The sequence below is a fragment of the Tateyamaria sp. 7Alg 36 genome (assembly GCF_059882455.1).
In genome coordinates this window covers 1,527,017-1,638,155 of record NZ_CM187613.1, presented here as the reverse complement: position 1 = coordinate 1,638,155, position 111,139 = coordinate 1,527,017, and the positions used below count along the sequence as shown (strand labels likewise).

At 59.6% G+C, this 111,139-nt stretch carries 116 protein-coding genes and 2 tRNA genes (2 of these 118 cut by a window edge); 82 read left to right on the top strand and 36 right to left on the bottom strand.

What is annotated here, in order from left to right:
• The 6 genes from AC6GQJ_RS07985 to AC6GQJ_RS07960 all read left to right on the top strand — a co-directional run.
• Nucleotides 1–556 carry the final stretch of a sensor N-terminal transmembrane domain-containing protein gene (locus tag AC6GQJ_RS07985; protein ID WP_500773498.1) on the top strand. The gene continues 1,142 nt to the left of window position 1, outside the view, so the window shows 556 of its 1,698 coding nt (coding positions 1,143–1,698); the start codon falls outside the window, past its left edge; it ends in the stop codon at nt 554–556.
• 5 nt (nt 557–561) lie between these two features.
• Nucleotides 562–987: an HPr kinase/phosphorylase gene (locus tag AC6GQJ_RS07980; protein ID WP_500773496.1), complete on the top strand. Its 426-nt coding sequence runs from the start codon at nt 562–564 to the stop codon at nt 985–987.
• Between the two features lie 10 nt (nt 988–997).
• Entirely contained in the window at nt 998–1,891 is an 894-nt protein-coding gene (gene rapZ, locus AC6GQJ_RS07975) for an RNase adapter RapZ (RefSeq protein ID WP_500773494.1), read from the top strand.
• A 2-nt stretch (nt 1,892–1,893) separates the two neighbouring features.
• On the top strand, nt 1,894–2,289 hold the full coding sequence (locus AC6GQJ_RS07970; RefSeq protein WP_500773492.1) for a PTS sugar transporter subunit IIA: 396 nt from the start codon (nt 1,894–1,896) through the stop codon (nt 2,287–2,289).
• A gap of 2 nt (nt 2,290–2,291) precedes the next feature.
• Nucleotides 2,292–2,561 carry an HPr family phosphocarrier protein gene (locus tag AC6GQJ_RS07965; protein WP_500773490.1) on the top strand — a complete coding sequence of 90 codons (270 nt, stop codon included), beginning with the start codon at nt 2,292–2,294 and terminating at the stop codon, nt 2,559–2,561.
• Between the two features lie 64 nt (nt 2,562–2,625).
• Nucleotides 2,626–3,483 (top strand): lysophospholipid acyltransferase family protein, encoded by an 858-nt coding sequence (locus tag AC6GQJ_RS07960; protein WP_500773489.1) that lies wholly within the window; start codon nt 2,626–2,628, stop codon nt 3,481–3,483.
• Between the two features lie 17 nt (nt 3,484–3,500).
• Here the strand turns inward: AC6GQJ_RS07960 and AC6GQJ_RS07955 are convergent, their stop codons facing one another.
• The gene (locus AC6GQJ_RS07955) at nt 3,501–4,376 is read right to left on the bottom strand and encodes a 3-hydroxybutyryl-CoA dehydrogenase (protein ID WP_500773488.1); all 876 of its coding nucleotides are present in this window, start codon (nt 4,374–4,376) and stop codon (nt 3,501–3,503) included.
• A gap of 171 nt (nt 4,377–4,547) precedes the next feature.
• Between AC6GQJ_RS07955 and AC6GQJ_RS07950 the strand changes: the two genes are divergently transcribed.
• Complete coding sequence (locus AC6GQJ_RS07950) at nt 4,548–5,369, top strand: DUF6473 family protein (protein ID WP_500773486.1); 822 nt, start codon at nt 4,548–4,550, stop codon at nt 5,367–5,369.
• Between the two features lie 55 nt (nt 5,370–5,424).
• Here AC6GQJ_RS07950 and AC6GQJ_RS07945 read toward each other — a convergent pair whose 3' ends face one another.
• From AC6GQJ_RS07945 to AC6GQJ_RS07920, 6 genes are all read right to left on the bottom strand, one after another.
• Nucleotides 5,425–6,351 carry an electron transfer flavoprotein subunit alpha/FixB family protein gene (locus AC6GQJ_RS07945; RefSeq protein WP_500773483.1) on the bottom strand — a complete coding sequence of 309 codons (927 nt, stop codon included), beginning with the start codon at nt 6,349–6,351 and terminating at the stop codon, nt 5,425–5,427.
• Nucleotides 6,351–7,109, bottom strand: coding sequence for an electron transfer flavoprotein subunit beta/FixA family protein (locus AC6GQJ_RS07940; protein ID WP_500773481.1), 759 nt, complete (start codon nt 7,107–7,109; stop codon nt 6,351–6,353). Before AC6GQJ_RS07940 ends, AC6GQJ_RS07945 begins: the two co-directional genes overlap by 1 nt.
• Before the next feature lie 163 nt (nt 7,110–7,272).
• On the bottom strand, nt 7,273–7,848 hold the full coding sequence (locus tag AC6GQJ_RS07935) for a cob(I)yrinic acid a,c-diamide adenosyltransferase (RefSeq protein WP_500773479.1): 576 nt from the start codon (nt 7,846–7,848) through the stop codon (nt 7,273–7,275).
• Between the two features lie 3 nt (nt 7,849–7,851).
• Nucleotides 7,852–8,061 carry a twin transmembrane helix small protein gene (locus AC6GQJ_RS07930; protein ID WP_500773478.1) on the bottom strand — a complete coding sequence of 70 codons (210 nt, stop codon included), beginning with the start codon at nt 8,059–8,061 and terminating at the stop codon, nt 7,852–7,854.
• A gap of 69 nt (nt 8,062–8,130) precedes the next feature.
• The gene (locus AC6GQJ_RS07925; RefSeq protein ID WP_500773476.1) at nt 8,131–8,961 is read right to left on the bottom strand and encodes an SDR family NAD(P)-dependent oxidoreductase; all 831 of its coding nucleotides are present in this window, start codon (nt 8,959–8,961) and stop codon (nt 8,131–8,133) included.
• A gap of 68 nt (nt 8,962–9,029) precedes the next feature.
• Nucleotides 9,030–9,647: an SH3 domain-containing protein gene (locus AC6GQJ_RS07920; RefSeq protein ID WP_500773474.1), complete on the bottom strand. Its 618-nt coding sequence runs from the start codon at nt 9,645–9,647 to the stop codon at nt 9,030–9,032.
• A gap of 234 nt (nt 9,648–9,881) precedes the next feature.
• Between AC6GQJ_RS07920 and AC6GQJ_RS07915 the strand changes: the two genes are divergently transcribed.
• The 3 genes from AC6GQJ_RS07915 to AC6GQJ_RS07905 are packed head-to-tail and all read left to right on the top strand — an operon-like array spanning nt 9,882 to nt 14,586.
• A complete protein-coding gene (locus tag AC6GQJ_RS07915) occupies nt 9,882–12,176 on the top strand; it encodes a DNA topoisomerase IV subunit A (RefSeq protein WP_500773472.1) in 2,295 nt (764 codons plus the stop codon).
• A gap of 56 nt (nt 12,177–12,232) precedes the next feature.
• Complete coding sequence (locus tag AC6GQJ_RS07910; RefSeq protein ID WP_500773470.1) at nt 12,233–13,426, top strand: DUF898 family protein; 1,194 nt, start codon at nt 12,233–12,235, stop codon at nt 13,424–13,426.
• On the top strand, nt 13,426–14,586 hold the full coding sequence (locus AC6GQJ_RS07905) for a M48 family metallopeptidase (protein ID WP_500773468.1): 1,161 nt from the start codon (nt 13,426–13,428) through the stop codon (nt 14,584–14,586). Before AC6GQJ_RS07910 ends, AC6GQJ_RS07905 begins: the two co-directional genes overlap by 1 nt.
• On the opposite strand, the gene AC6GQJ_RS07900 is transcribed toward AC6GQJ_RS07905, so the two are convergent.
• Nucleotides 14,583–15,947 (bottom strand): cytochrome P450, encoded by a 1,365-nt coding sequence (locus tag AC6GQJ_RS07900; RefSeq protein WP_500773466.1) that lies wholly within the window; start codon nt 15,945–15,947, stop codon nt 14,583–14,585. The two genes, AC6GQJ_RS07905 and AC6GQJ_RS07900, sit on opposite strands and share 4 nt — an antisense overlap.
• A 110-nt stretch (nt 15,948–16,057) precedes the next feature.
• Between AC6GQJ_RS07900 and AC6GQJ_RS07895 the strand changes: the two genes are divergently transcribed.
• From AC6GQJ_RS07895 to AC6GQJ_RS07880, 4 genes are all read left to right on the top strand, one after another.
• Nucleotides 16,058–16,633, top strand: coding sequence for a hypothetical protein (locus tag AC6GQJ_RS07895; protein ID WP_500773464.1), 576 nt, complete (start codon nt 16,058–16,060; stop codon nt 16,631–16,633).
• A 219-nt stretch (nt 16,634–16,852) separates the two neighbouring features.
• Nucleotides 16,853–18,028: an elongation factor Tu gene (tuf, locus tag AC6GQJ_RS07890; RefSeq protein ID WP_500773422.1), complete on the top strand. Its 1,176-nt coding sequence runs from the start codon at nt 16,853–16,855 to the stop codon at nt 18,026–18,028.
• 152 nt (nt 18,029–18,180) lie between these two features.
• Entirely contained in the window at nt 18,181–19,242 is a 1,062-nt protein-coding gene (locus tag AC6GQJ_RS07885) for a GSCFA domain-containing protein (RefSeq protein ID WP_500773462.1), read from the top strand.
• Entirely contained in the window at nt 19,226–19,999 is a 774-nt protein-coding gene (locus tag AC6GQJ_RS07880; protein ID WP_500773460.1) for a hypothetical protein, read from the top strand. Before AC6GQJ_RS07885 ends, AC6GQJ_RS07880 begins: the two co-directional genes overlap by 17 nt.
• 66 nt (nt 20,000–20,065) lie before the next feature.
• Here the strand turns inward: AC6GQJ_RS07880 and AC6GQJ_RS07875 are convergent, their stop codons facing one another.
• On the bottom strand, nt 20,066–20,563 hold the full coding sequence (locus AC6GQJ_RS07875; RefSeq protein WP_500773458.1) for a DUF892 family protein: 498 nt from the start codon (nt 20,561–20,563) through the stop codon (nt 20,066–20,068).
• 159 nt (nt 20,564–20,722) lie between these two features.
• On the opposite strand from AC6GQJ_RS07875, the gene AC6GQJ_RS07870 reads away from it, so the two are divergent.
• The 13 genes from AC6GQJ_RS07870 to AC6GQJ_RS07810 all read left to right on the top strand — a co-directional run bounded on the left by AC6GQJ_RS07870 (nt 20,723) and on the right by AC6GQJ_RS07810 (nt 39,173).
• Nucleotides 20,723–20,798: transfer RNA gene (locus AC6GQJ_RS07870), tRNA-Trp, on the top strand.
• Nucleotides 20,799–21,123: 325 nt separating this feature from the next.
• Nucleotides 21,124–21,825: a hypothetical protein gene (locus AC6GQJ_RS07865; protein WP_500773456.1), complete on the top strand. Its 702-nt coding sequence runs from the start codon at nt 21,124–21,126 to the stop codon at nt 21,823–21,825.
• Nucleotides 21,826–21,919: 94 nt separating this feature from the next.
• On the top strand, nt 21,920–22,117 hold the full coding sequence (gene secE / locus AC6GQJ_RS07860; RefSeq protein WP_500773454.1) for a preprotein translocase subunit SecE: 198 nt from the start codon (nt 21,920–21,922) through the stop codon (nt 22,115–22,117).
• A gap of 170 nt (nt 22,118–22,287) precedes the next feature.
• On the top strand, nt 22,288–22,821 hold the full coding sequence (gene nusG, locus AC6GQJ_RS07855) for a transcription termination/antitermination protein NusG (RefSeq protein WP_500773452.1): 534 nt from the start codon (nt 22,288–22,290) through the stop codon (nt 22,819–22,821).
• A 293-nt stretch (nt 22,822–23,114) separates the two neighbouring features.
• The gene (locus tag AC6GQJ_RS07850; protein WP_500773450.1) at nt 23,115–24,317 is read left to right on the top strand and encodes an OmpA family protein; all 1,203 of its coding nucleotides are present in this window, start codon (nt 23,115–23,117) and stop codon (nt 24,315–24,317) included.
• 211 nt (nt 24,318–24,528) lie between these two features.
• Complete coding sequence (gene rplK, locus AC6GQJ_RS07845) at nt 24,529–24,954, top strand: 50S ribosomal protein L11 (protein ID WP_500773448.1); 426 nt, start codon at nt 24,529–24,531, stop codon at nt 24,952–24,954.
• 1 nt (nt 24,955) lies between these two features.
• Complete coding sequence (gene rplA, locus AC6GQJ_RS07840; protein WP_500773446.1) at nt 24,956–25,654, top strand: 50S ribosomal protein L1; 699 nt, start codon at nt 24,956–24,958, stop codon at nt 25,652–25,654.
• A gap of 139 nt (nt 25,655–25,793) precedes the next feature.
• Nucleotides 25,794–27,497 (top strand): AMP-binding protein, encoded by a 1,704-nt coding sequence (locus tag AC6GQJ_RS07835; protein ID WP_500773444.1) that lies wholly within the window; start codon nt 25,794–25,796, stop codon nt 27,495–27,497.
• A gap of 311 nt (nt 27,498–27,808) precedes the next feature.
• Nucleotides 27,809–28,324: a 50S ribosomal protein L10 gene (gene rplJ, locus AC6GQJ_RS07830; protein ID WP_500773442.1), complete on the top strand. Its 516-nt coding sequence runs from the start codon at nt 27,809–27,811 to the stop codon at nt 28,322–28,324.
• A gap of 72 nt (nt 28,325–28,396) precedes the next feature.
• Entirely contained in the window at nt 28,397–28,771 is a 375-nt protein-coding gene (gene rplL, locus AC6GQJ_RS07825) for a 50S ribosomal protein L7/L12 (RefSeq protein ID WP_500773440.1), read from the top strand.
• Nucleotides 28,772–29,066: 295 nt separating this feature from the next.
• Nucleotides 29,067–33,203, top strand: a complete 4,137-nt coding sequence (gene rpoB, locus AC6GQJ_RS07820) for a DNA-directed RNA polymerase subunit beta (protein WP_500773438.1) — start codon at nt 29,067–29,069, stop codon at nt 33,201–33,203.
• A gap of 72 nt (nt 33,204–33,275) precedes the next feature.
• Nucleotides 33,276–37,520, top strand: a complete 4,245-nt coding sequence (rpoC, locus tag AC6GQJ_RS07815) for a DNA-directed RNA polymerase subunit beta' (protein WP_500773436.1) — start codon at nt 33,276–33,278, stop codon at nt 37,518–37,520.
• Between the two features lie 309 nt (nt 37,521–37,829).
• On the top strand, nt 37,830–39,173 hold the full coding sequence (locus AC6GQJ_RS07810) for an autotransporter outer membrane beta-barrel domain-containing protein (protein WP_500773434.1): 1,344 nt from the start codon (nt 37,830–37,832) through the stop codon (nt 39,171–39,173).
• A gap of 7 nt (nt 39,174–39,180) precedes the next feature.
• Here AC6GQJ_RS07810 and AC6GQJ_RS07805 read toward each other — a convergent pair whose 3' ends face one another.
• Nucleotides 39,181–40,743 carry a peroxidase family protein gene (locus tag AC6GQJ_RS07805; protein ID WP_500773432.1) on the bottom strand — a complete coding sequence of 521 codons (1,563 nt, stop codon included), beginning with the start codon at nt 40,741–40,743 and terminating at the stop codon, nt 39,181–39,183.
• 172 nt (nt 40,744–40,915) lie between these two features.
• On the opposite strand from AC6GQJ_RS07805, the gene AC6GQJ_RS07800 reads away from it, so the two are divergent.
• The gene (locus tag AC6GQJ_RS07800; protein WP_500773430.1) at nt 40,916–41,803 is read left to right on the top strand and encodes a DMT family transporter; all 888 of its coding nucleotides are present in this window, start codon (nt 40,916–40,918) and stop codon (nt 41,801–41,803) included.
• Here the strand turns inward: AC6GQJ_RS07800 and AC6GQJ_RS07795 are convergent.
• Nucleotides 41,769–42,575 (bottom strand): putative rhamnosyl transferase, encoded by an 807-nt coding sequence (locus tag AC6GQJ_RS07795; RefSeq protein WP_500773428.1) that lies wholly within the window; start codon nt 42,573–42,575, stop codon nt 41,769–41,771. The two genes, AC6GQJ_RS07800 and AC6GQJ_RS07795, sit on opposite strands and share 35 nt — an antisense overlap.
• Nucleotides 42,576–42,908: 333 nt before the next feature.
• Here AC6GQJ_RS07795 and rpsL point away from each other — a divergent pair, with 333 nt between their 5' ends.
• The 15 genes from rpsL to AC6GQJ_RS07720 all read left to right on the top strand — a co-directional run bounded on the left by rpsL (nt 42,909) and on the right by AC6GQJ_RS07720 (nt 53,903).
• Nucleotides 42,909–43,280: a 30S ribosomal protein S12 gene (gene rpsL / locus AC6GQJ_RS07790; RefSeq protein WP_024809820.1), complete on the top strand. Its 372-nt coding sequence runs from the start codon at nt 42,909–42,911 to the stop codon at nt 43,278–43,280.
• Nucleotides 43,281–43,295: 15 nt separating this feature from the next.
• Nucleotides 43,296–43,766, top strand: a complete 471-nt coding sequence (rpsG, locus tag AC6GQJ_RS07785; RefSeq protein ID WP_500773426.1) for a 30S ribosomal protein S7 — start codon at nt 43,296–43,298, stop codon at nt 43,764–43,766.
• Between the two features lie 26 nt (nt 43,767–43,792).
• On the top strand, nt 43,793–45,919 hold the full coding sequence (gene fusA / locus AC6GQJ_RS07780; protein ID WP_500773424.1) for an elongation factor G: 2,127 nt from the start codon (nt 43,793–43,795) through the stop codon (nt 45,917–45,919).
• 89 nt (nt 45,920–46,008) lie between these two features.
• Nucleotides 46,009–47,184 (top strand): elongation factor Tu, encoded by a 1,176-nt coding sequence (tuf, locus tag AC6GQJ_RS07775; RefSeq protein ID WP_500773422.1) that lies wholly within the window; start codon nt 46,009–46,011, stop codon nt 47,182–47,184.
• A gap of 159 nt (nt 47,185–47,343) precedes the next feature.
• A complete protein-coding gene (gene rpsJ / locus AC6GQJ_RS07770) occupies nt 47,344–47,658 on the top strand; it encodes a 30S ribosomal protein S10 (RefSeq protein ID WP_108838874.1) in 315 nt (104 codons plus the stop codon).
• Nucleotides 47,659–47,671: 13 nt separating this feature from the next.
• The gene (rplC, locus tag AC6GQJ_RS07765) at nt 47,672–48,502 is read left to right on the top strand and encodes a 50S ribosomal protein L3 (protein ID WP_500773420.1); all 831 of its coding nucleotides are present in this window, start codon (nt 47,672–47,674) and stop codon (nt 48,500–48,502) included.
• Entirely contained in the window at nt 48,499–49,116 is a 618-nt protein-coding gene (gene rplD / locus AC6GQJ_RS07760) for a 50S ribosomal protein L4 (RefSeq protein ID WP_500773418.1), read from the top strand. The genes rplC and rplD overlap by 4 nt, the downstream gene beginning before the upstream one ends.
• Nucleotides 49,113–49,409: a 50S ribosomal protein L23 gene (locus tag AC6GQJ_RS07755; RefSeq protein ID WP_500773416.1), complete on the top strand. Its 297-nt coding sequence runs from the start codon at nt 49,113–49,115 to the stop codon at nt 49,407–49,409. The genes rplD and AC6GQJ_RS07755 overlap by 4 nt, the downstream gene beginning before the upstream one ends.
• Nucleotides 49,410–49,539: 130 nt before the next feature.
• Nucleotides 49,540–50,136 carry a hypothetical protein gene (locus tag AC6GQJ_RS07750; RefSeq protein WP_500773414.1) on the top strand — a complete coding sequence of 199 codons (597 nt, stop codon included), beginning with the start codon at nt 49,540–49,542 and terminating at the stop codon, nt 50,134–50,136.
• Nucleotides 50,137–50,759: 623 nt separating this feature from the next.
• Nucleotides 50,760–51,602 (top strand): 50S ribosomal protein L2, encoded by an 843-nt coding sequence (gene rplB / locus AC6GQJ_RS07745; protein ID WP_500773412.1) that lies wholly within the window; start codon nt 50,760–50,762, stop codon nt 51,600–51,602.
• Nucleotides 51,603–51,605: 3 nt separating this feature from the next.
• Nucleotides 51,606–51,884: a 30S ribosomal protein S19 gene (rpsS, locus tag AC6GQJ_RS07740; protein ID WP_076628866.1), complete on the top strand. Its 279-nt coding sequence runs from the start codon at nt 51,606–51,608 to the stop codon at nt 51,882–51,884.
• On the top strand, nt 51,881–52,273 hold the full coding sequence (gene rplV, locus AC6GQJ_RS07735; RefSeq protein ID WP_500773409.1) for a 50S ribosomal protein L22: 393 nt from the start codon (nt 51,881–51,883) through the stop codon (nt 52,271–52,273). Before rpsS ends, rplV begins: the two co-directional genes overlap by 4 nt.
• A complete protein-coding gene (rpsC, locus tag AC6GQJ_RS07730; RefSeq protein ID WP_500773407.1) occupies nt 52,273–52,980 on the top strand; it encodes a 30S ribosomal protein S3 in 708 nt (235 codons plus the stop codon). The genes rplV and rpsC overlap by 1 nt, the downstream gene beginning before the upstream one ends.
• Nucleotides 52,981–52,995: 15 nt before the next feature.
• Nucleotides 52,996–53,409: a 50S ribosomal protein L16 gene (gene rplP / locus AC6GQJ_RS07725; RefSeq protein WP_108838854.1), complete on the top strand. Its 414-nt coding sequence runs from the start codon at nt 52,996–52,998 to the stop codon at nt 53,407–53,409.
• A 281-nt stretch (nt 53,410–53,690) separates the two neighbouring features.
• Nucleotides 53,691–53,903 (top strand): hypothetical protein, encoded by a 213-nt coding sequence (locus AC6GQJ_RS07720; RefSeq protein WP_500773404.1) that lies wholly within the window; start codon nt 53,691–53,693, stop codon nt 53,901–53,903.
• Nucleotides 53,904–53,922: 19 nt separating this feature from the next.
• On the opposite strand, the gene AC6GQJ_RS07715 is transcribed toward AC6GQJ_RS07720, so the two are convergent.
• Genes AC6GQJ_RS07715 through AC6GQJ_RS07705 form a run of 3 tightly spaced genes read right to left on the bottom strand, consistent with a single transcriptional unit; the run spans nt 53,923 to nt 55,728 of the window.
• Complete coding sequence (locus AC6GQJ_RS07715) at nt 53,923–54,501, bottom strand: hemerythrin domain-containing protein (RefSeq protein WP_500773403.1); 579 nt, start codon at nt 54,499–54,501, stop codon at nt 53,923–53,925.
• Between the two features lie 2 nt (nt 54,502–54,503).
• Nucleotides 54,504–55,124, bottom strand: coding sequence for a TIGR02466 family protein (locus AC6GQJ_RS07710; RefSeq protein ID WP_500773401.1), 621 nt, complete (start codon nt 55,122–55,124; stop codon nt 54,504–54,506).
• 49 nt (nt 55,125–55,173) lie between these two features.
• Complete coding sequence (locus AC6GQJ_RS07705) at nt 55,174–55,728, bottom strand: hypothetical protein (RefSeq protein WP_500773399.1); 555 nt, start codon at nt 55,726–55,728, stop codon at nt 55,174–55,176.
• Nucleotides 55,729–56,085: 357 nt separating this feature from the next.
• Between AC6GQJ_RS07705 and rpmC the strand changes: the two genes are divergently transcribed.
• From rpmC to AC6GQJ_RS07565, 28 genes are all read left to right on the top strand, one after another.
• A complete protein-coding gene (gene rpmC, locus AC6GQJ_RS07700; protein ID WP_500773397.1) occupies nt 56,086–56,286 on the top strand; it encodes a 50S ribosomal protein L29 in 201 nt (66 codons plus the stop codon).
• A gap of 11 nt (nt 56,287–56,297) precedes the next feature.
• Nucleotides 56,298–56,528: a 30S ribosomal protein S17 gene (gene rpsQ, locus AC6GQJ_RS07695; RefSeq protein WP_024088546.1), complete on the top strand. Its 231-nt coding sequence runs from the start codon at nt 56,298–56,300 to the stop codon at nt 56,526–56,528.
• A gap of 76 nt (nt 56,529–56,604) precedes the next feature.
• The gene (gene rplN / locus AC6GQJ_RS07690) at nt 56,605–56,973 is read left to right on the top strand and encodes a 50S ribosomal protein L14 (protein WP_093731777.1); all 369 of its coding nucleotides are present in this window, start codon (nt 56,605–56,607) and stop codon (nt 56,971–56,973) included.
• A complete protein-coding gene (rplX, locus tag AC6GQJ_RS07685; RefSeq protein WP_500773394.1) occupies nt 56,973–57,278 on the top strand; it encodes a 50S ribosomal protein L24 in 306 nt (101 codons plus the stop codon). The genes rplN and rplX overlap by 1 nt, the downstream gene beginning before the upstream one ends.
• Nucleotides 57,278–57,841 (top strand): 50S ribosomal protein L5, encoded by a 564-nt coding sequence (gene rplE / locus AC6GQJ_RS07680; protein WP_500773392.1) that lies wholly within the window; start codon nt 57,278–57,280, stop codon nt 57,839–57,841. Before rplX ends, rplE begins: the two co-directional genes overlap by 1 nt.
• 18 nt (nt 57,842–57,859) lie before the next feature.
• Complete coding sequence (gene rpsN / locus AC6GQJ_RS07675) at nt 57,860–58,165, top strand: 30S ribosomal protein S14 (protein ID WP_500773390.1); 306 nt, start codon at nt 57,860–57,862, stop codon at nt 58,163–58,165.
• Between the two features lie 13 nt (nt 58,166–58,178).
• Complete coding sequence (rpsH, locus tag AC6GQJ_RS07670) at nt 58,179–58,571, top strand: 30S ribosomal protein S8 (protein WP_500773388.1); 393 nt, start codon at nt 58,179–58,181, stop codon at nt 58,569–58,571.
• Between the two features lie 10 nt (nt 58,572–58,581).
• The gene (rplF, locus tag AC6GQJ_RS07665) at nt 58,582–59,115 is read left to right on the top strand and encodes a 50S ribosomal protein L6 (RefSeq protein WP_500773386.1); all 534 of its coding nucleotides are present in this window, start codon (nt 58,582–58,584) and stop codon (nt 59,113–59,115) included.
• A gap of 11 nt (nt 59,116–59,126) precedes the next feature.
• Nucleotides 59,127–59,486, top strand: coding sequence for a 50S ribosomal protein L18 (rplR, locus tag AC6GQJ_RS07660; RefSeq protein ID WP_500773384.1), 360 nt, complete (start codon nt 59,127–59,129; stop codon nt 59,484–59,486).
• 170 nt (nt 59,487–59,656) lie between these two features.
• A complete protein-coding gene (rpsE, locus tag AC6GQJ_RS07655; protein WP_299146833.1) occupies nt 59,657–60,235 on the top strand; it encodes a 30S ribosomal protein S5 in 579 nt (192 codons plus the stop codon).
• 5 nt (nt 60,236–60,240) lie between these two features.
• Complete coding sequence (rpmD, locus tag AC6GQJ_RS07650; RefSeq protein WP_500773382.1) at nt 60,241–60,429, top strand: 50S ribosomal protein L30; 189 nt, start codon at nt 60,241–60,243, stop codon at nt 60,427–60,429.
• A gap of 295 nt (nt 60,430–60,724) precedes the next feature.
• Complete coding sequence (gene rplO / locus AC6GQJ_RS07645; RefSeq protein ID WP_500773380.1) at nt 60,725–61,195, top strand: 50S ribosomal protein L15; 471 nt, start codon at nt 60,725–60,727, stop codon at nt 61,193–61,195.
• Between the two features lie 131 nt (nt 61,196–61,326).
• The gene (secY, locus tag AC6GQJ_RS07640) at nt 61,327–62,691 is read left to right on the top strand and encodes a preprotein translocase subunit SecY (RefSeq protein WP_500773378.1); all 1,365 of its coding nucleotides are present in this window, start codon (nt 61,327–61,329) and stop codon (nt 62,689–62,691) included.
• A 22-nt stretch (nt 62,692–62,713) separates the two neighbouring features.
• On the top strand, nt 62,714–63,361 hold the full coding sequence (locus AC6GQJ_RS07635; RefSeq protein WP_500773376.1) for an adenylate kinase: 648 nt from the start codon (nt 62,714–62,716) through the stop codon (nt 63,359–63,361).
• Nucleotides 63,362–63,545: 184 nt separating this feature from the next.
• On the top strand, nt 63,546–63,914 hold the full coding sequence (gene rpsM, locus AC6GQJ_RS07630) for a 30S ribosomal protein S13 (RefSeq protein WP_500773374.1): 369 nt from the start codon (nt 63,546–63,548) through the stop codon (nt 63,912–63,914).
• A 15-nt stretch (nt 63,915–63,929) separates the two neighbouring features.
• A complete protein-coding gene (gene rpsK / locus AC6GQJ_RS07625; protein ID WP_500773372.1) occupies nt 63,930–64,319 on the top strand; it encodes a 30S ribosomal protein S11 in 390 nt (129 codons plus the stop codon).
• 116 nt (nt 64,320–64,435) lie between these two features.
• Nucleotides 64,436–65,452 carry a DNA-directed RNA polymerase subunit alpha gene (locus AC6GQJ_RS07620; protein ID WP_500773370.1) on the top strand — a complete coding sequence of 339 codons (1,017 nt, stop codon included), beginning with the start codon at nt 64,436–64,438 and terminating at the stop codon, nt 65,450–65,452.
• Between the two features lie 134 nt (nt 65,453–65,586).
• Nucleotides 65,587–66,006: a 50S ribosomal protein L17 gene (gene rplQ / locus AC6GQJ_RS07615; protein ID WP_500773368.1), complete on the top strand. Its 420-nt coding sequence runs from the start codon at nt 65,587–65,589 to the stop codon at nt 66,004–66,006.
• A 124-nt stretch (nt 66,007–66,130) separates the two neighbouring features.
• Entirely contained in the window at nt 66,131–67,507 is a 1,377-nt protein-coding gene (locus AC6GQJ_RS07610; RefSeq protein ID WP_500773366.1) for a trypsin-like peptidase domain-containing protein, read from the top strand.
• The gene (locus AC6GQJ_RS07605) at nt 67,508–68,812 is read left to right on the top strand and encodes a replication-associated recombination protein A (RefSeq protein ID WP_500773364.1); all 1,305 of its coding nucleotides are present in this window, start codon (nt 67,508–67,510) and stop codon (nt 68,810–68,812) included.
• A 90-nt stretch (nt 68,813–68,902) separates the two neighbouring features.
• Complete coding sequence (gene crcB / locus AC6GQJ_RS07600) at nt 68,903–69,283, top strand: fluoride efflux transporter CrcB (RefSeq protein ID WP_500773362.1); 381 nt, start codon at nt 68,903–68,905, stop codon at nt 69,281–69,283.
• A complete protein-coding gene (locus tag AC6GQJ_RS07595) occupies nt 69,280–70,317 on the top strand; it encodes an RluA family pseudouridine synthase (protein ID WP_500773360.1) in 1,038 nt (345 codons plus the stop codon). The genes crcB and AC6GQJ_RS07595 overlap by 4 nt, the downstream gene beginning before the upstream one ends.
• The gene (locus AC6GQJ_RS07590; protein ID WP_500773358.1) at nt 70,317–70,988 is read left to right on the top strand and encodes an HAD-IA family hydrolase; all 672 of its coding nucleotides are present in this window, start codon (nt 70,317–70,319) and stop codon (nt 70,986–70,988) included. The genes AC6GQJ_RS07595 and AC6GQJ_RS07590 overlap by 1 nt, the downstream gene beginning before the upstream one ends.
• Nucleotides 70,985–71,698 carry an ATP12 family chaperone protein gene (locus tag AC6GQJ_RS07585; RefSeq protein ID WP_500773356.1) on the top strand — a complete coding sequence of 238 codons (714 nt, stop codon included), beginning with the start codon at nt 70,985–70,987 and terminating at the stop codon, nt 71,696–71,698. The genes AC6GQJ_RS07590 and AC6GQJ_RS07585 overlap by 4 nt, the downstream gene beginning before the upstream one ends.
• A 219-nt stretch (nt 71,699–71,917) precedes the next feature.
• Nucleotides 71,918–72,937, top strand: a complete 1,020-nt coding sequence (locus AC6GQJ_RS07580) for an amino acid ABC transporter substrate-binding protein (protein WP_500773354.1) — start codon at nt 71,918–71,920, stop codon at nt 72,935–72,937.
• A 162-nt stretch (nt 72,938–73,099) separates the two neighbouring features.
• A complete protein-coding gene (locus tag AC6GQJ_RS07575; RefSeq protein ID WP_500773352.1) occupies nt 73,100–74,314 on the top strand; it encodes an amino acid ABC transporter permease in 1,215 nt (404 codons plus the stop codon).
• Between the two features lie 3 nt (nt 74,315–74,317).
• Nucleotides 74,318–75,616 carry an amino acid ABC transporter permease gene (locus AC6GQJ_RS07570; RefSeq protein WP_500773350.1) on the top strand — a complete coding sequence of 433 codons (1,299 nt, stop codon included), beginning with the start codon at nt 74,318–74,320 and terminating at the stop codon, nt 75,614–75,616.
• Between the two features lie 15 nt (nt 75,617–75,631).
• Nucleotides 75,632–76,402 (top strand): amino acid ABC transporter ATP-binding protein, encoded by a 771-nt coding sequence (locus tag AC6GQJ_RS07565; protein WP_500773348.1) that lies wholly within the window; start codon nt 75,632–75,634, stop codon nt 76,400–76,402.
• A 26-nt stretch (nt 76,403–76,428) separates the two neighbouring features.
• Here AC6GQJ_RS07565 and AC6GQJ_RS07560 read toward each other — a convergent pair whose 3' ends face one another.
• The 9 genes from AC6GQJ_RS07560 to ttcA form a co-directional block, all read right to left on the bottom strand.
• Entirely contained in the window at nt 76,429–76,923 is a 495-nt protein-coding gene (locus AC6GQJ_RS07560; RefSeq protein WP_500773346.1) for a SixA phosphatase family protein, read from the bottom strand.
• Entirely contained in the window at nt 76,920–77,534 is a 615-nt protein-coding gene (locus tag AC6GQJ_RS07555) for a ferredoxin (RefSeq protein ID WP_500773344.1), read from the bottom strand. The genes AC6GQJ_RS07560 and AC6GQJ_RS07555 overlap by 4 nt, the downstream gene beginning before the upstream one ends.
• The gene (locus AC6GQJ_RS07550; RefSeq protein ID WP_500773342.1) at nt 77,531–78,325 is read right to left on the bottom strand and encodes a sterol desaturase family protein; all 795 of its coding nucleotides are present in this window, start codon (nt 78,323–78,325) and stop codon (nt 77,531–77,533) included. Before AC6GQJ_RS07550 ends, AC6GQJ_RS07555 begins: the two co-directional genes overlap by 4 nt.
• Nucleotides 78,326–78,396: 71 nt before the next feature.
• Nucleotides 78,397–79,260 (bottom strand): acetylglutamate kinase, encoded by an 864-nt coding sequence (argB, locus tag AC6GQJ_RS07545; RefSeq protein ID WP_500773340.1) that lies wholly within the window; start codon nt 79,258–79,260, stop codon nt 78,397–78,399.
• Nucleotides 79,261–79,299: 39 nt separating this feature from the next.
• A complete protein-coding gene (gene yihA / locus AC6GQJ_RS07540; protein WP_500773338.1) occupies nt 79,300–79,950 on the bottom strand; it encodes a ribosome biogenesis GTP-binding protein YihA/YsxC in 651 nt (216 codons plus the stop codon).
• Nucleotides 79,950–80,702, bottom strand: coding sequence for an MOSC domain-containing protein (locus AC6GQJ_RS07535; RefSeq protein ID WP_500773845.1), 753 nt, complete (start codon nt 80,700–80,702; stop codon nt 79,950–79,952). The genes yihA and AC6GQJ_RS07535 overlap by 1 nt, the downstream gene beginning before the upstream one ends.
• Before the next feature lie 2 nt (nt 80,703–80,704).
• The gene (yidC, locus tag AC6GQJ_RS07530) at nt 80,705–82,558 is read right to left on the bottom strand and encodes a membrane protein insertase YidC (RefSeq protein WP_500773336.1); all 1,854 of its coding nucleotides are present in this window, start codon (nt 82,556–82,558) and stop codon (nt 80,705–80,707) included.
• Nucleotides 82,559–82,775: 217 nt separating this feature from the next.
• Nucleotides 82,776–84,323, bottom strand: a complete 1,548-nt coding sequence (locus AC6GQJ_RS07525) for a putative bifunctional diguanylate cyclase/phosphodiesterase (RefSeq protein WP_500773334.1) — start codon at nt 84,321–84,323, stop codon at nt 82,776–82,778.
• Between the two features lie 74 nt (nt 84,324–84,397).
• The gene (gene ttcA / locus AC6GQJ_RS07520) at nt 84,398–85,276 is read right to left on the bottom strand and encodes a tRNA 2-thiocytidine(32) synthetase TtcA (protein ID WP_500773332.1); all 879 of its coding nucleotides are present in this window, start codon (nt 85,274–85,276) and stop codon (nt 84,398–84,400) included.
• Nucleotides 85,277–85,380: 104 nt separating this feature from the next.
• Here ttcA and AC6GQJ_RS07515 point away from each other — a divergent pair, with 104 nt between their 5' ends.
• A complete protein-coding gene (locus AC6GQJ_RS07515; RefSeq protein ID WP_500773330.1) occupies nt 85,381–85,905 on the top strand; it encodes a DUF3833 domain-containing protein in 525 nt (174 codons plus the stop codon).
• Here the strand turns inward: AC6GQJ_RS07515 and yidD are convergent, their stop codons facing one another.
• The 3 genes from yidD to rpmH are packed head-to-tail and all read right to left on the bottom strand — an operon-like array spanning nt 85,906 to nt 86,690.
• A complete protein-coding gene (gene yidD, locus AC6GQJ_RS07510; RefSeq protein WP_500773328.1) occupies nt 85,906–86,139 on the bottom strand; it encodes a membrane protein insertion efficiency factor YidD in 234 nt (77 codons plus the stop codon). It lies immediately after the preceding gene.
• A complete protein-coding gene (rnpA, locus tag AC6GQJ_RS07505) occupies nt 86,136–86,531 on the bottom strand; it encodes a ribonuclease P protein component (RefSeq protein ID WP_500773326.1) in 396 nt (131 codons plus the stop codon). The genes yidD and rnpA overlap by 4 nt, the downstream gene beginning before the upstream one ends.
• A 24-nt stretch (nt 86,532–86,555) precedes the next feature.
• Nucleotides 86,556–86,690, bottom strand: coding sequence for a 50S ribosomal protein L34 (rpmH, locus tag AC6GQJ_RS07500; RefSeq protein ID WP_048599009.1), 135 nt, complete (start codon nt 86,688–86,690; stop codon nt 86,556–86,558).
• 310 nt (nt 86,691–87,000) lie between these two features.
• On the opposite strand from rpmH, the gene AC6GQJ_RS07495 reads away from it, so the two are divergent.
• The 4 genes from AC6GQJ_RS07495 (at nt 87,001) to AC6GQJ_RS07480 (ending at nt 90,691) form a co-directional block, all read left to right on the top strand.
• Nucleotides 87,001–87,732: a TVP38/TMEM64 family protein gene (locus tag AC6GQJ_RS07495; protein ID WP_500773323.1), complete on the top strand. Its 732-nt coding sequence runs from the start codon at nt 87,001–87,003 to the stop codon at nt 87,730–87,732.
• 1 nt (nt 87,733) lies between these two features.
• Nucleotides 87,734–89,152, top strand: a complete 1,419-nt coding sequence (locus AC6GQJ_RS07490; protein ID WP_500773321.1) for a dihydrolipoyl dehydrogenase family protein — start codon at nt 87,734–87,736, stop codon at nt 89,150–89,152.
• A 12-nt stretch (nt 89,153–89,164) separates the two neighbouring features.
• Nucleotides 89,165–90,547 carry a sensor histidine kinase gene (locus AC6GQJ_RS07485; RefSeq protein ID WP_500773319.1) on the top strand — a complete coding sequence of 461 codons (1,383 nt, stop codon included), beginning with the start codon at nt 89,165–89,167 and terminating at the stop codon, nt 90,545–90,547.
• A gap of 67 nt (nt 90,548–90,614) precedes the next feature.
• Nucleotides 90,615–90,691, top strand: a tRNA-Arg gene (locus tag AC6GQJ_RS07480).
• A gap of 250 nt (nt 90,692–90,941) precedes the next feature.
• Here AC6GQJ_RS07480 and AC6GQJ_RS07475 read toward each other — a convergent pair.
• The 9 genes from AC6GQJ_RS07475 to AC6GQJ_RS07435 form a co-directional block, all read right to left on the bottom strand.
• The gene (locus AC6GQJ_RS07475) at nt 90,942–92,834 is read right to left on the bottom strand and encodes an amylosucrase (protein WP_500773317.1); all 1,893 of its coding nucleotides are present in this window, start codon (nt 92,832–92,834) and stop codon (nt 90,942–90,944) included.
• Nucleotide 92,835: 1 nt separating this feature from the next.
• Nucleotides 92,836–94,461, bottom strand: a complete 1,626-nt coding sequence (locus AC6GQJ_RS07470; RefSeq protein ID WP_500773315.1) for an alpha-D-glucose phosphate-specific phosphoglucomutase — start codon at nt 94,459–94,461, stop codon at nt 92,836–92,838.
• A 16-nt stretch (nt 94,462–94,477) separates the two neighbouring features.
• Complete coding sequence (glgX, locus tag AC6GQJ_RS07465; RefSeq protein ID WP_500773313.1) at nt 94,478–96,607, bottom strand: glycogen debranching protein GlgX; 2,130 nt, start codon at nt 96,605–96,607, stop codon at nt 94,478–94,480.
• Nucleotides 96,604–98,034: a glycogen synthase GlgA gene (glgA, locus tag AC6GQJ_RS07460; RefSeq protein WP_500773311.1), complete on the bottom strand. Its 1,431-nt coding sequence runs from the start codon at nt 98,032–98,034 to the stop codon at nt 96,604–96,606. The genes glgX and glgA overlap by 4 nt, the downstream gene beginning before the upstream one ends.
• Before the next feature lie 4 nt (nt 98,035–98,038).
• A complete protein-coding gene (gene glgC / locus AC6GQJ_RS07455; RefSeq protein ID WP_500773309.1) occupies nt 98,039–99,310 on the bottom strand; it encodes a glucose-1-phosphate adenylyltransferase in 1,272 nt (423 codons plus the stop codon).
• A complete protein-coding gene (gene glgB / locus AC6GQJ_RS07450; RefSeq protein WP_500773306.1) occupies nt 99,307–101,526 on the bottom strand; it encodes a 1,4-alpha-glucan branching protein GlgB in 2,220 nt (739 codons plus the stop codon). Before glgB ends, glgC begins: the two co-directional genes overlap by 4 nt.
• A gap of 127 nt (nt 101,527–101,653) precedes the next feature.
• Nucleotides 101,654–103,267 carry an alpha-amylase family glycosyl hydrolase gene (locus AC6GQJ_RS07445; RefSeq protein ID WP_500773304.1) on the bottom strand — a complete coding sequence of 538 codons (1,614 nt, stop codon included), beginning with the start codon at nt 103,265–103,267 and terminating at the stop codon, nt 101,654–101,656.
• A 172-nt stretch (nt 103,268–103,439) separates the two neighbouring features.
• A complete protein-coding gene (locus AC6GQJ_RS07440; RefSeq protein WP_500773843.1) occupies nt 103,440–104,036 on the bottom strand; it encodes an alpha/beta hydrolase in 597 nt (198 codons plus the stop codon).
• Between the two features lie 20 nt (nt 104,037–104,056).
• Nucleotides 104,057–104,989 (bottom strand): VOC family protein, encoded by a 933-nt coding sequence (locus AC6GQJ_RS07435; protein WP_500773302.1) that lies wholly within the window; start codon nt 104,987–104,989, stop codon nt 104,057–104,059.
• A gap of 118 nt (nt 104,990–105,107) precedes the next feature.
• Here AC6GQJ_RS07435 and AC6GQJ_RS07430 point away from each other — a divergent pair, with 118 nt between their 5' ends.
• The 6 genes from AC6GQJ_RS07430 to AC6GQJ_RS07405 all read left to right on the top strand — a co-directional run bounded on the left by AC6GQJ_RS07430 (nt 105,108) and on the right by AC6GQJ_RS07405 (nt 110,767).
• Nucleotides 105,108–106,031 (top strand): LysR family transcriptional regulator, encoded by a 924-nt coding sequence (locus AC6GQJ_RS07430; RefSeq protein WP_500773300.1) that lies wholly within the window; start codon nt 105,108–105,110, stop codon nt 106,029–106,031.
• A gap of 123 nt (nt 106,032–106,154) precedes the next feature.
• The gene (locus AC6GQJ_RS07425) at nt 106,155–107,372 is read left to right on the top strand and encodes an NAD(P)/FAD-dependent oxidoreductase (RefSeq protein ID WP_500773298.1); all 1,218 of its coding nucleotides are present in this window, start codon (nt 106,155–106,157) and stop codon (nt 107,370–107,372) included.
• A gap of 23 nt (nt 107,373–107,395) precedes the next feature.
• Entirely contained in the window at nt 107,396–108,232 is an 837-nt protein-coding gene (locus tag AC6GQJ_RS07420; RefSeq protein ID WP_500773296.1) for an NAD-dependent epimerase/dehydratase family protein, read from the top strand.
• Nucleotides 108,232–109,206 (top strand): membrane dipeptidase, encoded by a 975-nt coding sequence (locus AC6GQJ_RS07415; RefSeq protein ID WP_500773294.1) that lies wholly within the window; start codon nt 108,232–108,234, stop codon nt 109,204–109,206. The genes AC6GQJ_RS07420 and AC6GQJ_RS07415 overlap by 1 nt, the downstream gene beginning before the upstream one ends.
• A 76-nt stretch (nt 109,207–109,282) precedes the next feature.
• Nucleotides 109,283–110,227 carry an NAD(P)-dependent oxidoreductase gene (locus AC6GQJ_RS07410; RefSeq protein ID WP_500773292.1) on the top strand — a complete coding sequence of 315 codons (945 nt, stop codon included), beginning with the start codon at nt 109,283–109,285 and terminating at the stop codon, nt 110,225–110,227.
• A gap of 42 nt (nt 110,228–110,269) precedes the next feature.
• Entirely contained in the window at nt 110,270–110,767 is a 498-nt protein-coding gene (locus tag AC6GQJ_RS07405) for a hypothetical protein (RefSeq protein ID WP_500773290.1), read from the top strand.
• On the opposite strand, the gene AC6GQJ_RS07400 is transcribed toward AC6GQJ_RS07405, so the two are convergent.
• On the bottom strand, nt 110,768–111,139 hold the 3' portion of the coding sequence (locus AC6GQJ_RS07400; protein WP_500773287.1) for a TadE/TadG family type IV pilus assembly protein. It continues 177 nt past the right edge of the window; 372 of the gene's 549 nt are visible here — the last part of the coding sequence; its start codon lies beyond the right edge, outside the window; the stop codon is at nt 110,768–110,770.

Genomic DNA, 111,139 nt, shown 5'->3' with positions numbered 1-111,139 from the left:
TGTGCGCCGCCTTGACCGTCTTGTTAGCGACATTTCCAACGCGTCCCGTCTGGATAGCGAGCTGGTCAAGGAAGAAGAAGAACCGTTCAACCTGCTGCATATGCTCGGCAACCTCAGCCAGTATCTGGGTGAGGATGCGCGCGGCAAAGGCATCGAATTCATCGCCGACCTGCCCGACACCCCGATTGAGGTGCAGGGCCTTGAGGCGCGCCTGGCGCAGGTTTTCGTCAACCTAATCACCAATGCGATTTCGTTCTGCGAAGATGGCGATGCCATCCGTATCTGGGCGCGTAAACGTGAAAACCGCGTGCTTGTGGTGGTCGAGGATACAGGCCCTGGCATTCCCGATCAGGCGCTGACCAAGATCTTCAAACGCTTCTATTCACAGCGTCCGGAAGAGCACTTTGGTAACAACTCCGGTCTGGGCCTCGCGATTTCCAAACAGATCGTCGAAGCGCATGGGGGGGTGATCTGGGCCGAGAATATTCGCCCGACAGATGCCGACATCACGTCTGAACCCTTGGGCGCGCGCTTTGTCGTAGGTCTGCCGGTCTGAATGCTATGAGCGATGCGACCCGCCTGCACGCCACAGCGGTCGCGCTGGGCGGCAAGGCTGTCTTGATCACGGGGGCGTCGGGCAGCGGGAAATCCTCGCTCGCGCTCAAATTGATGGCGTTGGGGTGCCAGCTTGTTTCGGATGACCAGACCGTGCTTGAACGCACTGGCGATACGATCCACGCTTCGGCGCCTGCGGCGATCCGCGGATTGATCGAGGCTCGTGGAGTCGGCCTTCTGCGCGCAGAGGCGACCGAGGGTGATGTGGTTATGGTGATCGACCTTGATCAGGTCGAGGCAGAACGTCTGCCGCCGCCGCGAACCACGCAAATCCTCGGGCTATGGCTGCCCTGTCTTCAAAAAGTTGTGTCACCCGCTTTTCCCGCGGCGATTTTGCAGTACTTGAAAGCGGGTAGGGAGCCGACTCCATGAAAGGTATGACGTGACCACCACCGACCCGACACAGCCAGCCCGCCGTTTCGTTCTGGTCACAGGCCCGTCCGGCGCGGGGCGGTCCAGCGCCATCCGCGCGCTCGAAGACCTCGGGTACGAGGCGATCGACAACATGCCGCTGCGCCTGATCGGGGCGCTGCTGGAAAACCCTGTCGGGGATCGTCCGGTCGCTTTGGGTATAGACCCGCGCAACCGCGATTTTTCCATCGCGTCCGTCATGGATGCCATGGGTCTGATCGCGGCGATCCCGAATGTGGTGCCGGAACTGCTGTATCTGGATTGTCGCACCGATGTCCTGCTGAACCGGTTTTCCGAAACTCGCCGCCGGCACCCGATGGCCAAGGATGATCGGGTCGAGGCGGGTATCCAGCGCGAATTGGAACTGCTCGCCCCCTTGCGCGCTTGCGCCGATATCCTGATCGACACGTCGGACCGTAACGTGCACCAACTGCGCGCCGAGGTCGAACATTGGTTCTCCAAGGGCGATCACAGCCAGTTGTCGGTTTCGGTGCAAAGCTTCAGCTACAAACGCGGCCTACCGCGCGCGGTCGATCTGGTCTTTGACTGCCGGTTTCTAAAAAACCCGTATTGGGAACCCGCACTGCGCGCGCTGAACGGCCAAGACCCCGAAGTGCTGGCGCATATCCGCACCGACCCGCGTGCCGCAGAATTCGAGGCAAAGCTGCAGGATATGATGCTGTGGCTGCTGCCTGCCTATCTGGCCGAAGGAAAATCCCATGTCTCGGTCGCCTTGGGGTGTACCGGAGGGCAACACCGTTCCGTCGCAATGGCTGAAACCTTAAGCTCGGCCCTTGCAGAGGCAGGCTGGCAGGTGTCTATTCGCCACCGCGAACTGGATCGTCAAAAACGTGAAGAGGCTTGAGTTTGATCGGCATCGTAATTGTAGCCCATGGGGGACTGGCTGGCGAATATCTGCGGGCCATCGAACATGTCGTCGGGCAGCAATCCGGTGTGCGCGCGATCTCTATCGAAGCGGATGACGACCGCGCGGCCAAGGAATCCGAAATCTGCCGTGCTGCCGATAACGTGGATTCGGGCGACGGCGTTGTGGTCGTGACCGACCTATTCGGCGGCTCTCCGTCAAACCTCAGCCTGTTGGCCTGCCGCCCGCAAGACCGCCGCATTCTATACGGCGCAAACCTGCCTATGCTGATCAAGCTCGCCAAAAGCCGCCAACTGGACGTCACCGATGCCGTGCGCTTGGCTTTGGATGCGGGTAAAAAGTATATAGACAGTCAAAATATTAATGCAGACGGATGACTATGACCCAATCCCGACTTGAAATTGTGAACATCAAGGGGCTGCACGCGCGCGCGTCTGCCAAGCTGGTCGAGGTGGTCGAGGCGTTCGACGCCCGTGCCACGGTCAGCCGTGATGGCATGTCTGCATCAGGCGACAGCATTATGGGGCTTTTGATGTTGGCAGCGCCGATCGGAAGTTTTATTGACGTTGAAACCTCGGGACCGGATGCGGAAGCACTGTCCGAGGCACTGGCTGCGCTGGTGGCGGATAAATTCGGGGAGGATGCCTGAACTTGCCGGACCGGACGTGACGGGAAGAAAGAGGGTACCATCTGTGGTCGACAGCACGCACGACATGACAAAAACCTCCGAGCAGGATTCTGTCAGCTTTTCTAAATATGACAGACGCAGTCTGTCATATGCGTCGACGTTTGATGACCCGTGGAAGGCGACCTTTATCCGTGTGATGGAGGCGCTGACAGGCAAGCTGACCATCCTGCGCCTGATCCGTAAATTCGAAAGCCAAGAGGCTCCGACAGGCCAAGGGTTCTGGCGCGCGGCGCTGGATGTGATGGGCATCGATCTCACCACCCCGCAGCACCAGTTGGACCGCATCCCGAAAACTGGCCCCGTCATCGTCGTGGCGAACCACCCCCATGGCATGGTCGACGGTATGATTTTTGCCGATTTGATCGGTCGTGTGCGCCCCGATTACCGCATCCTCACACGGTCCCTTTTGACCGCGATTGACGAGGTCGCGGGCGGCTACATGATCCCTGTGCCGTTCCCGCATGACCCCAATGCACAGCGCAAGGGTGTCGAGATGCGCGCCAAGGCGATGGCGCATCTGAAAGAGGGCGGCGTTGTCGCCTTGTTCCCGTCGGGCGCCGTTGCCGCATCCGAAACGTGGTGGGGCGACGCGGTCGAGGGCGAGTGGGCGGTGTTCACCGCGCAGTTGATCCGCCGTTCCGGTGCCACGGTCGTGCCGATGAAGTTCTTGGGCCGCAACAGCCGCGCCTACCAGATCGCCAACAGGATTTCCCCGATGCTGCGGCAGGGTCTGCTGCTGCACGAGATCGTGCATTCGCTGAACAAGCCGCAGGGGCCGATTGTCGGCCACCCGCTGCCTGCCGGAGACGTCGAAAAGTGGAAAGACGATCCGCGCGGCTTTATGGAATGGCTGCGCGCGCACACCCTGTCGCTGAAAGACTGACTTGAAAGCGCAGACGCCTAGCGCGTCGGCACCGGTGTTTCCCCGCGATAATCGTAGAAACCGCGCTGCGTCTTGCGGCCCAGCCATCCGGCCTCGACATATTTGGTCAGCAGCGGGCAGGGGCGGTACTTGGTATCGGCCAGCCCGTCATGCAGCACGTTCATGATCGCCAGACAGGTGTCCAGCCCGATGAAATCCGCCAGTTCGAGCGGCCCCATAGGGTGGTTTGCGCCAAGTTTCAGGGATGAGTCGATTGATGACACCGACCCGACCCCTTCGTACAGGGTATAGACCGCCTCGTTGATCATCGGCATCAGGATGCGGTTCACGATGAATGCGGGGAAATCTTCGGCTGTGGCGGCTGTTTTGCCCAGCTTGTCGACCACGGCCTTGCAGGCGTCAAAAGTTTCGCGGTCGGTCGCGATACCACGGATCAGTTCCACCAACTGCATCACCGGCACTGGGTTCATAAAGTGGAAGCCCATGAACTTTTCAGGGCGGTCCGTGCGGCTGGCCAGACGCGTGATCGAGATCGACGAGGTGTTTGACGTCAGGATCGTGGTGGGTTTGAGATGCGGCAGCAGGTCTTCAAAGATCGCCTGTTTGACTGTTTCGCGCTCGGTGGCGGCTTCGATCACAAGATCGCTTTGGCCCAGATCACCCAAGGTCTGGGTGGTGGTGATCCGCGCCACGGCGGCGGCCTTGTCCTCGGCTGAAATCTTTTCGCGGCTGACCTGGCGTTCCAGATTGCGGTCGATGGTCGACACCGCCCCGCTCAGCGCTTCGGCAGAGATATCGTTCAACAGCACATCATAGCCTGCAAGGGACATGACGTGGGCAATCCCGTTGCCCATTTGCCCTGCACCCACGATTCCAACGGTTTTGATGTCCATGATCACCCTCTTTTACAGCCGCTGCACCATAGGGTCAGCAGCGGGGCGGGGGCAAGGCTTTGCGCGCAGGGGGCAGGGCGGGGGCTGCCCCAAAATGGTCACGTTTGATTAGGGAACTGGCAAGCCGCGCATGCGACACAGCCCACGGGTAAATAAGAAAGAGTGGGTCACATGAGTTTTGAAACGTTAAGTCCGAGCGAGCTTGACTACCTGCCGTGCAGGTACGGGAATTCGAAGGTGCTGTTTCGGGGGCCGCGCCGGTCGTTGGACAAGCCGTTTATCGCGTTTTTCGGCGGCACGACCACCTATGGCAAGTTCATCCGCACCCCGTTCCCTAACAGGGTCGAGGAAGAGTTGGGCATGACCTGCGTGAACTTCGGCAGCATGAATGGCGGTATCGACGTCTATGCCAGCGATCCGTTTCTGCGCGACGCGTCCACCAAAGCAGCGGCAACCGTGTTGCAGATCACCAGCCCGCGCAACATGTCCAACCGTTTCTACCGTGTGCACCCGCGCCGCAATGACCGCTTTGTCGATGCGAGCCCCTTGCTGCGCGCGGTCTTTCGCGATGTGGATTTTGCCGAGTTCAACTTTACCAACCATATGCTGACCCGTCTGGCGACTGTTTCGCCCGACAGGTTTCAGGCCGTGATCGAGGAGTTGCGAACGGCATGGACCGCCCGCATGCGCCTTGTTCTCAGCCAGATCACGGGCAAGTCGGTCCTGCTTTGGGCCAGTGACCGCACGCCGGAGGAACGGATTGACGAGGTTGACGTGCATCCCGCTTTTGTCACGCGCGAGATGATTGATGACGTGAAAAACTGCGCCACGACATATGTCGAGGTTGTCGCCTCGGATGCAGCAAGGGCGCAGGGCACGCAAGGGATGATCATGCGCGACCTTGATGCACCGGCGGCGCAGTCGATGCTGGGGCCGCAAGCGCATGACGATGTGGGCCGTGCAGTCAGTGCGGCGCTGCGCGACATCCTCTAACACAAAAGGCCCGGCGCATCGCTGCACCGGGCCTTTCTAATTCATGCCAACCGGATCAAAGCTTTTCAATCAACTCGGGTACGGCGGTGAACAGGTCCGCAACAAGGCCGTAATCCGCAACTTGGAAGATTGGCGCTTCTTCGTCCTTGTTGATCGCGACGATGATCTTGCTGTCTTTCATACCGGCAAGGTGCTGGATCGCACCGGAAATGCCGACCGCGACATAAAGCTCGGGCGCGACGACTTTACCGGTTTGGCCAACCTGCCAGTCGTTCGGCGCATAGCCCGAATCGACGGCAGCGCGGGATGCGCCAACAGCGGCGCCCAGCTTGTCTGCCAGCTTTTCAATCAGGGCAAAGTCCTCTTCCGAGCCGACGCCGCGTCCACCGGACACGACCACACCGGCCGAGGTCAGCTCTGGGCGGTCGCTGGCGGCGACTTTGTCCTCGACCCACGAAGACAGGGCCGGATCAGCGGCTGCACCGATGTTTTCCACCGAAGCGGAGCCACCTGTGCCTGCGGCATCAAAGGTTGATGTCCGGAAGGTGATGACCTTTTTGCCATCGCTCGATTGCACGGTCTGGATCGCGTTGCCCGCATAGATGGGGCGTTCGAACGTGTTGGCGTCGATCACGGCGGTTGCTTCCGAAATCACCATTGCGTCCAGCAGCGCGGCAACGCGCGGCATGACGTTCTTGGCGTCGGTGGTCGCAGGGGCCACGATGTGTTCGTAATCACCCGCAAGCGACACGATCAGATCGGCCACTGGTTCGGCCAGACGTTTGCCATAGAGGGTATCTTCGGCGCACAGCACCTTGGACACACCTTGGATTGTCGCGGCTTCGGCGGCGGCGTCGGCGCAGCTTGCGCCCGTTGCAAGGACAATCACGTCGCCCAAGGCACCGGCTGCGGTCACGGCCTTGGCCGTTGCGTCCATTGCCAGTACGCCGTCATTGATTTCTGCCATCAGAAGGACTGCCATTACACTGCCCCCGCTTCTTTGAGTTTCGCCACAAGTTCGTCAACCGAACCCACTTTGATGCCAGCCGCACGCGCTTCGGGCTCTGTCGTTTTGACAACCGTCAGGCGGGGGGCGGGATCAACGCCGTAATCGGCTGCTGTCTTTTCATCCAGCGGCTTTTTCTTGGCTTTCATGATGTTGGGCAGGGACGCATAGCGCGGCTCGTTCAGGCGCAGATCAACGGTGATGACCGTTGGCATAGACACTTCGATGGTTTGCAGACCGCCGTCCACTTCGCGTGTGACCTTGGCCTTGTCGCCGGAAATCTCGACGTCCGAAGCGAATGTCGCTTGGCTCCAACCCATCAGTGCGGACAGCATCTGGCCGGTCGCGTTCATGTCGTTGTCGATGGCCTGCTTGCCGCACAGCACCAGACCGGGCTGTTCTTCGTCGACGATGGCCTTGAGGATCTTGGCAACGGTCAGCGGCTCGATATCGGTGTGCACGTCATCGGCGGCAATCACCAGAATGGCGCGGTCCGCGCCCATGGCGAGTGCGGTACGCAGCGTTTCCTGCGCCTGTTTCACACCGATGGAGACGGCGACGATTTCATCGGCCTGACCCGCTTCCTTGAGGCGGATCGCCTGTTCGACTGCAATCTCGTCAAACGGGTTCATCGACATTTTCACATTGGCGAGATCAACACCCGAACCGTCCGCTTTGACGCGCACTTTCACGTTGTAGTCGATCACGCGTTTGACAGGCACCAACACCTTCATGAGCGTTCCTCTCCTCAGTTAACGACTCGTCTTTTGACGAGTGACTTTTTCCGTCCCGTCCGGTTTACCCAACACACCGCTGAGGAAACAGGCCAAAATCGTCACGTCATCCCCTCGGGACGCCGCGTTTTCGGTCATAGCGTCCTGAAGTGGGCGGGCAAGGTCAGTCCCGATGCGCCCCCGGCACCCATAGAACATCATCCTTGCCGCCGTTATTGGCAATGCGCGCAGCGACAAAGAACCAATCGCTGAGCCGGTTCAGATATTTGACGGCGGCGGGGTTCACGTCTTCGATGCCCGCCAGTTCTACGGCCAACCGTTCGGCGCGGCGGGCCACGGTGCGACACACATGCAGATGCGCAGACAGGGCCGAACCACCTGGCAGGATAAAGCTGCGCAGCGGGGTCAGGTCGGTGTTCATCGCGTCGATTTCCTGTTCCAGCCGCGCCACTTGGGCATCCGTCACCCGCAGGGGCGGGTATTCGGCCTCGGCATCCTGCGCCATATCGGGGCGGCACATGTCTGCACCCAGATCGAACAAGTCATTCTGGATACGGCTAAGGGCGGCGTCCATATCACCCGTCGCGTTCAGACGCGCGACCCCGACAAAACAGTTCAACTCGTCCGAAGTGCCATAGGCAGAGACGCGCAAATCGTGCTTGGCCACGCGTGTTCCGTTGCCCAATGCGGTTTCGCCCGCGTCACCGGTACGGGTGTAGATCTTGTTCAGCACAACCATGGCTTATTCTCCCCTGCTTTGGCGCAGGAACACATAGGCGACGATCAGCAGAACGGCGACGAATTGCGCCGCCAGTCGATAACGCATCAGTTTGTTGGAGTTCTTCTGCGCCCAGCCCGATCCCTTGGCAAACCCGCCAAGGCCCAGCATCAGCACCACGACCACCGCAAGGCAGGCAAGCACAACAAGAATGAAAAACGGGTCCTGTCCCATGATTTGGTCCTTTTTAAATGGTCCGTGTGATGTAGCGGCCTAGGGCGTAAAAGCGAATGTGGTGTTGGGTCACGGCTGTGCGAGAAGTCGATCCAGCAGCGATGCGGGCAGGATACGGCGCAGAAATGCCATCAGATAGGTTGGCGTCGTCACCAGATAGCGGCGGCGCGGGCGCGACGATTCCAGTGCGTGCCGCAGTTTCTTCACAACGGCCTCTGGGGGCAGTTCGAATGTGTCGGGGCCGCGATCTTCATACAGGCGTTTACGCAGGCGGGTGCGGTATTGGTCGGCGCGGGGCGAAGATTCCCAGTCGATCCAGCGTTCGAAGTGGGGGATGGAATTGGCCCTGATCTTGCTGGTGATCGGACCCGGTTCGATCAGCACAACGTGGATGGGCGTGTCGCGCATCTCGATCCGCAGCGTGTCAGTCAGCGCCTCTAGAGCGAACTTGGTGCTGCAATAGGCCGCGCGCCACGGCAACGTGACAAAGCCAAGGACCGAAGAACATTGCACGATCCGCCCGTGCCCTTGCTCCCGCATCACGGGGATCACGGCGCGGGTAAGTTCGTGCCAGCCGAAAAAATTGGCCTCGAAAATTTCGCGGAGAGCTTGGGTTGGCAAATCCTCGACCGCGCCGGGCATGCCGTACGCACCGTTGTTGAACAGCGCATTCAGTTGCCCGCCTGTGGCCTCCAGCACTTCGTCAAGGCCCGCGTGGATCGTGTCGGTATCGGCATAATCGATGCGCGGGCTGAGGAAACCCAGATCGCGCAAGCGGGCGCAGTCTTTCTCGGCGCGGCAGGACGCAAAGACCTGCCAACCCGCATCGCGCAATCCAAGCGCTGCGGCATAGCCGATCCCAGAGGAACATCCGGTGATGAGAATGGATTTCTGAACCATGTGCTGCGCCCTTTTTGTCGGGCGCAGGTCTGGCAGATGTGCGGTTACGTCACAAGTTGCGAATGGGCTTAGCCGTCGCTGAGCAGGAAATCCGCCATCCAGCCGGTGGTGCCGCCGCCAACAGGGCGCATCTGAACCCAACCGTTGCCGGGATTGTCGAGGATCTCGACCTTGTCGCCGCGTACAAGGCGGTTCACGACCGAGTATCCAGTGCCCGGACCGCCGCGCACGTTAACGCTCGACCCCGTTACGGCACGGACGTCAAAGTTGCCTTGCGCCTGCTCACGGGGTTCTTCACCGCGCTGGCCAAAGCTGACCGGCGTGATCACGGGTTTGTCCACGATCAGGCTGGGGATGATGATGGTGGGTTCTTCTTCGCTCACGGCGTTCTGGACGGCAACGACGCGCTTGGCCTGAATGCTGCGGGACTTGGCAGGACGCACGACATCTTCAACGGACGTGAGGGACAGCGATACGCGTGTCACATCCTCGGAACCGGACAGGGCAGGGGCCGGTGCAATCTGTGCCTGTGCAACCTGTGTACGCTCAAGCGGTTGCTGGCGTACGTCCGATGGCGGGTCGATTCGCGCAAGGCGTGTCTCCTCGGGGTCGAAGTCCGATCCACCGCTGAGTTCGTAGAAAGCGAATGCCAGAAAGGCAAAACATACCAAGATAAATCGCGCCATTAGAGCGTCCCCCAAAACTTACTATCGTGTACGGTCTGAGCAGCGTTTGTTGACAGTACAACTTCGTCCTATCAGACGCCGTTGTTTCGTTCACTGGTAAAGACTCAGAATTTTTCCCCCTTCGGGGATGTTGTTGTGACTATGCAACTGACGAAAGGGCAATTTGGTTCCCGCACGTGGTGAAAATGCGGTTGACCGCTTGTCGCCTGAAACCGCGCCCGCTAGACAGCATCTATGTCAGATCAGGCCGACGCCCCCAACATGGACCTTTCCGAACCGCTGCGCCGCGCATTGGGCGAGCGTTACCTGACCTATGCGCTGTCCACGATCATGCACCGCGCGCTGCCCGATGCCCGCGACGGGTTGAAGCCGGTGCACCGCCGCATTCTTTATGCGATGCGCGAATTGCGCCTGTCCTCGACGGGTGGTTTCCGGAAGTCGGCCAAGATTTCGGGCGACGTGATGGGTAACTATCACCCCCACGGTGATGCGGCGATTTACGATGCGATGGCGCGTCTGGCGCAGGATTTCAACGTCCGCTACCCGCTGGTCGATGGCCAAGGGAACTTTGGCAACATCGACGGCGATAACCCCGCCGCCAGCCGTTATACCGAAGCGCGCATGACCGCCGTGGCCGAAGCGCTACTGGACGGTCTGAACGAAAACAGTGTCGATTTCCGCGACAACTATGATGGCACGCTGACCGAACCTGTGGTCTTGCCCGCGCAGTTCCCGAATCTGCTGGCCAACGGGTCCAGCGGGATCGCGGTGGGCATGGCCACCAATATTCCGCCGCACAATATCGCAGAACTTTGTGATGCATGCGTGCATCTGATCAAAACGCCCGACGCGCGCGACGACACGTTGCTGAACTTTGTGCCGGGCCCTGATTTCCCGACCGGCGGCATCATCGTCGAACCGCCCGAACAGATCGCGACGGCCTATCGCACGGGCAAGGGCGGTTTCCGCCTGCGCTGCCGTTACGAGGTCGAGGATTTGGGCCGTGGCCAGTGGCAGATTGTCGTCACCGAGATTCCCTATCAGGTCCAGAAGTCCAAGCTGATCGAAAAGCTGGCGGAACTGATCCAGACCAAGAAGATCCCGATTCTGGGCGATGTGCGCGACGAATCTGCCGACGACATCCGCCTTGTGCTGGAACCGCGATCCAAGAATGTCGATCCGGACGTTCTGATGGGGATGCTGTACCGCAACTCCGATCTCGAGGTGCGGTTCTCGCTTAACATGAACGTGCTGATCGACGGCGTCACGCCCAAGGTCTGTTCGATGAAGGAAGTGCTGCGTGCTTTCCTTGATTTCCGTCGCGAGGTTCTAGTCCGGCGCAGTGAGCACCGGATGGAAAAGATCGACCATCGGCTTGAGGTGCTTGAGGGGCTAATCGTTGCCTTCCTGAACCTTGATCGCGTGATCGACATCATCCGCTATGACGACGATCCCAAGGCCGCCCTGATGCGCGAGGACTGGTCGCTGGATCACCCCCGCGCCATGAGCGAGGCGGATTATGTCGGCCCGAAACCCGGTCCGGGTGAGCTGAGCGATGTGCAGGCCGAAGCCATCCTGAACATGCGCCTGCGGTCTTTGCGTCGCCTCGAAGAGGTCGAGTTGCTGCGCGAACAGTCCGAGTTGATGGAAGAACGGGCAGGTCTTGAAGATTTGCTGGCCAACGAAGGGCTGCAATGGGACGCGATCTCGACCCAGCTCAAGGCTACCAAAAAGCAGTTCGGCAAGGATTACGAAGGTGGCGCGCGCCGCACCACCTTTGCAGAGGCCGGAACAGTCGAGGACGTGCCGCTGGAGGCGATGATCGACCGTGAGCCGATCACCGTGGTGTGCAGCCAGATGGGCTGGATCCGCGCGATGACGGGCCATATCGACCTGAACCGCGAGTTGAAATTCAAGGACGGCGACGGACCGCGCTTTACCTTCCATGCCGAAACCACCGACCGACTGCTGGTCGTGGGGTCGAACGGGCGGTTCTATACGCTGTCGGCCTCCAACCTGCCTGGTGGGCGGGGCATGGGCGAACCGTTGCGCCTGATGGTGGACCTGCCGAACGAGGTGCAGATCCATTCGATCCTGATCCACGCACCGGGCCGTAAGCTGCTGGTGGCGTCCAGCGCGGGCGACGGGTTTATCGTGCCCGAAGACGATGTGATCGCGCAGACCCGCAGCGGCAAACAGGTGCTGAACGTGCGCGGCGATGTCAGTGTGGCGGTTTGCAAACCCGTTCAGGGCGATAGCGTCGCAGTGGTCGGTGAGAACCGCAAGGTTCTGGTGTTTGATCTGGCCGAACTGCCGGAAATGGCACGCGGCAAAGGCGTGCGTTTGCAGCGCTACAAGGATGGCGGGCTAAGCGACGCGACCACCTTTGTGGGCGACGACGGCCTAAGCTGGAGCGATCCCGCAGGGCGCACCCGCACCCAGACCGAGCTTGCCGAATGGAAGGGCAAACGCGCCAGCGCGGGACGGATGGCGCCGCGCGGGTTCCCCAGAGATAACAAATTCAATTGATCCGTGAGGGTCCTTAGCCAAAAGTTCATTATTTCGTACAAAGGACCATTTTTCCGATGAGCACGCAAATTCAGGGCCGCTATTTTGGCAAAAAGGCCCCGTTGTTCCGCCTTTATTTCCTGACCTCGCTGCTGACGCTGCTGACGCTGGGCATCTACCGTTTTTGGGCCAAGACCCGCATTCGTAAATACATCTGGTCGGCCACAACGGGCGACGATGACAGCTTTGAATACACCGGAACGGGGCTTGAAAAGTTCCTTGGGTTTTTGGTCGCGATTGTGATTCTGGCGATCTATCTCGGCATCGTGCAGATGGCGCTGTTCTATTTCGGCCTGAACCTGTTCAACGAACCGCAATCAGTCGGGCAAGAGTTGGCGCAGCTTGGCGCGATCTATATCACCGTGCTGGCGGTGCTGCCCCTCATGCTGTTCGCGCGCTACCGTGCGCGGCGGTACAAGATGGCGCGCAGCCGTTGGCGTGGCATCCGTTTCGGGATGGATCACGGCGCATGGGGCTATGCGTTCCGCGCGCTTGGTTACTATCTGCTGAACATCATTACCCTGGGTCTGCTGAACCCGCTGGTCACCTTTCGGCTGGAAAAATACATGGCCGACCGCAGCTGGTATGGCGACGCGCCGTTTGAACAATTGGGGCGGTGGCAAGATCTTTATGGCGGGATGAAGCATATCTTTATGGGCCTCGCCATCATCATTGTTGGTATCGGCATTGCGGCCATGGGGGCGAGCTCCTCAAGTATTGGCGCAGGGATCGGGGGCGGGATCGTCACGGTTGTCGGCTATATCTGGGCGATGATCGGAATGGTCTATTACCGCGTTTTTGCCTTCAACTACCTGACCCGCAACAAGGTGCTGGACGGGATTGTGACCTTTGACGCACATCTGGCGACAGGGCGGGTTCTGTCCATTGTCATCATCGGCACGATCATCATCTCGATCCTGATGGGCGTTGTCTTCGGTGTGATCGGCGGCTTGATGGCCACGATGACCGACGCCGTTGTGGGGGGCAATCCGCTGCTCTTGATCGTTCTGGCGGTGCTGTATCTGTTCGCCTTTTTGGTGGCAGGGGCGCTTGGGCTGGTCATCATCACCCAGCCAATCATCGAACACGCGGTGAACAACATCCATGTGCACAACGCCGATCACCTGAACACGATCCAGCAACGGGCCGCAGATGCAGGTGCGGATGCCGAAGGGTTTGCCGATGCTCTCGACATAGGCGGGGCTATCTGATGATCGCCTTCGCGCGGTTTTTTGATGGCGAAAGCGGACAGCGGCTGGATGTCGAACTGTCCGTGGATACCGCCGCGCGCACGCTGAAGATTGAACATCCAGACCTGCCCATGGGGTCGCAATACTGGCCCTTGGACGCCATCCGCGCACTGGCGGATCACGCGCGTGACGACCAGCTTGTGCTCAGCCTGCGGGCCGATGCGGCACTGGACAGTGCGCTGATCAAAACGGCGCGGCTGACGCTGGATGACCCCGAAATGATCCGCGCCTTGCAACGGCTGTGTCCGCACCTGAACCGCCGCGATGTGGCGCAGGGGGCGGCGCGCAAGATCGTAACCCGCGTCGGTCTGGCTGTGGCGGCGGTCGTGATCATGATCTTTGTCATCCTGCCCGCGCTGGCGAACACCATGGCAACCCTGATCCCGATCGAACGCGAGGTCGCCTATGGCAAAACCGTTGTGAACCAGATGGAGCGGTTTTTGGGCGGGCGCTCAGTCGGTGGGCTGTCCTGTACGAATGCTGACGGGGTTGCCGCCCTAAACGCGATGACGGACCGGCTGACCGCGGCGGGCGATCTGGCCTATGACCTCAACGTGACGGTGTTCGACCACAAGATGGTAAATGCCTTTGCCGCGCCCGGCGGTCAGATCGTGATCATGCGCGGCCTTATCGACAAGGCCAAGACACCGGACGAAGTGGCCGCCGTCCTCGCGCACGAGATCGGTCATGTGGAGGCACGCGATACCACCCGCAACGCCTTGCGTGCGGCGGGCTCTGCGGGTCTGCTCGCGCTGGTATTGGGGGATTTCGTGGGCGGCTCTGCCGTGGTTGTGGTGGCGGAACACACACTCAACGCGTCCTATACCCGCGAAGCCGAGGCGGCGGCGGACCTGTTCGCGCTGGAAATGCTGGATGCGTCCGGAACCAGTGCCGAGGCGCTGGCGACCTTCTTTGACAGCCTCAGTGATTTGGAACGCAAGATGCCGGACCTGCCGGTCTATCTGTCGAGCCACCCCGAAACCGTCGACCGTGCCGAAGCGGCCCGCATCTTTGCACGCGGGCAGGGTGTAACCAACCCGATCCTGTCGGACGCCGAATGGACGGCGTTACAGAACATTTGTGACGGGCGTCCCAAGCGCGCGGTAAAAGACGGCGACTAGGCCGGTTCGGCCGTCAGCCAGACGCCGCCTTCGGGGCGTACCGTCAGGATCATCACAGGCTCTGGATTGCGCCCCTGAACGGGGGAATAGCGAAAGCGGCTGAGCAGAGTTGCCAGTATGATCACCGCCTCTTGCAGGGCAAAAGATGCGCCGATGCAGATGCGCGGCCCGTCCCCGAAGGGCAGATAGGCATAGCGGTTGATCGCCTTGCGGTCGGCAAAGCGCGCAGGGCGGAACGCATCCGGATCGTCCCAGTGCAGCCTTGAGCGGTGCAGCGCATAGATCGGCACCATGCAGGTATCACCGGGCCGGATTTCCCGACCGCACAGAACGTCATGCGCCAGCGCGGTGCGCGACACCATGCCCGCAGGGGGATAAAGGCGCAGTGCCTCGTCCACGATCTGGCGGATCAGGGGCAGGTTTTCGACATCGTCGCCAGTTGCGGCGCGTCCGTTCAGCACCGATTGCGCCTCGGCGCGGGCGGCATCCTGAATGTCCTGATCGAAGGCCACCAGATACATGGACCAAGCAAGGGTCAGGGCGGTGGTCTCGTGCCCCGCCACGATAAAGGTCAGCAGGTTGTCCCGTAATTCTGCCGTGTTCATCCGACGCCCTGATTTGGGGTCTTCGCCTGCCAGCAGCAGGTCGAGCAGATCGGGCACCCCTTCGGCCCCGCGCTTGGCGCGTGCGTCAATGGCGCGGTCGGCCACAGCCTTCATATCGCGCAATGCGCGGCCCGACACTAACCGTCCCGGACGGGGAATCCAGTCGGGCGCGCCAATAATGTCGAACAAGGAAATCTTGCCCGCCTCGGCGATGTAATCGTCGATGGCATTGTGCACCGCATCGCGGTCAAAGGCGTCGCCGCCGGAAAAGGTCACATCGGCAATCACGTCGAAAGTGGTGGTCACCATCTCATCCAGAAAGTTGAGGGCGCGGGGGCCTGCGGCGGCGACACGGTCGGCGGCGCGCTCTGCGGCTTTGGTCATGATCGGCGCGAGGTTCATCATGTTGCGATGACTGAACGCGGGCGCTGCCGTGCGCCGTTGCCAGCGCCAATGCGCCCCTTCGGCAATAAACAGGGATTCGCCAATTGCAGGGCGCAGCAGGTTCTTGGTCACGTCGGATTTCGGATAATCTTCCAGCCGGTCGAGCAGCATCCGGCGGATGGCCTCTGGGTCCATGACCATATGCCACCGCTTGCCTGTGCGTCCCGACACCATCGGCTGGGTCACGGCGATTTCAGGGATGATGCGCAGCACGTTCTTGCGCGCCATGGACAGGCTTTTCCACAACCCCCAGGGTTCGTTGACCAAAGGCACGCGCACCGGCAGATGTGGGGGGGCAGCGGTATCAGGCATCGGGATCTCCTATCCTATACCTAACATATATTGCCGCATGGCCCTCGTGCAATTGCGCCTTGGTCGCACCTGCGCTATTGCCCGCAAAGGAAAATGAGGAGTGAGCGGTGATGATGCGTCTTGTGTTCGGCATGACAATGTTGGTTCTGGCAGCAGCTTGCAGCCCAAGCGCGGATCTGGATGGCCCACCTGTGCCGCTCGGTGACTTCAGCTTGCACCACAACATCGTTATCGCCTCGAAGGCACAGCGCGGTCCGCTTTCCCGCAAGGCAACCGAGGAACAATTGGCCAGCACTGTGCAGGCGGCGATTGCCGAACGGTTCGACCGCTATGACGGGCCAAGCCGCTATCACTTCGGCATCTCGGTCGAAGGTTATGTGCTGGCGCAACCCGGTGTGCCGCTGGTGCTGGCACCGAAATCCGCACTGATCCTGAACGTGACCGTCTATGACGATGCGGCGAATAAAAAGCTGAACGACACCCCCGAACAGATCACCGTTCTGGAAACCTTTGGTACCGCGCCGATCATCGGCACCGGCTACACGATGAGCGCCGAAGAACAGCTGACCGAGTTGAGCCGTAATGCCGCCAAAGCGGTTGAACGGTTCCTTGTGCGCGAACAGGCCGACAAGGGCTGGTTTACGCCGGATGCCGACGCCGCACCGGCAGTGGCCGCAGCCGAATAAGGCGGGCCTCACAGTACTACATTTTGGGCGGGCGGCGGCGCCTTGGCGCTGCTTCCGCAATACGAAACCCTGCCCGTGACGGTCCTGTTGGCCCGTTTGCGCCAAATGGCACGGGTTTGATGCAAGACCGCTTGATTTCCGTCCGCATTCGCAATAAACGCCCCGCGATATAAACGCGGGCGTTTGCCCGTTCACAGAGCGAAAAGGGCGTCTTGAAAGATGGCAAAGGCAAAGTTTGAACGCACGAAACCGCACGTTAACATTGGCACGATTGGCCACGTTGACCACGGCAAGACCACGCTGACAGCGGCGATCACGAAGTATTTCGGCGACTTCCAGGCGTATGACCAGATTGACGGCGCGCCCGAAGAGAAAGCCCGCGGGATCACCATTTCGACAGCGCACGTTGAGTACGAGACAGAGACCCGTCACTACGCCCACGTCGACTGCCCCGGCCACGCTGACTATGTGAAGAACATGATCACCGGTGCGGCGCAGATGGACGGCGCGATCCTGGTTGTGAACGCAGCCGATGGCCCGATGCCCCAAACGCGCGAGCACATCCTGCTGGGCCGTCAGGTTGGTATCCCGACCATGGTTGTCTACATGAACAAAGTTGACCAGGTTGACGACGAAGAGCTGCTCGAGCTGGTGGAAATGGAAATCCGCGAGCTGCTGTCCTCCTACGAGTACCCAGGCGACGACATCCCCGTCATCCCCGGTTCGGCTCTGGCCGCGATGGAAGGCAACAAGCCAGAAATCGGCGAAGAGTCCATCCGCAAGCTGATGGCTGCCGTTGACGAGTACATCCCGACACCAGAGCGTGCGGTTGACCAGCCGTTCCTGATGCCCGTCGAAGACGTGTTCTCGATCTCGGGTCGTGGTACCGTTGTGACCGGTCGTGTCGAGCGTGGCGTGATCAACGTTGGTGACGAAATCGAAATCGTCGGCATCAAGGACACACAGAAAACGACCTGCACAGGCGTTGAAATGTTCCGCAAGCTGCTGGACCGCGGTGAAGCAGGCGACAACATCGGCGCCCTGCTGCGTGGTATCGACCGTGAAGCGGTTGAGCGTGGTCAGGTTCTCTGCAAGCCAGGTTCCGTGAACCCACACACCAAGTTCGAAGCCGAAGCCTACATCCTGACCAAAGAAGAAGGTGGCCGTCACACGCCATTCTTCGCGAACTACCGCCCACAGTTCTACTTCCGTACAACGGACGTGACAGGCACAGTTCAACTGGCAGAAGGCACAGAAATGGTCATGCCAGGCGACAACGTGTCGTTCGGCGTTGAACTGATCGCACCGATCGCGATGGAGCAGGGCCTGCGCTTCGCGATCCGCGAAGGCGGCCGCACCGTTGGCGCGGGCGTTGTGTCGAAAATCAACGAGTAAGGCTGCGGAGGCGCCCTGAAAAGGGCGCCTTTCTTGCAGAATGAACACAGTCGGGTCGCAGGCACAGCCTTGCGGCCCGTTTTTCTTTGTCAGCGCGAAACCTGCCCGCTACGCTGTAAGACAACCATAAAAACGACTTGAGCAGGCAGCAGATGACACACCCCTATGAAAATATGGGGCCGGAGAGCTATTGGAAAACCGCCGTAGCTACACCCGGCGCCTATGGCCTCAGCGGCCTTTGGACTCCGAAATTTTCGGTAAAGCAAAGCCACCGGGTCGTGACGGCGGGGTCGTGTTTTGCCCAGCATATCGGCAAGGCGCTGTCGGATCGCGGCTATGGCTGGCAAGATTGCGAAGCGCCTCCGCCCTTTCTGCTGGGGGCGGATGCGCGCCGCTTTGGCTATGGCATTTTCAGCTTTCGCACCGGCAATATCTATACGCCGTCCATGTTGTTGCAGTGGCTCGAGCTTGCCTATGGCGCGCGTCCCGAAGTGCGCGAGGTTTGGGAAAGGGACGGACGGTTCTATGATCCGCTGCGCCCAGCCATCGAACCTGACGGCTTTGCCAGCGCCGACGAATTGTGGGCAGCGCGGCAGGTCACCTATGCTGCCCTGCGCCGTGCCATCGAAACGTCGGATGTGTTGGTCTTTACGCTCGGTCTGACCGAACGCTGGCACAACGCCGAAACGGGTCTGGAATATGCGCTGTGTCCCGGCACAGTGGCGGGCACCTTCGATCCGGAACAGCATGTGTTCGTCAACGCCAACACGCGCCGCACCATGAATGCCTTGAAACGCGCGCTGAAATTCGCCCGCTCAAAGAACCGCCGTTTGAAAGTGTTGTTGACTGTTTCGCCTGTACCGCTGACGGCGACGGCCTCGGGGCAGCACGTGCTGACGGCCACGCAATATTCGAAATCGGTGCTGCGCGCCGTGGCTGGCATGGCCTGTGAAGAGTTCAAGTGGATCGATTATTTCCCATCGTTCGAGATCATCACCCACCCGATATTCCGCGGCATGTTCTTTGCGCCGAACATGCGGTCGGTCGTGCCCGAAGGGGTGGCAACGGTGATGCGCCATTTCTTTGAGGATCAGACACGGGCCTTTGGCGCACAAGTGTCCGCGGACCAGCCGCCAGCCGCAGCGCCGGTCGTTCCCGCACCCCAAGAGGACGTGAAATGCGAAGAGGAGTTGTTGAATGCCTTCGCAGCCTGACACAGCCGCGCCGCGCATCTGCTTTTTCGGCGACAGCCAGTTGGGCAGCTTGCGCAACGCTTTGCGCGAGGGGCTGACACAGGCCCCCACAGGTGCGCATGTCGAATTCTGGGGCGCGACGGGGCCTGCCTTTCGCCAGATCGAATGGCGCGGCGGGGCCATCCGCGCAAAGGGCGACGCGCTGGACATGGCGCTGACCATTAACGGAAACGGGCGTGAGTTTCTGGCGCCGGACGATTTCGATACGTTCATATTTTACGGGGCGCGCTACCGCGTTAGCGAGTTTTTCGGCCCCTACCTGCAATGGATGGGTGAGAACGGTCATGCGCCTAGTCGCGCAGTCCGCGCAGCCTCGGGCCGTATGTTCGCCGAATGCACACGGGCCTATCGCATGGCGCAGCAACTGGCAAAAGCGGGACGGCGTGTCATCTATGTGCCCGCGCCTTTCTACACCGACGGGATCAAGAACCTCGACGCGCCGAAACAATTTCTGGGGCTGTATCCGGCGGCGGCGCAGGCCATGGAAGCACAGCGCGATATCGTCTGGTCTACTCTGTGCGAAGTGGCGGCGCAGGATGGTATCCACCTAGTTCGCCAGCCCGAAGATACTGTGACCCGCGGCGCGCTGACATGCGCCGAATATGCCTGCGCTGATGCTAAGGAAAATGGCGACTTCGGGCACAAATCCCCTGCTTTCGCGGCGCGCTGGATGGAAGAGGTCTGGCCGCTATTAACACCTGCACGGCAAGCGGCATAAGGCGGGCGCGAAACAGCAAAAAGGCCGCTGCGAGCAGCGGCCTTTTGTGTCTGATATCGAACCGTTTTAGGCGGCAGCGTCGCGGTTGACTTCGCCGGTCGCAATTTCTGTCATTGTGCGGTCGCCATCATAGGTGTGGTCCAGCAGTTTTTGCAGACGCGCACCTTCTTCGTCCAGACCCAAGCGATTGGCAAAGGCAGTCACACAGCCGTACCCAGCCAGAGCGTAGTGCACCATGCGCTGGTATTGCGTGATGATCATTGCATCGCGCGCATCGTCACTGCCGAACTCGGCGTCGATGCCGTGGGCATGCGCTTCTTTCGCAAGCCCTTCCATGCCTTTGCAATGTTCGCCATCTGGGTCGATGTCATGCAGGGCACAGATCGACTTCAGCTCATCAATGCCTTCGGCGATGCCGTTGGCTCCGGCGATCAGCGCCTTGGACAGATCTTCGTTTTTGGCTGCGCGGCCGAGCGCGGTTGTCGCTTCCATCGCTTGCGAGCACGCGCTGTGCAGGTCCTGAAGTTGGTCGTGATAGACGTCGTGCAGATTGTTCAAGGCCATGTCGTGTTCCTTTCGTAGTGTTACGATTGCTGACAAAACGCGCCCCATGCGGAAGGGTTCCATGAATTTGGTGGCCGGAACGTGGCGGAACGGATTCCACATTGGCGCGCAAACAGGTCTTGATCTTGGCAAAACCTTCGCATATCCCGCGTGCACCGTAGGGGTATAGCTCAGCTGGTAGAGCGACGGTCTCCAAAACCGTAGGTCTCGGGTTCGAACCCTGATGCCCCTGCCACTTCCTTCACATTGTTAGGACTTACCGCCTTTGCGGGCGCGGGAATCGTTTGCCTTGCGGTTCAGGCCGCAAGGGCTGTGGTGCGCGTTTTAGTAAACGCTTTTTAATAATGTCCGGGGTGAGTGTGGCGTCTTCACAGACAGTTCTGCGGACCTATCATGCAGTGTTTCCACCCTCGCGACAGTGACACAAAGCTGCCTCAATCCGGTCACTTTTGGCCCATCTTTCAGCCCTAGCAGCGCCACACCCGCTGACGGCCAGCAGGGCGCGCTGCAAAATTATTTAAGTGCGGCGCACCGCCAAATTGATCGGCCTGGAGACGACAATGACATACGAACACCTTAAGGGGCGTCCGCAGCCTGTGGACGACGAAGAAACGATGGCCTCCATCCGCGCGATTTTGGTTGAGGACACAGCGCAGGAAAAACCACGGCGCGGGCTGCTTGGCCGTGCCGAACCTGTTGCGCAGGACGCACCAGTTGAAGCCGCACCTGTGACGGCGCAGCCTGCCGTTGTCGCGCCAGCACCCACCCGCGCCGACATCCTGCCCGATCTGCACGCCCCCGAGGAACAGCCGCGCCGTGCGCCCAAAGCCCCTGCGGAACCATCAGTGCTGTGGCACATGATTACGTCCGTGCCGTCGTTATTGATCCGCTTTCGCCCCAGCACACGCCTTATTGCGGTGATGTGCATGGCGCTACTGGTTGTGCTGCGTCCCCACTGGTTCCTGATCTCCGGTGTTCTGACTTGCGCCGTGACGCTGATGATCGTCCTGCTTGCTGGGCCCGCGCGCCTCTGGCGCTTGGTGGCGCGCTGGCTCAACCGTGTCGAGCGGCGCAACCCCGCCCGCGCGGCGGCGGTACGGGCGCGCGTGGACCGCATTGCCTGCCGCTGGGACGCGGTGCTTGACCGCTTTCCTGAAACCCTCGTCGACGCGCTGTATATGCCCGATCTGCACTCCCTTCAGATGGCCGAAGCGTTGCGCACAGGATCGCCACATATGGACCACCTTGCGCACGACGCATAGGCACTGGGGCGGGACGGCGCGTTATCTGCCTTGAAATCGCCGCCCTTGCCCGTTACATGCCTGTCAATCTAAGACAGGGATGTGAAAACGCGCCATGGCCACCACCAATCCACTCCAGTTTATCCAGCAGGTCCGCTCGGAAGTTTCCAAGGTTGTCTGGCCAACCCGTCGCGAAGTGTTGTTGACCACTGTTATGGTCTTTATCCTCGCGGCACTGACGGCTGTGTTTTTCGCGCTGGTCGATATCCTGATCCGTGGCGGCCTTGAGGCCATTCTGAACCTGTTCGGCTAAAGCGGATTACGGGGGCGGGACTTGCACTTTGAAAACGTGCAGAGTATTCCGCAATCTGACCACAGATGAGGCGCGCGGCGATTCGAAGCCCCGCGCCGATTTTTATTCAGGTCGACCCATGCACATGCATGTGGAATTGAAAGTCTAATCGGGCAAGGGGCCACAGACACATGGCAAAACGGTGGTATTCGGTCAGCGTACTCTCGAACTTCGAAAAGAAGATCGCCGAGACGATCCGCACGTCCGTGGCGGAGAACGGTCTTGAGGACGAGATCGACGAAGTCTTGGTCCCCACCGAGGAAGTCATCGAAGTGCGCCGCGGCAAGAAGGTCACGACCGAGCGTCGCTTTATGCCCGGCTATGTGCTGGTCCACATGGAAATGTCCGATCAGGGCTACCACCTGATCAACTCGATCAACCGCGTCACAGGGTTTCTTGGTCCGCAGGGCCGCCCCATGCCGATGCGCGATGCCGAAGTGAACCAGATCCTGAACCGCGTGCAGGAAGGCGAAGAAAGCCCGCGCACCCTGATCCACTTCGAGATCGGCGAGAAGGTCAAGGTCAACGACGGCCCGTTCGAGGATTTCGACGGCATGGTCGAAGAAGTCGACGACGAGAACCAGCGCCTCAAGGTCACCGTGTCCATCTTTGGCCGCGAAACACCGGTCGAGCTGGAATTCACACAGGTCAACAAACAGATCTGACCCTGAACATCATTGTTCTCTAAATATGCAAGGCCGGCCCTTTCCACGGGGCTGGCCTTTTTCTTTGTGCGCGCCGTTTGCCGCTGCGCCCGTTCCCGTTGAATACTGTCCCAGCCCCGAAATTTGGCAGGCCGAAATCGCGTTTATCGCGATTTTTCCGTCCCAAATGACGCTAGAACCCTTCGAACCCGTATCCACTGTTGACGAACGCGGCGGATTTTCGCCTAATTGTGGTGTTGAGTGCTATATCAAGCGTTTTTGCAAAAAAGTAGCAGTGTATCTTGGGGGATATAATGAATTTTAAGGGGATAAAGGACAGCCTTCCATGGCTGGTTCCGTCAGCAGCGATTATTTTTGCGGGCACCGGATATCTGGCGAGCGTGTACGGCACCTCGCCACAAAGCCAGCCCGTTGTCGCCGAAACCGCGTCGATGCCGTCGGCTCAGGAACAGATTGAAAACCTGCAAGCGGCCCTTGATGCGGCTCTTCTGGCCAATGCGGCTGTGGACGAGGATGTGGTGACACGGCAGGCAGGCGCCGCGTCCGACATGAGCGATCTGCAACCCGTGGCGCCGCTGGCCGCGCCGCAACCCGCGCAGGTATCGATGGTGCCCGTACCCACACCCGCCGCCGAACCCGCGCCCGAGGCCGATCTGCGACAGGCGGCGCTGACCACGCCCCACGCAGCGGCCAAGATGTTCGCCTCTGGCCAAGCGGCGATCGAGGATGCCGCGCTGTGCAAAGATGATCTGCGCAATCTGACGGATCAGGCGGTTGTCTATTTTCCCAGCGGCGGCGTCACGGCCGATGCGGGCGGGATCGAACAGGGGCGGCTGATCGGCTTGGTCGCGCAATCCTGCGACGGAGTGCAAATCCGCGTCGAGGGGCATTCCGATCCGTCGGGTGATCCAGCGGCGAACATGCGTCTAAGCGAACAGCGCGCGCGGCAGGTGATCCAGCGCATCGCCGCTTCGGGCATCGACACCAGCATGTTCGTCGCTGCGGGCATGGGGGACAAACAACCCTCTGGCGTGTCCGGCCCGCAGGGCGCTGCGTTCTACGACCGCCGCGTCGAGTTCAAGGTGGTCGAAGAGGTCCAGCGCGTTGCCATGCGCACAACCGGTGCGGCCAAGCCTTGGGCGAACGCTACCTGCGTGACCGCGCTTGAACGCGCGGCAACCGGCACATCGCTGTTCTATGCGCCCCGTTCGGTATCGCTGCCATCGCAGGATCTGGAAACCGCGCTGGAGATTGCGACCCTCGCTGTGGAATGCCCGCACGCGCGTCTGCGCGTGGTCGGGCACCACTCAGGCGATCTGCAAGACCGCGAATCGGTGCGCACAGGGCTTTTGCGCGCCAAGGCTCTGATGGCGATGATGGTGGGACGCGGGATCGCGCCCGAACAAATCATCATCGCGGCCCACTCCAAACCGCTCGATGCCTCCGGCATGCCCGGAAGTCGTGTGATCTTCGATGTGATCCTCGAAGAGGAATAAGCGTCGCCGGGGCGGTCCCGCATGGGGCCGCACGCCCAAAGAGGCATCATTTCGACCTTGATCCCAAGACAGGAGCGCTGTATGCGGCGCTCCTGTTACCTTTTTGGTGACATCCCATGTGGGAGGCGAGGACGACGCGTTGTCTGCTGCCGGACCACATCAACCGCATCCCGGCGTCGCGACGTTCGGGAGTTGAAAAGGAGAATGGCTCATGGCCAAGAAACTCGTCGGGACGATGAAGCTGCAAGTTAAAGCAGGTCAGGCAAACCCGTCCCCACCCGTCGGCCCCGCACTGGGTCAGCGCGGCATCAACATCATGGAATTCTGCAAGGCGTTCAACGCCAAGACCGCAGACATGGAGCCCGGCGCCCCATGCCCGACCGTGATCACCTATTACCAAGACAAATCCTTCTCGATGGACATCAAGACGCCACCAGCGTCCTACTACCTCAAGAAGGCTGCCAAGGTTTCCTCCGGTGCCAAAACGCCATCGCGCGAAACAATCGGCACTGTCAGCGTCGCTCAGGTGCGTGAAATCGCCGAAGCGAAAATGGCCGATCTGAACGCCAACGACATCGAAGGCGCGATGAAGATCATTCTGGGCTCTGCCCGCTCTATGGGCATCGAGGTGAAGTAAGATGGCAAAATACGGAAAACGCACAACCGCCGCCCGCGAAGCATTCGCAGGCAAGTCCGACGTCACCGTCGAAGAGGCCGTGTCGCTGGTCAAGAACAACGCCAAAGCCAAGTTTGACGAGACCATCGAAATCTCGATGAACCTCGGTGTTGACCCTCGCCACGCGGACCAGATGGTTCGTGGTGTTGTCGGTCTGCCAAACGGCACAGGTAAAGACGTGCGCGTCGCTGTGTTCGCACGTGGCCCAAAAGCCGAAGAAGCGCAAAAAGCAGGCGCGGATATCGTTGGCGCAGAGGATCTGATGGAAACCATCCAGTCCGGCAAAATCGAATTCGACCGCTGCATCGCGACACCCGACATGATGCCAATCGTTGGCCGTCTGGGTAAAGTGCTTGGCCCCCGCAACCTGATGCCGAACCCAAAAGTCGGCACCGTGACCATGGACGTCGAAGCGGCTGTGAAAGCGGCTAAAGGCGGCGAAGTCCAGTTCAAGGTGGAAAAAGCCGGTGTGATCCACGCTGGTATCGGCAAAGCATCCTTTGACGAAGCCAAGCTGGCCGAAAACGTCCGTGCCTTTGTTGGTGCAGTCGCCAAGGCCAAGCCATCGGGGTCCAAAGGGACTTACATGAAAAAGGTCTCGCTGAGCTCCACAATGGGCCCAGGCGTCAGCGTCAACGTTGACAGCGCAATCGCCGAGTAAGCCTTTCTAAAGCACACGAATTGAACCGGATCGCGCAAGCGGTCCGGTTTTATTTTTTTCGCATAGTGACGTGCGGATTTTTGTCGCGGATTGCGGATTTCATGTAGGCTGTCTTCCAGAAGTCAGGGAGGGACGAAACATGGGTCAGGAAAAACCGTGGGACAAGTATTTTTCGCAAGAAGCCAGACAGTTTGACGCCAACCAGATGTCGGAAAAAACGCTGCCCGACATGTTCGAGCGGGCCGTGGCGGCATATGGCGACAAACCGGCGCTGACGACCATTCTGCCCACGGGCGCAGAAACCACCGTCACCTATAATGAACTGAAATCCCATGCCGAGGATTTCGCCACCTATCTGCGCGAAGATCTGAAATTGTCCGCGGGTGATACCGTGGCGATCATGGCGCCCAACTGTATCGGGTTCTGTGTAGCCTCGCTCGGGATTGCGCTGGCGGGCTGTGTCGGGACCAACGTGAACCCGCTATATACGCCCAGCGAGCTTGAGCATCAGTTGAACGACAGCAACGCCAAGGCCATCGTCATCATCAACCTGTTTGGCGACAAACTGGACCAGATCATTGCCAATACAGGTGTGAAACATGTCGTGGTCATGTCGATCGCGGATTACTTTCCTTTCCTGAAAAAGACGCTGCTGAACTTTGTGCTGAAACGGGTGCGCAAGGTTGTGCCGGAAATGAAAACCGCGTTCACCAAGATGCCGGATGCGCTGGCCAAGGGGCGCAAGCGGGCAGGAACGCGGAATGTTCGAGCCTATTGGGCGGGCACGACGCCGCAATCCGTCGCGCTGTATCAATACACCAGCGGCACCACGGGGCGCAGCAAGGGCGCGGCGCTGTCGCACCATGCGATCCTGACTAATGCGGAACAGGGGCGCTTGATGGCCGCTGACATTCTGCATGAGGGGCAGGAAACCACGCTCGTTGCGCTGCCGCTTTACCACATCACGGCGTTTTCGCTGATCTTCATCTCGGCCCTGTCGATCGGGGCGCATGCGGTTCTCGCGCCCAGCCCGCGCCCGCCGTCCAACCTGAAAGCCGCGTTCGAGAAGTACCAGATCACGTGGTTCACCGGCATCAACACGCTGTTCGCGGGCCTGATGGCCGAGCCGTGGTTCGACCGCAAACTTTTCTCCTCTATCCGGTTCTGCGGATCCGGCGGGGCTGCGCAGCAAACTGGCGTGGCGCAGAAATGGCAGGACGCGACCGGCGTCGAAATCCTCCAAGGCTATGGGATGACCGAAGTGTCCGGCATCCTGACCTTCAATCCGCCCGCGCATAACAAGTTCGGCAAGGTCGGTGTGCCCGTGCCAGGGGCCGAGGTGCGGATCGTGAATGACGCGGGCAAGGATGTCCCGCTGGGTGAGCAGGGCGAGGTCATCGCACGCAGTCCGGCCTTGATGCAGGAATATCTGAACAATCCCGATGCCACCAATGATGTCCTGAAGGACGGTTGGTATTACTCTGGCGATATCGGGGTGATGGATGCCGACGGCAATCTTGAGATTGTGGACCGCAAGAAGGACATGATCCTTGTCTCGGGCTTTAACGTCGCCCCGAACGAGATCGAGGATACGATTTCGACTCTGCCGGGAGTGGTGCAGGTCGGCGTGGTGGGCGTGGCGGATGAAAAGACCGGCGAGACGCCGGTGGCCTTTATCGTGCGCGCTGACGACAGCCTGACCAAAGAGATGGTCGAAGCCGCTTGCCGCGAGAAACTGACCAATTACAAGATCCCAAAAGACATCCGTTTCGTCGACGAAGTGCCAGTTACACTATCGGGAAAAGTGCTGCGCCGACAGTTGCGGGACGAACATTTCGGGTAAGGCGCGGGCCTAGTGCAGGGCGGGCAGGGGCAAGTTTTCACCTGAACGCCCTTGGCCTAGCGGCATAAAACCTCTAAGTGAGCCATTAATAGGCCGTCTGTGATTCGCAGCCGGCCTATTATTTCGTCCGAGACGGTGGGTGATCGGGATATGCCGGTCATAATTCCTACCCGAGACGGGAAGAGACATTCCAGCCTGGTGTGTTCCAGGCTTTGGGCTGCGACGACCCGTAAGGACCCGATTGCCGCGCACTCTTTGTGCGGTGAAAACGAGCCGGAGGGGTCCGCCCCTCCTATAATTGGAGTGAAACTGTGGATAGAGCCCAGAAAGAGAAAGTGGTCGAGGAACTCGGCCAGATCTTTGAAAGCTCTGGCGTCGTTGTGGTTGCCCACTACGCCGGTCTGACAGTTGCCGAAATGCAAGACCTGCGTGCCCGTGCACGCGACAACGGGTCGAGCGTTCGTGTTGCCAAAAACAGGCTCGCCAAAATCGCCCTGGATGGGAAGCCCTGCGAAAGCATCGCCGACTATCTGACGGGTATGACCGTTCTGACCTATTCCGAAGACCCTGTGGCAGCCGCCAAAGTGTCCGAGGACTTCGCCAAGGAAAACGACAAGTTCGTCATCCTTGGTGGTGCAATGGGAGAGAACGCTCTGGACCGTGCCGGTGTTACGGCTGTGTCGAAGATGCCTTCGCGCGAGGAGCTTATCAGCACCATCGCAGGCATGCTTGGCGCACCTGCAAGCAACATCGCCGGGGCCATTGGCGCACCTGCAAGCAACATTGCGTCCATCTTGTCCACGATCGAGGACAAGGCGGCAGCGTAAGCAAACGTCTGAGCGGCGTGTGAAAATCTCACGCGTTGGAACACATTAATCGAAACGGAAAGAGCTGATAAAATGGCTGATCTGAAAAAACTGGCAGAAGACATCGTTGGTCTGACCCTGCTGGAAGCACAAGAACTGAAAACGATCCTCAAGGACGAATACGGCATTGAGCCTGCAGCCGGTGGCGCAGTCATGATGGCGGGTCCTGCTGACGGTGCTGGCGCCGCAGAGGAAGAAAAAACAGAATTCGACGTCGTCCTGAAAAACGCAGGCGCATCGAAAATCAACGTCATCAAAGAAGTCCGCGGCATCACAGGTCTTGGCCTGAAAGAAGCCAAAGACCTGGTCGAAGCCGGTGGCAAGATCAAAGAAGGCGTCGACAAAGCCGAAGCCGAAGACATCAAAGGCAAGCTGGAAGCAGCTGGCGCCGAGGTCGAACTGGCCTAAGTCCCGCTTGGGACGGGGGCGGTTTCCGGCATCGGAAATCGGTAGGGGAAACGCCACGTTTCCCGCGCCCCCTTGAAAACACTGGGCTGGATGCGCATATCGCGTGTCCGGCCCGACCCGTCTTGGCAAGGGCTTTTCCTGAAAGTCTTTTCCAAGATGCGGTTTTAACGGTCGGGAGGCCACCGGTGGGACGGTGGCCGTGAATTGACCTGAGATCCATCCTCTCGAAGGGGCAGCATGCCGTAGCCCGACGGTATCGCAGCACCCAGAGAAATGCTGAAAGGTGACTTAGCTTATGGCGCAATCGTTCCTTGGCCAGAAACGTCTTCGTAAATATTATGGCAAAATCCGTGAAGTTCTGGATATGCCGAACCTCATCGAGGTTCAAAAATCCTCTTATGACCTGTTCCTGAATTCCGGCGACGCAGAGACCCCAACGGATGGCGATGGCATCCAGGGCGTGTTCCAATCCGTCTTTCCGATCAAGGACTTCAATGAAACTTCCGTTCTGGAATACGTCAAGTACGAGCTGGAAAAGCCCAAGTACGACGTCGAGGAATGTCAGCAACGTGACATGACCTACAGCGCGCCTTTGAAGGTGACGCTGCGTCTGATCGTGTTTGATGTCGATGAAGACACAGGCGCAAAATCGGTCAAAGACATCAAGGAACAAGACGTGTTCATGGGCGACATGCCCCTGATGACCCCGAACGGGACGTTCATCGTGAACGGCACCGAGCGTGTGATCGTTTCCCAGATGCACCGTTCGCCCGGCGTGTTCTTTGATCACGACAAAGGCAAAACGCACTCTTCCGGTAAACTGCTGTTTGCCTGCCGCATCATTCCCTATCGCGGCAGCTGGCTCGACTTTGAATTCGACGCAAAAGACATCGTGTTCTGCCGCATCGACCGTCGCCGCAAACTGCCTGTTACCACGCTTCTGTACGCTCTTGGTCTGGACCAAGAGGCGATCATGGATGCCTATTACAACACCGTCACGTTCAAGCTGGAGAAGAACAAGGGCTGGGTTACACCATTCTTCCCCGAGCGTGTGCGCGGCACGCGTCCGACCTATGATCTGGTCGACGCCGCCACAGGCGAGATCATTGCCGAAGCTGGCAAGAAGGTCACACCACGTGCCGTCAAGAAACTGATCGACGAAGGCAAGGTCTCGGACCTGCTGGTCCCTTACGAGCACATCGTGGGCAAATTCGTCGCCAAGGACATCATCAACGAAGAAAACGGCGCGATCTACGTCGAAGCCGGTGATGAGCTGACCCTTGAGTACGACAAGGACGGCACGCTGATCGGTGGTACCGTGAAGGAACTGGTTGATGCCGGCATCACCGAGATTCCTGTTCTGGACATCGACAACGTCAATGTCGGCCCCTACATGCGCAACACCATGGCGAACGACAAGAACATGAATCGCGAAACCGCGCTCATGGATATCTATCGCGTTATGCGTCCGGGCGAACCGCCCACCGTGGATGCGGCGTCGGCGCTGTTCGACACGCTGTTCTTTGACAGCGAACGCTATGACCTGTCCGCCGTTGGCCGTGTGAAGATGAACATGCGTCTGGCACTGGATGCCGAAGACACGCAGCGCACCCTGCGCCGCGAAGACATCGTTTCCTGCATCAAGGCCCTCGTGGAACTACGCGACGGCAAGGGCGACATCGACGACATCGACCACCTCGGCAACCGTCGTGTGCGTTCGGTCGGCGAACTGATGGAAAACCAGTACCGCGTCGGTCTGCTCCGTATGGAGCGCGCGATCAAAGAGCGTATGTCCAGCGTCGAAATCGACACTGTGATGCCGCAGGATCTGATCAACGCGAAACCGGCAGCGGCGGCTGTGCGTGAATTCTTCGGCTCTTCGCAGCTGTCGCAGTTCATGGACCAAACCAACCCGCTGTCCGAAGTGACGCACAAGCGTCGCCTGTCGGCCCTTGGGCCAGGCGGTCTGACACGCGAGCGTGCGGGCTTTGAAGTGCGCGACGTTCACCCGACCCATTATGGCCGGATGTGTCCGATTGAAACGCCCGAAGGTCCGAACATTGGTCTGATCAACTCGCTGGCCACATTTGCCCGCGTGAACAAGTACGGCTTTATCGAAACGCCATACCGCGTTGTGACCGATGGTCAGGTGACAGACGAAGTCCACTACATGTCGGCCACCGAAGAGATGCGTCACACTGTGGCGCAGGCCAACGCGTCGCTGGATGCAAACGGTCGCTTCAACAACGAAATGGTCAACACACGTAAATCGGGCGACTACACCTTGTCCCCCGTCGAAAGCGTGGACCTGATCGACGTTAGCCCGAAACAGTTGGTTTCGGTCGCTGCCTCGTTGATCCCGTTCCTTGAAAACGACGACGCCAACCGCGCCCTCATGGGGTCGAACATGCAACGTCAGGCGGTTCCGCTGCTTCAAGCCGAGGCGCCGCTGGTCGGCACCGGCATCGAAGAAGTGGTTGCGCGCGACTCCGGTGCGGCCATCATGGCCAAACGCGCCGGTATCATCGACCAAGTTGACGCGACACGGATCGTGATCCGCGCCACGCATGACCTCGAACTGGGCGATGCGGGCGTTGATATCTACCGCATGCGCAAATTCCAGCGTTCGAACCAGAACACCTGCATCAACCAGCGTCCGCTGGTGAAAGTGGGCGACACGGTTCAGAAGGGCGAAGTGATTGCTGACGGTCCAAGCACCGATATGGGTGAACTGGCCCTTGGTAAGAACGTGGTCGTCGCGTTCATGCCGTGGAACGGTTACAACTACGAAGACTCGATCCTGATCTCGGAACGTGTCAGCCGTGATGACGTCTTTACCTCGATCCACATCGAGGAATTCGAAGTCGCCGCACGTGACACGAAACTCGGCCCAGAGGAAATCACACGCGACATCCCCAACGTGGGCGAAGAAGCGCTGCGTAACCTCGACGAAGCGGGCATCGTTTACATCGGTGCCGACGTTGAGCCGGGCGATATCCTTGTTGGTAAGATCACCCCCAAGGGCGAAAGCCCGATGACGCCGGAAGAAAAGCTTCTGCGCGCCATCTTCGGTGAGAAAGCCAGCGACGTGCGTGACACATCCCTGCGCGTGAAACCCGGTGACTTCGGTACTGTGGTGGAAGTGCGTGTGTTCAACCGTCACGGCGTTGAAAAGGACGAACGTGCCCTGCAGATCGAGCGTGAGGAAGTCGAACGCCTTGCCCGTGACCGCGACGACGAATTGGCCATTCTTGACCGCAACATCTATGCCCGTCTGGGCGACATGCTGCTGGGCAAGGAAATCGCCAAGGGTCCGAAAGGTCTGAAAGCTGGCGCGACAGTCGATGCCGACACGCTCGAAGCCTATCCACGTTCCGCATGGTGGCAGATTGCCCTGAAGGACGAACAGTCCGCTCAGGTCGTCGAAGCCTTGAACGAGCAGTACGAGGCGCAAAAGCGTGCCTTGGATGCCCGTTTCGAGGACAAGGTCGAAAAAGTCCGTCGCGGCGACGATCTGCCCCCGGGTGTGATGAAAATGGTCAAAGTGTTCGTGGCGGTGAAGCGCAAGCTGCAACCGGGCGACAAGATGGCCGGTCGTCACGGCAACAAAGGTGTTATTTCCAAGGTTGTTCCCATGGAAGACATGCCGTTCCTTGCGGACGGTACGCCGGTTGACTTCTGTCTGAACCCGCTGGGCGTTCCATCGCGGATGAACGTCGGTCAGATCCTCGAAACCCACATGGGTTGGGCCGCACGCGGTCTGGGTCTGAACGTTGACGAGGCGCTGCAGGAATATAAACGCTCCGGCGATCTGACCCCTGTGCGTGAGGCGATGAGCCTCGCATATGGCGACGATGTCTACGAAGAAGGCATTGCTGGCATGGATGAGGATCAGCTGGTCGAAGCGGCTGGCAACGTGTCGCGCGGTGTTCCAATCGCCACGCCCGTCTTTGACGGTGCGAAAGAGGCGGATGTGAACAATGCGCTGGAACGTGCGGGCTTCTCGACTTCCGGTCAGTCGGTACTGTTTGACGGTCGTACGGGCGAGCAGTTCAGCCGCCCCGTCACGGTCGGCATCAAGTACCTGCTGAAACTGCACCACCTTGTGGACGACAAGATTCACGCGCGTTCGACCGGACCATACTCGCTCGTCACACAGCAGCCGCTGGGTGGTAAGGCGCAGTTCGGTGGTCAGCGCTTTGGTGAGATGGAAGTCTGGGCTCTGGAAGCTTACGGCGCCGCTTACACCCTGCAGGAAATGCTGACGGTGAAATCGGATGACGTGGCAGGCCGGACGAAGGTCTATGAAAGCATCGTGAAAGGTGAGGACAACTTTGAAGCCGGCGTGCCGGAATCCTTCAACGTTCTCGTCAAAGAGGTCCGCGGTTTGGGCCTCAACATGGAACTCCTGGACGCCGAGGAAGACGAATAACGGACCAAATAAGGCGCACTTCGGTGCGCCTTATCCGACGTTTCCCTTTGCCTCCCTTTCAAGGATTTGAAAATGAACCAGGAACTTACAAACAACCCGTTCAACCCGCTGACGCCGCCAAAGGTCTTTGACGAAATCAAGGTCTCGCTGGCATCGCCCGAACGGATCCTCTCGTGGTCTTTTGGCGAGATCAAGAAGCCCGAGACCATCAACTACCGGACCTTCAAGCCCGAGCGTGACGGCCTGTTCTGTGCGCGTATCTTTGGCCCGATCAAAGATTACGAATGCCTGTGCGGTAAATACAAACGCATGAAATATCGCGGCGTTGTCTGCGAAAAATGCGGTGTGGAGGTCACGCTGCAAAAAGTCCGCCGCGAGCGGATGGGCCACATTGAACTGGCCGCGCCCGTTGCACACATCTGGTTCCTGAAATCGCTGCCATCCCGCATCGGCCTGATGCTGGACATGACGCTGCGCGATCTGGAACGTGTTCTGTACTTTGAAAACTACGTCGTGACCGAACCCGGTCTGACAGATCTGTCCTATGGCCAGATGCTGAGCGAAGAAGAGTACATGGACGCGCAGGATGCGTTCGGCATGGACGCCTTCACCGCCAATATCGGTGCCGAAGCCATCCGCGAGATGCTGAGCCAGATCGACCTTGAGGCCGAAGCAGAAACCCTGCGCGCCGACCTCAAAGAAGCGACAGGCGAGTTGAAGCCCAAGAAAATCATCAAGCGCCTGAAGGTGGTTGAGTCCTTCCTTGAATCCGGCAACCGCCCCGAGTGGATGGTTTTGACAGTGATCCCCGTGATCCCGCCAGAACTGCGCCCGCTGGTGCCGCTGGATGGTGGCCGTTTCGCGACGTCCGACCTCAACGACCTCTACCGTCGTGTGATCAACCGGAACAACCGTCTGAAGCGTCTGATCGAACTGCGTGCGCCCGACATCATCGTGCGTAACGAAAAGCGGATGTTGCAGGAATCTGTGGATGCGCTGTTCGACAACGGCCGCCGTGGCCGCGTGATCACCGGTGCCAACAAGCGTCCGCTGAAATCGCTGTCCGACATGCTGAAAGGCAAGCAAGGCCGCTTCCGTCAGAACCTTTTGGGTAAGCGCGTCGACTTCTCGGGCCGTTCGGTCATCGTGACCGGTCCGGAGCTGAAGCTGCACCAATGTGGTCTGCCCAAAAAGATGGCGCTGGAGCTGTTCAAGCCGTTCATCTATTCGCGTCTTGAAGCAAAGGGCCTGTCCTCGACCGTCAAGCAAGCCAAGAAGCTGGTGGAGAAAGAGCGTCCCGAAGTTTGGGATATTCTGGATGAAGTCATCCGCGAACACCCTGTCATGCTGAACCGTGCGCCGACGCTGCACCGTTTGGGCATTCAGGCGTTCGAACCTGTCCTGATCGAAGGCAAAGCGATCCAGCTGCACCCGCTGGTCTGTTCTGCCTTCAACGCCGACTTTGACGGTGACCAGATGGCCGTGCACGTCCCGCTGAGCCTTGAGGCACAGCTGGAAGCGCGCGTTCTGATGATGTCGACGAACAACGTTCTGTCGCCTGCAAACGGCGCGCCGATCATCGTTCCGTCGCAGGATATGATCTTGGGCCTCTACTATGTCACGCTGGAACGCGAAGGCCTGAAAGGCCAAGGCATGGTGTTCGGCTCGATCGAGGAAGTTCAGCACGCGCTGGACGCTGGCGTTGTGCACCTGCACACCAAGATCAAGGCACGTCTGCCCCAGATCAACGCCGAAGGCCTTGAGGTCATGGAACGCTTTGACACGACACCTGGTCGTGTACTGCTGGGCGCGCTTCTGCCGCTCAACAACAAGGCACCGTTCGAACTGGTCAACCGTCTGCTGCGTAAGAAAGAAGTGCAGCAGGTCATCGACACCGTCTACCGTTATTGCGGTCAGAAAGAGTCGGTTATCTTCTGTGACCAGATCATGACCATGGGCTTCCGCCACGCGTTCAAGGCCGGCATCTCGTTCGGCAAGGACGACATGCTGATCCCAGAATCCAAATGGCCCATCGTGGACGAAACCCGCGAACAGGTTAAGGATTTCGAACAGCAGTATATGGACGGCCTGATCACCCAAGGTGAGAAGTACAACAAGGTTGTCGATGCATGGTCGAAGTGTAACGACAAGGTGACGGACGCGATGATGGGGTCGATCTCGGCCGCTCAGGTTGACGCGGACGGGTCCGAACGTGAACCGAACTCGGTTTACATGATGGCCCACTCCGGTGCCCGTGGTTCGGTGACACAGATGAAACAGCTCGGCGGGATGCGCGGCCTGATGGCCAAGCCGAACGGCGACATCATCGAAACGCCGATCATCTCGAACTTCAAGGAAGGTCTGACCGTTCTTGAATACTTCAACTCGACACACGGCGCGCGGAAAGGTCTGTCCGATACCGCTCTGAAAACGGCGAACTCGGGTTACCTGACACGTCGTCTGGTGGACGTTGCACAGGACTGCATCGTGCGGGACCGCGACTGCGGCACCGACATGGCGATCACAGCCGAAGCTGCGGTGAACGACGGCGAAGTCGTCTCGTCGCTGGCAGAACGTGTGCTGGGCCGTGTCACAGCCGAGGACGTGATGAAGCCGGGCACAGACGAAGTGCTGATCGCAAACGGCACGCTGATCGACGAACGTATGGCGGATTCGGTTGACGAATTCGCGGTGCAGTCGATGCGCATCCGTTCGCCTCTGACCTGTGAGGCCGAAGAAGGCGTCTGCGCGACCTGCTACGGTCGTGACCTTGCACGCGGTACAATGGTCAACACTGGCGAGGCTGTCGGCATCATCGCGGCACAGTCCATCGGTGAACCCGGTACACAGCTGACGATGCGGACGTTCCACATCGGCGGCGTTGCCCAAGGTGGCCAGCAGTCGTTCCTCGAAGCGTCCCAAGAAGGCAAGATCGTCTTCCAGAACGCCCAGACGCTGGAAAACTCCAGCGGCCAGACACTTGTCATGGGCCGGAACATGAAGCTGGTGATCCAGGACGAGAACGGCGAAGAGCGCGCAAGCCACAAGCTGGGCTACGGTACGACATTGTTCGTCACCGAAGGTCAGGATGTGAAACGCGGCGACAAACTGTTCGAGTGGGATCCCTACACCCTGCCGATTATTGCCGAGAAATCGGGTACAGCCAAATTCGTCGATCTGGTCAGCGGCATCGCCGTGCGTGACGAGACCGACGATGCGACCGGTATGACACAGAAGATCGTGATCGACTGGCGCTCGGCAGCCCGTGGCAACGAGCTGAAGCCGGAAATCATTCTGGTGGGCGAAGACGGCGAGCCGGTCCGCAACGATGCGGGTAACCCAGTGACCTATCCGATGTCTGTTGATGCGGTTCTGTCGATCGAAGAAGGCCAAGCGGTTGTCGCTGGTGACGTTGTTGCGCGTATCCCGCGTGAAGGCGCCAAGACCAAGGACATTACCGGTGGTCTGCCACGTGTGGCCGAACTCTTTGAGGCACGTCGCCCCAAGGACCACGCCATCATCGCGGAAATCGACGGCTATGTGCGGTTCGGCAAGGACTACAAGAACAAGCGCCGTATCGCGATCGAGCCCAGCGACGAGTCGATGGAGAAGGTCGAGTACATGGTGCCCAAGGGCAAACACATCCCAGTGGCCGAGGGCGATTTCGTCCAGAAGGGCGACTACATCATGGATGGTAACCCTGCACCGCACGACATCCTTGCCATTATGGGTGTCGAGGCGCTGGCCGACTACATGATCGACGAAGTGCAGGACGTGTATCGACTGCAAGGTGTGAAGATCAACGACAAGCACATCGAAGTCATCGTGCGTCAGATGCTCCAGAAATGGGAAATCAGCGACAGCGGCGACACCACGTTGCTCAAGGGCGAACATGTGGACAAACAGGAATTCGACGCGGCAAACGCCAAAGCCGTCTCGAAAAAGGGCCGCCCCGCACAGGGCGAACCGATCCTGCTTGGTATCACCAAAGCGTCTTTGCAGACACGTTCGTTCATCTCGGCGGCGTCCTTCCAAGAAACCACCCGCGTTCTGACCGAAGCATCGGTTCAGGGCAAAAAAGACAAGCTGGTGGGCCTCAAGGAAAACGTCATCGTGGGCCGTCTGATCCCAGCAGGGACAGGTGGGGCAACCCAAGCCGTGCGCAAGATTGCCTCCGAGCGCGACAATGTCGTGATCGAAGCGCGCCGCGAAGAAGCCGAAGCCGCCGCCGCACTGGCCGCGCCTACGGCAGACGATGTGGTGGGTGGCGATGTGTTCAACACGGTCATCGACACGTCCGAGGAAAGCCGCGACTAAACGTTGCGATCTAACTGAGAAATTAGAAAACCCCGCCCATGTGGCGGGGTTTTTTATTGCGTCCCGAATACGGTGCGAGGAGTTGCGCAGAATGCGATATCGGCCAATTGCATAACGTGCGGCGCAGTTTGATTACGCAATAATCGGCGTAGGCGACAGATCGTGGATCGGCGATTGCCATAGGTTGCAAGCCTGCTGCGCAATTGCACCACAGCCACGCCGAATTGACCCCACGGCAAATGAATTCTCGCAGCCGGCAAAAAATCGCCTACCGTGCGGGAAAGGTATTTTCATTTAGGCTCCACAATCATGAAACACGCGCTCTTCGGTTCACTGTTCATTAGTCTCTCCGCCGCAATGTCCGCGCAGGCGCAAACAGTTGTCACCGGCAACTTCGATGATCCGGAGTTTCAGCAATGCCAGTCGCCGACCTGCAACTATGCCCAATTTGTTTTGCGGCCCTATGAACTGACGGTAACGGGGCAAGCCCCGTTTTCGCTTCTGTTCGAGCGGGCCTCGGCGCAGAACGTCGGTGTCATTATCGTCCCGGGTGAGTTCGTCGACGTACCTTCGGACACCATTCCTCTGACATATTTTCAGCAATGGCGCGAAAACAATCCGGCCGAGGATTACACGGCGGCCGTGCCGCCTGAGGGCGAATACACCCTTGTCCTGTTTTTTGAAGATGGTTTGACCTTCTTGCCCGGTTCCCTGGATTACAGCGTAACGCTTGGCGGCGCATTCTTTGGCTGGGGTCCATCGACACAGGAACAACTTGACGAACTAGCGGCGGTCTTTTCGCAAGGTGGACGCTATTCCTTGAAAATCGCGAACGCCAATATCCATGACGTCGTGCAGCGCAGCATCGCCAAGCGTAAGGCACCCAAGGTCCAGACGGACGAGACCGCATCCCTTATGGGCGACGTGAATGCGTGGGTCCGTCTGTCGGCCATCAGCGCGGACAGTAACACGCGCGATTTTGATACGCAGATGCTCCAGTTCGGTGCGGACGTTGCGATCGGTACGTCGATCGTCGCCGGTCTTGCCGTGGGCGTGGGCGATTTGAACGCGGAAACCACGGGCTTTTCCTATGAGGGGTCACAGACGCTGGTGCAGCCCTATATCGGCTGGACCCACGGCACATGGCGCGGGTCGGCGTCGCTGGTATACGGCGACATCGGCTATGGCACCATCACCTCGGGGTCGGGCGCAGCCACGGCCGAAGGGGAAATGTATGCCCTGACCGCAAACGTTTCGCGCGACTTTGCGCTTAGTGAAACTGTGACCCTGACGCCCTTCTTTGGCATCGAGGCAGGCGAGACCAAGCTGACCGCGACGACCGGATCGCTTGCAACCGCGGGCCTGAACGACAAGGTCGACTTTACCGAGACGCGGTTCGGGGCAGTGATGTCCGCAGCACTTGGCGGCGGCGTGCTGACCATGGGGGCCAGTGCCAACTACTTTGACACAGACGCGCCGACGGTCCTGACCTCGGGCCAGTATGACGACACAGGGTGGAGCGGCAGCACACAGTTCGGCTATTCCATCGGGCTGGGCGGCAACACGGTTCTGGACACCAACATCCAAGTGGGCGGCATTGGCACCGGCACGATCAGCTATTCGGGCGCGTTGCAGGTGTCGATGACCTTTTAAGGGGTCGTCACTCCGGCACCCAGTCGGCGCGCGTCATCCCGATGAACGTGTTGCCGACGCCCCCTGCCACGTTGCGATCCACGATGTCGCGCAATGTGGCTGTGCTGGCGATTGTGTCCCACCCTTCGGCGGAGAACGTGCTGGGCTTGTAGACGTTCTTGGACAGCAGCGGATTGGTCAGCGCCTGACTGAACGCATCAAGGGCGACAAACATCAGCACAAGGTTGGGTAGCGGGCTGTTGGCCACGCGATCCTCGCAGAACAAGCCGACATGGAAATCCACCTCGCGCGGGTGGGTGTAATGTTTGGCAAGTAGGGCCGCCACATCGGGGTCCGAACTGATATCGTCAAATCCCGTGGGGCGAGGTTGGCCCAGATAGGCGCAATAGTCCGAGAAGCTGGCCAGATGGCAGGCGCGGTCCTGATGGATCGACGCCCGTTCCACATGCAGCAACGGCTTGGCCGTATTGCGCGGCCCCAACTCGCCTGCGGGGGTGGTACTGATGTCGCGAAAACCTGCAAGCAACCCTGCATCGGTCAGCAGCTTGGTGTTCATGAAGGTTGAGGCGAGATCGTGTTCGGTGCCGTCCCAAGTGATCCGGTCGGGGATCAACGCGTGCCAGCGATAGAGCAGGCTGAATTCCGTGGTGATCCAGTTCGGCTTGTTCCACGCGGCCTCCCACGCGACGGATGCATCGGTGCGCAGACCAAAGGGCAGGGGCGAGATGTGGTTGATGTAATCCTCGATCATCACCTTGATGAACAGCACGATGATCGTGTTGCGCGTGGTTTCGAAGATGCGGGTGTCGTCCCAGTCTGGATGGGCCGCCTCGATCCTGCCTGCGACGCGGTTGTGTTCGCGCAGGAACAGCGTGTTGATCATTGCCACCTGCGGGACCGAGTTCACCCGATCCCCGCCCACGGCAAACAGGGTCGCCTTGCGCGCCTCGTCCAGATCGCTTTGCCCCAAGGGCGGGTCCAGCGCGACAAAGTCGGGGTCCACTTTGCCATCGCGGTAATAGTAGGGGGGGTATTCCTCGTTGTTGATGATCTGGCTGCGCAGGCGCCCTCTCTGTCCCTTGGTGTCCGCGCCTAGGCGCAGTGCGTTTGTCTGCGCGTAGCTGCGCCCGTAGAGCGTACAGAGGTCGATTTCATGGTTGGACGTGTTGCGCCGGAACCGCGATGCGGGGTCGTCGCCCCGTGCGGTCATCCCGTCGGATTCCGTGCGCAGGAACCCGTCGGTCAGATACTGCGCAAAGGCCGGAAACAGGCAGGTCGATTTCGGGCACATCCGTTGCTGTCCGTCGGGCCGTTCGAACAGGTCGAGAAGGGCGTCGATTTCCGGTGCATTGCCGCGACGTTGCGGGGGCAGGTGCCGACCGCTCCACCGCCTGTCGGTCAACCCGCGCCATGAGACATAGTCGTGCACGGTGCTCAGCGGGTGAGGGCGGGGGCGTGCGCGCCGGATGGTGCGGTTGATCGCCCAGCGGTTGGCGATGCGGGCCAAGGGGGGGATCGCCTCGATAATGCCGAACAGTTTTTTCTTGGTGGAATAGGACAGGAAGGACATGAAATAGACCTCGCAAAATGGATTTTGAAATGGCGCCAGTGTGCCGCAACAACCTGCGGTTGGCTACATTTACCTTTGCGGGCGGTTTGGTCGGACCAATACGCACCCCACTGGCGTGCCGCTCCGCGCTGCGCTAGCGTCCCGCGACATGACCTCGGGAAAGTTGTGACTTATGTCTCCCAATACCACGGGTGCGCTGCTGATGATGGCCTCTATGGCGGCTTTCACCTTCAATGATGCGCTGATCAAGATGACGGACGGGGCGGTGCCCTTGATGCAGATGCTGTTCCTGCGCGGAGTACTGGCGACCACGGTGATCTATGCGCTGGCCCGTCGTCTGGGGGCACTGCGGCTGGACGTGTCGCGCGCCGACTGGGGCGTGATCGGCATCCGGTCGGTCGCAGATGCGGCGGCGGCGTTCTTCTTTGTCACGGCGCTGCTGAACCTGCCCTTGGCAAACGTGACGGCGATCTTGCAGGTGCTGCCCCTGACGGTCGCCATCGGCGCTGCACTGGTGTTCCGCGAGCCGCTGGGCTGGAAGCGTATGTCGGCCATTCTGCTAGGGTTCATGGGGATGCTTTTGATCGTGCGCCCGGGGCCGGAGGGGTTCAACCTTTGGACAGGCTATGCGCTGCTGGCTGTGATCTGCGTCACGGTGCGCGATCTGGCCACGCGCCGTCTGTCGGCGCAGGTGCCGTCGATGATGGTGACCTTTGTGGGGGCTGCGGTAATCACGCTCTGCGCAGGCCTGTTTTCGACCACCGAAGAGTGGGTGCCGATCACTCCGCGCCTTGGCCTGCTGATCGGGGGCGCGGCGCTGTGCATCATTGGCGCCTATTTCTTTTCGGTGCAGGTGATGCGGGTGGGCGATATCAGCTTTGTCGCGCCGTTCCGTTATACCGGCCTGATCTGGGCGCTGTTGCTGGGATGGTTGGTCTTTGGCGACTGGCCCACGGGGCTGACCCTGATCGGGGCTTGCGTGGTGGTCGGTACGGGCCTGTTCACCCTGTACCGCGAAGGGCGCGTCAAGCGCGCGAGAACACGTCCCGTACTGCGTTGATGTCCACCGCGAACCGGTCGAGGAACAGGTTCTCTTGCTTGGCGGTCAGTGGTTCCACTGGCCAATCCTTCACCTTTTTCTGGCGGCTATCGTTATAGCCGTTATGGGTGCGCACGAACATATCGGGATCGGAATAGGTCACACAGGGCATGAACTGGGGCAGACGTTCATGCATGAAGTTGTGGATCGTGATCGGGCAATTGCCCTGAATGTGGACCCCTAGGGCCGAGACATAGAACGCGCGGTAAATCTGCGTCGCCGAGATACCTTCCGCACCGACTTCGGCGATGTAGCCTTGGTTCCAGTCAAAGGCGACGGTCTTGTGCTTGGCCACCAGCGTCGCAGAGTCTGCTGCTGCCTGCCGCAGCTTTTCGATGAAGTCCACGGCGCAGGCATCGTCGTCATCATGTCGGAACTGGATGCAGGGGCTCGACGGATCACGCCGCGCCTCGTTCAGTACCATCTTGCTCATCTCGCGGCTGTTATGCGGCGCATGTGCGAGGATCTGCACCTGCTTGAGGTCGCTTGTCAGGTCATGCAGCCGGTCGCGGTGCTTTTTCGGGAATTGATCGCCGATCAGAATCAGCAGATCGAAATCCTGATCGGTTTGCGCGCGCAGACAGGGCAGGGCCATGGTTTCGAGCAGTCGGAACCGTTCTTCCAGCCGGTCCTCGGCCCACAGATAGTCCATCCGTTCCTCGATGGTTTCATGTCCAACCTGAAAACCACCGATGGCGGGATAGGAAAATCGGCAAAGTCCAAGCACCTGCATTATGAAAGCCCTGTCATTCTGGCGGGAAGTGTTGCAAAGACCATGCCGTGATGCTGGGGGGCGGCGCAAGCCACTAGCTGTGTTGACAGCACCTGCGACTCCCCCTATACGCCCGCTATCTCGGGACGGGTTTACCCCCGAAACCGAAATCAGAACCGAAGTGGACACGATCCGGCCCCTGCATTGGCCCGATCCTCTGGAAACCCACCGCGTCGCCCCTCACGGGAGCGATAGCGGTTTTTGCGCTTTCGTGGACGCACGGGAGTAGAGAATTGAAACCGCGGGGATGACCCGCATGACACATGTGTTGATGAGACGGGGAACATACCTGCAATGCCAACGATCCAACAGCTGATCCGCAAGCCGCGCCAGCCTAAAGTAAAACGCTCGAAGTCGCTCCACCTTGAGGGCAACCCGCAAAAACGGGGCGTATGTACGCGCGTTTATACAACGACACCTAAAAAGCCGAACTCGGCCATGCGGAAAGTCGCCAAAGTGCGTCTGACCAACGGCTTCGAGGTCATCAGCTATATTCCCGGTGAAAGCCACAACCTTCAGGAGCACTCTGTTGTCCTGATCCGTGGCGGCCGTGTGAAAGACCTTCCCGGTGTGCGCTATCACATCCTGCGCGGCGTCCTGGATACCCAAGGCGTCAAAGACCGTAAGCAACGCCGTTCGAAATACGGCGCCAAGCGCCCCAAATAAGAAGGAGAGCAGCAGATGTCACGTCGTCACGCCGCCGAAAAACGCGAAGTCCTGCCAGACGCCAAGTATGGCGATAAGGTACTGACCAAGTTTATGAACAACCTGATGGTCGATGGTAAGAAATCGACAGCAGAGCGCATCGTTTACAACGCGTTCGATCGGGTCGAAAGCAAGATCAAGCGCGCCCCTGTGGAAGTGTTCCACGAAGCGCTCGACAACATCAAACCGTCCGTCGAAGTTCGTTCGCGTCGCGTCGGTGGTGCCACCTACCAGGTGCCCGTCGAAGTCCGCCCCGAGCGCCGTGAGGCACTGGCCATCCGCTGGTTGATCACTGCATCGCGCAAGCGCAACGAGAACACGATGGAAGAGCGCCTCGCAGGCGAGCTGATGGACGCAGTACAGTCCCGCGGCACCGCTGTGAAAAAGCGCGAAGACACACACAAGATGGCCGACGCCAACAAAGCGTTCAGCCATTACCGTTGGTAAACCAGACACCCTGAGGACCATATCCCATGGCACGCGATTATCCGCTCGAACGCTACCGTAACTTTGGCATCATGGCACACATTGATGCCGGCAAAACCACGTGTTCGGAACGCATCCTGTTCTACACGGGCAAGTCCCACAACATCGGTGAGGTGCATGATGGCGCCGCGACGATGGACTGGATGGAGCAGGAACAAGAGCGTGGGATCACCATCACCTCTGCTGCGACAACCACGTTCTGGCAGCGTCAGGAAGAGCCAACCGCCGATGCGACATCCGACACCAAGTACCGGATGAACATCATCGACACCCCCGGCCACGTTGACTTCACTATTGAAGTTGAGCGTTCGCTGGCGGTTCTCGACGGTGCGGTTGCTGTTCTCGACGCCAACGCCGGTGTCGAACCACAAACCGAAACCGTTTGGCGTCAGGCCGACCGGTACAAAGTTCCACGCATCGTGTTCGTCAACAAGATGGACAAGATCGGCGCGGACTTCTTCAACTGCGTTAAGATGATCAAGGACCGCACAGGTGCCACACCTGCGCCCATCCAGATTCCAATCGGTGCAGAAACCGAACTGGAAGGCATGGTTGACCTCGTCACCATGAAGGAATGGGTCTGGGCCGGTGAAGACCTCGGCGCATCCTGGGAACAACGCGAAATCCGTGACAGCCTCAAAGAGTCTGCTGCTGAATGGCGCGCCCACCTGATCGAAACCGCCGTCGAAATGGATGATGACGCGATGGAAGCGTACCTGATGGAAGGCACAGAGCCCGACGTCGACACGCTGCGCAAGCTGATCCGCAAGGGTACGCTGGGCATCAAGTTCATCCCCGTTCTCTGTGGCTCCGCGTTCAAGAACAAAGGCGTACAGCCTCTGCTGAACGCTGTGATCGACTATCTGCCCAGCCCGCTGGACGTTGTAGATTACATGGGCTTCAAACCCGGTGACGAGACCGAGACACGTAACATCGCCCGCCGCGCGGACGACAACATGGCGTTCTCCGGCCTTGCGTTCAAAATCATGAACGACCCATTCGTCGGCTCGCTGACCTTTACCCGCATCTACTCGGGCGTCCTGAACAAAGGCGACACGCTTTTGAACGCGACAAAAGGCAAGAAAGAGCGCGTCGGTCGTATGATGATGATGCACTCGATCAACCGCGAGGAAATCACCGAAGCGTTTGCGGGCGATATTATCGCGCTGGCAGGCCTGAAAGACACCACAACAGGTGACACACTGTCCGCAGTGAACGATCCCGTGGTTCTGGAAACGATGAACTTCCCCGATCCAGTTATCGAGATCGCTGTCGAGCCAAAGACAAAGGCCGACCAGGAAAAGATGTCCCAAGGTCTGGCCCGTCTGGCCGCCGAGGATCCATCCTTCCGCGTCGAAACCGATCTGGAATCCGGCCAGACCATCATGAAGGGCATGGGCGAACTTCACCTCGATATTCTCGTGGATCGTCTGAAGCGTGAATTCAAGGTCGAAGCCAACATCGGTGCGCCTCAGGTGGCATACCGTGAGACCATCGGTCACGAAGTCGAGCACACATACACCCACAAGAAACAGTCGGGTGGTTCGGGTCAGTTCGCCGAAGTCAAACTCATCATCTCGCCGACAGAGCCAGGCGAAGGCTACTCCTTCGAGAGCCGCATCGTTGGTGGTGCTGTTCCCAAGGAATACATCCCTGGCGTCGAAAAAGGCATCAAATCGGTTATGGACAGCGGCCCATTGGCTGGCTTCCCCGTGATCGACTTCAAGGTTGCCCTGATCGACGGTAAGTTCCACGATGTTGACTCGTCCGTTCTGGCCTTCGAAATCGCTGCTCGTATGGGCATGCGCGAAGGCATGAAGAAGGCCGGCGCGAAGATGCTGGAACCCATCATGAAGGTCGAAGTCGTGACGCCAGAAGAGTACACCGGTGGTATCATCGGCGACCTCACATCGCGTCGCGGTCAGGTTCAAGGTCAGGATACACGCGGCAACGCGATTGCGATCGACGCCTTTGTGCCACTGGCCAACATGTTCGGCTACATCAACACGCTGCGGTCGATGTCTTCGGGTCGTGCGAACTTCACCATGCAGTTCGATCACTACGAAGCTGTGCCACAGAACATCAGCGACGAAATTCAAGCGAAATTCGCGTGATCTCAGCGGTGGGCAATCTGCCCACCCTACCAACCCCGTAGGGTGGGCGTTCATGCCCACCGCGACCAAGTAAAAGAGGAGCCAACACCATGGCAAAGGCAAAGTTTGAACGCACGAAACCGCACGTTAACATTGGCACGATTGGCCACGTTGACCACGGCAAGACCACGCTGACAGCGGCGATCACGAAGTATTTCGGCGACTTCCAGGCGTATGACCAGATTGACGGCGCGCCCGAAGAGAAAGCCCGCGGGATCACCATTTCGACAGCGCACGTTGAGTACGAGACAGAGACCCGTCACTACGCCCACGTCGACTGCCCCGGCCACGCTGACTATGTGAAGAACATGATCACCGGTGCGGCGCAGATGGACGGCGCGATCCTGGTTGTGAACGCAGCCGATGGCCCGATGCCCCAAACGCGCGAGCACATCCTGCTGGGCCGTCAGGTTGGCATCCCGACCATGGTTGTCTACATGAACAAAGTTGACCAGGTTGACGACGAAGAGCTGCTCGAGCTGGTGGAAATGGAAATCCGCGAGCTGCTGTCCTCTTACGAGTACCCAGGCGACGACATCCCCGTCATCCCCGGTTCGGCTCTGGCCGCGATGGAAGGCAACAAGCCAGAAATCGGCGAAGAGTCCATCCGCAAGCTGATGGCTGCCGTTGACGAGTACATCCCGACACCAGAGCGTGCGGTTGACCAGCCGTTCCTGATGCCCGTCGAAGACGTGTTCTCGATCTCGGGTCGTGGTACCGTTGTGACCGGTCGTGTCGAGCGTGGCGTGATCAACGTTGGCGACGAGATCGAAATCGTCGGCATCAAGGACACACAGAAAACGACCTGCACAGGCGTTGAAATGTTCCGCAAGCTGCTGGACCGCGGTGAAGCGGGCGACAACATCGGCGCCCTGCTGCGCGGTATCGACCGTGAAGCGGTCGAGCGTGGTCAGGTTCTCTGCAAGCCAGGTTCCGTGAACCCACACACCAAGTTCGAAGCTGAAGCCTACATCCTGACCAAAGAAGAAGGTGGCCGTCACACGCCATTCTTCGCGAACTACCGCCCACAGTTCTACTTCCGTACAACGGACGTGACAGGCACAGTTCAACTGGCAGAAGGCACAGAAATGGTCATGCCAGGCGACAACGTGTCGTTCGGCGTTGAACTGATCGCACCGATCGCGATGGAGCAGGGCTTGCGCTTCGCGATCCGCGAAGGCGGCCGCACCGTTGGCGCGGGCGTTGTGTCGAAAATCAACGAGTAAGGCTGCGGAGGCGCCCTGAAAAGGGCGCCTTTCTCGGCAATCGTGCGGTTGAAGCTGTTTCAGCCGGACAACAATAAAATGACGCGATGAGGGGTGTCGATGCGCGATGCTCCTCCTCTCCGTTGAAAGACCCTCAATAAGGGAATTCGAGACATGGCAATCCAAAGCCAAAACATTCGCATTCGGTTGAAGGCGTTTGACTATCGTGTGCTGGACGCGTCCACACAGGAAATCGTCAACACCGCCAAACGCACCGGTGCGTCCGTGCGCGGGCCCATCCCGCTGCCGAACAAGATCGAAAAGTTCACTGTTCTGCGTGGCCCCCACGTTGACAAAAAATCCCGTGACCAGTTCGAGATCCGTACGCACAAGCGTCTTCTCGACATCGTTGATCCGACCCCCCAGACCGTTGACGCGCTGATGAAGCTCGACCTCGCCGCTGGTGTGGACGTCGAGATCAAGCTGCAATCGTAAGGAGGGTATAGATATGCGCTCTGGAATTCTCGCAAAGAAAGTCGGCATGACACGGCTGTTCATGGAAGACGGTAAGCAGATCCCTGTGACCGTTCTCCAATTGGACGGGCTGCAAGTTGTCGGCCAACGTACATCGGACAAAGACGGCTACACCGCTGTGACACTTGGCGCAGGTTCGCCCAAAGTGAAACGCGTGAGCAAAGCCATGCGCGGCCACTTCGCCGCTCAGAAGGTTGAGCCCAAGCGTAAGCTGGTCGAGTTCCGCGTTACCGAAGACAACATGATCAACGTGGGCGAAGAAATCATCGCCGATCACTACTTCGAAGGTCAGTTCGTTGACGTGACAGGCACATCCATCGGTAAAGGTTTTGCCGGTGCGATGAAGCGTCACAACTTCGGTGGTCTGCGTGCCTCGCACGGTGTTTCGATCTCGCACCGTTCGCATGGTTCGACAGGTCAGTGTCAGGATCCTGGCAAGGTTTTCAAAGGCAAGAAAATGGCCGGTCACATGGGCGCTGCCCGCGTGACAACACAAAACCTGCAAGTTGTCCGCACAGACAGCGACCGTGGTTTGATCATGATTAAGGGCGCCGTCCCTGGATCGAAAGGTGGCTGGGTCACCGTCAAGGACGCGGTGAAGAAACCGTTCCCTGAGAACGCGATCCTGCCCGCCGCTCTGAAATCCGCCGCAGACGCCGCCGCCAAAGCCGCTGAAGAAGCCGCAGCAGAAGCTGCAGCCGAAGCAGAAGCAGCCGCAGCAGCAGCCGCAGCAGAAGAGCAGGCAGCCATGGAAGCCGCTGAAGCAGAAGTCGCTGACGCAGACAAGAAAGAAGGTGACGCATGAAACTCGATGTCATCAAACTCGACGGCGGCAAAGCCGGTTCGGTAGAACTGGACGAGGCCCTGTTCGGTCTCGAGCCACGTGCCGACATCCTGCACCGCGTCGTGCGCTGGCAGCGTAACAACGCTCAAGCCGGCACACACAAGGTCAAGACACGGTCCGAAGTGAAATACTCGACCAAGAAGATCTATCGTCAGAAAGGCACCGGCGGCGCACGCCACGGCGCACGTTCTGCCCCGATCTTCCGCGGTGGTGGTATCTACAAAGGCCCCGTTGTCCGTTCGCACGGCCACGACCTGACCAAGAAGTTCCGCAAACTCGGTTTGCGCCACGCACTTTCCGCCAAAATGGCGGCGGGTGAGCTGGTGATCATCGAAGATGCGACAACTTCGGGTAAAACCGCAGCTCTGGCCAAACAGGTCAAAGACCTTGGCTGGAAACGCGCGCTGGTCATCGACGGGACATCCGTGAACGCGGATTTCCTTGCCGCATCCCGCAACATCGAAGGCTTGGACATCCTGCCGTCGATGGGCGCAAACGTATACGATATCCTGAAGCGTGACACTCTGGTGATCACAAAGGCGGGTATCGAAGCACTGGAGGCTCGACTGAAATGAGTGCCAAGGCAGAACATTACGACGTGATCCGCAAGCCGATCATCACAGAGAAAGCGACAATGGCGTCCGAGAACGGTGCCGTGGTTTTCGAAGTGGCGATGGACAGCAACAAACCGATGATCAAAGAGGCCGTAGAGGCGCTGTTTGGTGTGAAGGTTAAGGCTGTGAACACAACCATCACGAAGGGCAAGGTTAAGCGCTTCCGTGGTGCGTTGGGCAAGCGCAAGGACGTCAAAAAAGCATACGTGACGCTTGAAGAAGGCAACACGATCGACGTGACAACCGGTCTGTAAGACTTCGGTTTACCGTTGGAGGTTTTGAACCCCGGCTGCGAAAGTGGCCGGGGTTTTTTGTTGCGGATATACCTAGGAGCGTTTAACCAAATTACCATTGCATATTTTGGTATATATTGGAGCTATAACTGTGATCTTTGACAACGTGAACATTGGCGACTTACCAGAGAACAGTGAGGAGGCTTTTGCAGAATTCGAAGCTCAAGTGAGACAGGCCTACGAAATTAAATCCAAGTCAGATAGGGACTACAATTCTGATCAGCATGGAAATTATGTGGGCTCGTACGAGCCAGAACGTTCATACGTAACGGCGGTTCTGGCATTTCTAGACGAGTATACCCTTGAAACTCAAATTGAGGATATTTCGGAATTAGGAAATGATGATTTCAATCGTGAGTTTGGCAGGTTTAAATCTAAAGTAGAGTATATGACCACGCGATTTGCCCTTCGCAAGGGTCGGATTCAGTCAGGTTATATAGGGACTCTTATTTCAATATCTGTTGATTACAAATCTGAGATTGGGGCGCTGCTGGAAAAAATCAGAAAAATCGTTAATCAGGAAGTGGATGGAAGCGCCAAAAAAGATAAGATATTTAGAAAAATCTCGTCTTTACAGTCGGAAGTTGATCGGGACAAGACTACAGTAGACGCTGCATTTGGGCGTGTACTCGACTTGAGTAGACGCTGCATTTGGGCGTGTACTCGACTTGAGCATATTAATTGGTGAAGCTGGTGGGAATCTCAAACCCGCGATAGATCAGTTGGAACGTGTTAAGAACATCTTTTGGGACAACTCTAAGCCTATCGAAACATTGCCGAAGCCTGACCGCCCTAAACAAATCACTAGCGACAAAAGTTCTAGCACATCGAACCCTTTGCGTGATTTGGATGAAGAAATTCCATTTTAAAAAACGTTGTTTTCCCGCCCGGGAACTTGCCGCAGGCGCTGGACGAGCGGCTGCGCTGACCCAGCAGGCGATTGCGATGCAATCTGCCCAGAGGGGCCGTCCCGGCGGTCTGGCGCTACTTCACACGCTCTCTGCCCGCTGACATCTGGGGACGTGTGTGGCTGCCATAAAGTGCGTCGCCCAGGCGTCGCTGCGCCAGCCCACGGTCAGGCGCGCGTCCGGCTCGAGTTATGTTCCTGTTTCGCAGGCGTGTGGCTCGCAGTTTGCGCCCTTCGGGGTTGACCCCAACCCCTTCCCTTTATACACGCACCCATCGGCAGTGCCCCGGATTCGTCCGGGGCTTTGTCTTTGCTCGTCAGAGCACCTTAAGTCGGGCACCTACGGGGGCCTATAACCACGCCGGGGCAACCCGGCAGATATAGCAAAACGGAAGACAGCAATCATGGCACTCAAGTCGTATAAGCCGACGACGCCGGGCCAGCGTGGGCTGGTACTGATCGACCGTTCGGAGCTTTGGAAAGGCCGCCCGGTCAAATCCCTTACTCAGGGTTTGACCAAGTCTGGCGGACGGAACAACACCGGACGGATCACAATGCGCCGCACAGGCGGGGGCGCAAAGCGTCTCTATCGCATCGTCGATTTCAAACGGAACAAATTTGATGTAGCGGCCACGGTCGAGCGCATCGAATATGACCCCAACCGGACAGCGTTTATCGCTCTGGTGCGTTACGAGGACGGCGAACAGGCCTATATCCTCGCGCCACAGCGTCTGGCCATCGGGGACAAGGTGATCGCGTCCGCAAAGGCAGACATTAAGCCCGGTAACGCAATGCCTTTCTCTGGCATGCCTATCGGTACGATCATCCACAACATCGAACTGAAGCCCGGCAAGGGTGGTCAGATCGCGCGTGCCGCTGGCACATACGCCCAGTTCGTGGGCCGCGATGGTGGCTATGCCCAGATCCGCCTGTCTTCGGGTGAACTGCGTCTGGTACGTCAGGAATGCATGGCCACCGTTGGTGCCGTGTCCAACCCCGACAACTCCAACCAGAACTTCGGTAAAGCGGGCCGTATGCGTCACAAGGGCATCCGTCCTTCGGTGCGTGGTGTCGTTATGAACCCGATCGACCACCCACACGGTGGTGGTGAAGGGCGTACATCGGGTGGTCGTCACCCAGTGTCCCCATGGGGTAAGCCGACCAAGGGTGCCCGTACCCGCAACAAGAACAAAGCGTCGCAAAAGCTGATCGTCCGCTCGCGTCACGCCAAGAAGAAAGGACGCTGATAGATGTCTCGTTCTGTTTGGAAAGGCCCCTTTGTCGACTCTTATGTGTTGAAAAAGGCCGAAGCTGCCCGTGAATCGGGTCGCAATGAAGTAATCAAAATCTGGTCGCGCCGCTCGACGATCCTGCCCCAGTTCGTGGGTCTGACGTTTGGTGTCTATAACGGCCAAAAGCATATTCCCGTGAACGTGTCCGAAGAGATGATCGGCCAGAAGTTTGGTGAATATTCGCCCACGCGCACCTATTACGGTCACGCGGCAGACAAGAAGGCGAAACGCAAATGAGCAAGGATAAGAATCCACGCCGCGTGGCGGACAATGAAGCAATGGCGAAAACACGCATGCTTCGCACATCCCCACAGAAGCTGAACCTCGTGGCACAGCTGATCCGTGGCAAGAAGGTGGACAAGGCCCTGACGGACCTCACCTTCAGCAAGAAGCGCATCGCGCAGGACGTCAAGAAGTGCCTGCAATCTGCGATCGCCAACGCGGAAAACAACCACAACCTCGACGTTGACGAACTGATCGTCGCCGAAGCATGGGTTGGTAAGAACCTGACCATGAAACGCGGGCGTCCTCGGGCGCGTGGCCGTTTCGGCAAGATCATGAAGCCCTTCGCGGAGATCACGATCAAAGTGCGTCAAGTTGAAGAAGCTGCAGGGGAGCAAGCCTGATGGGAAACAAAGTCAATCCGATTGGCATGCGCCTGCAGGTGAACCGCACGTGGGACAGCCGCTGGTATGCCGACACGAAGGATTACGGGAACCTTCTGCTTGAAGACCTCGAAATCCGTAAGTTCATCAAGAAAGAATGCGCTCAGGCGGGTGTTGCCCGTGTGATCATCGAACGTCCGCACAAAAAGTGCCGCGTCACGATCCACACAGCACGTCCCGGCGTCATCATCGGCAAGAAAGGTGCGGACATCGAAGGTCTGCGCAAGAAGCTGGCGAACCTGACAGACTCCGAACTGCACCTCAACATCGTTGAAGTTCGCAAGCCGGAACTGGACGCAGCACTTGTTGGTGAATCCATCGCACAACAGCTGGAGCGTCGGGTTTCCTTCCGCCGTGCCATGAAACGTGCCGTGCAAAACGCCATGCGTATGGGTGCCCTTGGTATCCGTGTGAACGTCGCGGGCCGCCTTGGCGGTGCCGAGATCGCGCGGACCGAATGGTATCGTGAAGGCCGCGTGCCTTTGCACACGCTGCGCGCCGACATCGATTACGCACACGTCGAAGCGACAACTGCCTATGGTATCATCGGGATCAAGACTTGGATCTTCAAAGGTGAAATCATGGAGCACGACCCGCAGGCGCGTGACCGTAAGGCACAAGAACTCCAAGACGGCCCAGCACCTCGCGGTGCCGGCGGTCGTCGCTGATAGGGGGGCGTTACGATGCTTCAACCAAAGCGTACGAAATTCCGCAAACAGTTCAAAGGGTCCATCAAAGGCCTTGCGAAGGGCGGATCCGACCTGAACTTCGGAACATACGGCCTGAAGGCAATCGAGCCTGAGCGGATCACTGCCCGCCAGATCGAAGCCGCACGTCGTGCCATGACGCGTCACATGAAACGTCAGGGCCGCGTCTGGATCCGTATCTTCCCGGATGTGCCGATCTCGGCCAAGCCGATCGAAGTTCGTATGGGTAAAGGTAAAGGCTCGGTCGACCGTTGGGCGGCCAAAGTCAAACCAGGCCGTGTGATGTTCGAAATCGACGGCGTCAACGACGACATCGCGCGTGAAGCGCTGCGTCTGGCGGCTATGAAGCTGCCAATCAAGACACGCGTCGTGGTTCGCGAAGACTGGTAATGTAAGGCGGGGGCGACCCCGCATTACGCCAAGAATGAAAGCCTCCGGTGCGCAAGCATCGGGGGTTTTTCTTTGTCCGATCGCGGTTTCCGGCAGAACAGGTGATCTGTGTGCCCGATGCTGAGGCGCTGACCCAAGGCCGCAGGTTGCTGCGCCGTCGACAGGCTGCCTCTCGGCCCGTCGTGGCCGCATCCATTTGTCATGCTGGGGAAGGACGGCTTTGCCATGGCTATTCGGCCAGACCTTGCTAGGCTGGTCTAGAACCCCAAGCGAGGCCAGTCATGAAACACGTCCCCAAGCCCACCACCGACGAAGACTTGATCAAGGAATTCCTCGACAAGGGCGGTGAGGTAAAAAAGGGCAAGACCAAGCCCATGCCGGACGGTCTGGGCCTGTCCAACAACCAGTGGGGCAATACGCTGACCAAGGAAGAGAAAGCTGCCAAGAAGGCCGCGGAAGAGGTCAATAAAGCCGCGCGCGCCGCCAAGAAGTAGGGCCGCCGCGCAAACGCCGTCAGATCTGATCGATATAGACCCCGATGGCCGCTTCCAACTCGCGCTCTTCATAGCCGAAGTGGCTTTGGATGGCGCGGTGCAAGGCTGCAAAGGTTGTGCGGGCATCGTCGAAACCGGCAGGGTCCGGGGCAGTAGTTAGTCGATGTGCGCAGGCGGCCAGACGGTCTAGCAGTTCATGCACAACCTTATGTTCCTCGCGCAGGCGCGCGACCAGCGCCGCAAACGGGTGCGCGCGTTCTTCGATCTGCGGGAACAGGTGCTGTTCTTCGATGTCATGGTGCATCTGCAACATCTGGCAGCCCTGTCCACACAGGTTGCCAAAGGCGGCATAGTTCTGCGCCATGTCCGTCGCCAGCACGATGCGGGCCAGTTCGGCGGGCGGGGTGTCGCCCGCCTCGATCCGGTCCATGACTTTGCTGATCTGCGCCATGTCGCGCAGGTAGTGCCGGTGGATCGCCGCAAGGCGCCGGCCTTTGGCGCGTTGTTCGGCCGTGACATTGTCCAGCGCAGGCGCGCTTGGCCGCGTGCCTTGATCCACGACCAGCGCGTCAAGCGGGGCGTTAGACAGATCGCCCACGCCTATTCCCAGCGGTAGTTGAACGAGACCGAGACGCGTTCGTCTTCGGCCATGTTCATCGGCACCTCGTGGCGCAGCCAGCTTTCCCACAACAGCACGTCGCCCACCTGCGGTTTGACATAGTGGAAGGTGCGCAGTTCTTCGGGGGCGTCCTCGTGCCGTGCAGGCGCGGCCATCATCATGGCGAGCCTTGGATCTTCCAGTTTCAGCGCCGAGGTGCCTTCGGGCATGGCCACATAGGTCGTGCCGGAGATCACCGAATGCGGATGGATATGGCCGGTGTGAATGCCACCTTCGGGCAGGATGTTGATCCAGATGGAATCAAGCACCAGTTCCTTGTCCCCCAGATCAAAGGCCAGTTCGCGCGCATAAGCGGCCACATGGGCATCCAGCGCCTTCACCAGATCGGCAAAGATCGGGAACCGCCATGGCAGGTCATTCAGCGATGCATAGGACGTATAGCCGGGATAGCCGTGCTCCTCGCACCAATCATGGCCCGCCTCGTCGTCTTCGGCGATGGCATAGCAGTTTTGCGCCAACTCTGACGCATCAAGGGACGGCGCATGTTCGGACAGGGGCGCTTGGTACAGGCGGGTGGCAAAAAGCGAGGATATCTTGGGCATAGGTCTGATTTAGTCGAGCCTTTGGGAAAAAGCGATAGGGCGGGGCGGCTTATTCCAGTTGCAGATCGATTGAGGCGATTAACTCGTAATAGCCGACCAGAGCCGCGAGGAAAAAGACCAGCAACACCAGATCATGTTTGAAATGGTGCGAGTGGAAATAGGCGCGGTCTCGGTGGTGGATCACGTCCATCAGCTCGTCGGCAAAGCGGATCGACAGGAAGGTGCCGACGCCAGACAGCACGATGACCAGCCAGTAGGGCCAAGGGGTGGTCAGGATCGTCAGAAAGGCGCGGGTCAATGTGGTGGTATCATAGGCCTCGACCCACGCGATATAAGTGACCACGTTGATCGCAATCGCCACACCCCATACCGCGATTTCCGACACCACCATGCGGACGCCGAACAACAGGCGCAGCGGAAAATCCAGCAGAAACCCCGCATCGGCCACGGGCGTGCACAGCACAAAAAAGCTCCATGTCAGAAGGGCGACGACGCCGCTGGTGGCAAAATCGTACTGATAGTTAAGGTAGGCGAAATAGCCGATCAATACCGCGCAAAGCAGCGCGAACTTGATCAGAACCTGCCGTTTTGGCGCTGCGGTCATGGCCACATGTCCTTTGGAAAATCAGTGCATCTATACCTGCCGTAGTACGTCCTGCCCGTCGCCTCCGTCCAGCGGTTTCCGTGCGCTGTGGCATGGACTAAATAACAGTGTGACGGGGTAGGGCAGTTGCGACCGATCTGCGTGCGCTTTACACCTATGAGGCTACCCGACGCGGCGCACGTTTTGCCGAACGCGGACACGCCGCAATCTCTCGCTGTGCCATAGTGCAATCACAGGGGTTGCGTGCTGCGACGAAGCCCCCTATACGGCGCACTTCACCACCCACTCCACGGGAATCAGGGTGACCCAGTGCGTGTGCACTCAGGGCCCTCTCGTGATGTTGAAAGGAAAAGGCGCATGAACGCCCAAGAACTGCGGGACAAGTCCCCTGACCAGCTTCGTGAGGAACTGGCCAATCTGAAAAAAGAAGCTTTCAACCTGCGTTTCCAGCAGGCCACAGGCTCGATCGAGAACCCTGCGCGTCTGCGCTCGGTCCGTCGTGATGCTGCACGTGTCAAGACGATCCTGAATGAAAAAGCCCAAGCGGCAGCGGAATAAGGACAGCATAGATGCCTAAGCGTATTTTGACCGGCACCGTGACATCCGATGCCAATGCCCAAACAGTCACCGTTTCCGTGGAACGCCGTTTCACGCACCCGGTTCTGAAAAAGACCATTCGTAAGTCCAAGAAGTACCGGGCGCACGATGAAAAAAATGCCTTCAAGGTTGGTGACTCCGTTCGCATCATCGAATGTGCGCCAAAGTCGAAGACAAAACGCTGGGAGGTGCTGGAGGCGTAAGCCCCCACATCGCCCACATTAATCGAAACCCTGGGGATCAGGCACGCATCGCCCCCCAAAGGTCGGGAGAAACCAAATGATCCAGATGCAAACAAACCTGGATGTTGCTGACAACAGCGGCGCGCGCCGTGTTCAGTGCATCAAGGTTCTGGGTGGTTCCAAGCGTAAGTACGCATCCGTCGGCGACATCATTGTCGTCTCGGTCAAGGAAGCCATCCCACGCGGTCGCGTTAAAAAAGGTGACGTGCGCAAAGCCGTCGTCGTGCGTACCGCCAAGGAAGTTCGTCGTGACGATGGCACAGCCATCCGCTTCGACCGCAACGCCGCTGTCATCCTGAACAACTCGAACGAGCCCGTAGGTACACGTATCTTTGGCCCCGTTGTTCGCGAACTGCGCGCCAAGAACTTCATGAAGATTATCTCGCTCGCTCCGGAGGTGCTCTGATGGCTGCGAAACTGAAAAAAGGCGATAAGGTCGTCATGCTGGCCGGCAAGGACAAGGGCAAAGAGGGCACGATTTCCTCGATTGACCCCAAGTCCAACAAAGCAGTTGTCGATGGCATCAACATCGCCATCCGCGCCACGCGCCAAACTCAGGAAAGCCAAGGCGGTCGAATCCCCAAGGCGATGCCTGTGGACCTGTCCAACATGGCCCTGCTTGACGCCAACGGCAAACCAACCCGCGTTGGTTTCAAAATGGACGGCGACAAGAAAGTGCGCTTTGCCAAGACAACAGGGGACGTGATCTGATGCTCGACACTGCAAACTACACACCCCGCCTGAAGACGACTTTCCGCGACACCATCAAGGCCGCGATGAAAGAAGAGTTCGGCTACAAGAACGACATGCAGATCCCGCGTCTGGACAAAATCGTCCTGAACATTGGCTGCGGTGCCGAGGCCGTTCGTGACAGCAAGAAAGCCAAGTCGGCGCAAGAAGACCTGACATTGATCGCAGGTCAGAAGGCGATGACAACGGTTGCCAAGAAATCCATCGCCGGTTTCCGCGTTCGCGAAGACATGCCATTGGGTGCCAAGGTGACGCTGCGCGGCGACCGGATGTACGAATTCCTTGACCGTCTGATCACCATCGCGATGCCCCGCATCCGTGACTTCCGCGGCGTGTCCGGCAAATCCTTTGACGGTCGTGGCAACTATGCCATGGGCCTGAAAGAGCACATCGTCTTCCCAGAAATCGACTTTGATAAAGTCGACGAAACCTGGGGTATGGACATCGTGATCGCGACCACAGCCCAAACAGATGCCGAAGCAAAAGCCTTGCTGAAGCATTTCAACATGCCCTTCAACTCGTAAGCGCAGGAGAGACTAGATATGGCTAAAAAATCCATGATCGCGCGCGAAGTGAAGCGCGAAAAGCTGGTGAAAAAGTACGCCGCAAAGCGTGCCGAGCTCAAAGCAATCATCAGCGACGAAACCAAACCGATGGAAGACCGCTTCCGTGCATCGCTGAAGCTGGCAAAACTGCCACGCAACAGCAGCGCCGTGCGTCTTCACAATCGTTGCCAACTGACCGGTCGTCCGCATGCGTATTATCGCAAGCTGAAGATCAGCCGGATCGCGCTGCGGGAACTGGGCTCTTCTGGCCAGATCCCCGGCATGGTCAAGTCAAGCTGGTAAGGGAGAGAATAGTATGACCGATCCTATCGCAGATATGCTCACCCGTATCCGTAACAGCCAGATGCGCGGCAAATCCGTTGTTTTGACACCTGCGTCGAAACTGCGTGTCCGTGTTCTCGAAGTGCTGGCGGACGAAGGTTACATCCGTGGTTTCGAAGAAATCAAAGGTGAAGATGGCCACCCGGCGATCGAAATCAGCCTGAAGTACTACGAAGGCGAACCTGTCATTCGCGAACTGAAGCGGGTCTCCAAACCCGGTCGTCGCGTTTACATGGGCGTCAATGACATTCCACAGGTCCGTCAGGGTCTGGGTGTGTCGATTGTCTCCACCTCTAAAGGTGTGATGTCGGATGCAAGCGCACGCGCAGCCAATGTTGGCGGCGAAGTGCTCTGCACGATCTTCTAAGGAGAAGCAGATGTCTCGTATTGGTAAAAAACCGGTCGATCTGCCTTCGGGTGTGACTGCATCCGTCTCTGGACAGCAGATCGAGATCAAAGGCCCCAAAGGCACACGTTCGTTCAAAGCGACTGACGATGTGACCCTCGCGGTCGAAGACAATGTCGTAACCATCACGCCTCGCGGTAAATCCAAGCGCGCGCGCCAGCAGTGGGGCATGAGCCGCACAATGGTCGCAAATCTGGTGACCGGCGTGACAGACGGGTTCAAGAAAGAGCTGGAAATCCAGGGTGTTGGTTATCGTGCCACCATGCAGGGTAACACGCTGAAACTGAACCTTGGTCTGTCGCACGATGTCGACTACACGCCGCCAGCCGGTGTGACAGTCACAGCCCCCAAGCAGACCGAGATTGTCGTCGAGGGTATCGACGAACAACTGGTCGGCCAAGTGGCTGCAAACATCCGTGAGTGGCGCAAGCCCGAGCCCTACAAAGGCAAAGGCATCCGCTATAAAGGCGAATTTATCTTCCGTAAGGAAGGCAAGAAGAAGTAAGGACCAGACAGATGGCAAACAGCAAGAGACAACTGTTCCTCAAGCGCCGCCTGCGCGTCCGGAACAAACTGCGCCGCGTAAACGCGGGACGTCCACGCCTCAGCGTGCACCGTTCTTCCAAGAACATCAGCGTGCAACTGATCGACGACGTGAACGGTGTGACACTGGCCGCCGCCTCGACCCTCGAAAAGGATCTGGGCGTAGTGGGCAAGAACAACATCGAAGCAGCGACAAAAGTCGGTGCCGCGATTGCGGAACGCGCGAAAAAGGCCGGTGTGACCGAAGCCTATTTCGACCGCGGCGGCTTCCTCTTCCACGGCAAGGTCAAGGCAGTAGCTGACGCCGCGCGTGAAGGTGGTCTGAAAATCTAAGGGCAGGGCGGGGGATCCCCCGCCTTACCTTTGCCTGCACGGCGCACCTTGGTGTGCCCTGCAACACGAAATGCGAAAGCGGTTTTTGCCGCTTCGATGATCCGGGGGCGTCCGGCCCACTAGGATTGAACCAAACTGGCGCAAGCCACCTGAATTGAAGGATGCCAAACATGGCAGAACGTGACAACAATCGCCGTGGCAACCGCCGCGACCGTGATGAAACGCCCGAATTCGCAGACCGCTTGGTTGCGATCAACCGCGTCTCCAAAACTGTAAAAGGTGGTAAGCGCTTTGGCTTCGCCGCCCTCGTCGTTGTCGGCGACCAAAAAGGCCGCGTTGGCTTTGGTAAAGGTAAAGCGAAAGAGGTCCCCGAGGCCATCCGCAAAGCCACCGAGCAAGCCAAGCGTCAAATGATCCGCGTGCAACTGCGCGAAGGCCGCACACTGCACCACGACATGGAAGGTCGCCACGGCGCCGGTAAAGTTGTGATGCGGACAGCACCAGAAGGTACTGGTATCATCGCCGGTGGTCCAATGCGTGCCGTGTTCGAAATGCTGGGCGTGAAGGACGTTGTGTCCAAATCGATCGGCTCGCAGAACCCGTACAACATGATCCGCGCAACCATGGACGGCCTCCGCAAAGAGCAGTCGCCCCGTGGTGTGGCCCAACGTCGCGGCAAGAAAGTCGCCGACATCCTGCCCAAGCGTGACGAAGCGCCCGCCGCCGAAGCGGCAACCGAGGAGGCCTGAGACCAATGGCAAAAACAATCGTTGTAAAACAAATCGGTTCCCCTATCCGTCGCCCCGCAAAACAGCGCGCGACACTGATCGGTCTGGGCCTGAACAAAATGCACAAAACCCGTGAACTGGAAGACACACCTTCCGTCCGCGGCATGATCAACTCGATCCCTCACATGGTCGAGATCGTCGAAGAAAAAGGCTAAGGCCACTCGGGCCGCGTGCCTGATGTACCAAATTGCCGAAAGCGCCCCGTGAGTGATCGCGGGGCGCTTTTTCGTGTGTTAGGCGCGCCCTTAGCTCACCGTAGAGCCGCTCCACGGGTGCTTTGCTACTTTGTAGGGGCAGCACGCGCTCGCGCTTCCATACCAGCCCCTTGATCCCCCATCCCCACAGGTCTATACGCGCCCAGTGGCATTCCGTGCCGCGTAGAATCAAAACCAAGAAACGCCGTGTTCGCCCAATCCGCTTCGGGGGCGCTTCCGGCTAAGGAGAAGCGATATGAAACTGAATGAACTGCGCGACAATCCTGGCGCAACCAAACCCAAGAAACGCGTTGGCCGTGGTCCAGGCTCCGGCACCGGTAAAATGGGTGGCCGTGGTATCAAAGGTCAGAAATCCCGTTCGGGTGTGGCCATCAATGGCTACGAAGGCGGCCAGATGCCAATCTACCAGCGTCTGCCCAAGCGCGGCTTCACCAAGCCGAACCGCAAGGCATATGCTGTGATCAACCTTGGCTTGATCCAGAAATTCGTTGACGCTGGCAAGATCGACGCCGGTTCGACCATCACCGAAGACACGCTGATCGCTTCCGGCGCAGTACGTCGCAAGCTGGACGGTATCCGCGTTCTGGCCAAAGGTGACGTGACAAGCAAACTTGACCTGCAAGTCACCGGCGCGTCCAAATCCGCCGTTGAAGCTGTCGAAAAAGCCGGTGGTAAACTGGCCGTCGCAGCAGCCGCGGCCGAGTAAGCCGGATTGACTCCTTGTGAGCCGCGTGCGCGCGGCTTACATAGTCTTTGAAGTTTTCCAACGCCGCCTGCGCATACATGGACCATTCGGGTCCGTCGCCGGCGGTGTTTTGATCAAAGGACACCGCCCGCATGGTATCTGCCGTCGAGAATATGGCCGCCAACACGAGCTGGAGCGCTCTGGGCAAGGCCACCGACCTGCGCAACCGCATCCTGTTCACACTTGGCCTGCTGATCGTTTACCGCCTTGGCACATTCATTCCCGTTCCGGGGATTGATGGCGCGGCGCTGCGTGAATTCATGGAAAGCGCCGGACAGGGCATCGGCGGCATGGTGTCGATGTTCACGGGCGGGGCCTTGGGCCGGATGGGCATCTTTGCCCTCGGGATCATGCCTTATATTTCGGCCTCGATCATCGTGCAGCTTCTGACGTCGATGGTGCCCCAGCTTGAACAACTCAAGAAAGAGGGCGAGCAGGGCCGCAAGAAGATCAACCAATACACCCGCTACGGCACCGTCGCCTTGGCCACATTGCAGGCCTATGGCCTCGCGGTGAGCCTTGAATCCGGCGATCTGGTCACTGATCCGGGTCTTTATTTCCGCATGGCCTGCCTGATCACGCTGGTCGGTGGCACCATGTTCCTGATGTGGTTGGGTGAGCAAATCACCGCACGCGGCATCGGCAACGGTATCTCGCTCATCATCTTTGTCGGCATTATTGCCGAAGTGCCTGCGGCTATTGCCCAGTTCTTTGCATCGGGCCGCTCCGGTGCGATCAGCCCTGCGGTGATTATCGGCGTGCTGGTCATGGTCATCGGGACCATCATGTTCGTCGTGTTCATGGAACGCGCCCTGCGCAAGATCCACATCCAGTACCCCCGCCGTCAGGTGGGCATGAAGGTCTATGACGGTGGTTCCAGCAACCTGCCGATCAAGGTTAACCCAGCGGGCGTTATCCCTGCGATCTTTGCCTCGTCGCTGTTGTTGCTGCCGATCACGATTTCGACGTTCTCGGGCAACTCCACCAACCCGATCATGTCGTGGCTGCTGGCCAACTTCGGCCCCGGACAGCCGCTGTACCTGCTGTTCTTCGTGGCGATGATCGTCTTCTTTGCCTATTTCTACACGTTCAACGTCAGCTTTAAACCTGATGACGTGGCGGACAACCTCAAGAACCAGAACGGTTTTGTGCCCGGCATTCGCCCCGGCAAGAAGACATCCGAATATCTGGAATATGTGGTGAACCGCATTCTGGTGCTTGGCTCGGCCTACCTTGCGGCGGTCTGTCTGCTGCCGGAAATCCTGCGCGGTCAGTTTGCCATCCCGTTCTACTTCGGTGGCACATCGGTTCTGATCGTCGTGTCGGTCACCATGGATACGATCCAACAGGTGCAAAGCCATTTGCTGGCGCACCAGTACGAAGGATTGATCGAGAAATCACAACTGCGCGGAAAAGGCTCAAAAGGGCGCCGCAAACGGAGCCCCGTGCGCCGCTAAGGCCAACGGGGAGGGGGACAAGATGAACATCATTCTACTCGGCCCGCCAGGTGCGGGCAAAGGCACCCAAGCGCGTTTCCTGACTGACGAACGCGGCATGGTGCAACTGTCCACTGGGGACATGTTGCGCGCAGCCAAGGACTCGGGCTCCGAAATGGGCAAGATCGTCGCCGACGTGATGGCACGCGGCGCACTGGTCACCGACGAGATCGTGATCGGCCTGATCCGCGAGCAGATCGAAACGGTCAAAGCCAACGGGTTCATCTTTGACGGCTTCCCACGCACGCTGGCACAGGCCGACGCGCTGAACGAGTTGCTGGCTGAAAAGAACCAGACGCTGGATGCCGTGATCGAGATGGAAGTCGATGACGAGGCACTTGTCGCCCGCATCACCGCCCGCGCCACCTGTGGCGCTTGTGGCGAGGTTTATAACGACAACACCAAGCCTATTCCTGCGGACAACACCTGCACCAATTGCGGCGCGGTTGACCAGTTCAAGCGCCGCGCGGACGATAACGAGGAAAGCCTCAAGACCCGTCTGATGGAATACTACAAAAAGACCTCTCCGCTGATCGGCTACTATTATGCCAAGGGTCAGTTGAACAAGGTCAACGGTCTGGGCGAAATGGATAAGGTCAAGGCGGATATCGCCGCAGTCCTCGACGCCTGACGGCAGGGGTTGACGGCCCGCACGACAGGGCCTATTCCACGCCATCTCTAACGAGAATCAACGACGGGAACGCGTCCCGTCGGATCACCTGATCAGCTGCAGGCCCGGGGGCAAAATCCTTGGGCCTTATGTTGTGAAAAAAGGGCCCGGCACTACGGGCTCGCAACGAAAAGGAATACGCCAAGTGGCACGTATTGCAGGGGTAAACATCCCCACAGCCAAACGGGTTCCGATTGCCCTGACTTACATCACAGGGATCGGCAACGCCTCCGCCCGCGAAATCTGCGAAGCAGTTGGCATCGAGCCAACCCGCCGCATCAACGAACTGTCGGACGCCGAAGTTCTGAAAATCCGCGAGCACATCGACGAAAACTACACCGTTGAAGGTGACCTTCGCCGTGAGACGCAGATGAACATCAAACGTCTGATGGACCTTGGTTGCTACCGCGGCCTGCGTCACCGTCGTAACCTGCCCGTTCGCGGTCAGCGTACCCACACCAACGCTCGCACTCGCAAAGGCCCCGCAAAGGCCATTGCCGGTAAGAAGAAATAAGGGAGGGCTGCACAGATGGCACGTGATACACGGCGCGTTAAGCGCAAGGTCTCCAAGAATATCGCAGCGGGCGTTGCCCACGTGAATTCTTCGTTCAACAACACCAAGATCCTGATTTCGGACGTGCAAGGCAACGCCATTGCATGGTCGTCGGCTGGTACCATGGGCTTCAAAGGCTCGCGGAAATCCACACCCTACGCGGCACAGATGGCTGCGGAAGATGCGGGCAAGAAGGCTCAGGAACATGGCGTGAAAACGCTGGAAGTCGAAGTTCAGGGCCCAGGTTCGGGTCGTGAATCGGCACTGCGCGCACTGGCTGCTGCTGGGTTCAACATCACGTCGATCCGTGACGTGACGCCAATGGCCCACAACGGCTGCCGTCCGCCAAAGCGCCGCCGCGTCTAAGCGACATATCATTACCACCGGGGTCGCGTGTTTTCGTGCGGCCCCGATACGCTTTTTTGAAACCTCGGGCGCCTGTTTTTTAAGGACATGGAGAACAGGCAAGAATGGAGGGACGCATGATCCACAAGAATTGGGCTGAGCTGATCAAGCCACAGCAACTGGAAGTGAAGCCTGGCAACGAGCCAGCGCGTCGCGCCACAGTCATTGCAGAACCGCTGGAGCGCGGTTTCGGTCTGACACTTGGGAACGCGCTGCGCCGCGTTCTGATGTCGTCCTTGCAAGGCGCCGCGATCACATCCGTACAGATCGACAACGTACTGCACGAGTTCTCGTCCATCGCGGGCGTGCGTGAAGATGTGACAGACGTTATCCTGAACCTCAAGCAGGTCGCGTTGCGCATGGAAGTCGAAGGCCCCAAGCGCCTGTCGATCTCCGCAAAAGGTCCAGGTGTTGTCACCGCCGGAGACATCTCCGAAAGCGCGGGCATCGAAATCCTGAACCGCGATCTGGTCATTTGTCACCTCGACGATGGCGCTGACGTGTTCATGGAACTGACCGTCAACACCGGCAAAGGCTATGTGTCCGCGGACAAGAACAAGCCCGAAGACGCGCCTATCGGCCTGATCCCGATCGACGCGATCTATTCGCCCGTCAAAAAAGTCAGCTATGACGTCCAGCCGACCCGCGAAGGTCAGGTTCTGGACTATGACAAGCTGACCATGAAGGTCGAAACCGACGGCTCCATCACACCTGACGATGCGGTGGCTTTTGCTGCACGTATCCTTCAGGACCAGCTGGGCATCTTCGTTAACTTCGACGAGCCTGAGTCCGCAAACCGTCAGGACGACGACGACGGTCTGGAATTCAACCCGCTGCTTCTCAAGAAAGTGGACGAGCTGGAACTGTCCGTACGTTCGGCAAACTGCCTGAAGAACGACAACATCGTTTACATCGGCGACCTGATCCAGAAGACCGAAGCCGAAATGCTGCGCACGCCGAACTTCGGCCGCAAGTCTTTGAACGAGATCAAGGAAGTGCTGTCGGGCATGGGTCTGCACCTTGGCATGGACGTCGAGGACTGGCCACCGGACAACATCGAAGATCTGGCTAAGAAGTTCGAAGACAACTTCTAAGCCGACCCGTGAGGCGGGGGAGACCCCGCCTTGCACACGACTGGGCCCAAGCGCCCCAAGGAGAGCCTGAGACACGCATCGAAGGCCAGACAAAGCAAAACCGCCCGTAGAGGGCACATCTAGGAGACTAAAACATGCGTCACGCACGTGGTTACCGCCGCCTGAACCGTACACATGAGCACCGCAAAGCGCTGTTCAGCAACATGGCAGGCTCGCTCATCGAACATGAGCAAATCAAAACAACTCTGCCCAAGGCCAAAGAACTCAAGCCGATCGTTGAAAAACTGATCACGCTGGCCAAACGTGGCGATCTGCACGCCCGCCGTCAGGCCGGTGCGAAGCTGAAAGAAGAACAGTACGTTGCCAAACTCTTTGACATCCTCGGCCCCCGTTATGCTGAGCGTCAGGGTGGTTACGTCCGCGTTCTGAAAGCGGGCTTCCGCTATGGCGACATGGCGCCAATGGCGATCATCGAATTCGTTGACCGCGACCGCGATGCGAAAGGCGCTGCCGACAAAGCACGCGTTGCCGCCGAGGAAGCTGCAGACGAATAAGCATCGCTTTTGATGCTAAGTGATTTGAACCCCTCGCCATTGTGCGGGGGGTTTTCTTTTGTGGGTCTGTTATAGGCCGACATCTCTTGTAATCCTCGTTGCGCATTTGCATATTTTTGGAACAATGAAATACATCCTCGCCTTCCTGATCTGTGTTCTTCCCGTTGCTGCTGTGGCGCAGGAAAAACTGCCTGAAAGTCGCGCTGAGATAGCGTTGAGCTTTGCGCCGCTTGTGCGTGAAACGGCGCCGGCGGTTGTAAACATCTATGTGAAATTCGTGACCCAAACGCGCCAGCGCACGTCTTTTATGGACGATCCGTTTTTCGAGCGTTTCTTTGAAGGTTTCGCGCCGCCTGAGCCGCGGGTGCAAAACTCGCTGGGGTCGGGGGTGATCCTGTCTGCGGATGGCATCGTGGTGTCGAATTACCATGTGGTCGGGCAGGCGACGGATATCCGTGTGGTTCTGAATGACCGGCGCGAGTTCAGCGCCAAGGTTTTGCTGGCCGATGCCGAAAGCGATCTGGCGATCTTGCAACTGGAAGGAGCAGAGGATTTGCCGTTCCTGCCATTGCGGGACAGTGACACAGTCGAAGTGGGTGAGTTGGTGCTGGCCATCGGCAACCCCTTTGGTGTCGGTCAAACGGTGTCGTCGGGGATCGTGTCGGGCCTTGCACGGTCGGGCGGGGCGAATGGTGGCGGTCAGGGCTATTTCGTGCAGACCGATGCGCCAATCAATCCGGGTAACTCGGGCGGGGCGTTGATTGATATGTCGGGCCGCTTGATCGGAGTGAATACGCGTATCCTCAGCCGTTCTGGCGGGTCCAATGGTATCGGTTTTGCTATTCCGTCGGACTTGATCGAGGCAGTCGTGCAGCAGGCCGAGGCGGGCAATGACCGGTTTGTGCGGCCATGGGCCGGTGCAACGGGGCAGGTGGTGGATGCCGATCTGGCGCAGATGCTGAACCTTGACCGTCCGGGCGGGATCATCATCGCGGGGCTGCACCCTGCGAGCCCCCTCGGCGAAGCTGGGTTCGAGGTCGGCGATGTGGTTCTGGCCGTGGACGGCGAAGAGGTACACAGCCCTGGTGAGATGTTGTTCCGCATGGGCCTTGCTGCGGGCGAGGGTAGCGCCGTTGTCACCCGCCTGCGGGACGGTGAAACAGCCGATCTGACCGTGGTGATGATGCCGCCGCCCGAAGATCCGTCGCGCGACGCGATCACTCTTGGCGATGACGCCGCTCTGCCGGGGTTGAGCGTTGCGCGGATCAATCCAGCAGTGATTGCCGAGATGGGTCTGCCGCTGGGGGCGGACGGCGTGATCGTGACCGATCTGGGCGCTTTGGGCGCGCGTGTCGGTTTGCGCGTCGGGGATATCCTGCAAGTGATCGACCGGCGCGAGATCCTTGCGCCGCAGGATGCGGCGGATGCGTTGGAGAAAGCGCGGCGTGGAACCACGGTGCGCGCTTTGCGGCGCGGCGGTCGTGTAGTCTTGCGGTTCTAGATGGCGGATCTTTTTGCCTCTGACCCGCCGCCGGATGCGGGTCGCCGTCCACTTGCCGACCGTTTGCGCCCCAAGACGCTGGGCGAGGTGATCGGGCAGCGTCAGGTGCTTGGCCCCGACGCGCCCTTGTCCGTCATGCTGGGGTCGGGGGCGTTAAGTTCACTTGTCTTCTGGGGGCCACCCGGTGTTGGCAAAACGACGATTGCGCGCCTGCTGGCCCATGAGACTGACCTGCATTTCGTGCAGATCAGCGCCATCTTCACCGGCGTACCGGACCTTAAAAAAGTGTTCGAGGCCGCGCGCATCCGTCGCCAGAACGGTCAGGGTACGCTGTTGTTCGTGGACGAGATCCACAGGTTCAACAAGGCGCAGCAGGACGGGTTCCTGCCGCATATGGAGGACGGGACAATCCTGCTGGTCGGGGCGACGACCGAGAACCCGAGTTTCGAGCTGAACGCCGCTGTGCTGAGCCGCGCGCAAGTGCTGGTGCTTGAGCGGCTGGACACGGGCGACCTTGAGTTGATGGCGCAGCGGGCCGAACAGGAACTGGGCATCACGCTGCCATTGGAAGCGGATGCACGGGCGTCCCTGCTGGACATGGCCGACGGCGACGGGCGCGCCTTGCTGAACCTGATCGAGCAGGTTGCGGCATGGAAGGTCGATGGTGCTCTGGACCGTGACACATTGTCGGCGCGGCTGATGCGGCGTGCGGCGCAATACGACAAGTCTGGCGACGGGCATTACAACCTGATCTCTGCGCTGCATAAATCGGTGCGGGGATCGGACCCTGACGCGGCGCTTTACTGGTTCGCGCGCATGCTGGAAGGCGGGGAAGACCCGCGATTTCTGGGCCGTCGTCTGACGCGCATGGCGGTTGAGGATATCGGCCTTGCCGACCCGCAGGCGCAATCGGTTTGCCTGCAAAGCTGGGAAACCTATGAGCGTCTTGGCAGCCCAGAGGGGGAGTTGGCCCTTGCGCAGGCGGTCGTTTACCTTGCGCTGGCGCCGAAATCCAACGCGACCTATGTCGCCTACAAAGGCGCACGCCGCGCGGCCAAGATGACCGGATCGCACCCGCCGCCCAAACATATCCTGAACGCGCCAACGTCCCTGATGAAAGAGCAAGGCTATGGTACCGACTATGCCTATGACCACGACGCTGAAGACGGGTTTTCCGGTCAGAACTACTTTCCCGACGGGATGGAGCGGCCGGACCTCTACCAGCCGGTTGAGCGCGGGTTTGAACGCGATCTGAAAAAGCGACTTGATTATTTTGCGCGGCTGCGGGCCAAGCGGAACAGCTAGGGCCGCGCGCCGTGGCGTTCAGCGGCATCATAGGGGGCTTCGGGTGAGCGCAGAGTTGACTCTTGGCCCTATTCGCGTGACAGACCGCCCATGATCTCAACCCTTTCTCTTGTGGCCCTCGGCGGGGCAATTGGCGCATCCTTGCGTTGGCTGACGGGCGTGGCTGTGCTGCGCGCGCTTGGGCCGTCCGACTTTCCGCTGGCCATCCTGACCGTCAACGTCATCGGGTCGTTCCTGATGGGGGTGTTTGTTGTGGTCGCCGCGCAGCGCGGTCTGACCCATCTGTCGCCTTTCGTGATGACGGGACTGTTGGGCGGGTTCACCACATTTTCAGCTTTTAGCCTTGAAACCATGACCCTGATCGAACGCGGGCAGGTGACACAGGCGGGGCTATATATCCTGTTGTCCGTCGGTTTGTCGGTGGGCGCATTGGCATTGGGCCTGATACTGGCCCGAGGAGTATTCGCATGAGCGGCGTCCAGACCATTACCGTGACCGAGGATGAGGGCGACCAGCGCCTTGATCGTTTCTTGAAACGCCGCTTTCCGCAGCTGAGCCAGGGCATGATCGAAAAGATGTGCCGCAAGGGCGAATGCCGTGTGGATGGGGGGCGCGTGAAATCCAACTCGCGGGTCGAGGAAGGGATGCAGGTACGCGTGCCGCCGATCCCCGACAGCCGCGCGCCCGCCGTGGTGCGCACAGGCGTGTCCGAGGCCGATACCAAGCTGATCCAGTCCTGCGTTATCTACCGAGACGACCATGTGATCGCGATCAATAAACCTGCAGGCCTGCCGACCCAAGGTGGATCGGGCCAGACACGCCATGTGGATGGCATGGCCGAGGCGCTGATGTTCGGGTTCGAGGAAAAGCCGCGCCTTGTGCACCGTCTGGACAAGGACACATCGGGCGTGCTGCTGCTGGCCCGAACGCGGCTGGCGGCAAAGGCGCTGACCACGGCCATGCGCCACCGTGAAACGCGCAAGATCTACTGGGCCTTGGTGGCCGGTGTGCCGACCCCCTATTTGGGCGAGATCAAGTATGGTCTGGTCAAGGCGGGCGGGCGCGGCAAGGGCGGTGAAGGCGAAAAGATGATCGCCGTACACCCGCGCGAGGTTGAAGCGACACCCGGTGCCAAACGCGCCAGCACCCTTTATGCCACCCTGTTCCGCGTCGCGTCGCGTGCCGCTTGGGTCGCGATGGAGCCGATCACGGGCCGGACGCACCAGCTGCGCGCCCATATGGCCGAAATCGGTCACCCGATCATTGGCGATGGCAAATATGGCGGCTCGGGTCAGGAAAACCTTGGCGATGGCTGGGGCGCGCAACTGGGCGGCATCATCAGCAAAAAGTTGCACCTGCATGCCCGCATGATGCGGTTCGAACATCCGCATACGCGCAAACCCATCACGATCACGGCCCCGATGCCCGACCATATGGCGGCCAGCTGGGACACGTTCGGCTGGACAGAGGACCTTGCTGCAGAAGACCCGTTCGAGGCGATCTGATGACGCAGCCGTTGCGACTGGTGATCTTTGACGTGGACGGCACGCTGGTGGACAGTCAGGCCGACATCATCGCCAGCATGACCTGTGCGTTTCAGGATGCGGGTTTGCCCGTGCCTGCGCGCGACACGATCCTTAGCATCGTGGGCCTGTCTTTGGATGTGGCCATAGCGCGCCTTGCGCCTGATGCGGACGTGCCGCGCATGGTCGCGACCTACAAGGATGCCTATGCGCACTTGCGCCGGACCAAGGGCGCGGCGTCCTCGCCGCTTTATCCCGGTGTGCGTGATGTGCTTGATCACTTTGCTGCGCAGGATGATCTGCTGCTGGGCGTTGCCACGGGCAAATCCAAGCGCGGTCTGGACAGCCTGATCGAGGCGCACGGGCTGGAGGGGCTGTTCGTTACTCGTCAGGTCGCGGATTTCCACCCGTCCAAGCCCAACCCGTCGATGATTAGGGCCGCGCTGGACGAAACGGGCGTTGCCGCCGCTGACGCGGTGATGATCGGCGACACCACTTACGACATGGATATGGCACTGAATGCAGGCGTTGCGTCGATCGGGGTCACATGGGGTTATCACCCGCGCACACACCTGGCGCAGGCGCACCATGTGATCGACGAGGTCGCGCTGCTGCCCGCAACAGTGGACAAGGTTTGGGAGGCTCGAACATGAGCGAATGGAAACAGAAACGGTTCTGGACCGAGGTCACAACGCAATCCGGCGACGCGGGCTGGTCCGTGCAACTGGACGGGCGGGCGGTGAAAACGCCGGCCAAGACGGCGCTGTTGCTACCGACCGAGGCACTGGCGCAGGCGGTTGCGGCGGAATGGGATGCGCAGGATGGCGTGATCGACCCGCTGTCGATGCCGTTCACCCGCTCGGCCAATGCCGCGCTGGACAAGGTTGCGGTACAACACGCCGAAGTGGCGGATATGCTCGCCGCTTACGGTGATGCGGACCTGCTGTGCTATCGCGCCCATGCGCCGACCGAGTTGGTCGAGCGTCAGGCCGAAATCTGGGATCCTTACCTCGAATGGGGGGCGGATGTTCTGGGCGCGCGCCTGTACCCACGCACCGGCGTCATTCACGAATCACAATCCTCCGAGGCGCTCGCCATCCTGTCGAAACAGGTTCACGCGCTTGATCCGTTCCAGCTTGCAGCCTTTCACGATCTTGTCAGCCTGTCTGGGTCGCTGATCCTCGGTTTCGCCGCAGCCCAAGACTTGCACCCGGCGCCTATCATTTGGGCGGCCAGCCGCGTGGACGAGAACTGGCAGGAAGAACAGTGGGGCGAGGACGAAGAAGCGCAAAGACAGGCGGAAATCAAAAAATCCTCTTTTCTTCATGCCAAAGCGTTTTGGGACGCCGCACGCCCGTCCTGATCGGGTCTGTGTGGAACACCGGTTTTTGATGCCTAAAAATGTGGCTTGAGGGGCAGGCTCCGGCGACGTCGCCCTTGACGTTTCGGCGCGATTGCGCCCACAGTAACGACCACTGGATGGGGATAAACCCTGTCTGGATCGCCTCCGGTACGGGTCAACACTCGTTCTCGTGCCGGTCGAACCGTCAAAATATGGCGGAAAATCAGGAAGAGGTAACTAATGAAAAAATCCGTATTCTTTGGCGCGCTCACCGTCGCCGGCCTGACAGCCGGTGTTGCGGCAGCTGGCACGCTTGATGATGTGAAAGCACGCGGCAAACTGAACTGCGGCGTGACAACTGGTCTGGTCGGCTTTGCCGCGCCTGACGCGAACGGCGAATGGGACGGGTTTGACGTTGCGGTTTGCCGCGCTGTTGCAGCCGCCGTTCTGGGTGACGGCAATGCTGTGGAATTCGTTCCTACAACCGGCAAAACACGCTTTACCGCTTTGGCGTCGGGCGAAATCGACATGCTGGCGCGTAACACCACATGGACATTCAGCCGCGACGTGGACCTGAAGTTCACCTTCGTTGGCGTGAACTACTATGACGGTCAGGGCTTCATGGTTCCCAAGGAACTGGGCGTATCCTCGGCCAAGGATCTGGACGGCGCGACTGTCTGCATCCAGACAGGTACAACAACCGAGCTGAACCTCGCGGACTTCTTCCGTGCGAACAACATCAGCTACGAGCCCGTGCCAATCGAAACAAACGCCGAAGCACAACAGCAGTACCTTGCCGGTGCCTGTGACGTTTACACAACCGACGCGTCCGGTCTGGCCGCGACACGTGCGACATTCGAAGCACCAGGCGATCACGTCCTGCTGCCCGAAATCATCTCCAAAGAGCCACTCGGCCCGCTTGTCCGTCACGGCGACGACGAATGGGGTGACGTGGTACGCTGGACCCTGAACGCACTGATCGCCGCAGAAGAGCTGGGCGTGACATCCGCAAACCTCGCAGAAATGTCTGGCGCAGCCGGTGGCAACCCAGAAATCAACCGTCTGCTGGGTACAGAAGACACACTGGGCGAAATGCTGGGTCTGGACGCCAAATGGGCGGCAAACGCACTGGCCGTTAGCGGCAACTACGGTGAGATCTTCGAAGCCAACATCGGTGAATCCACACCGATCGGTCTGGCACGCGGTCTGAACGCACAGTGGACCGAAGGTGGTCTGCTCTACGCGCCTCCGTTCCGCTAAATCCTAAAGCGGGGGCGCAGGGTCAAACCTGCGCCCCTTGCACATTCCGGTGCAAGATCGTTGAGAACAACGGCGCAGACACCTCCTACAGCCAACAACAAAAACCGGCCGCGTGTGACTTGATCGCGTAAAAGCCAGAGGCCGGCATACGGGGACCACTTGATGACAACGATAACCGACCCTCCTCAGGGCGCGTTCCGCCTGTCGATGCTGATCAACGACACGCGATACCGATCCTACACATTCCAGTTCATTGCGCTGATCGCCCTGATCGCAGCGTTTGCATATCTCGGGTCGAACCTGTTTGCGAACCTCAGAGCGGCGGGCCTGAACATCTCGTACAACTTCTTGGGCAATTCGGCTGGCTATGACATCAACCAGACGCTGATCGACTATAACAGTCAGTCCTCGAATGCGCGGGCTGCTGTGGTCGGCATTCTGAACACGCTGCTCGTCGCCTTTCTTGCCTGTGTGACAGCCACTATTTTCGGCGTGATCGCAGGGGTGCTGCGCCTGTCCAAGAACTGGCTGGTCAGCAAGCTGATGGCTTTTTACGTCGAGATCTTCCGCAACATTCCTGTTTTGATCTGGATCATCATCATCTTCACCATCATGACAGCCGTCCTGCCGGGGCCACGGGAATTCCGTGGTGATACGCCGTCTGCGACGATGCTGTTTGATGCCTTTGCCTTCACCAACCGTGGCATCTATATCCCCGCGCCGGTATGGGGGGCAGGGTCGCTGGTGGTTGTTGCGACCTTCCTTTTGTCCATCGTCGGTGTCTTTGCCTATCGCCGTTATGCGACGAACCTTTTGTATGAAACCGGCAAGCTGCTGCCCACAGGCTGGCCAAGCATTGCAATCCTGCTGGTGCCGTCGATTGTCGTCTTCTTCATCATGGGATCGCCCATCGGGCTGGAATACCCCGCGTTGAAAGGCTTCAACTTCGCTGGTGGCATCAAGATCGGCGGACCGCTGATCGCGCTGTGGTTTGCCCTGTCGATCTATACCGGTGCCTTTATTGCGGAAAACGTGCGCGCGGGCATTCAGGCGATTTCCAAAGGTCAGACAGAAGCTGCGGGCGCCCTTGGCCTGCGGTCGGGCCGGATCATGAACCTTGTGGTGCTGCCACAGGCGCTGCGGGTCATCATCCCGCCGCTGATCTCGCAATACCTCAACATCACCAAGAACTCGTCCCTCGCCATCGCTGTCGGTTACGCCGATGTGACGGCGACGCTGGGTGGGATCACGTTGAACCAGACGGGGCGCGCCATCGAATGCGTTTTGCTGTTGATGCTGTTCTATCTCACGATCTCCCTGTGCATCTCGGCGATTATGAACGTCTACAACAACGCCGTTAAGCTGAAGGAGCGCTGAGCCATGTCAGATACGCATGCACATTCTGTCGCTTTCGTTCGCACCGAAACCATCCCGCAGGCGGACCCGCCTTTTGTGACCTCGGGGCCGACCAAATGGGCCAAGGACAACCTGTTCTCGACGCCCGCCTATACGGTGCTGACCCTGCTGTCGCTTTACGTGATCTACCTGATCCTCAAGGCCATCGTGCCATGGGTATTCAACGGTGTCTGGACAACGTCCAGCCTGTCGGAATGCCGCGAGGTTCTGGACGGGGTCGCGGGGGGCTGTTTCTCGGTCCTGACCGAACGCTGGAACCAGCTTTTGTTCGGGTTCAAATATCCGACGGACCAGTACTGGCGGCCTTTGCTGACCTTCGTGCTGTTCTTCTTTGCCGCAGCGCCGGTGCTGTTTTTCAAACTGCCCCGCAAGTTGCTGGCGTTTACAGCGCTGTTCCCGTTCCTTGCCTACTACCTGATCTGGGGCGGCACGATCCTGACGCCACTGGTGGCGCTGGTCGGTTTCGTTGCGGGTTATCTGGTCTATGGCCGTCTGGTATCGTCCAACTTTGCCGCCGGTTTCTTTGGCGGTGTGGTCGCTGCCATCGTGGTGTGGTTCATCGGTGGTCTGCTGATCCCTGATGACGCGAGCGCCACGGCCATGTTGCCAGCAGTGCCTTCGCGCGATCTGGGTGGCTTCATGCTCAACATGATGCTGGGCGTTGCCTGTGTGTCACTGTCGGTGCCGCTGGGTATCGCGTTGGCACTGGGGCGTCAGTCGCACATGCCGCTGATCAAATGGATTTGCGTGGTCTTCATTGAATTCATCCGTGGCGTGCCGCTGATCACGCTGCTGTTTGTGGCGTCGGTGATGCTGGCCTATTTCTTCCCGCCCGGCACGACAACCGACCTGTTCCTGCGCGTGGTGATCATGATCACAATGTTCTCGGCGGCCTATATCGCCGAGGTGATCCGCGGCGGCCTCGCGGCCCTGCCACGTGGCCAGTACGAGGCGGCAGACAGCCTTGGCCTTGATTACGCGCAAGCGATGCGCCTGATCATCCTGCCACAGGCGCTGAAGATCTCGATCCCGGGCATCGTGAACGTGGCGGTGGGCCTGTTCAAGGACACCACACTCGTTTCGGTCATCTCGATGTTCGATTTGGTCGGCATGATCCGTGGTCCCATCCTCGCCTCGACCGAATGGAACGGGGTTTACTGGGAATTGCTCGGCTTTGCCGCGCTTCTCTTCTTTGTCGTGTGCTACGGCATCTCTCAATACTCGCAGTGGCTGGAACGCCAACTCGCGACCGATCACCGCTGATAAGGAGTGGCTGACATGGCTGAAAAAGCAGTAGAAATGAGCGTTTCCGACGAAGTTGCCATTTCCATCGAGAAAATGAACAAGTGGTACGGCACCTTCCATGTGCTGCGGGATATCGACCTGACTGTTTATCAGGGCGAGCGGATCGTGATTGCGGGCCCTTCGGGGTCGGGTAAATCGACCCTGATCCGCTGTATCAACGCGCTGGAAGAGCACCAACAGGGCCGGATCACGGTGGATGGCACGGTTCTGTCTTCGGACGTCAAGAACATCGACAAGATCCGTTCCGAGGTTGGCATGTGCTTTCAGCACTTCAACCTGTTCCCGCATCTGACCATTCTGGAAAACTGCACGCTGGCGCCGATCTGGGTACGTAAAACACCCAAGAGAGAAGCCGAAGAGATCGCGATGCACTTCCTTGAGAAGGTGAAGATCCCCGATCAGGCCGACAAATACCCCGGCCAGTTGTCGGGCGGCCAGCAGCAGCGTGTAGCTATCGCGCGTTCCTTGTGCATGCGTCCGCGTATCATGCTGTTTGACGAACCCACGTCGGCGCTTGATCCAGAAATGATCAAGGAAGTGCTCGATACGATGGTGGAACTCGCCGAAGAAGGCATGACCATGCTGTGCGTCACGCACGAGATGGGCTTTGCCCGTCAGGTGGCCAACCGCGTGATCTTTATGGACGAAGGCCAGATCGTCGAACAGAACGAGCCGGAAGAGTTCTTTAACAACCCGCAAAGCCCGCGGACCCAGTTGTTCCTGAGCCAGATCCTCGGCCACTAAAATCGTTCGGGCGGACGCGTTCGCCCTTACGCCATCACCTCGCGCGGGATCGCGAAGTCTATCGGCTGGCCACTGTGCCAGCCGATTTTGTTCCAGCCCTCGGTATCGAACCTGATGACCGTGACCGCGCCGGTCGGATAGTCGGTAAAGCGTGCGTGGTTCGGGGGCTGTGTAACCAGCCGGTCGGCAAATTCCGCAATGCCCGGATTGTGGCCCAGCATCAGGACTTTCGCCGCGGTCTGGGCGCGCAGTACATCAAACATCCGTTCGGCCCCCGCATGGTACAGCGCGTCCGTATAGTGCACGGGTATATCCAGCGCCAAGCCGTCAAAGGTCTGCCGTGTGCGGGTACTGCCGGAACTGACGGCGCTGTCGGGCACATGGCCGTTGCGGCGCAACCAGTCGCCCATCGCCGTGGCCGAGGCGCGACCGCGTTGGTTCAGCGGGCGTTCGTGATCGGACAGGTCCGGATCGTCCCACGCGGATTTCGCGTGGCGCATCAGGATCAGGGTGCGGGTCATGGGTGGAATGCCTTCATATGGAATGCGGATTGCGTGTCTTCGCGGCCAAAGCGCTGGCTGACAGGGCAGGCGCGGCGCACTTCACATCCTAGCGTCATGCAACGCTCGCCTGCGGGCGTATCAAGGAAGGCCTTGCACGCAGGCACATCATAGGCAGCATCCGCGTGCAGCGCCCTCACGGGGCAGGCAGAGACGCAGGGGTGTGTGGCGCAGGCCTCACAAGCGCTGGGCGCGGCAGGGACGTCTGTATAGGGCAGGGGCAGCTCCAGCGCGCCGCGGATCGATATCATAAGGCCCGCCGTGTCGTGCACCATCATGCCCGTCGGGCTTTGCCAGAACCGCCCCGTGGCCAGGGCCCACGCGATAAAGGGCGAATAGGGCGGCCCGTCTGACGGAAACACCGCTTGTGCGCCGATGCGGTCGGCCAGCGCGCAAAGGATACGCTTGGACCAGCGATCAATCGGGTCGGGAAGCGTGTCGTTATATTCGTCGCTGTGGGTAAATACTTCCCACCAGTCCGCATCGGTGCCGATCAGAACCCGATGGCCCGTGTGGCCCATCACCATCAACCCGTGCGGCGCGACGGCCTGCGCAATCTCGGTCGGCGTCATTTCCGTGCGAACGGCAGGCCAAGGGACCAGCCCAAACGGGCAGGGCGGTCATCCTGCCATTCCAGCCCCACCTTCATCTTGTCATGGCCCGCGGCGGGCTGCGCGATATAGGTGCCGAACATGCGGTCCCAGATCGACAGGGAGAAGCCGTAATTGCTGTCATGCTCGCTGCGATGCACCGAATGGTGCACGCGGTGCATGTCGGGCGTCACCAGCACGCGCCGCACGATCGCGTCGAGCCACAGCGGCAGGCGGATATTGGCGTGGTTGAACATGGCGGTGCCGTTCAGGATGATCTCGAACAGGATGACAGCCACGGCCGAAGGGCCAAGCAGATACACGACGCCGATTTTCAGGATCATGGACAGGCCGATCTCGACAGGGTGAAAGCGGATCGCGGTGGTCACATCCATGTCCACATCGGCATGGTGCACACGGTGCAAGCGCCACAGCAGCGGCACTTTATGCGTGATCAGATGTTGCGCCCAGATCACGAGATCAAGGATCAGGATCGCCACGACCACCTCGATCCATTGCGGGAGGTTAACCAGATTGAACAGGCCCCAGCCCTGCGCCTGCGCGTCCACCGCCGCACCGACGGCAAGCAGGGGAAGCGCCAGTGCCATCACGCGCAGCAGCACCGTGTTCGCTATGGTAATGCCCCAGTTCGTCACCCACCGCTTCGACCGTTTCTGCGAACGCACACGGCGCGGCATCAGCGTTTCAGTCGCGGCAAGGATTGCGAACAGGCCCAGAAAGACGCCAAAGCGAATGAAGACTTCGTTTTCCATACGCTGACTGTAGCGGACGGGCGCATCAGGGCAATGTGGTTGAACGACACATTTGCGTCACTGCAAGTGCGTTACTGCGGGCGGATGATCGACCCTGCACCATGTTCGGTGAACAGTTCCAGCAGGCAGGCATTGGGTGCACGACCATCAAGGATCACGGCAGCGCGCACGCCGCCTTCAAGCGCATCCAGCGCGGTCTGCGTCTTGGGGATCATGCCGCCCGCGATGGTGCCATCGGCGACCATTTCACGGATCTGTTCGGCCTTGAGTTCCGTCAGTACTTCGCCCTGCGCGTTCTTGACCCCTGCCACATCCGTCAGCAGCAACAAACGGTCCGCCTTAAGAGCGGCGGCAATGGCCCCCGCCGCCGTGTCGCCGTTCAGGTTATAGGTCTCGCCATTGCGGCCCATGCCCAGCGGGGCGATGACGGGGATGATGCCCTTTTCTGCAAAGTCGCGCAGCAGTTTCGGGTTCACCTCGGTCGGGTGGCCGACAAGGCCAAGCTCGGGGTTTTCCTGATCGCAGATGATCAAACCGCCATCCTTGCCGGACACGCCAACCGCAACACCGCCCTGTTCGGTGATCGCCTGCACGATGCGGCTGTTCACCACGCCGGACAGGACCATTTCGACCACTTCCATCGTGGCCGCGTCGGTGATCCGCTTGCCGTTCAGAAACTCGGATTTGATGTTCAGACGGGTCAGCATGTCGTTGATCATCGGCCCGCCCCCATGGACGATGACCGGATTGACCCCGACCTGCCGCATCAGGGCCACATCGCGCGCGAATTCATCCATCGCCTCGTCGCTGCCCATGGCGTGACCGCCCAGCTTGATCACGACAGTGGCGTCCACAAACCGCTGAAAATAGGGCAGGGCCTCGCTCAGCGTGCGGGCGGTGGCGATCCAGTCGCGATTCATATTCTGTTTTCTCATTTGCTAGCCTTTTGCAGCATCATAGCGAGGGGCCGGACGCTATTCCAGCGTCGCAATGATGGCACGCAAGGTGGCGATCCCATCGCCCTTTTCGCTTGAGCTCAGCACGATCTCGGGGAAGGCAGCGGGGTGTTTGGACAGCGCCTTGCGCGTCACATCCAGCACGCGTTCACGGTCGGCGGCCTTCACCTTGTCGGACTTGGTCAGCACGACCTGAAATGTCACCGCCGCACTGTCGAGCAGCGACATGATTTCCTCGTCGACCTTTTTGACGCCGTGACGCCCGTCGATCAGCACAAAGGCGCGGCGCAGGGTCTGGCGACCCGACAGGTACTGTTTGAGCAGCTTCTGCCATTTCTCGACCACAGGCAGCGGCGCGTTGGCATAGCCATAGCCGGGCAGGTCGACCAGATAGTGGTCTTCGCCTGCAGTGAAGTAGTTGATCTCTTGCGTCCGTCCCGGCGTGTTGGAAGCACGCGCCAGACCTTTGCGCCCTGTCAGCGCGTTGATCAACGTGGACTTGCCCACGTTCGAACGTCCGGCAAAGCACACCTCGAGCCGATCGGCAGGGGGCAGGCCCGACATAGCGACAACGCCTTTGACGAACTCGGTCTCGCCCGCGAACAACAGGCGGCCTTTTTCTTCGGTAAAAGCATCGGGGGCTTCGGCAATGGGGAAAGGCAACTGCATCACAACAACTCCGCCTTGGCACCCACATTCAGGGCGCCGGATTGAACAACCTCGGCGTAGACGCCGAAATCCTGATGGCCGAAATGGGTGTTCAGGGCATCAAGTGTTTGCGTGTCGCGCACGCCCGTTTCGGGATTGGTGTTGGTGACACTGCACCGCCGGATGCGTTCGCGCACGCGCAAAACCGCGTCGCCGATGCGGATATCACGGCCCAGCCATTCCATTTCTGCCCACGCAGGCACGTCGTCGAGGAAGATGTTCCCGCGCCAGCGTTCGATCCCGATAGGTTTGTCCAGCGTGGCGGCGACGGCGTCGTGGCTGGCCATATTCATGATCGACACCGACGCGATCTTGCTGTCGGTCAAGCCACGCTCGGGCGCGTTTACAATGCCGGTGGGCAAACCGCGTTCTTCGGGACACAGTGGCGTGACCCAGTCGAGGAAACGGCCCGCATCCGTGGCGTCATCGGGGCAAAAAGTAATCTCGCCCAGATCGGTGTGGCGCAGGGTGATGCGACGCGCGGCTTCGTCTAGCTTGGCCCAGATACCGACCAGACCGGGGGTGCGCGAGCCGATCATGAAGTTCCGGCAGGGCACCCATTCGGGCGCGGCGGGATCGAACTTGGACTTGTCGTGGATCACAGCCCACACACGGTCCCATGGCATTGTCTGCCCTTCGGTCAATGTGACCTGTTCGATCTGCTCGCGCCCGTGGCTTTTGATCGGATGACGATAGAGCGCGGCAACCCGCATGATCACTTGCCACCCTTTTTGCTTGGCGCTTTGGTGTCGTTCGCGGCCGCAGCCTTTTCACGCTTTTTGAAGCTGCCCTTGATGTTGCCCAGCAGGTCGGGTTTGTACCCTTGGCTGCGCATGATCAGGTATTGCTGCGTGAAGGTGATCGTGTTGTTCGCGATCCAGTAGACGACCAGCCCGCTGGCAAAACCGCCCAGCATGAACATGAAGACCCAAGGCATCCACGCAAAGATCATCTGCTGTGTCGGATCGGTGGGCGCTGGGTTCAGCTTTTGCTGCAGCCACATCGACACACCCAGCAGGATCGGCAGGATACCGATAAAGATCAGCGCCATGATCGAGTTCGGATCGGGCGCATCCAGCGGCAGCAGACCGAACAGGTTCAGGATGGTGGTCGGATCAGGCGCGCTCAGGTCTTGGAACGGACCAAAGAAGGGCGCGTGACGCAGTTCGATCGTGACAAAGATCACCTTGTAGAGAGAGAAGAAAATCGGGATCTGCAACAGGATCGGCAGACAGCCCGCGGCGGGGTTCACCTTTTCCTTTTTGTACAGCTCCATCATGCCTTGCTGGAGCTTTTGCTTGTCGTCGCCAGCGGCTTCTTTCAGCTTCTCCATGCGGGGCTGAAGCTCTTTCATCTTCGCCATCGACACGTAGGATTTATAGGCCAGCGGGAACAGTACGGCCTTGATGATCAGCGTGAGGCCGATGATGGACCAGCCCATGTTGCCAATCAGCTTGTTCAACTCGTGCAGCAGCCAGAAGATCGGCTTGGTCAGGAAGAAGAACCAGCCCCAGTCGATGCTGTCGATTAGGCCTGCAACACCTTGGCGTTCGTATTCCTGAATGGTTTCCCATTCCTTGGCCCCTGCGAACAGTTGCGATGTGACGGTGACCGTCTGGCCGGCCGCGATGTCCTGTGTGGGCAGGCGCGTAACAGCGCGGAACACATCGCTGCGCGGTGCATAGGTCAGTGCTTGGTCAAAGCTTGCCACGCCTGTGGGGATGAGGATCGACTGCCAGTAGTGGTCGGTAAAGCCGATCCAGCCTTCGCTGACGCCTTTTTCGACTATGGCGGGGCGGCCCCATTCGGCATCTACATCCGCGTCGGGAATATCGTCCCAATCGGTTTCGGCGAGTTCGCCGTCGGACATCGAAACCGCACCTTCGTGCAGGATAAAGAAGTTGCGGATGTCTTCGGGAATGCCGTGGCGCGTGATCATGCCGTAAGGCGCGGCGCGCACGGGTGTTTCGGAGGTGTTGGTGACCGACTGCGTGACGGTGAACATAAAGTCGTCATCGACACTGATGGTGCGGCGGAACACCTGTCCGGCACCGTTGTCCCATTCCAGCGTGACGGGCGAGGCGGCGCTGAGCGTGTCGCCTTCGACCTGTTGCCAGAGCGTGTTCGGCCCAGGCACCGCATCGGCGGCCAGCCCGCTGCCGGGGGCCCAGCCGTGCAAGGCGTAATAGGCACCGGCCGACCCGACAGGTGACAACATGGTCACGATATCGGCGTTCGGCTCAAGGCTTTCACGGTAATCCTTCAGGCGCAGGTCATCCAGACGACCACCCGCCAGCGAGATCGACCCGCTAAGCCGTGCCGTGTCGATGTCGATGCGGGGCGCATCAGCGGTTTCATCCGCTTGGGTGGCGGGCTGTGTCGCCAGCGCCGCATCCCCAGTCGCCGCCGGTGCGGGAACAGTGCCCGCGCCGCCATCTGCGGTCGAAGCCACTGGCGCCGTATCAAGCGGAACCTCTGGTTCTGTGGGGGGAAACAACACAAACCATACGAGGATCACGAGGAAACTGAGTGCTGTCGCAAGAATAAGGTTCTTGTTCTGATCGTCCATCTGGACTGCCACCTGCTGTCTGAAACTTTGGTCGGGTTCAACAGAGTGCAGGCCCAAAGGTCAAGCGGATTCGCCCTCTTTCCTGCGGTGTGGGCGGTGGTGTGAGTGTCCCGCTGCAGTGTGAACGGATAGTTTGCGACGATTTGCCGTGGGGTAGGGCGCGCTTGGCGGCGCTTCGGTCCAGCCGGGTCAAGCGCGATGCGGCGCGTGCATGCCGCTAGCTTGAGCGGCGGGACCGGATCGTCGGCGTCTTGTGCAACTTGGCCTCATGCGCGCGCACCCAGTCGAGGGTTTTTTCAAAGGGCATCGGACGGGCGATGCCGAACCCCTGAACATAGTCGCATCCCAGTTGCGCCAGCAGCGCGTGTTCGCCAGCGGTTTCGACCCCTTCGGCCAAGGTTTCGACGCCTAACCGCTCTGCCATGGTCAGGACCGCGCTGATCATGCGTTGCTGTTCGGGGTCGCGGTCGGCCTTGATTACAAAGGAACGGTCGATCTTGATCCGGCCCACGCCAAAGCGGCGGATCGACGAGATAGAGGCATGCCCCGTCCCGAAATCATCCAGATCAATGCGGCAGCCCAGTTCCGTCAGCGCGTTGATGTTCCGCGTGATCGTATCGTCGAGGGAATCTGTAACCACGGTTTCAAGGATCTCTACCGCAATCCTGTCAGGCGTCAGGTCGAAACGGTCCAGTTCCCAGCGGATCTTGTCCACCAGTTTGGGGTTGTTCAGTTCCGCACCGCTGAAGTTCACGCCGACATGGGGCACTTTAACTCCTGCGGCGTCCCATGCTTTCAGCGCGGTGAAGGTGTGGTACAGCATCACTTCGGCCAACCGTTCCAGCAGGCCGGATTCCTCGACCGCTGGCAGGAATTCGGACGGAGATACTGCCCCGCGTTCGGGGTGTATCCAGCGGGCAAGCGCTTCGAAACCCGTTACTTTTCCGGTATCGGTCGAAATTTGGGGCTGGAACCACGGCTGGATCATGCCGTTTTCCAGTGCGATCACGACCTCGTCCCGCAACTCGGCGCGGTTTTTCAGGCGCGCGTGCAATTCGATGGAATAGGCCCGTACCGAGGTGGGGCCGCGTTGTTGCGCCTCTTTCAATGCGGCGGCTGCGGCGTTGGCCCAGTCCTGCCCCGTGGTTCCGGGCGCGCGCGCCAGTTGGCAGAACCCGACACAGGCCGAAGAATAGACCGCAACCCCATCAATCGCGATCGGTTCTTCGATAGCTTGCTGAATGCGCCCGCTCAGCTGGATGCAGCTTTCCAGATCCAGATGTTTGACCGGCGACAGGCAGATGGCAAATCCCCTTTCTCCGGTGTGGGAAAGGGTATCGCCATCGCGGGTGACGGTTTGGATGCGCCGCGCAATGGTTTTCAGGATCAGATCAATGGCACCGGGTTCGAAGCGGCTGTTGAGCGCGGTGAAATCGTCCAGTTCCACCATCAACAGCGCACTGGTTGATCCGTTGGTACGGCAATCCGCGCGCACCGACTGCACCTTGTTCTGGAAGGCGTCCATAGACACAAGGCCCGACGTGGCCATGCGCGCCACACGGTTGTTCACCACCCGATCAAAGCCGCCCAACATGGCCCAAAGCATCGGTAGGCTCAGCGCGATGGCGATCAGGGCAACCTCACCCCCCAGCCAGAAGCCAGCAAGGCACAGCGCAGGTAGAAAGGCGAGCGTTTGCGGCCCCGCAAAGGCGGCTGCCACCCTGTCTCGAATTTCGGCCACAGAGCCTGGTCGCCTCACACGCATGTGTCATCCCCTCGGGTCATGCCCGCACAACACAGCGGACGCGCCCTTTGTAAGAGAGGTTCGTGAGCGGGCCTTTAACGCAGGTCGGGAATATCCCCCGATTTTTCATCAATTTCTTTGGGACGCAGGGAAAGCCCCTGAAAATCGAACAGTTTCGGATCCAGAAGATGCGAGGGCCGTGCATTCATCAGCGACCGGAACATGACCTGACGTCGACCGGGGCTGTTCGCCTCCCAACCGTCGAGAATCTGTTTGACCTGCTGGCGTTGCAGTCCGTCCTGACTGCCGCAGAGGTCGCAAGGAATAATGGGGTAATTCATGGCCTTGGCGAACTTTTCGCAGTCGACTTCGGCCACATGGGCAAGCGGGCGATAGACGAACAGATCGCCCTCTTCGTTCACCAGTTTCGGCGGCATCGTCGCAAGGCGTCCGCCGTGGAACAGGTTCATGAAAAACGTCTCAAGAATATCGTCGCGGTGATGGCCCAGCACCACGGCGCTGCACCCTTCCTCGCGTGCGATCCGGTACAGATTGCCGCGTCGCAGCCGCGAACACAGTGCGCAAAAGGTCCGCCCTTGCGGGACTTTATCAACGACAATGGAATAGGTGTCTTGGTATTCGATCCGGTGCGGCACGCCCATCTTTTCAAGAAAGGCGGGCAGGACCGTGGCGGGGAAATTGGGCTGTCCCTGATCCAGATTGCAGGCAAGGATGTCGACGGGCAGCAGGCCGCGCCATTGCAGTTCGTAAAGCACCGCCAGCAGTGTATAGCTGTCCTTGCCGCCCGACAGACAGACCAGCCATTTGGCACGCGGGCCATCCGCGTTAACCATGCCGTATTGCTCGATCGCCTCGCGAGTGTTGCGCACGATGCGTTTGCGCAGCTTTTTGAACTCTGTGCCAGAGGGCGCACCGGCAAAAAGCGGGTGGATGTCGTCACTGTCATCAAGCATGGTGCGGACCTTTTTCATGCGCGTTGGCGCTCTATACCACGCCGCGAGTGAACCAAAAGAGGGGCGCGGGCGTATCTTTTGCAACCAAGCAAGGGGTGCGGGTGATGTTGCGGCTGATTTTTGTTCTTGTGTTCACCATGCTGGCGGCCTGTACGGGCAAGCCCGCGCTCGACGATGCCAAGCTGTCTGGGCGGCAGTTGAACCTTGAGGAATTCTTTGACGGGCGGGTGCTGGCTTACGGCCAGTTTCAGGATGTGCTCGGCACGGTGCGCCGCCGGTTCGAAGTCGAGATTAACGGCACATGGGACGGTCAAACGCTGACCTTGGTTGAGGATTTCATATACGAGGACCAAAGCACCGAACAGCGCGTCTGGACCCTGCAAAAGACCGGTGCGGACACGTGGCGCGGCACTGCCCCCGGCGTGATTGGCGTGGCAACAGGGGAAGAGCGGGGCGATACGTTCAATTGGAAATACCAGATCGACCTGCCGGTGCCAGATGGCACCCTACGCGTTACCTTTGATGACTGGATGTGGCTGCTGGACGACAACCGCGTGCTGAACCGCGCCTATATGAAACGGGCGGGTGTCGATATTGGCGATGTAATCATCACCTTTGAAAAGCAGTGATCAGGGATCGTCGCGCTTTGGCACCGGATCATAGCCGTCACCGCCCCACGGGTGGCACCGCGCGATCCGCCGCGCCGCAAGCCATGACCCTTTGATCGCCCCGTGCTTTTCCAGCGCCTCCATAGCGTAGGCGCTACAGGTCGGCTGGTAGCGGCAGTTGAACCCAACCCAAGGGGAAAACACCAAGCGATAGGCGCGCACAGGCAGCGACACGACAAAGGCCAGCGGCGTCACGACGCCTGTTCCAGCGCGTCGCGCAGGTCTTGCAGCAAAAGGTCAAAGGGGCGGGATGCTGTCACTTCGGCGCGCCCGATCAGCACATAATCCATGCCTGCCTTGCCGTGATGGGGCAGTACAAGGCGTGCGATCTCGCGCAGGCGGCGCTTGGCGCGGTTGCGGGCGACTGCGTTGCCGACCTTTTTCGAACAGGTAAAGCCGACGCGAATCCCGTCGCCTTCGCCACGCGGGCGGTACTGCATCACAAAGGCAGGGGTCACCACACGACGCGCGCGTGCGGCGCGCAGGAAATCCGCGCGCTTTGTCAGCGTCTCGACGTGCAAAAGCCCCGCCAGTGGCGCACCTTGTCCGACGGAAATGTCGGGCGAAGTGGCCTCTGGCGGGGTCATTTTGTAAACCTTGATAGCGCGGACTTACGCGCTCAACGATTTCCGGCCACGGGCGCGGCGTGCGTTGAGGATCTTGCGACCCGCTTTCGTCGCCATGCGCGAGCGGAAACCGTGGCGCCGTTTGCGCACGAGGTTGGAAGGTTGGTATGTGCGTTTCATCGCTTTGGCTCCGGTCTATTGGCCTGTGACCCGCGGATTCGGGATGAGGCAGTATTCGAAGCCCGTCCTCTAAAGGGCGCATGGGGCCAAGTCAAACCCTTGGGCGCGAAAAATGACCGAGCCGTGCAAGTTTTAGGCGGGCCGGTGCAGGATATGTTTCAGCACCCGTTAAAAACAGCGCTTTTTCGACACATCCATTCAAGGCGCCGTGATCGCCCTGTTTTCGGGGAAGACCGCAGTACAGTTTGGCGTAACACAAAGGCCACGGCACGCGCTGCACCATCCGCGCGATATAACAAAGGAAAACGGCATGTCCGAGACACAAGTCAGCGAATCGCGTGGGATCATGCGCAAGCTGCCGATCCTGCTTATCTGTGCGGTGGCACTGGTCGGGGCATTTACACTGCGCGACTATCTGAATTTCCAGACACTGTCGGATAACCGCGAGGCGCTGTTGGCCTTTCGCGATGCAAACTATGTGCTAACCGCGCTGGGCTTTATGGGCATCTACGCGCTGATCGCGGGCTTTTCCCTGCCGGGTGCGACGATCATGACGCTGACGGGCGGATTTTTGTTCGCGACCTTTCCGGGTGCCTTGTTCAACATCATCGGAGCCACCTCCGGGGCCATCGCAATCTTCCTCGCGGCGCGCTGGGGCTTGGGCGAAAAACTGGCCGCAGGCATGGATGCAAGCGACGGTCTGGTCAAAAAGATCAAGGAAGGCATCGACGAAAACCAGTGGTCCATGCTGTTCCTGATCCGGCTGGTGCCCGCTGTCCCGTTTTTTGTCGCCAATCTGGTGCCGGCCCTCGTTGGTGTGCCTTTGCTGCGCTACGCGGTCTCGACTTTTCTCGGCATCATACCAGGTGCTGTGGTCTACACCTCGGTCGGGGCAGGGCTGGGGGATGTGTTTGACCGTGGGGACACGCCAAATTTGGGGATCATCTTTGAACCCGCGATTCTGTTGCCGATTCTGGGGCTGTGCGCGCTGGCTGCACTGCCCATCATTCTAAAGGCCGTGCGCGGCAAGAAGGGTCTTTGACATGAAACAGATCAAAACCGACATCCTGATCATCGGCGCTGGCTCGGGCGGGCTGTCCGTTGCGGCGGGCGCGGCGCAGATGGGGGCGGATGTGACCCTGCTGGAAGGGCACAAGATGGGCGGCGATTGCCTGAACTACGGCTGCGTGCCTTCGAAGGCGCTGATCGCTAGTGCCAAGGCGGCCCACGCACAGCGCCACAGCGCGGTCTATGGCATCGCCAACACCGAACCAAAGGTGGATTACGCCGCCGCCAAGGATCATGTGCAGGGCGTGATCGACCAGATTGCGCCGGTGGACAGTCAGGAAAGGTTCGAAGGCTTCGGCGTGCGTGTGATCCGCGAATACGGGCACTTCGTTGCCGAGAACAAAGTGCGGGCTGGCGATACCGAGATCACCGCCCGCCGCGTGGTCATTGCCACGGGGTCGAGCCCCCTTGTCCCGCCGATCGACGGGATCGATACGGTGCCCTACCTGACCAACGAAACCCTGTGGGAGTTGCGCGAACGCCCCGATCACCTGTTGATCATCGGCGGCGGTCCCATCGGGATGGAAATGGCGCAGGCGCATATCAGGCTCGGCTCAAAGGTCACGGTGATCGAAGGCGATAAGGCCATGGGCAAGGACGACCCCGAACTGGCGCAGATCGTGCTGGACAGCTTGCGCGACGAAGGGGTCGAAATTGCCGAAAACGCCCTCGCCGCCAAGATCGAAGGGGGCGAGGGCGCGGTCACGGTTCACACCAAGGACGGGCGCACGTTCAAAGGATCGCACCTGCTGGTCGCCGTGGGCCGCAAAAGCAATACCGACAAGCTGGCGCATGAGGCGGCGGGGATCGAAACGACCAAGACGGGGATCAAGGTGGATGCATCGCTGCGCACCACCAACCGGCGTGTCTACGCCATCGGGGACGTGGCGGGTGGGATGCAGTTCACCCATGTGGCGGGCTATCACGCGGGGGTCATCATCCGGTCCATGCTGTTCGCGCTTCCGTCCAAGGCCAAGACTGCGCATATCCCGTGGGCCACGTATACCGATCCCGAACTGGCGCAAGTCGGCCTGACTGAGGCGCAGGCGCGCGAGGAACATGGCGACAAGGTGGAAGTCGTGCGGTTCCACTATGACCACAATGACCGCGCCATTGCCGAACGCAAGACGAAGGGCTTTATCAAGGTCATGGTGGTCAAGGGGCGGCCTGTGGGCGCGTCCATCGTTGGCTATCAGGCGGGCGAGTTGATTAACCTTTGGGCGCTGGTGCTGGCCAACAAGATGAAGATGAGCAAGGTCGCCGCCATGGTCGCGCCGTACCCCACCATTGGCGAGGTTAACAAACGCGCCGCAGGTGCCTATTTCAGCCCGCGCCTGTTCGAAAGCAATCTGGTCAAGCGCGTGGTGGGCCTTGTGCAACGCCTGATTCCCTGACCACATAGCGCTATGTTGAATTCGCTCTCCGGTCGCTTCCTGATCCTGACGACGGTCTTTGTGATGCTGGCCGAAATCCTGATCTTTGTGCCGTCCATCGCGCGGTTCCGCGAGGATTATTTGCAGAACCGGCTTGAGCGGGCTCAGATCGCGTCGCTGGTCCTGTTGGCCGACGACATGATCGACAGCGCGCTTGAGGCGGAGTTGCTGGAAAATGCTGGCGTGTTCAACGTGGTGCTTCGGCGTGACGAAGTGCGCCAGCTTATGCTGTCCACACCGATGCCGCGTCCGATTGATGCGACATTCGATCTGCGTGACGGCACACCCATGGTGCTGATCCGCGATGCTATGCTGCGGCTGGCCGAACCGGAAAATCAGATGATCCGCGTGATCGGCGCGCCCGTGCGCGAGGCGGGGCTGCTGATCGAGATTACCATCGAATCGGCCCCGTTGCGCATGGCGATGATCGATTACGGCATCCGCATCCTCGTGCTGTCTGCCGTCATTTCGGTGTTCACAGCGTTTTTGCTGTTCATCGCGGTGCGCGCCATCATCGTGAAACCGATCCGCGGGGTTGTGGGGCATATGCAACGCTATGCCGCTGCGCCTGAGGATGCGCGTTCCATTATCACGCCTAACGCGGGTGTGACGGAACTGCGCGAAGCCGAAGAGGCCCTGAAGGCGATGCAGACCGAACTGATCGCCGCCCTGCGCCAGAAGGACCGGTTGGCGCAGCTTGGCTCTGCCGTGTCCAAGATCAGCCACGATTTGCGTAATATCCTTACCTCCGCGCAACTGTTCACCGACCGGATCGAAGGGTCCGAAGACCCGTTGGTGCGCCGCATGGCCCCGAAACTCGTCGGCTCCATCACCCGCGCGGTACATTTGTGCGAAAGTACGCTGGCCTTTGGTAAGGCCGAAGAGCCGAGCCCAACCCTGACGGTGCTGACACTGGATGAACTGGTTGCCGACGTGCTGGACAGTGAGCGGCTGGCTGTGGGCGACCATGACCTGTCGCTGAGCGAGGACATTCCCCCCCTGTTCACGCTGCGCGCTGATTCTGAACAACTGTTCCGCGTGATCTCCAATCTGGTGCGCAATGCGCGGCAGGCCATCGTTGCCAGCGGCAAACCCGGTGAAATCAACGTCTCGGCCTATGAGGACGAGGACAATTGGTGGATCGAAGTGGCCGACACGGGACCGGGATTGCCCAAGCGCGCGCAGGAACATCTGTTCACCCCGTTTCAGGGCGGCACCCGCAAGGGCGGCACGGGTTTGGGGCTGGCTATCGCCTCTGAACTGATCCGCGCCCACGGCGGCGCGCTGGAACTGGATCGCACGGGTGACAAGGGCACTGTTTTCTCGATCCGGCTGCCTAAGGGCGACGGTATTTGATTTTGTCGAACTTTTGCGCAAGAAGGCCCTTGCAAAGCCTGCGCTGCGAGATTAGACCGCCGCCAGTGGACCGATAGCTCAGCTGGATAGAGTACCTGACTACGAATCAGGGGGTCGGGGGTTCGAATCCTCCTCGGTCCGCCACTACCAAACATTGTTACGATTTCAGGCGGTTACCGCCTGTGGGACCTGTGCGCGCGAATCTGCGGATTTGGGCGGTTTTTGCCAAAATCCCCTCAAATAGCAGGTGCTACAGTCGCAGTTGATCCTGTTGCACGGGGATTGGCGACTCGAACGGCTTATCTCGATGATTTTACGATATTTTCTGCGGCAGTCTGGATAGGGCCGCACGGGCAATGACCCGAGCGCCGCAATGCCACTTCAGGTGCTACATTCAGGCCAGCCAGAGCATTTGATAGGGTGCTACCGTCAGTGTGTTGCCAGAGGCATCTACGGGCTGCTCTGACAGGATATCGCGCATGGAGGCGATGCCTTCCAACTCCAACGCGGCGCGTGTTACGGTCCGTTCGTCAGGCGTGAAATTGGCGAGGCAGGTCACCGTGCCAGCATCCCCGAGTCGTTTGAACGCGAATAGGCCCGTGGCAGGGACATCCAGAACCCGCGTCGGGGCGTAAGAGGCAAGCTGCGGGCTGGCCTTGCGGCGCTGCATGATGTGGCGGACGCGCTGGAACAGGCGGGCCGAGGGTGTTTCACCCTCCACCGTGCCTGCAAGCGTCCAATCCATCAGGGGCCGCTGCATCCAGCGCCCGTCATCGGCCTGCGCGGGGTCGTTTAGATAGGAATGGTCATTCACCAGCCCCAGCTCGTCCCCCATATAAATCAACGGGATTCCGCCAAAGGAGGCCATCAGCGCAAATCCAAGCGCGATCCGGCCCAGCGCCATATCTACCGCTTTTGCATCGCCGCTTTCCAACGCGGTTTCTAGGCCCGTCAGGCTGGCAAAACTGCCATTGGTACGCCGGTCGCCGGTTTCGGGGTTGGATTGGAAGTCGGCACCACGGGCAAAGCTGCCCTCAAACGAGCCATTGTAGAAATCGGCCAGATAGTTGCGGTGCGCGGGCGCGTCCATGTCGGGGATCTGGCTCACATCGTCTTCGGTGATGGCCCAGCCGATATCGTCATGGCAGCGGATATAGGTGGCAAAACACGCCCGCCGCATTGATTCGGGGAAATGGTGTTGCAGCACATAGGTCATCAGCCGCGTGTCCTGCGAGGCAAGCGCGGACCAGTACTGCACCATCAGGCTGTTGTGATAGGCCAGCTGGCTTTCGCGGCCCGCATGGGTGCCAGTGCCAAGGTAGGGGACCAGATCGGCGGGGGCGACGATGGCCTCGGCCTTGTGGATCACCGCAGGGGCCGCGACGCGCGTTGCTTGGGTGATCAGTTGCAGCAGATCGTGCACCGCAGGCAGGTTCTGGCAGTTCGTGCCCATTTCCTTGGCCATAAAGGCAACGGCATCAAGGCGGAACACCTCGACCCCCTTGTTGGCGAGGAACATGATCGTGTCCAGCACGGCCAGCAGAACCTCGGGGTTTTCCCAGTTCAGATCCCACTGGTATTCGTTGAACGTAGTCCAGACCCATTTGCCCATATCGGGGTAGTAGGTAAAGTTTCCGGGGGCCTGATCCGGGAACACTTCGGTCAGGGTGCGTTCGTATTGCTTGGGCAGCGTGTCGTCGTCGAACATGCGATAGAACGCCTGATAGAACGGATCGCCCGCGCGCGCCTTTTGCGCCCATTCGTGATCTTTGGCCGTGTGGTTCAGCACCATGTCGATACAGGTGCTCATCCCCGCAGCACGCAGCATCAGGGTCGTGTTCTGGAACTCGGCCATGGTGCCGAGGGCGGGATTGATTTCGCGATAGTTCTGCACCGCATATCCGCCGTCGTTCGCCCCGTCGCGCGGTTTGAGGCAGGGCATCATGTGTACATAGGTGACGCCCAGTTCCTGCAAATAGGGGATATGCGCCGGCACATTGGCCAGCCGTCCGGCAAATTTGTCGATGTAGAAGATATAGCCGACCATATCCTCGGACAGGAACCAGTCTGGGTTCAGGTCGCGTTCCAGATCAAGACGGCGCAGCGAGGCGTCGCGCTTTTTCCAGTGCTGTAGCAGCAACTGGCGCATGCGCTCGGCAAGGTCTTCGGGGTCGTGATGCGCCCCGAACAGACGGGTCAGGGGGCCGATCAGATCCTTGAAACCGCGCTGCCAGCGCAGGTCGAACAATTGTTGGTTCGTGATGCCGGGGCGCTTCTGGACGGCCATGTCAGGTGATCACATCAGGTTGGGTGCGGCCCGTGTGCTGTTCAATCCCGATGATGGTTTCGGCAGCGGCGATGACATCGGCCAGGGCCTCTTGCGGATCAAGGTCCAGTTTGGTGGCTTCGACTTTTTCAAGGTAGAGGCGCAAGGTCGCCCCGCTGGTCCCCGTGCCGGACAGGCGCACCACGAAACGCGCGCCCCCTTCGAACACGACGCGCACGCCTTGATGTTCAGAACGACTGCCATCCACCGGATCGAGATAGGCATAATCGTCCGCCTGTTTGACGGTCAGAGGGCCGAATTGCTGTCCAGCGAGGCTGCTCAGGGCGCCGCGCAATTCGGCCATCAGTGCGTCGGCCTTTTCGGTCTCGATCGCCTCGAAATCGTGGCGGGAATAGTAGTTGCGCCCGAAGCGGCCCCAGTGATCGGCCATGATCTGCGGCACGGATTTGCCCGTTGCCGCCATGATGTTCAGCCACATCAGAACGGCCCACACGCCGTCCTTTTCGCGCACGTGGTCCGATCCGGTGCCAAAGCTTTCTTCGCCACACAGCGACACGCGCCCGTCATCCATCAGGTTGCCGAAAAATTTCCAGCCGGTGGGGGTTTCATAGCAATCAATGCCCAGATCCTCGGCCACGCGGTCCACAGCGGCAGAGGTCGGCATTGACCGAGCAACGCCTTTCAGTCCCTCGGAATAGCCCGGTGCCAGATGCGCGTTGGCAGCGATCACGGCCAGACTGTCCGATGGGCTGACATAGCAGTTGGGGCCGACAATCATGTTGCGGTCGCCATCCCCGTCCGAGGCGCAGCCGAAATCGGGGGCGGCGTCGCCCATCATCTCGTCCATCAACTCATGCGCCCATGTGGGGTTCGGGTCGGGATGCATGCCGCCGAAGTCGGGTAGGGGGGTACCATGGGCCACGGTGCCCTCGGGCGCGCCAAGCGCGTCTTGCAGGATCGCGCGCGCATAGGGGCCGGTTATCGCACACATCGCATCAAAGCGCAGGCGCAAGCCGCCCTTGATCATCTTGGCGATGGCGGGGAAATCGAACAGGCCTTGCATCAGGTCGACATAGGCGGCGACCGGATCAACGATGTTCACCTGCATCTCGCCCAAAGTGGTGACGCCGATGGCCGACAGATCCACTGGATCGCTTTCCCAGATATGATAGGCGTCTACCGTCTTGGTGCGTTCGAAAATGGCATTTGTCACACCTTCGGGCGCAGGGCCGCCATTGGGCATGTTGAACTTGATGCCGAAGTCCTCGTCAATGCCGCCGGGATTGTGGCTGGCCGACAGGATCACGCCGCCATCGGTTTGCTGGCTGCGGATCAAGTGCGATGCGGCTGGCGTTGACAGCAATGCGTTCTGCCCGACAATGGCGCGCGCGGCACCGTTGGCGGCGGCCATGGCCAGAATGGTCTGGGTCGCGGTGTCGTTGTGGAACCGTCCGTCGCCGCCGATCACCAGCGTCTTGCCTTCGACCCCGCCGATCCCGTCGAACATCGATTGCACGAAATTCTCGAGATAGTGTTCCCCCATGAAGATGCGCGTCTTTTTACGCAAACCTGACGTGCCGGGCTTTTGCCCCTCAATCGGGGCGGTGGCGATCGTCGTTTTGGTCATGAGAGGGGGATCCTTTTTAGGTAATGGCGGTCAGGGTAAATACGGCAATGGAACTGGCGTGGACCGACGCGGCCTCGGACACGACGCAGATTGGCCCGTCTTCGGGGCGGGCGGTGTCAAGGATACGTTCCCATGTCTTGCCCGCAACGCAAGGCGGCAGCACAAAATCGGTATCACCGCCATTGTTGAACACAAGGAAGATGACATCGTCCGACGCCGCATAGGCAGGCGTGGTGGACGAGGTGCGCAGTTCCACGCCGATGGTTTTGTTCTTGGGGTCTTCCCACTGTTCGCGGGTCGGGGCACTGCCATCGGGCAGCCGCCAGAATACGTCCGGCTTTCCATCCTTAGAACGCGGGCGCGAATGCAGGAACCGCGTCTGGCGCAGCACCTTGTTGTCTCGGCGCAGTTGGGACAGCCTGCGCACAAAGTCGAGCAACTCTTCGTCGGCATCCGCCCAGTTGACCCACCCCAGCGGGTTGTCCTGACTGAACGTGTTGTTGTTGCCGTTCTGCGTGTTGCCGATCTCGTCACCGGCCAGCAGCATAGGCGTGCCTTGCGACAGGAAACCGGTGGCCAGCAGGTTGCGTTGGCGTTGGGCGCGGGCGGCGTTGATGTCCGCATCGTCGGTCGGCCCTTCGACGCCCATATTGTTGGAATAGTTGTCGTTCTTGCCGTCGCGGTTGTTCTCGCCGTTGGCGTGGTTGTTCTTTTCGTTATAGCTGACCACGTCGCGCAGCGTCATGCCGTCATGGCAGGTGATGAAGTTGATCGAAGACGTCGCCGCACGGCCCGAATGGTCGAACGTGTCAGCACTGCCGGTCAGACAGCGCCCTAGCTTGCCTGTCAGCCCGTCATCGCCGCGCCAGAACTTGCGGATGCCGTCGCGGTACTTGTCGTTATATTCCATGAACGGATGCGGCCAGTTGCCGAGTTGATAGCCGCCAGGTCCAAGGTCCCAGGGCTCTGCAATCAGCTTGACCTTGTTGAGCACCGGATCCTGTCCCAACGCATCGAGGAACCCGCCGTTGCGGTTAAACCCGTCCGTTTCGCGGCCCAGCACTGTGGCCAGATCAAAGCGGAAGCCGTCCACATGCATTACCTCGACCCAGTAGCGCAGGGAATCCATGATCATGCGCAGCACCATAGGGTGGCGCACATTCAGCGTGTTGCCCGTACCAGTGTCGTTCACGTAATAACGTTCGTCTTCGAGCAGGCGGTAATAGGATTTGTTGTCCAGACCGCGGAAGGACAGGGTGGGGCCAAGGTGGTTGCCCTCGCCCGAGTGGTTGTAGACGACGTCGAGGATGACTTCGATGCCTGCGGCATGGAAGCGGCGCACCATGGCCTGAAATTCCCAGATGCCGGCCTGATCCATATAACGCGGTTCAGGGGCGAAAAAGCCGATGGACTGATAGCCCCAATAGTTGCGCAGATTTGCGTCGACGAGGAACTTGTCGTCCAAAAAAGCGTGCACCGGCAGTAATTGCACCGAGGTAACGCCCAGTTTTACGAGGTGGTCCAGCACCGGTTCGCTCGACATGCCCAAGAAGTGTCCGCGTTGTGCGCGCCGCAAGCCGGGGAACTCGGCTGTCATGCCCTTGATATGGGCCTCATAGATCAGCGTCTCGGACGGGCTGATTTCGGGCGGCGCGTCCTTGCCCCATTCAAAGGACGGATCGACAACCACGGACCGCGGCACATAGGACGCGCTGTCGCGACGGTCAAAGGTCAGGTCCGCACCCTTGGCCCCGATCGTGTAGCCCATGACCGCGTCGTTCCATGTGACATCGCCAATGATGCGCTTGGCATAGGGGTCCAATAGCAGCTTGTTGGGGTTGAAGCGGTGGCCGTTTTCAGGGTCATAGGGGCCGTGCACGCGGTAGCCGTAACAGGTACCGGGGGTAAGGCCCGCAATATGGATGTGCCAGACATCGCCGTCACGTTCCATCAACGGAATGCGCGCGATCTCGATCCAGCCATCATGGTCAAAAATGCACAGTTCGACCCGTTCCGCATGTTCAGAGAACACGGCAAAGTTCACGCCCTCGCCATCAAAGGTCGCGCCAATGGGTGACGGACGCCCCGCAGACAGGGAATGGTTTTTCAGAACGCGGGGCAGGTTATGCTGTGCAGAGACGTTCAAGCAGTAAGCCTTTCATAGAGCGCGGCATATGCCGCCGACGAGGCCCCCCACCCCAAAGATTGCTTCATCCCCCGTTTTTGCAAGCGGGTCCAGTCCGATCTGTCCTTAAAAAGTGTCGTGACGTTGCGCAAACAATGGCCAAAGGCGAGCGCGTCAATCGGGTGGAACTGGAAGCCCGTCGACACATTAGAAGCCTGCGCCATCTGGTTGGCGTGGATCACGCTGTCGGCCAGACCGCCTGTCGCGGCCACGACCGGAACGGTGCCATAGCGCAACCCGTAAAGCTGGGTCAGTCCGCAAGGTTCAAAGCGTGACGGGACCAGAACCACATCACCGCCACCGAACATGCGGTGCGATAGCGCCTCGTCATAACCGATGCGCAGACCGACCCGCGCCGGATAGTTGCGCGCCAGCAGCCGCATCTGGTCCTCAATCGCTGGATCGCCGCTGCCCAGAATGGCCAGTCCGCCGCCCGCTGCGATGAAATCGCCCGCTGTCTGTGCGATCAGGTCCATGCCCTTTTGCGAGGTCAGGCGGCTGACCACGATGGCCAGTGGTCCGTCGATCTTGGACAGGCCGAATTCGGCCATCAGCGCCTTGCGGTTCTTTGCCTTTCCCGCCAGCGATTTGGCGGAGTAGGGCGTTATCTCGGGGTCGGTTTCGGGGTTCCACACATCCATGTCGATCCCGTTGAGGATACCGCTGAGGTCTTTGGCGCGATGCGCGATCAATCCTTCCAGCCCCATGCCGAACTCGGGTCGCATCAGCTCGGCTGCGTAGGTGGGGCTGACTGTGGTGATGGCGTCCGCATCAACCAGACCTGCCTTTAGGGTGCTAATCTGTCCCCAGTATTCCAGACCGTCCGAGGTAAAGGACGAGATCGGTAAACCCAACGCTCCCAGCATCGCGGCGGGGGCAAGACCCTGAAACGCGATGTTGTGCACCGTCATCACCGTGGCCACGTCATGCGGTCCACCGAGCTTGAGATAGGTAGGCGCAAGCCCCGCCTGCCAGTCATGGGCGTGCAGCACCTGTGGCCGCCAGCCGTCCGTCAGCCCGTGACGCGCAACCTCTGCCGCCGCATAGGACAGCGCGGCAAAGCGCATGGGGTTGTCGGGAAAATCCGTGGGGTCGCCATAGGGGCCGCCCTTGCGGTCATAAAGATGTGGTGCATCCAGCAACAGCACCTCGATCCCCGCAGCCTTGCCCGCCAGAATGCGCGCAGGCCCCCCCATCAGATCGTCGAAAGTATAGACGGTTTGTTTCGCACCCGCCTTTTCGATCAGTCCGGGATAGGCGGGCAGAAGCGTGCGCATCTGCCAACCTGCCGTTGCCAACCCTGCGGGCAACGCGCCAGCCACATCCGCCAGCCCCCCTGTTTTGATCAGGGGGACGCATTCGGATGTGACGGACAGAACAGCACGCATCGGACTACTCCATCGCTGCGGCGCGCGCGTCGATCATGGACTTGGTGATCAGCACCACACCGCCCTCGGATACGCGGAACCATTTGGCGTCTTCTTCGGGGTCTTCACCCACCACAAGGCCGTCGGGAATTTGCACGCCACGGTCGATCACACATCGGGACAGTTGCGCCTCGCGACCCACGTCCACGTATGGCAGGGCAACCACCTGATGGAGCGAGGAGAACGAGTGGCTGTGCACCCCTGTGAACAACAGCGACTCGCGGATGTCAGAGCCTGAGATAATGCAGCCCCCCGACACCATGGACGACACCGCCATCCCACGCCGCTTTTCCTCGTTATGGATGAACTTGGCCGGTGGCACGCTTTCCGCATAGGTCCAGATCGGCCAAGAGTTGTCATAAAGGTCCAGCGGCGGCGTGAATTTGGTCAGGTCGATATTGGCCTGCCAGAACGCATCAATCGTGCCCACATCGCGCCAGTAGGGTTCGGTTTCCAGACCCGACTGAACGCAACTGTCCGAAAAGCGGTGCGCTTGTGCTTTGCCCTGTTTGACCACCTGCGGGATGATGTCGTTGCCAAAATCGTGGCTGGAATTTGCATCTTCCATATCTGCGATCAGCAACTCGCGCAGGAAACTCCACTTGAAGACATAAATCCCCATCGAGGCGAGCGCGTGATCCGGATCACCCGGAATGGCGGGGGGATCGGCGGGCTTTTCAAGGAAGTCGGTGATCCTGTCACTGGCGTCGCAATGCATCACACCAAAGGCGGTGGCATCTTTGCGCGGCACCGTCAGGCACCCGATGGTCACGTCGGCATTGGTGTCCACATGCTGTTGCAGCATGATCTCGTAATCCATCTTGTAGATGTGATCGCCTGCCAGAACGACGATGTAGTCGACATCATAGCTGTCGACGATGTCGATGTTTTGCGCCACAGCATCCGCGGTGCCAAGGTACCACTTGTCCTCGGCGGTACGCTGGCTGGCGGGCAGGATATCGAGGTATTCGTTCCGCTCGGCCCGCAAGAACCCCCACCCGCGCTGGCAATGGCGGATCAGGCTGTGCGCCTTGTATTGCGTCGCAATCGCCATCTTCCGGATGCCCGAGTTCAGCGCATTCGACAGGGCAAAGTCGACGATGCGCGTCTTGCCCCCGAAATAGACTGCGGGCTTGGCGCGGTTGTCGGTCAGCTCTTTCAGTCGGCTGCCGCGTCCGCCCGCAAGCACAAAGGCCATCGCCCTGTTGGAAAGCCTGTGATTAGGTGTCGGTTTCATTTGTCGTCCTCCCCTTCAATCAAGATGACAGCCGACAGGGGGGGCAGTGTGACATTGGCAGATTGGGCCTGCCCCATCCACTCGATATCCTCGGCGCGCACTCCTCCCAGATTGCCACGCCCACCGCCGCCGTATTCGACCGCATCTGTATTCAACGCCTCGCGCCAGAAACCGGTTCCGGGCAGGCCGACCCTGTGATCGGGCCGCTCGACCGGTGTCATATTCAGGATAACAACCACGCGCGGATCATCCGGCCCGCCCTGACGCAAGTAAACGTAAACGGAATTTTCCATATCCCCTCCGTCGATCCAGCCAAAGCCCGAGGGGCGGCAATCGTTCACGTGCAGGGCAGGGGTGGCGCGATACAGCGCGTTGAGATCGCGTACCAAGGTCTGCACGCCCGAATGCGCGGGTGCATCCAGCAAGTGCCAATCAAGGCTTTGGTTGTGGTTCCATTCGTCGCGCTGGGCGAATTCCTGTCCCATAAACAACAGCTTCTTGCCCGGATGGGACCACATGAACCCGTAATAGGCCCGCAGGTTGGCGAATTTTTCCCAATCGTTGCCGGGCATCTTTTCCAGCATTGATCCTTTGCCATGCACCACTTCGTCATGGCTGATCGGCAGCACGAAGTTCTCCGAGAACGCATAGTGGATGCCGAAGGTCATCAGGTGATGGTGGTATTTGCGGTTGATCGGGTCTTCTTCCATGTAGCGCAGGGTGTCGTTCATCCACCCCATATTCCACTTGAACCCGAACCCCAGGCCGCCGTGATAGACGGGGCGCGACACGCCGGGAAAGGCGGTGCTTTCCTCGGCCACGGTCATGATCCCCTCGGCCTCGCCATAGGTGAAACTGTTGACCCCTTGGAGGAAGGCAATCGCCTCGAGGTTCTCGCGCCCGCCATGTACGTTGGGCACCCATTCGTCCGCCTTGCGCGAATAGTCGCGGTACAGCATCGAGGCGACCGCATCGACGCGGATACCGTCGAGGTGATATTCCTCAAGCCAGTAAAGCGCGTTTGAGCGCATGAAATTTGCAACCTCGCGCCGCCCGAAGTTGTAGATCAGCGTGTTCCAGTCCTGATGGAAGCCTTCGCGCGGGTCGGCATGTTCGTAAAGGTGCGTGCCGTCGAATTGCGCCAGCCCGTGTTCATCCGTCGGGAAGTGTGCGGGCACCCAGTCAAGCAATACGCCCAAACCCTTGTTGTGGGCGGCGGTCACGAGGGCGCGGAATTCATCAGGCGTACCGTGCCGTATGGTGGGGGCGTACATGCCCACGGGCTGGTATCCCCACGACCCGTCGAACGGGTGTTCGGTGATCGGCATTAACTCGATATGGGTAAAGCCCATGTCGGCGGCATAATCGACCAAATCGGTAGCGAGTTCTTCGTATGACAGGGGGCGGTTGCCTTCCGCGCGCTTCCAACTGGCAAGGTTCACTTCGTAGATGCTGATCGGGACATCGGTATTGTGCTTTTGCGCGCGGGTTTCCATCCACTTGGCGTCTGCCCAGTCATGGCCCTTGATGTCGCGCACCACCGATCCGGTTTTCGGCGGATGTTCGGAACCAAATCCGACAGGGTCCGCCTTGAGCGGCAGGTTGTGCCCCTGACCATCGCGGATCGCGTATTTATAGACATCGCCCGCCTGCACACCCGGAATGAAGATTTCCCAGATGCCCGACGCGCCCAGACGGCGCATGCCATGGCGGCGCGCATCCCAGACGTTGAAATCCCCGACAACGGCAACGCGGTCGGCATTGGGTGCCCAGACCGCGAAATGCACGCCTTCCGCCCCGTCGATGGTCATCACATGCGCGCCCAGAGTCTGCCAAACGCGGTGCAGTGATCCTTCGCCAAAGAAATAGAGATCATCGTCGCTCAGCACGCGGCCAAAGCGGTAGGGATCCTCGAAGGTCCACGTCGTGTCCCCCGCCGTCGCGGTCAGCCGATAGGGCTGGTCCTTTTTCAGCAGGGTGCAAAACAGACCGGGCGCATCGGGCACCGCGTGCAGTGGCGTCTTTGTCGCCTTGCCGGTGATGTAGGTCACAGATTCCGCACCGGGAACAAAGACATTCAGGGCAAAACCATCCGGATGTTCGCGCAGACCCAAAAAGTGGAAAGGGTTCGCAAGATGCCCGTTCAGCAACGCAGCGATCACGTCGGAAGAAGGGGCGGCGCGCAGCGCCGTTTCAGGCGTCGGATGTTTTGCCATAGCGGTGTCCGGTCTTTCTTCTTTTTGGTGCGCCGCCCCGCGAGGGGGCAGCGCAATGTGGTCTATCCAGCCTAGATCAAAAATCGCGCCCTGTGTTAGCTTTTGTCGATCCTTGATCGTTTCACAGTCAGGCGAACGGCGTGTCCACGGCACCCGTCTCAAGATAGGCGTAGCCGAAGGGGGGCAGTTTCAACCGGCCTTTGACCAGTTCGCCATTGGCGGCCCCTGCGATGCTGGCCCCGTCGATCACGCGGACGGATTGTGCCTTGTCGGACAGGTTGAACACGCCGGTCAGGCTGGTGCCTTCATGCGTGCGGCAGACGGCCAGAAACGGCTTGCGCACCTTGGGGAAACTGGTGTCGCCCAGTGTCAGTTCGGGGCGTGCTTTGCGGAAAGCAAAAGCGGCGCGATAGGCGGACAGAACCGAGTCGTTGTCCTTTTCCTGCCCCGCCACGGCGCGTGCGGCCTGCGGTGCCTTGACCGGCAGCCAAGGTTCGCCGGTCGAGAATCCGGCGTTGGGTTCGCTTGCGTCCCACACCATTGGCGTGCGGCATCCGTCGCGCCCTTTGTTGTCGGGCCAAAAGTCGATGTAGCCGAGGTCGGTCAGTTCGTGAAACTCGATATCGGTCTCGGTCTGGCCAAGCTCTTCGCCCTGATAGACGCCCAGCGTACCGGGAAAGCTGATCAGCATGTTGATCGCCTGACGCGCCACCGTGTCTTCCAGTTCCGGCGTCGGCGCCCAGCGGGTCACGTGGCGCTGCACATCGTGGTTGGACAGCGACCAGCAGGGCCAGCCGTCCGGCGCATTGGTCAGGAACCCTTCGATGCAGCGGCGGAAATGCTCGGGCGTGTGATCGTGGCTGAGCAGGGCAAAGGAATAGGCCATGTGCAGCTTGTCATCGCCCGCCGTGTATTCGGCCATCAACTCGACCTGACGGATGCCGTCATCACCGACTTCCCCGATCAGCATGCGGTCGTCATATTTGTCCATCAGCCCGCGCAGGCGGCGCAACACGTCGATATTTTCAGGCTGCGATTTCGAGTATTTGTGGATCTGGTAGCCATAGGGGTGGCCGGGCAGGTCTTTGTATTTCGCCTTCGGATTGTTGCGCAATTCCTTGTCGTGCACATAGAAGTTGACGGTATCCAGCCGGAACCCATCCACACCGCGCTTCAGCCAGAACTCCATCGCTTCAAGCAATGCGTCTACAACTTCCGGATTGTGGAAGTTCAGGTCGGGCTGCGAGGTCAGGAAGTTGTGCAGGAAATACTGGCGACGACGCGCATCGAACATCCATGCAGACCCGCCAAAGACCGACGGCCAGTTGTTGGGCGGCGTGCCATCCTTTTTCGGATCGGCCCAGACATACCAGTCGGCCTTGGGGTTGGTCTTGTTCTGGCGGCTTTCGATGAACCACGGGTGCTGGTCCGACGTGTGCGACAGTACCTGATCAATGATGACCTTCAGGCCCAGTTCATGCGCCCGTGCGACGAGGGCATCGAAATCCTCAATCGTGCCGAACAGGGGGTTTACGCCCGTATAGTCGGACACGTCATAGCCCATATCCTTGTCCGGCGACGTAAAGAACGGCGACAACCAGATGGCGTCGACGCCAAGCGACGCGACATGATCCAGACGGCGCGTGATACCGGGCAAATCGCCGATCCCGTTGCCGCTGTCGTCCTGAAACGACCGAGGATAGATTTGATAAATGACTGCGTCTCGCCACCACTCGCGCATGCCCGAACTCCTTAAGCTGCAAAACGGCCCAAATGGGCGCTGTTAGCGCTAGCTACGCGCATGGGAGCGTTCGTTACAACCAATAATGACATTACCGCGACAGTTCGGTCACAGGTTTCGCGGGGGTCAAAGGGCGCGCATCGGGCGGGCGCGGGGCGATGGTGCCGCAGGGTCAGCCGAGAAAGCGCGCCAACGCATTGATTTCACTGTTTCGTATCTCGTGACCGCCTGCGTGGACCTCGGTCGTGACGCGTGCGCCCTGATCTGCAAACCATTTGATCAGGCGGGCGCTTTCTTGCCACGGGCAGATCGGATCGCTTTGTCCTGCGCTGATCAGAACGGCGCGGTTGGCCATCGCGGGCACCGGTTCGGGGTGCCAAGGAATCAGCGGATGCAGCAGCGCGATGCGGTCGAACAGGTTGGGACGCGCCATCCCGACCGAGGCGAGGATATTGGCACCATTGGAGTAGCCGAACGCATAGACGGGCGGGTTTCCCTGCGCCTCTTTATGCGCGGCGATGAAACCGGCCATCTTTTCCGTCGCCCGCGCCAGATCATCCATGTCATAGACCCCTTCGCCCGTGCGGCGAAAGAAGCGTGCGGCCCCGCCCTCAAGCACATCGCCGCGCGGGGACACCACATGCGCCTCCGGCACAAGCTGGCGGGAAAGGTCAAAGAACTGGTGTTCGTCCCCGCCCGTGCCGTGAAAGGCAAAAACCAACGGCGCGCCTTTGGTGCCGGTGTTGGTCTGGGCGATATAGCTTTGCATGCTCAACTGTGCGTCTCCGGTCAGCTTGCCAAGGTGGGCAACTGCGCCTCGATCTGGGCGCGGTGGGGTTCATAGCGCGTGGGCAGTTTCAGCGCCTCGCCCAGATGTGCGGTATCCTCGTCCCGATCAAAGCCGGGTTCGTTGGTCGCGATCTCGAACAGGATGCCAGAGGGCGTGCGGAAATAGATCGCCCAGAAATAGTCGCGGTCGATGACCGGCGTCACCTGATAGCCGGTGTCGAGCAAAGCCTGCCGCACCTCAAGTTGCGCAGCGCGGTCTTCGACAGCAAAGGCGATGTGGTGCACCGATCCGGCCCCTTGGGCGGCAGCCTTCGCGCTTGGAATTTCCTCGATGTCGATGGTGTCGGCCGCGTTGCCCCCTTCGATGACATAGCGTGTGACGTCGCCTTGGGTCTCGCCCTTTTGATAACCCATAAAGCCTAGCAATTCGCCCGTCGCCGCCCCGTCGCGCACGCGGAACCGTGCCCCGCGAAAGCCGAGGATGCCCGCGTCTTCCGGCACATCCGTGCCTGTCCATGGCGTGCGACCCTGTGGCGCGCTTTCCACCAATGCGAAACGGTCGCCGTCGGGCGCGTCAAAGCCAAGGCGCTGTTCGCCCAGAAATGTGTCTTCGGACATGCCGGATACGCCGAATGTCGCCAGACGGTCACGCCAGAACGGGAGCGCGCCTTGCGGTACGGCAAATTCGGTTTCGCCCACTTCGCCCGCGCCGCGTCGGCCGCGTGGCATATTGGCAAAGGGGAAATAGGTCATCACCGATCCCGGCGTGCCGACTTCGTCCCCGTAATACAGGTGGTAGACCTCGGGGGCGTCGAAATTCACCGTTTTCTTGACGCGGCGCAGCCCGAGGGTCTGCGTAAAGAACGCGTTGTTCTCGCTTGCATCGCCTGCCATCGAGGTGACGTGGTGTAAACCTTTGATGTTCTTGATCATGATCGACCCCTTGGGAAGCGTTATATTGTTGAGGCCAAGGTAGGGGGCTTGATCGCTATCAGGAATAGAAATAAAAATTCATTTACTATTGCGAATTACGCAACAATTGGGCCGCTACATGATCCAAGATCTCAAGCCGATCCGCGTCTTCCTCAAGGTGGCAGAGCTTAGCAGCTTTGCGGCAGCGGCACGGACCTTGGGTATGACGCCCGCGTCCGTGACGCGCATCGTTGCCGCGTTGGAGGCCGAGCTGGGCCAACAATTGCTGCTGCGCACCACGCGTCAGGTATCGCTGACCTCGGCCGGGGCGTTGGTGGCGGCCCGTTTTCGCCCCGTGGTTCAGCATTTTGACGACGTGACTGCGGGGCTGACCCGCGCCAGCCTGCCAGATGCGGGGCATCTTACCATCAACGCGCCTGTATCCATGGGGCTGCGCCTGATGCCGGACCTGATCGTTGCGTTTCGCGCGGCCTATCCCGCGATTACGGTAGACGTGAAAATGACCGACGCACTGGTCGATATCATGGCCGATACCTGCGATCTGGCGGTGCGTGTGTCCTCGGCCCCCAAGGATCTGTCGACCATCTGGCGTAAGATCTGCGAAGTGCCGCTGAGCGTCGTGGCAGCGTCGTCGCTGTTGGACCGTGTCGGGCATCCGCAAGATCCCCGCGATCTGGATGCGGCGCTGTGCCTGTCCTACACCGCCACGGATGCGCCTGAAATCTGGGAGTTCCGCAAGGGATCGGCCAAGCGTACACAGCGTGCAGGATCGGCGGTGATGTCCAACAATGGAGATTTCCTGTACGAGCTTGCCCTCTCGGGTGGCGGCTTTGTCATCCTGCCCGACTTTATCGTCAATCGGGGCATTGCCGAAGGGCGCGTGGAGCGCGTGTTGCCGGACTGGGATGTGCCGTCGCTTTGGCTAACCCTTTACTATCCGCCCTACGAACAATTACCGCCGCTGGTCGCGACATTCTCACAATTCTTCGAGAGTTATATGGCGCGGATCGACGGGCTGGAATTTCCCCCGTTGCTGCGGTGATACGCGCCGCGTCGGTTTTTTGCGGGGCGCAGTCGCACAAGCTCTGGCGCGCCGGATTTTTTCGTCCCATGGTTTCACGCGGCACAACCGCGCCGCCGCAAAACGCATGCTTGGGACACCGCGATGAGCATTTCTAATACCGCACCCGCCAAACCGTCCTATGACGTCGTGATCATCGGGGGCGCGATCATGGGCGCGTCGACTGCGTGGTTCCTGAGCGACCTTGACGATTTCAAGGGCTCCGTCCTCGTGATCGAGCGGGATATGACCTATCACGCCTGTTCGACCAGCCATACCAACAGCTGCATGCGCCAGCAGTTTTCGACTGCGCTGAACGTGCGGATCAGCCAGTTCGCTGCCGAGTTTGTGAAGGACATGCGCGCCCATATGGGGGGCGATGCGCGTGTGCCGAACCTTGGCATCCAGAACTTCGGTTATATGTATCTGGCCGATACGGAACAGTTCGCGGACAGCTTGCGCGCCAATGCCAAGGTGCAGAACGCAGTGGGCACGCCGACCCGCCTGATGGGGCCTGATGACATCCGCGCGACCTATCCGTTCTACAATGTCGATGACATCGTGCTAGGGTCGATCAACACGCAGGACGAAGGGTATTTTGACGGGGCTACAGTGTTTGACTGGTGGCGGCGGCAATCCCGCGAACGCGGCGTCGAATATATCCAGAACGAGGTGGTCGCGATCAACCGAAACGCCGATGGGACGCGCATCGACAGCGTTACCTTGGCGAGTGGCGAGGTGATCGCCTGTGGTCAACTCGTGAACGCCACCGGCCCGCGCGCCGCATGCACCGCGCAGATGGCGGGTATCGTCCTGCCGGTCGAGCCGCGCAAACGCTTTACGTGGGTGTTTACCGCGCAATCCCCGCTGGATCGCTCGCTGCCGCTGACCATTGATCCCTCTGGCGTGCATGTGCGCGAGGTGGGCGGGGGCACCTATCAGTGCGGTGGCCATACGGCTGATGATCCTGCGGTCGATCCCACCGATTTTGACATGGATCACGGCCTGTTTGAAAATCACATCTGGCCCGTCATCGCCCACCGCATTCCCCAGTTCGAGGCGATCAAGGTGACGTCAGAATGGGCGGGGCATTATGCGATGAACACGTTGGATCACAACGCGATCACGGGGCCGCATCCGCAGATCGGCAACTTTATTTTCCTGAACGGATTTTCGGGCCATGGGTTGCAGCAATCGCCCGCCATGGGTCGCGGCACCGCCGAATGGCTGACCTATGGGCACTACAAAACGCTGGATCTGACGCCGTTCCATTACGACCGTATCGTGGACAACCGCGCCATTTTGGAACAAGCCGTCATCTGAACAGAACGCGAGGAGAGAGTGGTATGAAAAAACTGGTACTGACAGGGGCCGCAGGCAATCTGGGATCGCGTCTGCGCGCGCCACTGGCCGCGATGTGCGATGAACTGGTCAGCACGGATATCGTTGACGCTTTGCCCGATCTGGCCGCGAACGAAACCTATGTTCGCGCCGATCTGGCCCTGATGGACGAGATCGGCCCGCTGCTGGAAGGCGCGGATATGGTGATCCATTTCGGCGCCATCGTGGACGAAGCCCCGTTCGAGGAAATGCTCGGCCCGAACTTTGTCGGGGCCTATAACGTGTGGGAGGCCGCGTATAAGCACGGGGTGCGCCGCGTGGTCTATGCCTCGTCCATCCATGCGTTGGGCATGTATCCCAAGACCCAAGCCATCGGCGTTGATTTGCCCCATCGCCCCGACACGTTCTACGGGCTGGCCAAGTGCTTTGCCGAGGATCTGGGCCGCATGTACTGGGAAAAGCGCGGGCTGGAATCGGTCTGTATGCGCATCTATTCCTGCGCCGAGGTGACGAACCCGCGCGCGGTTGGCTCGTGGCTCAGCTATGGCGATCTGGTCCGGTTGGTGACCCGTGCCATCGACACGCCCGTCACCGGCTTTTCCGTGGTTTACGGCGTGTCCGACAATGACCGCGCCCCTGTCGACAATTCGGGTGCGCGCCATCTGGGGTATCGCCCGCAGGACAATGCCGAACAGTTCGCGGAACAGATTTATGCCAATTCCGAACCGTTGGACCCGACCGATCCGTCCAACCTGTGCCATGGTGGCCCCTTTGCGGGCATCGAACTGGGCAAAAGCGCGATCTCGCTGCTGAACCTCAACACGGAAGACAAGGACACGTGATGCGCATCGACAACCTGCAATACTGTAACTGGTCGGAAAAAGTGTTCCGCCAGATGCGGGAGGGCGGTGTTGATGCGGTGCATGTGACCATCGCTTATCACGAAAATTTCCGCGAGACGGTCCTGAACTTCGAGCGTTGGAACCGCTGGTTCGAACGCTACCCCGACCTGATCACCAAGGGGCTGTGGGCCAGCGATATCGACCGAGCGCGGGCCGAAGGCAAAACGGCGATTTTCTTTGGCTTCCAGAACCCCAGCCCGATTGAGGATGACATCGGGCTGGTGGAAATCGTGCACACTTTGGGCGCGCGGTTCATGCAACTGACCTATAACAACCAGTCGCTGTTGGCCTCGGGCTGTTACGAAAACGACGATACCGGCATCACCCGCATGGGCCGTCAGGTCATCCGCGAGATGAACCGCGTCGGGCTGGTCATCGACATGAGCCATTCGGGTGATCGGTCCACCATCGAGGCGGCGGAACTCTCCGAAAGGCCCATCGCGATCACCCATGCCAACCCGCATGACTGGCACCCTGCTTTGCGCAACAAACGCCCCGACGTGATCAAGGCGGTGACGCAGGCGGGCGGAATGCTTGGCTTTTCGATTTATCCTCATCACCTAAAGGACGGGTCGGCGTGCACGTTGCAGTCGTTTTGCGATGCGATTGCCCGCACGGCAGAGCGCTATGGCACCGACTGCATCGGGATCGGGTCCGACCTGTGTCAGGACCAGCCCGACAGCGTCGTGGAATGGATGCGCGTGGGCCGTTGGAGCAAGGACATCGACTACGGCGAGGGATCGGCGGCTGCCCCGGGTTTTCCGCCACAGCCTGACTGGTTCCGCGACAATCGCGACTTCGGCAACATCGAAAGCGGGCTGCGCGCCACCGGCATGGACGCGACCGAGGTCGCAGGCATCATGGGCGGCAACTGGTATCGCTTTTATGCCGAGAATTTCGCTCCAATGCCCTGACAGGCGTCGCAAACAGGACGGACATGTCGCCCGTCGCGCCGTTGGCTGGTCCCTGACAAGCAAGGGGACGACAGCAATGAAAATCGGATTTATCGGACTGGGCAATGTGGGCGGCAAACTGTCAGGCAGCCTGATCCGCAACGGGCATGACGTGGCGGTGCACGATCTGAACCCCGACTTTGTCGCTGCCAAGGTCGCGGCAGGCGCGACGGAGGGGCAGAGTGCCGCACACCTGATGCAGACCTGCGATGCGGTCATCACCTGCCTGCCGAGCCCTGCGGCCTCGGCTGCGGTCATGGAGGAAATGTTGCCCCATGTGGGCGCGGGCAAAATCTGGATGGAGATGTCGACCACCGATGAGGCCGAGGTCAAACGCCTTGGCACGCAGGTGATCGCGGCGGGCGGAGCGGCGGTGGATTGTCCGGTGTCGGGCGGATGCCACCGCGCCGATACGGGCAATATCGCCATCTTCGCGGGCTGCGCGCGTGAGACATTCGAACGTATCCTGCCCTTGCTGACCACGATGGGACGGCGCGTATTGCACACCGGCGATCTTGGCTCTGCCTCGGTCCTCAAGGTCATCACCAACTATCTCGCCACCGCGAACCTAGTCAGTGTGGCCGAGGCGCTGACCGTGGCCAAGGGCGCGGGCATGGACCTTGGCACCGCATATGAGGCGATTGCGATCAGTTCCGGCACCTCTTTCGTGCATGAAACCGAAGGGCAGGTGATCCTGAATGGTAGCCGCGATATCTCGTTCACGATGGACCTTGTGGCCAAGGATATCGGCCTGTTCCAGTCGGTGGCGGACCGCGCCGGTGTACCGTTGGAACTGAATCCGCTGCTGATTGACATCTTTCAGGACGGGATTGCGCGGTTCGGCCCGCGCGAGCTGTCGCCCAACATCATCAAACGGCTGGAACAGGCCACCGGCCTTGACGTCACCGCCCCCGGATTTCCTGCCGAGATGACGGATGACGAACCCGAGGAACAGGGGGCCGAGGTTATCGTGCGGCGCTGAACAGGGCTTGTGAGCGGGCAGGGGGCGGGCTAGAGCCGAGCTATGAGCATTGAAAACACCACGCCCGACACTGTCCTTGCGACCATCAAAGCCTCGGCAGGACGCCGCATTCTGGGGATTGGATCACTGTATATCCTGTCCTTGATGGTCATCTATGTCGCCATCGCCAAGCCCCCGGCCTTTGGCTGGCAGTTGTTTCTGTTTGCGCTTGGCGGCGGGTCGATCTGGATTGCCGAGATGATGCGCCGCTCGACCTCTGTGGGGTTGGAGCTGACAGCGCAGGAATTGCGCGACAGTACGGGTGCCGTACTTGCCCGTATGGATGAGGTGGTCAGCCTCGATCGCGGGATGTTCGCGTTTAAACCGTCGAACGGTTTTCTGCTGCACCTAAACACCAAAAAGCCCCGCGCGTGGCGCCCGGGGCTTTGGTGGTCTTTGGGCCGTAAGGTGGGGGTTGGTGGTATGACCCCAGCCCATCAGGCCAAGTATATGGCCGAGATAATCGCCGCCATGCTGGCCGACCGTCCCGACGGTTCCTGATCAGTCCTGCCACAGCACACGCGGCGCATAGCGGGGCCGTGTGAAGACAAAGTTGTGGATCGTGCGGTCCGACAGACCCGTGTTGAACGGCGCGGAGTACTTCACGAATGTCTCGACCACGGTCACGCGTTCGTTGTGCGGCATCGTGGGCAGGTCATCGGCCAGTTCAGCCACCATGGCGTTGGTCAGCGCGGGCATCCAGCCTTTGGCCTTGGACCAGTCGCGTTTGTAGACCTTGTTGACGCCATCGTATTTCACGCTGGTGATGCGGATGGCAACGTCCGACGTTGTCTTTGCCGTCAGATATGCCAGCATCTCGCGGGAACCGGACAGATAGCTTGTGTCGATGGGCGTTGTTTCGCGCGACACGAC

What these genes read in the sequence shown, in the direction of transcription:
- AC6GQJ_RS07915 (WP_500773472.1), top strand. Translation starts at nt 9,882, where the DNA reads ATGTCAGATCAGGCCGACGCCCCCAACATGGACCTTTCCGAACCGCTG.
- AC6GQJ_RS07805 (WP_500773432.1), bottom strand. Translation starts at nt 40,743, where the DNA reads ATGTCCTTCCTGTCCTATTCCACCAAGAAAAAACTGTTCGGCATTATC.
- rpoB (WP_500773438.1), top strand. Translation starts at nt 29,067, where the DNA reads ATGGCGCAATCGTTCCTTGGCCAGAAACGTCTTCGTAAATATTATGGC.
- AC6GQJ_RS07885 (WP_500773462.1), top strand. Translation starts at nt 18,181, where the DNA reads ATGACACACCCCTATGAAAATATGGGGCCGGAGAGCTATTGGAAAACC.
- AC6GQJ_RS07610 (WP_500773366.1), top strand. Translation starts at nt 66,131, where the DNA reads ATGAAATACATCCTCGCCTTCCTGATCTGTGTTCTTCCCGTTGCTGCT.
- AC6GQJ_RS07405 (WP_500773290.1), top strand. Translation starts at nt 110,270, where the DNA reads ATGAGCATTGAAAACACCACGCCCGACACTGTCCTTGCGACCATCAAA.
- crcB (WP_500773362.1), top strand. Translation starts at nt 68,903, where the DNA reads ATGATCTCAACCCTTTCTCTTGTGGCCCTCGGCGGGGCAATTGGCGCA.
- AC6GQJ_RS07865 (WP_500773456.1), top strand. Translation starts at nt 21,124, where the DNA reads ATGACATACGAACACCTTAAGGGGCGTCCGCAGCCTGTGGACGACGAA.
- rplF (WP_500773386.1), top strand. Translation starts at nt 58,582, where the DNA reads ATGTCTCGTATTGGTAAAAAACCGGTCGATCTGCCTTCGGGTGTGACT.
- AC6GQJ_RS07965 (WP_500773490.1), top strand. Translation starts at nt 2,292, where the DNA reads ATGACCCAATCCCGACTTGAAATTGTGAACATCAAGGGGCTGCACGCG.
- rplR (WP_500773384.1), top strand. Translation starts at nt 59,127, where the DNA reads ATGGCAAACAGCAAGAGACAACTGTTCCTCAAGCGCCGCCTGCGCGTC.
- argB (WP_500773340.1), bottom strand. Translation starts at nt 79,260, where the DNA reads ATGAGAAAACAGAATATGAATCGCGACTGGATCGCCACCGCCCGCACG.
- rpoC (WP_500773436.1), top strand. Translation starts at nt 33,276, where the DNA reads ATGAACCAGGAACTTACAAACAACCCGTTCAACCCGCTGACGCCGCCA.
- AC6GQJ_RS07710 (WP_500773401.1), bottom strand. Translation starts at nt 55,124, where the DNA reads ATGCCCAAGATATCCTCGCTTTTTGCCACCCGCCTGTACCAAGCGCCC.
- AC6GQJ_RS07475 (WP_500773317.1), bottom strand. Translation starts at nt 92,834, where the DNA reads ATGGCCGTCCAGAAGCGCCCCGGCATCACGAACCAACAATTGTTCGAC.
- AC6GQJ_RS07880 (WP_500773460.1), top strand. Translation starts at nt 19,226, where the DNA reads ATGCCTTCGCAGCCTGACACAGCCGCGCCGCGCATCTGCTTTTTCGGC.
- rplK (WP_500773448.1), top strand. Translation starts at nt 24,529, where the DNA reads ATGGCCAAGAAACTCGTCGGGACGATGAAGCTGCAAGTTAAAGCAGGT.
- rpsL (WP_024809820.1), top strand. Translation starts at nt 42,909, where the DNA reads ATGCCAACGATCCAACAGCTGATCCGCAAGCCGCGCCAGCCTAAAGTA.
- AC6GQJ_RS07525 (WP_500773334.1), bottom strand. Translation starts at nt 84,323, where the DNA reads ATGCGTGTGAGGCGACCAGGCTCTGTGGCCGAAATTCGAGACAGGGTG.
- AC6GQJ_RS07555 (WP_500773344.1), bottom strand. Translation starts at nt 77,534, where the DNA reads ATGACGCCGACCGAGATTGCGCAGGCCGTCGCGCCGCACGGGTTGATG.
- rplV (WP_500773409.1), top strand. Translation starts at nt 51,881, where the DNA reads ATGAGCAAGGATAAGAATCCACGCCGCGTGGCGGACAATGAAGCAATG.
- rplN (WP_093731777.1), top strand. Translation starts at nt 56,605, where the DNA reads ATGATCCAGATGCAAACAAACCTGGATGTTGCTGACAACAGCGGCGCG.
- AC6GQJ_RS07420 (WP_500773296.1), top strand. Translation starts at nt 107,396, where the DNA reads ATGAAAAAACTGGTACTGACAGGGGCCGCAGGCAATCTGGGATCGCGT.
- AC6GQJ_RS07570 (WP_500773350.1), top strand. Translation starts at nt 74,318, where the DNA reads ATGTCAGATACGCATGCACATTCTGTCGCTTTCGTTCGCACCGAAACC.
- AC6GQJ_RS07435 (WP_500773302.1), bottom strand. Translation starts at nt 104,989, where the DNA reads ATGATCAAGAACATCAAAGGTTTACACCACGTCACCTCGATGGCAGGC.
- ttcA (WP_500773332.1), bottom strand. Translation starts at nt 85,276, where the DNA reads ATGCTTGATGACAGTGACGACATCCACCCGCTTTTTGCCGGTGCGCCC.
- AC6GQJ_RS07550 (WP_500773342.1), bottom strand. Translation starts at nt 78,325, where the DNA reads ATGGAAAACGAAGTCTTCATTCGCTTTGGCGTCTTTCTGGGCCTGTTC.
- rplX (WP_500773394.1), top strand. Translation starts at nt 56,973, where the DNA reads ATGGCTGCGAAACTGAAAAAAGGCGATAAGGTCGTCATGCTGGCCGGC.
- tuf (WP_500773422.1), top strand. Translation starts at nt 46,009, where the DNA reads ATGGCAAAGGCAAAGTTTGAACGCACGAAACCGCACGTTAACATTGGC.
- AC6GQJ_RS07575 (WP_500773352.1), top strand. Translation starts at nt 73,100, where the DNA reads ATGACAACGATAACCGACCCTCCTCAGGGCGCGTTCCGCCTGTCGATG.
- rplL (WP_500773440.1), top strand. Translation starts at nt 28,397, where the DNA reads ATGGCTGATCTGAAAAAACTGGCAGAAGACATCGTTGGTCTGACCCTG.
- AC6GQJ_RS07565 (WP_500773348.1), top strand. Translation starts at nt 75,632, where the DNA reads ATGGCTGAAAAAGCAGTAGAAATGAGCGTTTCCGACGAAGTTGCCATT.
- AC6GQJ_RS07930 (WP_500773478.1), bottom strand. Translation starts at nt 8,061, where the DNA reads ATGGGACAGGACCCGTTTTTCATTCTTGTTGTGCTTGCCTGCCTTGCG.
- AC6GQJ_RS07620 (WP_500773370.1), top strand. Translation starts at nt 64,436, where the DNA reads ATGATCCACAAGAATTGGGCTGAGCTGATCAAGCCACAGCAACTGGAA.
- AC6GQJ_RS07950 (WP_500773486.1), top strand. Translation starts at nt 4,548, where the DNA reads ATGAGTTTTGAAACGTTAAGTCCGAGCGAGCTTGACTACCTGCCGTGC.
- AC6GQJ_RS07470 (WP_500773315.1), bottom strand. Translation starts at nt 94,461, where the DNA reads ATGACCAAAACGACGATCGCCACCGCCCCGATTGAGGGGCAAAAGCCC.
- glgB (WP_500773306.1), bottom strand. Translation starts at nt 101,526, where the DNA reads ATGGCAAAACATCCGACGCCTGAAACGGCGCTGCGCGCCGCCCCTTCT.
- secE (WP_500773454.1), top strand. Translation starts at nt 21,920, where the DNA reads ATGGCCACCACCAATCCACTCCAGTTTATCCAGCAGGTCCGCTCGGAA.
- AC6GQJ_RS07980 (WP_500773496.1), top strand. Translation starts at nt 562, where the DNA reads ATGAGCGATGCGACCCGCCTGCACGCCACAGCGGTCGCGCTGGGCGGC.
- AC6GQJ_RS07410 (WP_500773292.1), top strand. Translation starts at nt 109,283, where the DNA reads ATGAAAATCGGATTTATCGGACTGGGCAATGTGGGCGGCAAACTGTCA.
- AC6GQJ_RS07810 (WP_500773434.1), top strand. Translation starts at nt 37,830, where the DNA reads ATGAAACACGCGCTCTTCGGTTCACTGTTCATTAGTCTCTCCGCCGCA.
- AC6GQJ_RS07585 (WP_500773356.1), top strand. Translation starts at nt 70,985, where the DNA reads ATGAGCGAATGGAAACAGAAACGGTTCTGGACCGAGGTCACAACGCAA.
- rplD (WP_500773418.1), top strand. Translation starts at nt 48,499, where the DNA reads ATGAAACTCGATGTCATCAAACTCGACGGCGGCAAAGCCGGTTCGGTA.
- AC6GQJ_RS07490 (WP_500773321.1), top strand. Translation starts at nt 87,734, where the DNA reads ATGAAACAGATCAAAACCGACATCCTGATCATCGGCGCTGGCTCGGGC.
- rplO (WP_500773380.1), top strand. Translation starts at nt 60,725, where the DNA reads ATGAAACTGAATGAACTGCGCGACAATCCTGGCGCAACCAAACCCAAG.
- secY (WP_500773378.1), top strand. Translation starts at nt 61,327, where the DNA reads ATGGTATCTGCCGTCGAGAATATGGCCGCCAACACGAGCTGGAGCGCT.
- AC6GQJ_RS07905 (WP_500773468.1), top strand. Translation starts at nt 13,426, where the DNA reads ATGATCGCCTTCGCGCGGTTTTTTGATGGCGAAAGCGGACAGCGGCTG.
- AC6GQJ_RS07515 (WP_500773330.1), top strand. Translation starts at nt 85,381, where the DNA reads ATGTTGCGGCTGATTTTTGTTCTTGTGTTCACCATGCTGGCGGCCTGT.
- AC6GQJ_RS07955 (WP_500773488.1), bottom strand. Translation starts at nt 4,376, where the DNA reads ATGGACATCAAAACCGTTGGAATCGTGGGTGCAGGGCAAATGGGCAAC.
- rnpA (WP_500773326.1), bottom strand. Translation starts at nt 86,531, where the DNA reads ATGACCCCGCCAGAGGCCACTTCGCCCGACATTTCCGTCGGACAAGGT.
- AC6GQJ_RS07960 (WP_500773489.1), top strand. Translation starts at nt 2,626, where the DNA reads ATGACAAAAACCTCCGAGCAGGATTCTGTCAGCTTTTCTAAATATGAC.
- AC6GQJ_RS07605 (WP_500773364.1), top strand. Translation starts at nt 67,508, where the DNA reads ATGGCGGATCTTTTTGCCTCTGACCCGCCGCCGGATGCGGGTCGCCGT.
- AC6GQJ_RS07595 (WP_500773360.1), top strand. Translation starts at nt 69,280, where the DNA reads ATGAGCGGCGTCCAGACCATTACCGTGACCGAGGATGAGGGCGACCAG.
- AC6GQJ_RS07415 (WP_500773294.1), top strand. Translation starts at nt 108,232, where the DNA reads ATGCGCATCGACAACCTGCAATACTGTAACTGGTCGGAAAAAGTGTTC.
- AC6GQJ_RS07485 (WP_500773319.1), top strand. Translation starts at nt 89,165, where the DNA reads ATGTTGAATTCGCTCTCCGGTCGCTTCCTGATCCTGACGACGGTCTTT.
- fusA (WP_500773424.1), top strand. Translation starts at nt 43,793, where the DNA reads ATGGCACGCGATTATCCGCTCGAACGCTACCGTAACTTTGGCATCATG.
- AC6GQJ_RS07430 (WP_500773300.1), top strand. Translation starts at nt 105,108, where the DNA reads ATGATCCAAGATCTCAAGCCGATCCGCGTCTTCCTCAAGGTGGCAGAG.
- rpsC (WP_500773407.1), top strand. Translation starts at nt 52,273, where the DNA reads ATGGGAAACAAAGTCAATCCGATTGGCATGCGCCTGCAGGTGAACCGC.
- rpmD (WP_500773382.1), top strand. Translation starts at nt 60,241, where the DNA reads ATGGCAAAAACAATCGTTGTAAAACAAATCGGTTCCCCTATCCGTCGC.
- yidC (WP_500773336.1), bottom strand. Translation starts at nt 82,558, where the DNA reads ATGGACGATCAGAACAAGAACCTTATTCTTGCGACAGCACTCAGTTTC.
- rpsK (WP_500773372.1), top strand. Translation starts at nt 63,930, where the DNA reads ATGGCACGTGATACACGGCGCGTTAAGCGCAAGGTCTCCAAGAATATC.
- rpmH (WP_048599009.1), bottom strand. Translation starts at nt 86,690, where the DNA reads ATGAAACGCACATACCAACCTTCCAACCTCGTGCGCAAACGGCGCCAC.
- glgC (WP_500773309.1), bottom strand. Translation starts at nt 99,310, where the DNA reads ATGAAACCGACACCTAATCACAGGCTTTCCAACAGGGCGATGGCCTTT.
- rplP (WP_108838854.1), top strand. Translation starts at nt 52,996, where the DNA reads ATGCTTCAACCAAAGCGTACGAAATTCCGCAAACAGTTCAAAGGGTCC.
- AC6GQJ_RS07940 (WP_500773481.1), bottom strand. Translation starts at nt 7,109, where the DNA reads ATGAAGGTGTTGGTGCCTGTCAAACGCGTGATCGACTACAACGTGAAA.
- rpsS (WP_076628866.1), top strand. Translation starts at nt 51,606, where the DNA reads ATGTCTCGTTCTGTTTGGAAAGGCCCCTTTGTCGACTCTTATGTGTTG.
- AC6GQJ_RS07925 (WP_500773476.1), bottom strand. Translation starts at nt 8,961, where the DNA reads ATGGTTCAGAAATCCATTCTCATCACCGGATGTTCCTCTGGGATCGGC.
- AC6GQJ_RS07800 (WP_500773430.1), top strand. Translation starts at nt 40,916, where the DNA reads ATGTCTCCCAATACCACGGGTGCGCTGCTGATGATGGCCTCTATGGCG.
- AC6GQJ_RS07795 (WP_500773428.1), bottom strand. Translation starts at nt 42,575, where the DNA reads ATGCAGGTGCTTGGACTTTGCCGATTTTCCTATCCCGCCATCGGTGGT.
- rpsE (WP_299146833.1), top strand. Translation starts at nt 59,657, where the DNA reads ATGGCAGAACGTGACAACAATCGCCGTGGCAACCGCCGCGACCGTGAT.
- tuf (WP_500773422.1), top strand. Translation starts at nt 16,853, where the DNA reads ATGGCAAAGGCAAAGTTTGAACGCACGAAACCGCACGTTAACATTGGC.
- rplB (WP_500773412.1), top strand. Translation starts at nt 50,760, where the DNA reads ATGGCACTCAAGTCGTATAAGCCGACGACGCCGGGCCAGCGTGGGCTG.
- AC6GQJ_RS07445 (WP_500773304.1), bottom strand. Translation starts at nt 103,267, where the DNA reads ATGCGCGAGTGGTGGCGAGACGCAGTCATTTATCAAATCTATCCTCGG.
- rpsN (WP_500773390.1), top strand. Translation starts at nt 57,860, where the DNA reads ATGGCTAAAAAATCCATGATCGCGCGCGAAGTGAAGCGCGAAAAGCTG.
- AC6GQJ_RS07920 (WP_500773474.1), bottom strand. Translation starts at nt 9,647, where the DNA reads ATGGCGCGATTTATCTTGGTATGTTTTGCCTTTCTGGCATTCGCTTTC.
- rplE (WP_500773392.1), top strand. Translation starts at nt 57,278, where the DNA reads ATGCTCGACACTGCAAACTACACACCCCGCCTGAAGACGACTTTCCGC.
- AC6GQJ_RS07910 (WP_500773470.1), top strand. Translation starts at nt 12,233, where the DNA reads ATGAGCACGCAAATTCAGGGCCGCTATTTTGGCAAAAAGGCCCCGTTG.
- AC6GQJ_RS07935 (WP_500773479.1), bottom strand. Translation starts at nt 7,848, where the DNA reads ATGGTTGTGCTGAACAAGATCTACACCCGTACCGGTGACGCGGGCGAA.
- AC6GQJ_RS07875 (WP_500773458.1), bottom strand. Translation starts at nt 20,563, where the DNA reads ATGGCCTTGAACAATCTGCACGACGTCTATCACGACCAACTTCAGGAC.
- AC6GQJ_RS07835 (WP_500773444.1), top strand. Translation starts at nt 25,794, where the DNA reads ATGGGTCAGGAAAAACCGTGGGACAAGTATTTTTCGCAAGAAGCCAGA.
- glgA (WP_500773311.1), bottom strand. Translation starts at nt 98,034, where the DNA reads ATGCGTGCTGTTCTGTCCGTCACATCCGAATGCGTCCCCCTGATCAAA.
- AC6GQJ_RS07900 (WP_500773466.1), bottom strand. Translation starts at nt 15,947, where the DNA reads ATGCCTGATACCGCTGCCCCCCCACATCTGCCGGTGCGCGTGCCTTTG.
- AC6GQJ_RS07590 (WP_500773358.1), top strand. Translation starts at nt 70,317, where the DNA reads ATGACGCAGCCGTTGCGACTGGTGATCTTTGACGTGGACGGCACGCTG.
- AC6GQJ_RS07440 (WP_500773843.1), bottom strand. Translation starts at nt 104,036, where the DNA reads ATGCAAAGCTATATCGCCCAGACCAACACCGGCACCAAAGGCGCGCCG.
- rplA (WP_500773446.1), top strand. Translation starts at nt 24,956, where the DNA reads ATGGCAAAATACGGAAAACGCACAACCGCCGCCCGCGAAGCATTCGCA.
- AC6GQJ_RS07495 (WP_500773323.1), top strand. Translation starts at nt 87,001, where the DNA reads ATGTCCGAGACACAAGTCAGCGAATCGCGTGGGATCATGCGCAAGCTG.
- yihA (WP_500773338.1), bottom strand. Translation starts at nt 79,950, where the DNA reads ATGCAGTTGCCTTTCCCCATTGCCGAAGCCCCCGATGCTTTTACCGAA.
- nusG (WP_500773452.1), top strand. Translation starts at nt 22,288, where the DNA reads ATGGCAAAACGGTGGTATTCGGTCAGCGTACTCTCGAACTTCGAAAAG.
- AC6GQJ_RS07560 (WP_500773346.1), bottom strand. Translation starts at nt 76,923, where the DNA reads ATGACCCGCACCCTGATCCTGATGCGCCACGCGAAATCCGCGTGGGAC.
- AC6GQJ_RS07720 (WP_500773404.1), top strand. Translation starts at nt 53,691, where the DNA reads ATGAAACACGTCCCCAAGCCCACCACCGACGAAGACTTGATCAAGGAA.
- rpmC (WP_500773397.1), top strand. Translation starts at nt 56,086, where the DNA reads ATGAACGCCCAAGAACTGCGGGACAAGTCCCCTGACCAGCTTCGTGAG.
- AC6GQJ_RS07580 (WP_500773354.1), top strand. Translation starts at nt 71,918, where the DNA reads ATGAAAAAATCCGTATTCTTTGGCGCGCTCACCGTCGCCGGCCTGACA.
- AC6GQJ_RS07535 (WP_500773845.1), bottom strand. Translation starts at nt 80,702, where the DNA reads ATGCGGGTTGCCGCGCTCTATCGTCATCCGATCAAAAGCCACGGGCGC.
- AC6GQJ_RS07635 (WP_500773376.1), top strand. Translation starts at nt 62,714, where the DNA reads ATGAACATCATTCTACTCGGCCCGCCAGGTGCGGGCAAAGGCACCCAA.
- rplC (WP_500773420.1), top strand. Translation starts at nt 47,672, where the DNA reads ATGCGCTCTGGAATTCTCGCAAAGAAAGTCGGCATGACACGGCTGTTC.
- AC6GQJ_RS07425 (WP_500773298.1), top strand. Translation starts at nt 106,155, where the DNA reads ATGAGCATTTCTAATACCGCACCCGCCAAACCGTCCTATGACGTCGTG.
- rpsH (WP_500773388.1), top strand. Translation starts at nt 58,179, where the DNA reads ATGACCGATCCTATCGCAGATATGCTCACCCGTATCCGTAACAGCCAG.
- rpsQ (WP_024088546.1), top strand. Translation starts at nt 56,298, where the DNA reads ATGCCTAAGCGTATTTTGACCGGCACCGTGACATCCGATGCCAATGCC.
- AC6GQJ_RS07755 (WP_500773416.1), top strand. Translation starts at nt 49,113, where the DNA reads ATGAGTGCCAAGGCAGAACATTACGACGTGATCCGCAAGCCGATCATC.
- rpsG (WP_500773426.1), top strand. Translation starts at nt 43,296, where the DNA reads ATGTCACGTCGTCACGCCGCCGAAAAACGCGAAGTCCTGCCAGACGCC.
- AC6GQJ_RS07945 (WP_500773483.1), bottom strand. Translation starts at nt 6,351, where the DNA reads ATGGCAGTCCTTCTGATGGCAGAAATCAATGACGGCGTACTGGCAATG.
- AC6GQJ_RS07705 (WP_500773399.1), bottom strand. Translation starts at nt 55,728, where the DNA reads ATGACCGCAGCGCCAAAACGGCAGGTTCTGATCAAGTTCGCGCTGCTT.
- AC6GQJ_RS07850 (WP_500773450.1), top strand. Translation starts at nt 23,115, where the DNA reads ATGAATTTTAAGGGGATAAAGGACAGCCTTCCATGGCTGGTTCCGTCA.
- rplQ (WP_500773368.1), top strand. Translation starts at nt 65,587, where the DNA reads ATGCGTCACGCACGTGGTTACCGCCGCCTGAACCGTACACATGAGCAC.
- AC6GQJ_RS07895 (WP_500773464.1), top strand. Translation starts at nt 16,058, where the DNA reads ATGATGCGTCTTGTGTTCGGCATGACAATGTTGGTTCTGGCAGCAGCT.